At 72.9% G+C, this 113,450-nt stretch carries 99 protein-coding genes and 5 pseudogenes (1 of these 104 running past the window's edge); 58 read left to right on the top strand and 46 right to left on the bottom strand.

Features of this window, described 5'->3' with window-relative positions:
• Nucleotides 1–1,126 carry the 5' portion of a metallophosphoesterase gene (locus ACIGZJ_RS23860; protein WP_396459121.1) on the bottom strand. The gene continues 50 nt to the left of window position 1, outside the view, so the window shows 1,126 of its 1,176 coding nt (coding positions 1–1,126); it begins with the start codon at nt 1,124–1,126; its stop codon lies beyond the left edge, outside the window.
• Nucleotides 1,127–1,252: 126 nt separating this feature from the next.
• On the bottom strand, nt 1,253–2,410 hold the full coding sequence (locus tag ACIGZJ_RS23855; protein WP_387941168.1) for a LacI family DNA-binding transcriptional regulator: 1,158 nt from the start codon (nt 2,408–2,410) through the stop codon (nt 1,253–1,255).
• Between the two features lie 353 nt (nt 2,411–2,763).
• On the opposite strand from ACIGZJ_RS23855, the gene hisC reads away from it, so the two are divergent.
• Nucleotides 2,764–3,840, top strand: a complete 1,077-nt coding sequence (hisC, locus tag ACIGZJ_RS23850; RefSeq protein ID WP_396459120.1) for a histidinol-phosphate transaminase — start codon at nt 2,764–2,766, stop codon at nt 3,838–3,840.
• Between the two features lie 67 nt (nt 3,841–3,907).
• Here the strand turns inward: hisC and ACIGZJ_RS23845 are convergent, their stop codons facing one another.
• Nucleotides 3,908–5,308, bottom strand: a complete 1,401-nt coding sequence (locus ACIGZJ_RS23845; protein ID WP_396459119.1) for an MFS transporter — start codon at nt 5,306–5,308, stop codon at nt 3,908–3,910.
• Between the two features lie 138 nt (nt 5,309–5,446).
• Between ACIGZJ_RS23845 and ACIGZJ_RS23840 the strand changes: the two genes are divergently transcribed.
• Nucleotides 5,447–6,355 (top strand): helix-turn-helix domain-containing protein, encoded by a 909-nt coding sequence (locus ACIGZJ_RS23840; RefSeq protein ID WP_396459118.1) that lies wholly within the window; start codon nt 5,447–5,449, stop codon nt 6,353–6,355.
• 96 nt (nt 6,356–6,451) lie between these two features.
• Here ACIGZJ_RS23840 and ACIGZJ_RS23835 read toward each other — a convergent pair whose 3' ends face one another.
• The gene (locus ACIGZJ_RS23835; RefSeq protein ID WP_396459117.1) at nt 6,452–7,372 is read right to left on the bottom strand and encodes a hypothetical protein; all 921 of its coding nucleotides are present in this window, start codon (nt 7,370–7,372) and stop codon (nt 6,452–6,454) included.
• A 340-nt stretch (nt 7,373–7,712) separates the two neighbouring features.
• Between ACIGZJ_RS23835 and ACIGZJ_RS23830 the strand changes: the two genes are divergently transcribed.
• The 3 genes from ACIGZJ_RS23830 to ACIGZJ_RS23820 are packed head-to-tail and all read left to right on the top strand — an operon-like array spanning nt 7,713 to nt 8,378.
• Complete coding sequence (locus ACIGZJ_RS23830) at nt 7,713–7,871, top strand: Scr1 family TA system antitoxin-like transcriptional regulator (protein WP_396459116.1); 159 nt, start codon at nt 7,713–7,715, stop codon at nt 7,869–7,871.
• Nucleotides 7,864–8,067, top strand: a complete 204-nt coding sequence (locus ACIGZJ_RS23825) for a DUF397 domain-containing protein (RefSeq protein ID WP_396459115.1) — start codon at nt 7,864–7,866, stop codon at nt 8,065–8,067. The genes ACIGZJ_RS23830 and ACIGZJ_RS23825 overlap by 8 nt, the downstream gene beginning before the upstream one ends.
• Nucleotides 8,058–8,378: a DUF397 domain-containing protein gene (locus ACIGZJ_RS23820; RefSeq protein WP_396459114.1), complete on the top strand. Its 321-nt coding sequence runs from the start codon at nt 8,058–8,060 to the stop codon at nt 8,376–8,378. The genes ACIGZJ_RS23825 and ACIGZJ_RS23820 overlap by 10 nt, the downstream gene beginning before the upstream one ends.
• On the opposite strand, the gene ACIGZJ_RS23815 is transcribed toward ACIGZJ_RS23820, so the two are convergent.
• Nucleotides 8,375–9,193: an alpha/beta fold hydrolase gene (locus ACIGZJ_RS23815; RefSeq protein ID WP_396459113.1), complete on the bottom strand. Its 819-nt coding sequence runs from the start codon at nt 9,191–9,193 to the stop codon at nt 8,375–8,377. The two genes, ACIGZJ_RS23820 and ACIGZJ_RS23815, sit on opposite strands and share 4 nt — an antisense overlap.
• Nucleotides 9,194–9,309: 116 nt before the next feature.
• Nucleotides 9,310–9,975 (bottom strand): DUF4097 family beta strand repeat-containing protein, encoded by a 666-nt coding sequence (locus ACIGZJ_RS23810; protein WP_396459112.1) that lies wholly within the window; start codon nt 9,973–9,975, stop codon nt 9,310–9,312.
• Between the two features lie 436 nt (nt 9,976–10,411).
• Between ACIGZJ_RS23810 and ACIGZJ_RS23805 the strand changes: the two genes are divergently transcribed.
• The 6 genes from ACIGZJ_RS23805 to ACIGZJ_RS23780 all read left to right on the top strand — a co-directional run bounded on the left by ACIGZJ_RS23805 (nt 10,412) and on the right by ACIGZJ_RS23780 (nt 17,093).
• On the top strand, nt 10,412–11,797 hold the full coding sequence (locus ACIGZJ_RS23805) for an efflux RND transporter periplasmic adaptor subunit (RefSeq protein WP_396459111.1): 1,386 nt from the start codon (nt 10,412–10,414) through the stop codon (nt 11,795–11,797).
• Entirely contained in the window at nt 11,797–12,615 is an 819-nt protein-coding gene (locus ACIGZJ_RS23800) for an ABC transporter ATP-binding protein (protein ID WP_396459110.1), read from the top strand. The genes ACIGZJ_RS23805 and ACIGZJ_RS23800 overlap by 1 nt, the downstream gene beginning before the upstream one ends.
• Nucleotides 12,612–13,823: an ABC transporter permease gene (locus tag ACIGZJ_RS23795; protein WP_396459109.1), complete on the top strand. Its 1,212-nt coding sequence runs from the start codon at nt 12,612–12,614 to the stop codon at nt 13,821–13,823. Before ACIGZJ_RS23800 ends, ACIGZJ_RS23795 begins: the two co-directional genes overlap by 4 nt.
• A gap of 17 nt (nt 13,824–13,840) precedes the next feature.
• Nucleotides 13,841–14,485, top strand: a complete 645-nt coding sequence (locus ACIGZJ_RS23790; protein WP_396459108.1) for a hypothetical protein — start codon at nt 13,841–13,843, stop codon at nt 14,483–14,485.
• Nucleotides 14,486–14,799: 314 nt separating this feature from the next.
• A complete protein-coding gene (locus tag ACIGZJ_RS23785; RefSeq protein WP_396459107.1) occupies nt 14,800–15,549 on the top strand; it encodes a response regulator transcription factor in 750 nt (249 codons plus the stop codon).
• A gap of 11 nt (nt 15,550–15,560) precedes the next feature.
• Nucleotides 15,561–17,093, top strand: coding sequence for a sensor histidine kinase (locus ACIGZJ_RS23780; protein ID WP_396459106.1), 1,533 nt, complete (start codon nt 15,561–15,563; stop codon nt 17,091–17,093).
• A gap of 39 nt (nt 17,094–17,132) precedes the next feature.
• Here ACIGZJ_RS23780 and ACIGZJ_RS23775 read toward each other — a convergent pair whose 3' ends face one another.
• Together ACIGZJ_RS23775 and ACIGZJ_RS23770 are read right to left on the bottom strand one after the other, a co-directional pair.
• Nucleotides 17,133–17,822, bottom strand: coding sequence for a DNA-binding response regulator (locus ACIGZJ_RS23775; protein ID WP_396459105.1), 690 nt, complete (start codon nt 17,820–17,822; stop codon nt 17,133–17,135).
• Between the two features lie 50 nt (nt 17,823–17,872).
• The gene (locus tag ACIGZJ_RS23770) at nt 17,873–18,658 is read right to left on the bottom strand and encodes a nucleotidyltransferase domain-containing protein (protein ID WP_392931005.1); all 786 of its coding nucleotides are present in this window, start codon (nt 18,656–18,658) and stop codon (nt 17,873–17,875) included.
• A 91-nt stretch (nt 18,659–18,749) separates the two neighbouring features.
• Between ACIGZJ_RS23770 and ACIGZJ_RS23765 the strand changes: the two genes are divergently transcribed.
• The 17 genes from ACIGZJ_RS23765 to ACIGZJ_RS23685 all read left to right on the top strand — a co-directional run bounded on the left by ACIGZJ_RS23765 (nt 18,750) and on the right by ACIGZJ_RS23685 (nt 41,162).
• Nucleotides 18,750–19,400, top strand: coding sequence for an MOSC domain-containing protein (locus tag ACIGZJ_RS23765; RefSeq protein WP_396459104.1), 651 nt, complete (start codon nt 18,750–18,752; stop codon nt 19,398–19,400).
• An 86-nt stretch (nt 19,401–19,486) separates the two neighbouring features.
• Entirely contained in the window at nt 19,487–19,870 is a 384-nt protein-coding gene (locus tag ACIGZJ_RS23760) for a VOC family protein (RefSeq protein ID WP_396459103.1), read from the top strand.
• Nucleotides 19,871–20,257: 387 nt separating this feature from the next.
• Entirely contained in the window at nt 20,258–21,802 is a 1,545-nt protein-coding gene (locus ACIGZJ_RS23755; protein WP_396459102.1) for a cytochrome ubiquinol oxidase subunit I, read from the top strand.
• 21 nt (nt 21,803–21,823) lie between these two features.
• Entirely contained in the window at nt 21,824–22,849 is a 1,026-nt protein-coding gene (cydB, locus tag ACIGZJ_RS23750; protein WP_396459101.1) for a cytochrome d ubiquinol oxidase subunit II, read from the top strand.
• A gap of 7 nt (nt 22,850–22,856) precedes the next feature.
• A complete protein-coding gene (gene cydD, locus ACIGZJ_RS23745) occupies nt 22,857–26,354 on the top strand; it encodes a thiol reductant ABC exporter subunit CydD (RefSeq protein WP_396459100.1) in 3,498 nt (1,165 codons plus the stop codon).
• Between the two features lie 86 nt (nt 26,355–26,440).
• On the top strand, nt 26,441–28,249 hold the full coding sequence (locus tag ACIGZJ_RS23740) for a GAF domain-containing protein (RefSeq protein WP_396459099.1): 1,809 nt from the start codon (nt 26,441–26,443) through the stop codon (nt 28,247–28,249).
• 367 nt (nt 28,250–28,616) lie between these two features.
• On the top strand, nt 28,617–28,913 hold the full coding sequence (locus tag ACIGZJ_RS23735) for a hypothetical protein (RefSeq protein WP_392930071.1): 297 nt from the start codon (nt 28,617–28,619) through the stop codon (nt 28,911–28,913).
• Nucleotides 28,903–29,301 (top strand): hypothetical protein, encoded by a 399-nt coding sequence (locus ACIGZJ_RS23730; RefSeq protein ID WP_396459098.1) that lies wholly within the window; start codon nt 28,903–28,905, stop codon nt 29,299–29,301. Before ACIGZJ_RS23735 ends, ACIGZJ_RS23730 begins: the two co-directional genes overlap by 11 nt.
• A gap of 427 nt (nt 29,302–29,728) precedes the next feature.
• On the top strand, nt 29,729–30,760 hold the full coding sequence (locus tag ACIGZJ_RS23725) for a PstS family phosphate ABC transporter substrate-binding protein (RefSeq protein WP_396459097.1): 1,032 nt from the start codon (nt 29,729–29,731) through the stop codon (nt 30,758–30,760).
• Nucleotides 30,761–30,889: 129 nt separating this feature from the next.
• The gene (locus ACIGZJ_RS23720; protein ID WP_396459096.1) at nt 30,890–31,108 is read left to right on the top strand and encodes a hypothetical protein; all 219 of its coding nucleotides are present in this window, start codon (nt 30,890–30,892) and stop codon (nt 31,106–31,108) included.
• A 181-nt stretch (nt 31,109–31,289) separates the two neighbouring features.
• The gene (locus tag ACIGZJ_RS23715) at nt 31,290–31,883 is read left to right on the top strand and encodes a hypothetical protein (protein WP_396459095.1); all 594 of its coding nucleotides are present in this window, start codon (nt 31,290–31,292) and stop codon (nt 31,881–31,883) included.
• Between the two features lie 292 nt (nt 31,884–32,175).
• Nucleotides 32,176–34,863, top strand: a complete 2,688-nt coding sequence (locus ACIGZJ_RS23710; protein WP_396459094.1) for a hypothetical protein — start codon at nt 32,176–32,178, stop codon at nt 34,861–34,863.
• 228 nt (nt 34,864–35,091) lie between these two features.
• A complete protein-coding gene (pstC, locus tag ACIGZJ_RS23705) occupies nt 35,092–36,006 on the top strand; it encodes a phosphate ABC transporter permease subunit PstC (protein WP_396459093.1) in 915 nt (304 codons plus the stop codon).
• 59 nt (nt 36,007–36,065) lie between these two features.
• On the top strand, nt 36,066–37,367 hold the full coding sequence (gene pstA, locus ACIGZJ_RS23700; protein ID WP_396459092.1) for a phosphate ABC transporter permease PstA: 1,302 nt from the start codon (nt 36,066–36,068) through the stop codon (nt 37,365–37,367).
• A gap of 65 nt (nt 37,368–37,432) precedes the next feature.
• Entirely contained in the window at nt 37,433–39,307 is a 1,875-nt protein-coding gene (locus ACIGZJ_RS23695) for a substrate-binding domain-containing protein (RefSeq protein ID WP_396459091.1), read from the top strand.
• Nucleotides 39,304–40,236: a class E sortase gene (locus tag ACIGZJ_RS23690; protein WP_396459090.1), complete on the top strand. Its 933-nt coding sequence runs from the start codon at nt 39,304–39,306 to the stop codon at nt 40,234–40,236. The genes ACIGZJ_RS23695 and ACIGZJ_RS23690 overlap by 4 nt, the downstream gene beginning before the upstream one ends.
• A 38-nt stretch (nt 40,237–40,274) precedes the next feature.
• On the top strand, nt 40,275–41,162 hold the full coding sequence (locus ACIGZJ_RS23685) for a phosphate ABC transporter ATP-binding protein (protein ID WP_396459089.1): 888 nt from the start codon (nt 40,275–40,277) through the stop codon (nt 41,160–41,162).
• Between the two features lie 11 nt (nt 41,163–41,173).
• On the opposite strand, the gene ACIGZJ_RS23680 is transcribed toward ACIGZJ_RS23685, so the two are convergent.
• The 3 genes from ACIGZJ_RS23680 to ACIGZJ_RS23670 all read right to left on the bottom strand — a co-directional run bounded on the left by ACIGZJ_RS23680 (nt 41,174) and on the right by ACIGZJ_RS23670 (nt 43,613).
• The gene (locus tag ACIGZJ_RS23680; protein ID WP_396459088.1) at nt 41,174–42,007 is read right to left on the bottom strand and encodes an HAD family hydrolase; all 834 of its coding nucleotides are present in this window, start codon (nt 42,005–42,007) and stop codon (nt 41,174–41,176) included.
• An 81-nt stretch (nt 42,008–42,088) separates the two neighbouring features.
• Nucleotides 42,089–43,057, bottom strand: coding sequence for a hypothetical protein (locus ACIGZJ_RS23675; protein ID WP_396459087.1), 969 nt, complete (start codon nt 43,055–43,057; stop codon nt 42,089–42,091).
• Nucleotides 43,058–43,136: 79 nt separating this feature from the next.
• A complete protein-coding gene (locus tag ACIGZJ_RS23670; protein WP_396459086.1) occupies nt 43,137–43,613 on the bottom strand; it encodes a hypothetical protein in 477 nt (158 codons plus the stop codon).
• Between the two features lie 466 nt (nt 43,614–44,079).
• On the opposite strand from ACIGZJ_RS23670, the gene ACIGZJ_RS23665 reads away from it, so the two are divergent.
• Nucleotides 44,080–45,270 carry an acyltransferase family protein gene (locus ACIGZJ_RS23665; protein WP_396459085.1) on the top strand — a complete coding sequence of 397 codons (1,191 nt, stop codon included), beginning with the start codon at nt 44,080–44,082 and terminating at the stop codon, nt 45,268–45,270.
• A gap of 216 nt (nt 45,271–45,486) precedes the next feature.
• Here the strand turns inward: ACIGZJ_RS23665 and ACIGZJ_RS23660 are convergent, their stop codons facing one another.
• On the bottom strand, nt 45,487–46,374 hold the full coding sequence (locus ACIGZJ_RS23660; protein WP_396459084.1) for an LLM class flavin-dependent oxidoreductase: 888 nt from the start codon (nt 46,372–46,374) through the stop codon (nt 45,487–45,489).
• A gap of 151 nt (nt 46,375–46,525) precedes the next feature.
• Entirely contained in the window at nt 46,526–47,437 is a 912-nt protein-coding gene (locus ACIGZJ_RS23655; RefSeq protein ID WP_396459083.1) for a serine/threonine-protein kinase, read from the bottom strand.
• A gap of 84 nt (nt 47,438–47,521) precedes the next feature.
• Between ACIGZJ_RS23655 and ACIGZJ_RS23650 the strand changes: the two genes are divergently transcribed.
• From ACIGZJ_RS23650 to ACIGZJ_RS23615, 8 genes are all read left to right on the top strand, one after another.
• Nucleotides 47,522–48,067, top strand: coding sequence for an RNA polymerase sigma factor (locus ACIGZJ_RS23650; protein ID WP_396459082.1), 546 nt, complete (start codon nt 47,522–47,524; stop codon nt 48,065–48,067).
• Nucleotides 48,064–48,921 carry a hypothetical protein gene (locus tag ACIGZJ_RS23645; protein WP_396459081.1) on the top strand — a complete coding sequence of 286 codons (858 nt, stop codon included), beginning with the start codon at nt 48,064–48,066 and terminating at the stop codon, nt 48,919–48,921. The genes ACIGZJ_RS23650 and ACIGZJ_RS23645 overlap by 4 nt, the downstream gene beginning before the upstream one ends.
• Before the next feature lie 94 nt (nt 48,922–49,015).
• Entirely contained in the window at nt 49,016–49,759 is a 744-nt protein-coding gene (locus ACIGZJ_RS23640) for a hypothetical protein (protein WP_396459080.1), read from the top strand.
• A gap of 162 nt (nt 49,760–49,921) precedes the next feature.
• A complete protein-coding gene (locus ACIGZJ_RS23635; protein ID WP_396459079.1) occupies nt 49,922–50,530 on the top strand; it encodes a hypothetical protein in 609 nt (202 codons plus the stop codon).
• A 291-nt stretch (nt 50,531–50,821) separates the two neighbouring features.
• Entirely contained in the window at nt 50,822–51,847 is a 1,026-nt protein-coding gene (locus tag ACIGZJ_RS23630; protein WP_396459078.1) for an ABC transporter ATP-binding protein, read from the top strand.
• Complete coding sequence (locus ACIGZJ_RS23625; protein WP_396459077.1) at nt 51,831–52,733, top strand: ABC transporter permease; 903 nt, start codon at nt 51,831–51,833, stop codon at nt 52,731–52,733. The genes ACIGZJ_RS23630 and ACIGZJ_RS23625 overlap by 17 nt, the downstream gene beginning before the upstream one ends.
• Before the next feature lie 25 nt (nt 52,734–52,758).
• Nucleotides 52,759–53,676, top strand: coding sequence for an ABC transporter ATP-binding protein (locus ACIGZJ_RS23620; RefSeq protein ID WP_396459076.1), 918 nt, complete (start codon nt 52,759–52,761; stop codon nt 53,674–53,676).
• A 35-nt stretch (nt 53,677–53,711) separates the two neighbouring features.
• Entirely contained in the window at nt 53,712–54,428 is a 717-nt protein-coding gene (locus ACIGZJ_RS23615; protein WP_396459075.1) for an ABC transporter permease, read from the top strand.
• Between the two features lie 73 nt (nt 54,429–54,501).
• On the opposite strand, the gene ACIGZJ_RS23610 is transcribed toward ACIGZJ_RS23615, so the two are convergent.
• Both ACIGZJ_RS23610 and ACIGZJ_RS23605 read right to left on the bottom strand, forming a co-directional pair.
• Nucleotides 54,502–55,755 (bottom strand): CynX/NimT family MFS transporter, encoded by a 1,254-nt coding sequence (locus ACIGZJ_RS23610; protein WP_396459074.1) that lies wholly within the window; start codon nt 55,753–55,755, stop codon nt 54,502–54,504.
• Between the two features lie 58 nt (nt 55,756–55,813).
• Nucleotides 55,814–56,545 carry a FadR/GntR family transcriptional regulator gene (locus ACIGZJ_RS23605; RefSeq protein WP_396459073.1) on the bottom strand — a complete coding sequence of 244 codons (732 nt, stop codon included), beginning with the start codon at nt 56,543–56,545 and terminating at the stop codon, nt 55,814–55,816.
• Between the two features lie 162 nt (nt 56,546–56,707).
• On the opposite strand from ACIGZJ_RS23605, the gene ACIGZJ_RS23600 reads away from it, so the two are divergent.
• On the top strand, nt 56,708–57,475 hold the full coding sequence (locus tag ACIGZJ_RS23600; RefSeq protein WP_396459072.1) for a sporulation protein: 768 nt from the start codon (nt 56,708–56,710) through the stop codon (nt 57,473–57,475).
• A 39-nt stretch (nt 57,476–57,514) separates the two neighbouring features.
• Here the strand turns inward: ACIGZJ_RS23600 and ACIGZJ_RS23595 are convergent, their stop codons facing one another.
• The 10 genes from ACIGZJ_RS23595 to ACIGZJ_RS23550 form a co-directional block, all read right to left on the bottom strand.
• Complete coding sequence (locus tag ACIGZJ_RS23595) at nt 57,515–59,329, bottom strand: LCP family protein (protein ID WP_396459071.1); 1,815 nt, start codon at nt 59,327–59,329, stop codon at nt 57,515–57,517.
• Between the two features lie 188 nt (nt 59,330–59,517).
• A complete protein-coding gene (locus ACIGZJ_RS23590; protein WP_396459070.1) occupies nt 59,518–60,360 on the bottom strand; it encodes an HAD family hydrolase in 843 nt (280 codons plus the stop codon).
• A gap of 49 nt (nt 60,361–60,409) precedes the next feature.
• The gene (serS, locus tag ACIGZJ_RS23585) at nt 60,410–61,687 is read right to left on the bottom strand and encodes a serine--tRNA ligase (protein ID WP_396459069.1); all 1,278 of its coding nucleotides are present in this window, start codon (nt 61,685–61,687) and stop codon (nt 60,410–60,412) included.
• Nucleotides 61,688–62,193: 506 nt separating this feature from the next.
• Nucleotides 62,194–63,129, bottom strand: coding sequence for a prephenate dehydratase (gene pheA / locus ACIGZJ_RS23580; RefSeq protein ID WP_396459175.1), 936 nt, complete (start codon nt 63,127–63,129; stop codon nt 62,194–62,196).
• Nucleotides 63,130–63,210: 81 nt separating this feature from the next.
• Nucleotides 63,211–64,527: an iron uptake transporter deferrochelatase/peroxidase subunit gene (gene efeB / locus ACIGZJ_RS23575; protein ID WP_396459174.1), complete on the bottom strand. Its 1,317-nt coding sequence runs from the start codon at nt 64,525–64,527 to the stop codon at nt 63,211–63,213.
• 5 nt (nt 64,528–64,532) lie between these two features.
• Complete coding sequence (locus ACIGZJ_RS23570) at nt 64,533–66,536, bottom strand: FixH family protein (RefSeq protein ID WP_396459068.1); 2,004 nt, start codon at nt 66,534–66,536, stop codon at nt 64,533–64,535.
• A 12-nt stretch (nt 66,537–66,548) separates the two neighbouring features.
• The gene (locus ACIGZJ_RS23565; RefSeq protein ID WP_396459067.1) at nt 66,549–67,112 is read right to left on the bottom strand and encodes a copper chaperone PCu(A)C; all 564 of its coding nucleotides are present in this window, start codon (nt 67,110–67,112) and stop codon (nt 66,549–66,551) included.
• Nucleotides 67,109–67,774 carry an SCO family protein gene (locus tag ACIGZJ_RS23560; protein WP_392930005.1) on the bottom strand — a complete coding sequence of 222 codons (666 nt, stop codon included), beginning with the start codon at nt 67,772–67,774 and terminating at the stop codon, nt 67,109–67,111. Before ACIGZJ_RS23560 ends, ACIGZJ_RS23565 begins: the two co-directional genes overlap by 4 nt.
• An 84-nt stretch (nt 67,775–67,858) precedes the next feature.
• Nucleotides 67,859–68,623: a YcnI family protein gene (locus tag ACIGZJ_RS23555; protein WP_396459066.1), complete on the bottom strand. Its 765-nt coding sequence runs from the start codon at nt 68,621–68,623 to the stop codon at nt 67,859–67,861.
• Nucleotides 68,624–68,807: 184 nt separating this feature from the next.
• Nucleotides 68,808–69,650: a hypothetical protein gene (locus ACIGZJ_RS23550; protein ID WP_396459065.1), complete on the bottom strand. Its 843-nt coding sequence runs from the start codon at nt 69,648–69,650 to the stop codon at nt 68,808–68,810.
• Between the two features lie 229 nt (nt 69,651–69,879).
• Between ACIGZJ_RS23550 and ACIGZJ_RS23545 the strand changes: the two genes are divergently transcribed.
• From ACIGZJ_RS23545 to ACIGZJ_RS23495, 11 genes and pseudogenes are all read left to right on the top strand, one after another.
• Nucleotides 69,880–70,524, top strand: a complete 645-nt coding sequence (locus tag ACIGZJ_RS23545; protein WP_396459064.1) for an ATP-binding protein — start codon at nt 69,880–69,882, stop codon at nt 70,522–70,524.
• Between the two features lie 208 nt (nt 70,525–70,732).
• Nucleotides 70,733–71,239: pseudogene (locus ACIGZJ_RS23540) on the top strand (SDR family NAD(P)-dependent oxidoreductase); the annotation flags it as partial.
• A gap of 34 nt (nt 71,240–71,273) precedes the next feature.
• Entirely contained in the window at nt 71,274–71,705 is a 432-nt protein-coding gene (locus tag ACIGZJ_RS23535) for an NUDIX domain-containing protein (RefSeq protein ID WP_396459063.1), read from the top strand.
• 172 nt (nt 71,706–71,877) lie between these two features.
• Entirely contained in the window at nt 71,878–72,213 is a 336-nt protein-coding gene (locus ACIGZJ_RS23530) for a hypothetical protein (protein ID WP_396459062.1), read from the top strand.
• 77 nt (nt 72,214–72,290) lie between these two features.
• The gene (locus ACIGZJ_RS23525) at nt 72,291–72,521 is read left to right on the top strand and encodes a hypothetical protein (RefSeq protein ID WP_396459061.1); all 231 of its coding nucleotides are present in this window, start codon (nt 72,291–72,293) and stop codon (nt 72,519–72,521) included.
• A gap of 19 nt (nt 72,522–72,540) precedes the next feature.
• The gene (locus ACIGZJ_RS23520) at nt 72,541–73,866 is read left to right on the top strand and encodes an amidase (RefSeq protein WP_396459173.1); all 1,326 of its coding nucleotides are present in this window, start codon (nt 72,541–72,543) and stop codon (nt 73,864–73,866) included.
• A 151-nt stretch (nt 73,867–74,017) separates the two neighbouring features.
• The gene (locus ACIGZJ_RS23515) at nt 74,018–76,549 is read left to right on the top strand and encodes an ABC transporter permease (protein ID WP_396459060.1); all 2,532 of its coding nucleotides are present in this window, start codon (nt 74,018–74,020) and stop codon (nt 76,547–76,549) included.
• Nucleotides 76,550–76,674: 125 nt separating this feature from the next.
• Complete coding sequence (locus ACIGZJ_RS23510) at nt 76,675–77,352, top strand: TetR/AcrR family transcriptional regulator (protein WP_396459059.1); 678 nt, start codon at nt 76,675–76,677, stop codon at nt 77,350–77,352.
• Between the two features lie 130 nt (nt 77,353–77,482).
• Nucleotides 77,483–78,349, top strand: a complete 867-nt coding sequence (locus tag ACIGZJ_RS23505) for an alpha/beta hydrolase (RefSeq protein WP_396459058.1) — start codon at nt 77,483–77,485, stop codon at nt 78,347–78,349.
• Nucleotides 78,346–79,038, top strand: coding sequence for a TIGR03086 family metal-binding protein (locus ACIGZJ_RS23500; protein ID WP_396459057.1), 693 nt, complete (start codon nt 78,346–78,348; stop codon nt 79,036–79,038). The genes ACIGZJ_RS23505 and ACIGZJ_RS23500 overlap by 4 nt, the downstream gene beginning before the upstream one ends.
• Before the next feature lie 313 nt (nt 79,039–79,351).
• Nucleotides 79,352–80,173, top strand: a complete 822-nt coding sequence (locus ACIGZJ_RS23495) for an integrase (protein WP_396459056.1) — start codon at nt 79,352–79,354, stop codon at nt 80,171–80,173.
• Between the two features lie 27 nt (nt 80,174–80,200).
• On the opposite strand, the gene ACIGZJ_RS23490 is transcribed toward ACIGZJ_RS23495, so the two are convergent.
• The 7 genes from ACIGZJ_RS23490 to ACIGZJ_RS23460 all read right to left on the bottom strand — a co-directional run bounded on the left by ACIGZJ_RS23490 (nt 80,201) and on the right by ACIGZJ_RS23460 (nt 88,585).
• Nucleotides 80,201–81,574, bottom strand: coding sequence for a M16 family metallopeptidase (locus ACIGZJ_RS23490; RefSeq protein ID WP_396459055.1), 1,374 nt, complete (start codon nt 81,572–81,574; stop codon nt 80,201–80,203).
• Nucleotides 81,571–82,845, bottom strand: coding sequence for a M16 family metallopeptidase (locus ACIGZJ_RS23485; RefSeq protein ID WP_396459054.1), 1,275 nt, complete (start codon nt 82,843–82,845; stop codon nt 81,571–81,573). The genes ACIGZJ_RS23490 and ACIGZJ_RS23485 overlap by 4 nt, the downstream gene beginning before the upstream one ends.
• Nucleotides 82,846–82,910: 65 nt before the next feature.
• Complete coding sequence (locus ACIGZJ_RS23480) at nt 82,911–84,641, bottom strand: ABC transporter ATP-binding protein (protein ID WP_396459172.1); 1,731 nt, start codon at nt 84,639–84,641, stop codon at nt 82,911–82,913.
• A 91-nt stretch (nt 84,642–84,732) separates the two neighbouring features.
• Entirely contained in the window at nt 84,733–85,956 is a 1,224-nt protein-coding gene (locus ACIGZJ_RS23475) for a cupin domain-containing protein (RefSeq protein ID WP_396459053.1), read from the bottom strand.
• 103 nt (nt 85,957–86,059) lie between these two features.
• Nucleotides 86,060–86,239 (bottom strand): hypothetical protein, encoded by a 180-nt coding sequence (locus ACIGZJ_RS23470; RefSeq protein ID WP_380277867.1) that lies wholly within the window; start codon nt 86,237–86,239, stop codon nt 86,060–86,062.
• 463 nt (nt 86,240–86,702) lie between these two features.
• A complete protein-coding gene (locus ACIGZJ_RS23465) occupies nt 86,703–87,377 on the bottom strand; it encodes a response regulator (RefSeq protein ID WP_396459052.1) in 675 nt (224 codons plus the stop codon).
• On the bottom strand, nt 87,374–88,585 hold the full coding sequence (locus ACIGZJ_RS23460; RefSeq protein WP_396459051.1) for a sensor histidine kinase: 1,212 nt from the start codon (nt 88,583–88,585) through the stop codon (nt 87,374–87,376). The genes ACIGZJ_RS23465 and ACIGZJ_RS23460 overlap by 4 nt, the downstream gene beginning before the upstream one ends.
• Before the next feature lie 222 nt (nt 88,586–88,807).
• Here ACIGZJ_RS23460 and ACIGZJ_RS23455 point away from each other — a divergent pair, with 222 nt between their 5' ends.
• From ACIGZJ_RS23455 to ACIGZJ_RS23445, 3 genes and pseudogenes are all read left to right on the top strand, one after another.
• Complete coding sequence (locus ACIGZJ_RS23455; RefSeq protein ID WP_396459050.1) at nt 88,808–89,737, top strand: ABC transporter ATP-binding protein; 930 nt, start codon at nt 88,808–88,810, stop codon at nt 89,735–89,737.
• 1 nt (nt 89,738) lies between these two features.
• A complete protein-coding gene (locus tag ACIGZJ_RS23450) occupies nt 89,739–90,548 on the top strand; it encodes a hypothetical protein (RefSeq protein ID WP_396459049.1) in 810 nt (269 codons plus the stop codon).
• A gap of 47 nt (nt 90,549–90,595) precedes the next feature.
• Nucleotides 90,596–91,048: pseudogene (locus ACIGZJ_RS23445) on the top strand (GtrA family protein); the annotation flags it as partial.
• Between the two features lie 145 nt (nt 91,049–91,193).
• Here the strand turns inward: ACIGZJ_RS23445 and ACIGZJ_RS23440 are convergent.
• The 3 genes and pseudogenes from ACIGZJ_RS23440 to ACIGZJ_RS23430 all read right to left on the bottom strand — a co-directional run.
• Nucleotides 91,194–91,351: pseudogene (locus ACIGZJ_RS23440) on the bottom strand (IS630 family transposase); the annotation flags it as partial.
• Between the two features lie 241 nt (nt 91,352–91,592).
• Entirely contained in the window at nt 91,593–92,558 is a 966-nt protein-coding gene (locus ACIGZJ_RS23435; RefSeq protein ID WP_396459048.1) for a pirin family protein, read from the bottom strand.
• Nucleotides 92,559–92,690: 132 nt separating this feature from the next.
• The gene (locus ACIGZJ_RS23430) at nt 92,691–93,197 is read right to left on the bottom strand and encodes an SseB family protein (protein WP_396459047.1); all 507 of its coding nucleotides are present in this window, start codon (nt 93,195–93,197) and stop codon (nt 92,691–92,693) included.
• A 214-nt stretch (nt 93,198–93,411) separates the two neighbouring features.
• On the opposite strand from ACIGZJ_RS23430, the gene ACIGZJ_RS23425 reads away from it, so the two are divergent.
• Nucleotides 93,412–95,241: an acyl-CoA dehydrogenase gene (locus ACIGZJ_RS23425; RefSeq protein ID WP_392929974.1), complete on the top strand. Its 1,830-nt coding sequence runs from the start codon at nt 93,412–93,414 to the stop codon at nt 95,239–95,241.
• Between the two features lie 162 nt (nt 95,242–95,403).
• On the opposite strand, the gene ACIGZJ_RS23420 is transcribed toward ACIGZJ_RS23425, so the two are convergent.
• Genes ACIGZJ_RS23420 through ACIGZJ_RS23410 form a run of 3 tightly spaced genes read right to left on the bottom strand, consistent with a single transcriptional unit; the run spans nt 95,404 to nt 99,016 of the window.
• A complete protein-coding gene (locus ACIGZJ_RS23420) occupies nt 95,404–96,651 on the bottom strand; it encodes an ABC transporter permease (RefSeq protein ID WP_396459046.1) in 1,248 nt (415 codons plus the stop codon).
• On the bottom strand, nt 96,651–97,433 hold the full coding sequence (locus ACIGZJ_RS23415) for an ABC transporter ATP-binding protein (protein ID WP_396459045.1): 783 nt from the start codon (nt 97,431–97,433) through the stop codon (nt 96,651–96,653). The genes ACIGZJ_RS23420 and ACIGZJ_RS23415 overlap by 1 nt, the downstream gene beginning before the upstream one ends.
• Nucleotides 97,430–99,016 (bottom strand): peptidoglycan-binding protein, encoded by a 1,587-nt coding sequence (locus ACIGZJ_RS23410; RefSeq protein ID WP_396459044.1) that lies wholly within the window; start codon nt 99,014–99,016, stop codon nt 97,430–97,432. The genes ACIGZJ_RS23415 and ACIGZJ_RS23410 overlap by 4 nt, the downstream gene beginning before the upstream one ends.
• A gap of 604 nt (nt 99,017–99,620) precedes the next feature.
• On the opposite strand from ACIGZJ_RS23410, the gene ACIGZJ_RS23405 reads away from it, so the two are divergent.
• Nucleotides 99,621–100,934, top strand: coding sequence for a M18 family aminopeptidase (locus ACIGZJ_RS23405; protein WP_392929965.1), 1,314 nt, complete (start codon nt 99,621–99,623; stop codon nt 100,932–100,934).
• Nucleotides 100,935–101,012: 78 nt separating this feature from the next.
• Here the strand turns inward: ACIGZJ_RS23405 and ACIGZJ_RS23400 are convergent, their stop codons facing one another.
• The 3 genes from ACIGZJ_RS23400 to ACIGZJ_RS23390 form a co-directional block, all read right to left on the bottom strand.
• On the bottom strand, nt 101,013–102,842 hold the full coding sequence (locus ACIGZJ_RS23400; RefSeq protein WP_396459043.1) for an NHL domain-containing thioredoxin family protein: 1,830 nt from the start codon (nt 102,840–102,842) through the stop codon (nt 101,013–101,015).
• Between the two features lie 48 nt (nt 102,843–102,890).
• Nucleotides 102,891–103,925, bottom strand: a complete 1,035-nt coding sequence (locus ACIGZJ_RS23395; RefSeq protein ID WP_396459042.1) for a Fic family protein — start codon at nt 103,923–103,925, stop codon at nt 102,891–102,893.
• A gap of 206 nt (nt 103,926–104,131) precedes the next feature.
• Nucleotides 104,132–104,647 carry a GNAT family N-acetyltransferase gene (locus ACIGZJ_RS23390; protein ID WP_396459041.1) on the bottom strand — a complete coding sequence of 172 codons (516 nt, stop codon included), beginning with the start codon at nt 104,645–104,647 and terminating at the stop codon, nt 104,132–104,134.
• An 89-nt stretch (nt 104,648–104,736) separates the two neighbouring features.
• Here ACIGZJ_RS23390 and ACIGZJ_RS23385 point away from each other — a divergent pair, with 89 nt between their 5' ends.
• Entirely contained in the window at nt 104,737–105,219 is a 483-nt protein-coding gene (locus ACIGZJ_RS23385) for an LURP-one-related/scramblase family protein (protein ID WP_396459040.1), read from the top strand.
• A 149-nt stretch (nt 105,220–105,368) separates the two neighbouring features.
• Nucleotides 105,369–105,791, top strand: coding sequence for a DUF350 domain-containing protein (locus tag ACIGZJ_RS23380; RefSeq protein WP_396459039.1), 423 nt, complete (start codon nt 105,369–105,371; stop codon nt 105,789–105,791).
• A 55-nt stretch (nt 105,792–105,846) separates the two neighbouring features.
• On the opposite strand, the gene ACIGZJ_RS23375 is transcribed toward ACIGZJ_RS23380, so the two are convergent.
• Nucleotides 105,847–106,203 carry a winged helix-turn-helix transcriptional regulator gene (locus ACIGZJ_RS23375; RefSeq protein WP_396459038.1) on the bottom strand — a complete coding sequence of 119 codons (357 nt, stop codon included), beginning with the start codon at nt 106,201–106,203 and terminating at the stop codon, nt 105,847–105,849.
• Between the two features lie 97 nt (nt 106,204–106,300).
• On the opposite strand from ACIGZJ_RS23375, the gene ACIGZJ_RS23370 reads away from it, so the two are divergent.
• Nucleotides 106,301–107,191 (top strand): NAD(P)-dependent oxidoreductase, encoded by an 891-nt coding sequence (locus tag ACIGZJ_RS23370; protein WP_396459037.1) that lies wholly within the window; start codon nt 106,301–106,303, stop codon nt 107,189–107,191.
• Between the two features lie 88 nt (nt 107,192–107,279).
• Here ACIGZJ_RS23370 and ACIGZJ_RS23365 read toward each other — a convergent pair whose 3' ends face one another.
• Nucleotides 107,280–108,332, bottom strand: a complete 1,053-nt coding sequence (locus tag ACIGZJ_RS23365) for an aldo/keto reductase (RefSeq protein WP_396459036.1) — start codon at nt 108,330–108,332, stop codon at nt 107,280–107,282.
• A 268-nt stretch (nt 108,333–108,600) separates the two neighbouring features.
• Here ACIGZJ_RS23365 and ACIGZJ_RS23360 point away from each other — a divergent pair, with 268 nt between their 5' ends.
• Entirely contained in the window at nt 108,601–109,527 is a 927-nt protein-coding gene (locus ACIGZJ_RS23360) for a hypothetical protein (RefSeq protein WP_396459035.1), read from the top strand.
• Nucleotides 109,528–109,559: 32 nt separating this feature from the next.
• Here the strand turns inward: ACIGZJ_RS23360 and ACIGZJ_RS23355 are convergent.
• The 3 genes and pseudogenes from ACIGZJ_RS23355 to ACIGZJ_RS23345 all read right to left on the bottom strand — a co-directional run.
• Nucleotides 109,560–109,856: pseudogene (locus tag ACIGZJ_RS23355) on the bottom strand (transposase); the annotation flags it as partial.
• Between the two features lie 378 nt (nt 109,857–110,234).
• On the bottom strand, nt 110,235–112,727 hold the full coding sequence (locus ACIGZJ_RS23350) for a PKD domain-containing protein (RefSeq protein ID WP_396459034.1): 2,493 nt from the start codon (nt 112,725–112,727) through the stop codon (nt 110,235–110,237).
• A gap of 193 nt (nt 112,728–112,920) precedes the next feature.
• Nucleotides 112,921–113,162 (bottom strand): annotated as a pseudogene (locus tag ACIGZJ_RS23345) (transposase); the annotation flags it as partial.
• Nucleotides 113,163–113,450: the final 288 nt, after the last annotated feature.

The raw sequence follows: 113,450 nt of genomic DNA, 5'->3' as shown, positions 1-113,450 counted from the left end.
CGTCCATGGCGACGGCGAGGTCGTCCGCGTAGATGTACGGGCCGGGGATGTGCGGCGGCACGCCGTCGTCCGAGTGCACCGTGCCGGTGAGGTACGGGATCGGACTGTGCCCGTGCACCACGCGCGAGCCGCCGTAGGCGTCGAGCAGCTCGTGGACCGCCTGCGGGCCGCCGTCGCCGCGGAAGGCGAAGCGCTTGGTGAAGCGGCGGAAGCAGTCCCACCACTCGTCCACGCCCTCGTCCGCGAGCAGGTCGTGGACGGCGTCGTTGACCTCGGGGATCGACTCGCCGTACTCCAGGTACGCGGTGGTGTCGGAGTGCAGCAGCAGGTGGCCGTCCTCCAGCGCGATGGCGGGGAGCCGGGAGAGCCAGCTGATGTGGTGCGCCTCCAGGCGGTCCAGGTCGTGCTGCTGGCCGCCGTTGAGCCGCCAGGCGGCGAGGAAGGAGGCGGTGCCGGCGGTGGACTGGACGGGCTCGTCGCCGTACCGCGCGGCGCCGAGGAAGAGCAGTTCGTGATTGCCCATCAGGGCCCGGCAGTAGCCGCCGGCCGCGGCGGCCTCGGCGGCGAGCTGCATGACCAGGTCGATCACGCCGATGCCGTCCGGGCCGCGGTCGGTGAAGTCGCCGAGGAACCAGATCCGGGAGCGGCCGGCGGCCCAGTGGCCGTCGGCGTCGATCAGGCCCTGGTGGCGCAGCTCGGCGCGGAGCTCCTCCAGGTAGCCGTGCACGTCGCCGACCACGTAGAGCGGGCCGACCGGCTCACCGGGGGCGGGCGCCGGGTAGGGGTAGGCAGGGACGGGCTCGGCGAGCGGCGGGCCCAGCTCGATGGTCGGCGGGTCGTCGCCCTGGTGGACGGGCGAGGGCCGGTCGGGCAGGGTCGGCTCGTAGCCGGGGTGCGCGGCCTGCTGCTCGTGGGCGTTGTGTGCCTGCCCGGTGGCCGGCCAGTGCTGTTCGAGGTAGCGCGCGCCGCCGTAGCCGCTGTACGTCTCCGACCCGTACGCGGCCTCGGCGTACCCGGCGGGCTCCGGTTCGTAGTAGGTGCCGTAGGGCAGCACGTCGAGGTCCGGCTGGTGACGTGGGCCTGAGTCCGGGTGTTCAGGCCCGGGGAAGCGGTCCTCGGGTGTCATTCGCCCATCATAGGAAGACCACTCTCCCGGCGTCGTCACCTGGTGGGTATCCAATCCTCCGGAGCGTCAGCCGGGCAGTCCGTCAGGTCCGTTTTGTCCCGGCTGGGGATGGTCTGGTAGCGCCAGCTACACCTCGCCCGGCGGGCGCGGCGGGGAGACCGTGGTGCGCGGGCTCCGGCGCTGGGAGGAGGCGCGGACGATCAGCTCGGTGGGCATCAGGGTGCCGGGCGGCGGGCCGGTGCCGGCGGTGCGGAAGCGCGGCGGGAAGAGCCGGGCGATGTCGACGCCCGTCCCCGAGTCCACTCCCTCGATGGCGTCGATGAGCAGGTTGACGACGGTGGTGCCGATCCGCCGGGGCTTGAGCGACAGGGTGGTGATCGGCGGCTCGGTGGCCGCGTAGACGTCGCTCTCGCTGCAGCAGACCAGCAGCAGGTCGTCGGGGACCCGCAGGCCGTACCGGCGGGCGGCGGCGAGCAGGTCGGTGCCGTTGGGGTCGAACAGGCCGTAGACGGCGTCGGGTCGGTCGGGGCGGGCGAGCAGCCGGTCGGCGGCGACGGCGCCGGCGGCCGGGTCGTGGGCGGGGTAGGCCTCGTACACCGGCTCCTGTCCGACCTTGGCGCACCAGCCGAGGTAGGCCTCGGTGGAGAGCCGGGTGTAGGTGTCGGTGCTGGTCCCGGTGAGCAGGCCGATCCGGCGGGCGCCGGCCTCGGAGAGGTGGTCGAGGATGCCGAGCACGGCCGCCTCGTGGTCGTTGTCGACCCAGGCGGTGACCGGGCAGTTGCCCGGTTTGCCGTCGCTGACCACCGGGACGCCGGACCGGTACAGCTCGCCGACCAATGGGTCCTGGTCGGGTGGGTCGATGACCACGGTGCCGTCCAGGGCGATGTTGCCCCAGACGTCGTGCCGGGAGGAGGCCGGCAGCACCACCAGGGCGTAGCCGCGGCCGAGCGCGGCGCTGGTGGCCGCCCGGGCCATCTCGGCGAAGTAGGCGAACTCGGTGAAGGTGAACGGCTCTTCGCCGTAGGTGGTGACGGTCAGTCCGATCAGGCCGGAGCGCCCGGTGCGCAGGGTGCGGGCGGCGGCCGAGGGGCGGTAGCCGAGGCGCTCGGCGACCTCGCGGACCCGGCTTCTGGTCTCGTCGGGCAGGCGGCCCTTACCGTTCAGCGCGTCGGAGACGGTGGTGATCGACACTCCGGCGGCTGCTGCCACATCCCGGATGCCGGCCCGCTCCAGACGCCGTGAGGTGGTGGGCCGCCGACCGCTCTGGTTGGCTGCTGCTGTCATGGCGGACCGATCGTATGGCTCCTGACAAGGGTCTGTGACCGGCGCATCGGGAGCCCGAAAGGGGCCCGAGGAGATACGTTTCTCCGTGAGTGAGACGGCGTGCGCCCCTTCGATACCCGCTCGAAACCGGCCGTCTTACCTCTGACATGTGCCATAGGAACCCTGCAGAATGGCTGATCTGCGCCCGTAACCCGGCCGGGCATCTCACCCCTTCGGGTGAGTGCGGTCGGTATCGTTCAGGGCACCCGACCGGGGTGGTCCGGGTGCGTTCCGACGATTCCGGGCACGGCGGCGATCCCGTGGCGTGACGGGAGCGAACGCAGCGGAACTGCAGAAGAAGAAGGAGAAGGACCGTGAGCGGTACGGCAGCGCAGGGCCCCCGTCTGAGGCCGACCCTGGACGGCATCCCCACCTACAAGCCCGGCAAGCCGGCCGGAGCCGACGCCTACAAGCTGTCCTCGAACGAGAACCCGTACGACCCGCTGCCCGGCGTGCTGGAGGCGGCGGTCGCGGCGGCCGGCTCGCTCAACCGGTACCCGGACATGGCGGTCACCGAGCTCACGGCCGAGCTGGCCCGGCACTTCGACGTCCCGGCCGAGCACATCGCCACCGGCACCGGCTCGGTCGGCGTCGCGCAGTCGCTGATCCTCGCCACCGCGGGCCCCGGCGACGAGGTGATCTTCGCCTGGCGCTCCTTCGAGGCCTACCCGATCATCGTCCAGGTGGCCGGCGCGACCCCCGTCCCGGTGGCGCTCACCGAGACCGGTGACCACGACCTGGACGCGATGCTCGCCGCGATCACCCCGAACACCCGGCTGGTCTTCGTCTGCAACCCCAACAACCCGACCGGCAACGTGATCCACCGCGCCGAGCTGGAGCGCTTCCTGGACGCGGTGCCCGGGGACGTCCTGGTCGTGATCGACGAGGCGTACATCGAGTTCATCCGCGACCCCGAGGTCCCCAACGGCATCGACCTCTACCGCGACCGCCCGAACGTCTGCGTGCTGCGCACCTTCTCCAAGGCCTACGGCCTGGCCGGGATGCGGGTCGGCTTCGCGATCGCGCACGAGCGGGTGGCCACCGCGCTGCGCAAGACCGCCGTCCCGTTCGGCGTCACCCAGCTCGCCCAGGACGCCGCCGTCGCCTCGCTGCGGGCCGAGGAGGCCCTGATGGTCCGGGTCGAGGCGCTGGTCGAGGAGCGTGCGCGGGTGGTCGCCGGGCTGCGCGAGCAGGGCTGGACCATCCCGGACTCGCAGGCCAACTTCGTCTGGCTGGCGCTCGGCGAGCGCTCCCAGGAGTTCGCCGCGGCCTGCGCCGAGGCCGGCGTGATCGTCCGGCCGTTCCCGGAGGGCGTCCGGATCTCGATCGGCGAGGTCGAGGGCAACTCGATCTTCCTGTCGGTGGCCGAGGCCTTCCGCAAGGAGCTCTGAGCCCGGTACTCACGGCGGAGTGGGAAGTCGGCCCGGCCGACCTCCCACTCCGCGGTGCTTTCCGGGGTCACCCGCGGCGCAGGAAGAGCGCCGAGGCGGCGAAGCCCAGCAGTACCAGGGCGGTGTTGGCGGCGATCGCCCAGCCGACCCCGGTGAGGACGGCGGAGCCGGCGGCGGTGGCGACCGCGCTCATCACCGGGGTGCCCAGGGTGATGCCCACCTGCTGGGTCATCGTGGCGACGCCGGTGGCCAGCCCCTGCTCCCCGTCCGGCAGGCCCGAGGTGGCCGTCACCATGAAGCCGACGATCGCCAGCATGTTGCCGACCCCGCCGACGAAGGTCGCCACCAGCAGCAGGCCGAGCCAGGCCCGGCCCTCACCGAGCAGCACCAGCGAGCCGGTCGCGACGGCCTGCACCAGGAAGCCGGCCGGCAGGGCCCGGCGGGTGCCGAGGCGTCCGATCAGCCGGGGCGCGAGGATCCCGCCCAGCACCGTGCCCGCACCCAGCACGCCGAAGGCCAGGCCGGTGGCCAGCGCGGAGAAGCCCAGCACCTGCTGCAGGTAGAGGGTCAGCAGGAAGACCAGCGAGGTCTCGGTGGCGAAGGCCAGCAGCCCGGCCACGTTGCCCCGGACCACCGTGCGGCGCCGCAGCACCCGGACCGGGACCAGCGGGGCGGCGGCGGAGCGCTCCACGAACCAGAACACCACCAGGAGTACCGCGCCCAGCCCCAGCGCCCACAGCGCCACCGGGTCGCCCCAGCCGTGCTCGCCCGCCGTGGTCAGGCCGTAGACCAGGGCGAGCAGGCCGCCGGTGACGGTGACCGCGCCCGGCAGGTCCATCCGCGGCCGCTCGGCCGGGCGGCTCTCGGCGATCAGCCGGGGGGCGACCAGCAGCACGGCCAAGGCCACCGGCACGTTGACGAAGAACGCCCAGCGCCAGCTGAGCAGGTCGGTGAGCAGCCCGCCGAGGATCGCCCCCGAGGTGAAGCCCGCCGACATCAGCGCGCCGTTCAGCCCGAGCGCCCGCTCGCGCAGCGGCCCCTCGGGGAAGGAGGTGGTCAGCAGTGCCAGCCCGGCCGGGGTGACGGCGGCGGTGGCCAGGCCCTGGGCGACCCGGGCGGCCAGCAGCAGCCCTGGGCTGGTGGCCAGGCCGCCGACCAGGGAGGAGACGCCGAGGACCGCCAGGCCGACCAGGAAGACCCGGCGCCGTCCGAACAGGTCCGCGACCCGGCCGAGCAGCAGGGTGAAGCCGGCCGCGGTCAGCGCGAAGGCGGTGACGATCCACTGCAGGTTCGCGGGCGAGAAGCCGAGGCCCCGGCCGATCACCGGCAGGGCCACGTTCAGGATCGAGAAGTCCACGGCCAGCATGAACTGGGCGGCCAGCAGGACGACCAGGACGAGTCGTTGGCGTCCGGTCATACCGGTGGCGGCCTTGGTGGGCGGTGCGTCGTCGAGCAGGGCGGTGGTCATCGGCTCGCTGCCTCTCGGGAGGGGTTCCGCGGGGTACGGCAGCAGCCTGCGCCGCCCGGCGGGGCCCACCCAGGCCCCTGCGAAGGGTGGTACTCACAGGGGCAGGCTCGGCGGCGCGGCCCGGTGTTCACTGGGGACATGACCGCAACGGACACACCGACCGACCTGGGCGAGTTCCTGCGCACCCGGCGGGCCCGGCTGCAGCCCGAGGACGTCGGCCTGGTCTCGTACGGGACCAGGCGGCGGGTGCCCGGGCTGCGCCGCGAGGAGCTGGCCCAGCTGGCGGGTGTCAGCATCACCTACTACACGCGGCTGGAGCAGGGGCAGAGCCGGGGCGCCTCCGACGAGGTGCTGGACGCCCTCGCCCGCGCGCTGCGGCTGAGCGCCGACGAGCACGCCCACCTGCGCAACCTGGCCCGCCCGGGCCGGGCGAAGCCGCGGCCGGCGGAGCGCTTCGAGCGGGCCAGGCCCGCGGTGCGGCAGCTGATCGGGGCGATGACGGACGTCCCCGCGGTGGTGGTCGGGCGGCGCAACGAGGTGCTGGCCTGGAACCCGCTCGGCCACGCCCTGCTCGCCGGGCAGCTCGACGCGCAGGCGCCGGACCGCCCGGAGGACCGGCCGAACCTCTCCCGGCTGCTCTTCCTCGACCCGCACACCCGGGAGCTGTACCCGTGCTGGGAGGCGGAGGCGCGGGCCCAGGTGGCGTTCCTGCGGCTGACCGCCGGGCGCCACCAGGACGACCGTCAACTGGCGGAGCTGATCGGTGAGCTGTCGATGAAGAGTCCGCAGTTCGCGGCGCTCTGGTCGCGGCACCCGGTGAACGACTGCCTGTTCGGGCGCAAGGAGTTCCACCACCCGGTGGTCGGGAGGCTGGAGTTGGACTTCGAGGCGCTGCCGCTGCTGGAGGTCTCCGGGCACCGGATGCTGCTCTACAGCGCGGCCCCCGGCTCGCCGGCCGAGGCGGCCCTGCGCCTGCTGGGCAGTGTCCTGGCGGGCGGACCCCGGGAGGCCGGGGCGGACCGCGGGTCCGCGGTGGCCTCCGGCTGACGGGAGGCGGCCTCCGGTCGACGGGAAAGACGTGAGGGGCCCTGTCCTGCGCACCGCCGTGCGCAGGACAGGGCCCCTCGTTGCTCCGTGCTCCGGTCAGCGCTGGGGACGCATCCGGCGCACGGCGATCAGGGCGCCGGCGCCGAGCGCGAGCAGGGCGGCGGCGGTGGCGGCGAGGAGGCCGTTGGGGGTGTGCGCGCCGGTCTGGGCGAGCTCGGGGGTGCCGGCCGGGGCGGTGGTGGCCGGGGCGGCGCTCGGGGTGGCCTTCGGGGCCTCGGCGGGCTTGGGCGCGGCGGTGGTGGTCTGGTCGGCGGCGGGCTTGGCGGCGGGCTTGGCCGGGGTGCTGGGCTTGGCGGTGGGCTTGGCGGTCTCGGCGGGCTTGGTGGTGGTGGCCTGGCCGTGGGTGACCTTGACGGTCTTGAGGTCGCTGGCGCCCGTCCCCGCGGCGCCCTGGCGCCAGGCGTCGGCCACCAGCTGGATGGTGCCGATGTTCTTCGAGCTGGCGGCGGCGATCGAGTAGCGGAACTTGATGGTCGCGGAGCTGCCGTTGTCGAGGCGCTGGCGCTGCTCGTAGCCCGCGTCCACGGTGCGCATGCAGCCCGCGATGGACTGCACGTTCTTCCAGGCGCCGTTCTCCTGGACCTGGATGCGGACGTCCTGGGTGCGCAGCGAGGCGCCCGTGCCGGGGGTGTAGATGCCGAAGCTGGCCTGCATGCCGTGGGCGTCGACGCCGGTCTTGTTGGTGACCTGCACGGCGACCTCGTTCCAGCTGCCGTCGGCGGCGACGGTGGCCTTGGTGGAGAGGGCGGCGTCCGGGGCCATGTACTGCGCCTCGGTGTGGGTGGCGGCGGGGTTGGGGCCGCTGATGCGCATGTCGCCGCAGGCCCAGGAGGAGTCGGCGGCCACCAGCTGGACGCCGCCGGCGAGGACGGCGGTGGCGGCGACGACGGCGAGGCGACGACGGCCGGAGAGCGAGCGGGCGTTCTTCGCAAAAGCGGTGATAACGGACGTGCGCATGACGTGACTCCCCAGGGTCCTGACTCTGACAGTGTGTGAAGGTGACCGGCCGGCTCCAACTGAGCCGCAGCGCCCCCCGGCCTCGCCGGTCTCGCTCTCCGTGCCTTCATCCGTAAAGACGTGCATCCCCGCGGGAGGTTGCAGGTGGGTTCAAAAGTTTTTTCGGGAATCTTCGAGCGGGTCGCGAAGCCGGTCCCGGGGCCGGGGGACGGGGCTCCTGGCGCACTGTTCCGTCGCGGGTTCGGGCGGTCCGGCGAACGCCAGGCGGCACGGTCGGCGCCGGCGGACTTGGACCAGAGGGCGGCGAGGCCCTCGCCCTGAGTGGCTTGCAACCCTTCAGATGGACACCGCACAGGGTGTCCTGTTCTTCGGTTCCCCAGCAGATCTGGCCAGTCACCGGGCGACGTTTGCGCGGCTGGACTCCATCGCCCTGTCGGAAGATGAGTCGCGTGAGTTCGTTCGAACCCTCAGCGGTGAGATGAAGGGCAAGTATGAGTAGGTCCGAGTGGCAGAAGTCGAGCTACAGCGGCGCATCCAACGAGTGCGTCGAGGTGCGCACCGTCGACGGGATAGTCGAGCTGCGCGAGTCCGACGACGGCGAGGTCATCGTCCGCACCACTGCCGTGAAGTTCGCCAAGTTCCTTCAGGGCGTCAAGGCCGGCGAGTTCGACCACCTCGGTGATCTGTGCTCCTGACTGGGCATGTGTGTGGGCTCTTCGCTGTGGAAGGCTCATCTCGTACGAAACCTTTGGGAGGACCGGTGCTTGGTGGCACTTGGCGGAAGTCCAGCTACAGCGCCTCCAATAACGAGTGCGTCGAGGTGCGCACGGTCGACGGGCTGGTAGAGCTCCGGGAGTCCGACGACGGCGACGTCCTCGTTCGCACCACTCCGGCAAAGTTCGCCAGGTTTCTCGAAGGCATCAAGGCCGGCGAGTTCGACCGCCACGCCGACCCGACTGCCGAAGAGTCCCGGCCCCTCGGTCCGCCGGGGGACGCTGTCGGCTAACCACCCACCTGGTGGTCGCGGGTGGCGTCGAGCTCGCGTACCGCGTCGGCGACGGCTCGGAAGTCGTTGCGCAGGATCTTGGAGTGGTTGCTCGCGACCTTCGCGCTGACCCGGATGTTCGGGTTGCGGGCGAGGACCGGGTCGAGGTTGGCGCGGATCCGTTCCATCAGCTTCGCGTCGCCGCCCAGGTTGCCGCCGGTGGCGAGCACGTACCGGGTCGGTACGGTCAGGCGGTCGAACACCGGGTTGAGTGCGGTGGGCGCGCAGAGCTCGTTGGCCTCGATGTTGACCTCGGCGTGTTGCGCGGCGCTCATCCGCGCGGCCAGGCCGAGCGGGCGGGCGATCGGGAGCAGCGGGCTCATCCGGCGGAACAGCCTGCGGATCTGCTCCCGGCCGGCGTCGTCGAGCCACTCGTGCGGCAGTGCGCCGTCCACGGACACCGCCCCCAGGGCGCGGTCCGGGTGCCGGGAGGCCCAGTGCACGGCGAGCATGGCGCCGTAGGACCAGCCCACCAGGATCGGCCGCTCCACGCCCCTGGCGGTGAGGACGGCGTCGAGGTCGCGGACGCACGCCTCGAACGAGTAGTCCGCGGCCCGCTTCGACTTTCCGCGGGCACGCTCGTCGTAGGTGATGTGCCGGTAGCCGCCGCCGAGGTCGGAGATGACGCGTCGCCAGTGCGACTGGTCGGCGTAGCAGCCGTTGAGGTAGACCACCGGGCGGCCGGGCCCGCCGGTGTCGGTCACGGCCAGTGCGGTGTCGTCGGTCGCCACCATGCCGGTCCACGCGGACTGCTTGACGATTGTGTCGATGGCCATGGTCTGCCTTCTTTCAGGGGTGGGGTGGATCCGGGAGCGGGGGACGGTGGTGTCGCCGCAGGACGTGCGGCCGGGCGCTCGGTGGCCTCCTCGGCCCCTTCGGGCCGGGTGGCGTCTCAGAGGCTGCGGGCGGTGACGTTGCCGTAGGAGGTGGTCGCGTGGATGGCCAGCTCGGGGGTGCCGTCGGTGTTGCGGAGGGCGTTGTGGATCCGGCCGTAGGCGGTGCCGGCGTCCAGGGAGGCGGAGCTGCCGCGGGCGGCGCCGACGGCGATCTCGCCGTACTCGGTGCGCAGTTCGACCGCGCCGCGGACGGCCTCGGTGATCCGGATGTCGCCCTTCTGGGTGCTGATCCGTGCGGGGCCGGCGAGGCGGCCGACCGCGACGTCGCCGGCCATGACGGTGAGGCGGGCGCTCGCGGCCTCGTCGAGCTTGACGGTGCTCTGGGCGGCCTCGAAGGCGACGTCGCCGAGCCGTCCGACGCCGCGGAGTTCGGCGCTGGCGGCCTTCGCCTCGATGCGGGAGCCGGCGGGGAGCTGGACGGTGATCTCGACGGATCCGGAGGCGCCGAAGTACTGGTTGGTCGTCGCGGCCTGGATCCGCAGGACGCCGTCGGCGTACTCGACGGTGGTCTGCTCGGCGGCCTTCACGTCGCGGCCCTTGGCGGCGTTCGCCGGCAGGACCTCGACGGCGGTGTCGGCGCGGTCGGCGGCGATGAAGCGGATCCGCCCGGCGGGGATGTCGAGGACGGCGGCGATCGGGGCGGGGGTGGCGAACTTCTGCATCGTGCTCTCCTGTGACTCGTTGTTTCGAACGAGGGAAAAGCTACGTTGCTTTCCATATAGCTGCAACATGTTCGTTGCTCTGGGTTGGCATCTCTGCAGCTCATAGCTGCAATATTGTTGCGATGGCCTCGAATCGAATGCAACGAAAGCCTTGCTGTTCGTTGCAATGAGCTGAAGTGAACGCCACCTCGGAGGCGGCACGGACCACGAAGGCCCGCACCGGCCCCGGCCGCCGCCGTGGCGGCTGCGGCCGGGCTCCCGGATGGCTGGGGATGGCTGGGAGCCTCCTGGGAGTTCGGCCAACGACTGGCCAGGCGGCGGCCAAGCGGGGCGCACGTCAGGGGCGGACCGTGCCGGAATGCCCGGATTCGGACGTCCAGCCTTCTCCCAGCCGGGGCTCAGGACTCCGCAAGAGCGCCCGGCGAAGCTGTCCGCCATGAAGGTCCTCCCGCGACGGCGTGGTGCCGTCCTCCTCAACTCCGCGCTCGGTGTGGCCCTGGTGGGCGCCGCGGCCCTGGCGTACACCACGTTGGACGGCGGCACGACGAAGGCCGCCGGAAAGGCCCAGGTCCGGACGGCGACCGTGGCCAAGGGCACGGTCCTGGCCACCGTGTCCGGAACCGGCACGCTGGCCTCGCCGACCGATGCCGCCCAGGACTTCACGACCGGCGGTAGGCTCACCGCGGTCAAGGTGGCGGTGGGGGACACCGTGACCAAGGGCCAGGTGCTGGCCACCGTGGACACCACGGCGGTCCAGCAGCAGGTGGAGGCCGCCCAGTCCGCGCTGACCACGGCGAACGCCAACCTGACCAAGGCCCAGGCAGGTGTCACGACCACGACCACCCAGCAGATTCCGGGCAGCTCCCAGCCGTCCGGTTCCGCTGCCGGTGCGGGCGGCAGCGGTGGTGGTGGTGAACGCGGAGCGGGCGGGAGCAGCACGCCCGCTCCGCAGACCACCACCATCACCACCACCAAGGTGGACGCGGCCGCCGTGGCCCAGGCCCAGCAGCAGGTCGCCACCGCGCAGACCAGCCTGGCCAACGCCCAGGCCGCCCTGGCCGGGACGACGCTGACCGCCTCGGTGGACGGCACGGTCGCCTCGGTGGCCAACAAGGTCGGCGACACCGTCGGCGGGGGCTCCGGGAGCGGCTCGACGACGACCGCCAAGTCCACCGGCAGCAGCGGCTCCACCGCCCCGAGCGGCTTCATCGTGCTGACCAACCCGACCGGCATGCAGGTGACCGCGAACTTCTCCGAACTGGACTCGCTGAAGCTGAAGAAGGGCGAGGCGGCCACCGTCACCCTGAACGCGCAGTCCGACACCAAGCTCAACGCCACCGTGCTGTCCGTCAGTTCACTGCCCGCGGGCAGCGGCGGCACCGGCGGCGCGGCCGCCGTCCAGTACGCGGCGACGCTCCAGATCACCGGCGACACCGCCAAGCTGCGCACCGGGTTGAGCGCGACCGTCTCCGTCGTCACCGGCGAGGCGGACAACGCGCTGTCGCTGCCCACCGCCGCCTTGGCCGGCACCGGCGCCAGCCGGACGGCCACCCTGGTGCAGCCGGACGGCTCCACCGAGCGGGTCGAGGTCGGGGTGGGCGTCGAGGGCGACACCACCGTGCAGGTGGTCTCCGGGCTGAAGGAGGGCGACAAGGTCGAGATCGCCACCACCAGCGGCGGCAGCGGCTTCCCGAACGGCTCCTTCCCGGGCCTGAACGGCGGTCAGGGCGGCCGCGGCGGCGCGGGCACGGGCGTGGCCGGTGTCGGTGCGGCCGGTGGCGGCGCGGCCGGTGGCGGAGCCGGTCGGGGCGGTACGCGCTGATGGCACGCCAGATCCCCCGCACCGACGTCGGCCGGACGCCGCCACCGGTCATCCAGATCCGCGGCGTCACCAAGTCCTACGGCCACGGAGACGCCACCGTGCACGCGCTGCGCGGCCCGTCCGACCCGGTCACCGGCGAGCCGCTGGGCGTCGCGCTGGACATCGACCAGGGCGACTTCGTGGCGGTGATGGGCAGTTCGGGCTCCGGCAAGTCCACCCTGATGAACATCCTCGGCTGCCTGGACGTGCCCACCGCCGGCCGCTACCTGCTGGACGGCATCGACGTCGGTCACCTGGACGAGGGGCAGCTCTCGCTGGTGCGCAACCGCAAGATCGGCTTCATCTTCCAGTCCTTCAACCTGGTGCCCCGCACCACCGCCCTCGCCCAGGTCGAGCTCCCGCTCGCCTACGCGGGGGTGCGGGCCGCCGAGCGGCGCCGGCGGGCCCTCGCCGCGCTCTCCCTGGTCGGCCTCGCCGAGCGCTCCGGGCACCGGCCCAACGAGCTCTCCGGCGGCCAGCAGCAGCGCGTCGCGGTGGCCCGCGCCCTGGTCACCGCCCCCGCGATGCTGCTCGCCGACGAGCCCACCGGCAACCTGGACAGCCGCTCCACCGAGGAGGTGCTGGCCATCATCGACGGCCTCAACGCGACCGGCCGCACGGTGGTGCTGATCACCCACGAGGACGAGGTCGCCCTGCACGCCAAGCGGGTGATCCGGCTGGTCGACGGCGCGATCACCAGCGACGTCCGGCAGGCCCCGGTGGCCGGGCCGCCGCCCGCCCTGCACGCGGCCGCCGGACTCCAGGGGGTGCTCGCGTGATCCTCTGGCAGATGCTCCGCTTCGCCGTCGGCGGCCTGGCCGCCAACAAGGTGCGCTCCGCCCTCACCATGCTCGGCGTGCTGATCGGCGTCGCCTCGGTGATCCTGCTGCTCGCGGTCGGCAACGGCTCCTCGGTGGCGGTCAAGGAGTCGATCACCTCGCTCGGCACCAACTCGCTGACGGTCAGCTCGGGTTCGTCCTTCGGTGGCTCGCGCACCGCGGCCAGTACGAAGAAGCTCACGGTCGCCGACGCCAAGGCGCTGGCGAGCGACGCCGACACGGCCGCGATCAAGTCCGTCGCGCCGGTGGTCACCGCGAGCGGCACCGCGCTGTACGGGGACATCTCGTACAGCCCCGGCTCGATCGTCGGCACCTACCCGGCGTACTTCGAGACCGCCAACCAGAAGGTCGGGCACGGTGACTACTTCACCGCCGACGACGTGCTGAACTCCCGCAAGGTCGCGGTGCTCGGCGCCACCACCGCCAAGCAGCTGTTCGACACCGCCGACCCGGTCGGCAAGCGGATCACCGTCGGCGGCACCCCGTTCACCGTGGTCGGCGTGCTCCAGGCCAAGGGCGGGACGGGCTTCACCGATCCGGACGACGTGGTGATCGCGCCGCTGCCGACGGTGCAGAACGCCTTCACCGGCTTCGGCTCGGTCAACCAGATCCTGGTCCAGGCGACCTCCGCCGAGACCACGGCCGCCGCGCAGAGCGAGATCACCCGGGTCCTGCTCGGCACCCACGCGATCGCCGATCCGAGCAAGGCGGACTTCCGGATCAGCAACCAGGCCTCCCTGCTCACCGCCCGGGAGAGCACCACCAAGACCTTCACCGTGCTGCTCGGCGCGGTGGCGGCGATCTCGCTGCTGGTCGGCGGGATCGGGATCACCAACATCATGCTGGTCACCGTCACCGAGCGGACCAGGGAGATCGGCATCCGCAAGGCCCTCGGCGCCCCGCGCGGGGTGATCCTCGGGCAGTTCCTCACCGAGTCGACCCTGCTCTCGGTGCTCGGCGCCGGACTCGGGGTGGTGGTCGGCATCGCGGGTTCGCACTTCAGCGTCGTCGGCATCAAGCCGGTGGTGATCCCCGAGTCGGTGCTCGGCGCCTTCGGGATCGCGGTCGCCATCGGGCTGTTCTTCGGCAGCTACCCCGCGAACCGGGCCGCCTCCCTGCGCCCGATCGACGCCCTCCGCCACGAGTGACCAAGGATGTGCAGGACATGAGCAACGAGATCGAGCCCCGTACCCCCGCCGAGCAGGTCGTCCTGCTCGCCACCCCGCCGGACGCCCGGGACGTCACCGCCGAACTGGCCGCGCCGCCACGCCGGCGGCTGCCCTGGCTGAGCCTCGCCCTGGCGGGCGGGGTGATCGCCACGGCGGCGTTCGCGGGCGGCGTCTGGTACCAGCAGGACAACGGCTCCGGGAGCGGGAAGACGGTCGCCGCGGGCGGCGGGCAGCAGCCGCGGGCCGGGGCGACCGGCGGGGCGAACGGCACCCGCCGGGGCGCCGGCCAGGGGCAGACCGGGCAGGGCCAGGGCCAAAGTGGCCAGGGTCAAGGTGGCCAGGGCGGTGGCGGGTTCGCCCGGGGCACGGTCAAGGCCGTGGACGGCACCACCGTCTACCTCACCGACGCCAACGGCAACACCGTCAAGGTGACCACCGGCGACGCCACCAAGGTGCAGCTCAACAAGGAGGGCAAGGTCGCCGACCTGCAGCCCGGCCAGAGCGTCACCGTGGTCGGCACCCCCGCCGAGGGCGGCGGCTACAACGCCACCCAGCTGATCGAGGGCGCCGCCACCGGGGGCTTCGGCGGTGGCTTCGGCGGCGGCGGCTTCGGCGGCGCCCGGACGCCCTCCGGGGGCTGATCCCCAGCCCGCCCGGGGCCGGCCCCAGCCGCCCCGGGCGTACGCGCGGCCCGGCCGAATCCCTCCGGCGGCCGGGCCGCGCGGCCCCTCAACGCAGTGGCGTGCGGCGCCTCGGCGCAGTGGCGCGCGCCGTGCGCACACCATCCAGCCCGCCCTTGCGGGCTTGTTCGCCCAAATCCGCCCGATAAGGTGTTAATCCAACATTCATCGATGGCGCATAGCCTCCCCGGGCTAGCCTCAAGCTGAACGCCATCGTCCGACCGGGAGGCGGAACCCCCGTGCAAGGCACTGTGTCCACACCAGGTACAGCCGCAGTGGCCGGCGTCCCGGGCGAGGCCTTCCTCCTCGTCGTCGACGACGAACCCAACATCCGCGAGCTGCTCTCGGCCTCCCTGCGCTTCTCCGGATTCCGGGTCGCCTCCGCCGCCACCGGCACCGAGGCCCTCGAACTCGTCGCCGTCGAACGCCCCGACCTCATCGTCCTCGACGTGATGCTCCCCGACCTCGACGGCTTCACCGTCGTCGAGCGGCTGCGCGAGCAGACCAGCCGCGGACAGATAGCGGGCCCGCACGGCCACGCCGGCGACCACCTGCCGGTGCTCTTCCTCACGGCCAAGGACGGCGTCGGCGACAAGGTCCAGGGCCTGGCCGTCGGCGCGGACGACTACGTCACCAAGCCGTTCAGCCTGGAGGAGCTGATCGCCCGGATCCGGGCCATCCTGCGCCGGGCCGGCGGCCCCGCCGAGGACGGCCGGCTCGTGGTGGCCGACCTCACCCTCGACCCGGTCGCCCACGAGGTCACCCGCGGCGGCACCCCCGTCGCGCTCTCCCCCACCGAGTTCAAGCTGCTGCACTACCTGATGGCCAACGTCGGCCGGGTGGTCTCCAAGGCGCAGATCCTCGACCACGTGTGGGCCTACGACTTCGGCGGCGACCTCTCCATCGTCGAGTCGTACATCTCCTACCTGCGCCGCAAGCTCGACTCCGGACCGGCCCACGGCCCGAAGCTGATCCACACCGTGCGCGGGATCGGCTACGCCCTGCGCCGCCCGCCGCAGAACTGACCGGCGCCCGGATGCCCACCCGCTCGTCGCTGCGCGCCCGCCTGTCGCCGCTCACCCGGCTCTCGCTGCGCGCCCGGCTGCTCGTGCTGGTGCTCGCCCTGGTCACCACCGGGCTCGCGGTGAGCGACACCGTGGTGCTCGGCACCGTCCGGGTGCAGCTGGTCCATCGACTGGACGACCAGCTGCAGCGCTTCGGCGAGCCGCTCTCCTACCGCGCCCCGAACCGGCAGAGCTGGGCCGACTCCAGACAGCCCGCGGTCAACGGCGGCAAGCGCGGCGGCCCCAACTACCTGGCGGCGCTGCCCAGCCAGTACCTGGTCCAGTACCTCTCGGCGGACGGCAAGGTGCAGCAGGTCGTCCGCCAGCCCGTCTCCGAGAACGACCCGGCGCCGCAGCTGGCCGGCCTCGACCCCGCCGCCACCGCCCCCGACACCCCCTTCGACCTCCCCGACCAGCGCGGCCAGCGCAGCTGGCGGGCCCTGCTGCTGCCACTGCAGCGCCAGCCCGCCCCCGCCAGCCTCTTCGCCGCGCCCGCGCCCACCCCCTCGTACCTGATGGTCGCGGTGTCCCGGGAGGACATCGACGCCACCGTGGCCCGGCTGCGGACCGCCTTCCTGGGGATCGGCGGCGCGGTGCTGGTCCTGATCGCCGCGCTCGGCTTCTTCGCCGTCCGGGCCGGACTGCGGCCGCTGCGCCGGATCGAGGAGGGCGCCGAGCTGATCGCCTCCGGCGAGCTCTCGCACCGGATGCCGGTGCTGCCCGCGCGCACCGAGGTCGGCCGGCTCTCCATCGCGCTCAACGGCATGCTGACCCAGATCGAGGCCGCCTTCGCCGCCCGCGCCGAGTCGGAGGCCCGGATGCGGCGCTTCGTCGCCGACGCCTCGCACGAGCTGCGCACCCCGCTGGCCGGCATCCGGGGCTTCGCCGAGCTGTACCGGATGGGGGCGCTGCCCACCGAGGCCGACGTCACCCGCACCATGACCCGGATCGAGAGCGAGGCCGTCCGGATGGGCACCCTGGTCGAGGACCTGCTGGTGCTCGCCCGCCTCGACGAGGAGCGCCCGCTCGACCTCGCCCCGATGGACCTGCGCACCCTGGCCGCCGACGCGCTGCACGACCTCACCGCGCTGGACCCGAGCCGCCCGGTCGCGCTGACCGGCCCGGCCGGCACCGGCTCGCCGGGCGCCGCGCCCGTCCTCGGCGACGAGGCGAGGCTGCGCCAGGTGGTCACCAACCTGGTCGGCAACGCCGTCAAGCACACCCCGCCCGGCACCCCGGTCCGGATCGGCGTGGGGACGGCCGGCGGGCTCTGCCTGCTGGAGGTCGCCGACGCCGGCCCCGGCCTCACCGAGGAGCAGGCCGTCCGGGTCTTCCACCGCTTCTACCGGGTGGACGCCTCCCGCAGCCGCCACGACGGCGGCGGCGCCGGCCTGGGCCTCGCCATCGCCACCGCCCTCACCCACGCCCACGGCGGCACCCTCACCCTCCACACCACCCCCGGCACCGGCGCCACCTTCCGCGTGGAGCTCCCCCACCAGCGCTGACCCGCCCCGCCCGGCTGAAGCCCGGCCGATCCCCCGCCCTCAGGCCTGGGACGGTGCGGCGGGCTGGCGGGGGGTGTGGTCGCGGGTGAGGTCGCGGGCCAGGAGGCCGGCCTGGAAGCGGGAGGCGGCGCCGAGCTCGGTCATCAGCTCGGCGACCCGGCGGCGGTAGGTGCGCAGCGAGAGGCCGAGCAGGCGGGCGGCGGTCTCGTCGGTGTGGCCGGCCGCGAGCGCGTGCAGGATCTGGCTGGTCCGGTCGGTGAGGTGCGCCGGGCGGGCGCAGTCGGCGAGGTCGGTGGCGCTCTCCCAGTTGGCCCGGAACAGCGAGCGCACGCCCTCGACCACCTCCGGGGTCTGCACCACGGTGTACGTCCGCACGCCGCGCACCGGGGCTCCGGCCAGGATCGCGGTGCGCCGGTCGATGATGATCGCCTCGCGGGCGAGCGGCCCCTCGCAGAGCCGGACCTCGATGCCGGAGGCGGCGATGCGCTGCAGGCGCCGCACCTGGTCGGGGTCGGCCAGCGCGCGCCGGGTGTAGAGCTTGCGCATGACGAGGCCCGGGATCTTGTGCGGCCGCTTGCCCTCGGCGAAGGCGGCGTTGACGCCGGGGGAGAAGGTGGCCAGGTCGGCGGCCGCGACCAGGAACTCCTCGCGCGAGTCGACGAAGAGGTGGCCCGCCTGTCGGACGAGGTCCCGCTCGCCGTGCAGGGTGATGATCCGGTCGGTGCTCATGCCAGCAACCTGCCAGACCGGGTGGGGCGCGGGCCAGCGGGTAGCCGCCGCTAGGTCTCCTTGAGCGCGGCGAGGGTGTCCGCGACGAGCCGTTCGGCCTCGGCGACGGTGGCCGCCAGTTCCGGCGCGGTCGCGCCGGGGGCGGCCAGCAGGCGGTGGGCGCGGGGGCCGAAGCCGGGCGGGGCGGTCGGCAGGCCCTCGGCGGCGGCGAGGGCGCCCTTCTCGTTGAGGCACCAGCGGCGGGCGGCGGCGTGCAGCGACTGCGCCAGGACGCCGACGGCGCGGGAGAGGCAGAGCGAGACGTAGAGGGTGTCCGCCCGGGCCGCGCCCTTGGCGGCGCAGGCGACCAGGAACCCGGCCTCCCAGGCGCCCGCCGTCAGCGCCGTCCGCAGCTCCTCCGGGTAGGCCCTGGTCACTTCCTGGAGGGCGGCCAGCCGCCCGGTGGGGTCGGCGAGCACGCGGCCCAGCGCGACCTCCCCCGGGTAGCACGGGGACCAGAAGCCGAGCGGGTGGCCGGCCTGGACGCCCACCTCGTAGCGGCCCTCGCGGCAGTCCGCCCAGACCTGTTCGACCCGGTCCAGGTCGCGCAGGATCCAGTCCACCGCGACGCCGTCGACGGTCAGCCAGGCTCCGCCGTTCACCCAGGGGCCCCAGCCGCCCGGCCCGGCGACCTCGACGCCCGGCCCGGCGAGCGCCCGTAGCGCGTCCAGGTCGAGCGGCCCCCGGTAGTAGACGCCGAGGTCCCAGTCCGACTCCGGCCGGTGCTCCCCGCGTGCCCGGCTGCCGCCGAGCATGACGCCCACCACACCCGGGACCCCGGCCAGCCGTTCCGCCATCGGTTCGATGATCCTCTGCACGGAGGGGGAGTCTGGCACGGGGCGGAATCCGGGTCGACCGGATTGCCGCGCCGGCCGTACCGTCAGGGGCATGAAGGTGATATCGGTGAATCTCGGTGTACCCCGGTCCAACCCGTGGAAGAGCGGGTCCGGCCTGACGGGGATCGACAAGCGTCCGGTGGCCGGGCCGGTCGCCGTCGCCGCCCCGGGGCCGAAGGGCACCGGCGCGGTCGGGCTCGCCGGGGACGAGGTGTTCGACGTCAAGCACCACGGCGGCGACGACCAGGCGGTCTACGCCTACGCCCGGGAGGACCTCGACGGCTGGGAGGGGGAGTTGGGCCGCGAGCTCGGCAACGGCTCCTTCGGGGAGAACCTCACCACCTCCGGCCTGGACGTCAACGGCGCGCTGATCGGCGAGCGCTGGCGGATCGGCTCGGCCGTGCTGGAGGTGTCCTGCCCGCGGATCCCCTGCGGCACCTTCCAGGGCTGGCTGGAACGGGCCGGCTGGATCAAGCGGTTCACCGCGGCCGGGCTGCCGGGCGCCTACCTGCGGGTGGTCGAGCCGGGCGAGCTGCGCGCCGGGGACGAGGTGGAGGTGGTCCACCGCCCGGACCACCAGGTGACGATCGCCCTGACGTTCCGTGCGCTGACCCTCGAACCGGAGCTGTTGCCGAGCCTGTTGGCGGCCGATGCGCTGCCCGAGGAGACCAAGGACCTGGTCCGCCGCCGCGCCGGGATCTAGACTCCCCCTACGGCATCGCGTGTCGGTCACCGTCCGGGTGAGGCATGGAGGTAGCCCGTGAGTGCCTTGTAGGAGGCATTCCGCACATGACAGTCCAGTTGAACCACACCATCGTCCACGCCCGGGACCACCGGGAGTCCGCCGAGTTCCTGGCGGGGATCCTCGGCCTGGAGGTCGGGACACCGTGGGGCCCGTTCATCCCGGTGGCCACCGGGAACGGCGTCACCCTCGACTTCGCGTCGATCCCGGCGGAGTCGATCGTCATGCAGCACTACGCGTTCCTGCTCCCGGACGAGGAGTTCGACGCGGCCCTGGCCCGGATCGAGGCGGGCGGCGTGGAGTACTTCGCCGATCCGCAGATGCGGCTGCCCGGTGAGATCAACCGCCACCACGGCGGCCGGGGGCTGTACTTCCTCGATCCGGCCGGGCACGGCATGGAGATCATCACCAGGCCGTACGGCAGCTACTGACCGCTGAACCACGGCGCCGCCGCCTGCCCCGGCAGACGGCGGCGCCTCGGCGTGTCCGCCCTCGGCCATCCGGCCCAGAGCCGGACAGGGCCCAGGGCCCCGCCGCGCCGGCCGGCTGTCAAGCGCCGGATCGTCCAAGATCATCCCCGCACCCGCCCCGCCGTTCGTTGTGGCCGCCATGGGCCGGTCAGCAGACTGTGCGCACGGCATCGCCGGTCAACCCCACCCCGCCTGTGGATCACTCGTAAGCATGATGGATACTGCTCCTTGTGAACGTGTTCACGTTCACAAGCGGACAAGCTTGCGCGGTTAAGCAGCGGTCTACGGATATAGATGAAGTTTGTCCGAAACATGCCCTTTTGAGGGGCCGGTTGGAGAGAGGGCGACGTGGAACTGGCAATCGCTCACGAGACCATCGCGCGATGGCAATTCGGCATCACCACCGTCTACCACTTCCTCTTCGTTCCGCTCACCATCAGCCTGGCCGCCATCGTGGCCGGGCTGGAGACCGCCTGGGTGCGGACGGACAAGGAGAAGTACTTCCACGCCACCAAGTTCTGGGGCAAGCTCTTCCTGATCAACATCGCGATGGGCGTGGTCACCGGCATCGTCCAGGAGTTCCAGTTCGGGATGAACTGGTCCGACTACTCCCGCTTCGTCGGTGACGTCTTCGGCGCACCGCTCGCGATGGAGGCGCTGATCGCCTTCTTCTTCGAGTCCACCTTCATCGGGCTCTGGATCTTCGGCTGGGACAAGCTGCCGAGGAAGCTGCACTGCGCCTGCATGTGGATGGTCTCGATCGGCACCGTCCTCTCCGCCTACTTCATCCTGGCCGCCAACTCCTGGATGCAGCACCCGGTCGGCTACACGATCGACCCGGTCACCGGTAAGGCGCAGCTCACCGACATCGTGCGGGTGCTGTTCCAGGACACCACCGTGACCGTGGTGCTGCACACCCTGACCGCCGCCTTCCTGACCGGCGCGGCCTTCATGGTCGGCATCGCCTCCTTCCACCTCTGGAAGGCCAAGCGCCGGCCCGAGGCGGCCGACCCCAAGCGGGTCGCCGTGATGCGGACCTCGCTGCGCCTCGGGCTGGTCCTCGCCGTGGTCTTCGGCCTGGGCACCGCGCTCAGCGGCGACTCGCTCGCCAAGGTGATGTTCCGCCAGCAGCCGATGAAGATGGCCGCCGCCGAGGCCCTGTGGGACAGCCAGGCGCCGGCGCCGTTCTCGGTCTTCGCGGTCGGCGACGTCGGCAAGGGCCACAACTCGGTGGAGCTGGAGATCCCCGGGATACTGTCCTTCCTCGCCAACAGCGACTTCAGCTCCTCCGTCCCCGGCATCAACGACACCGCCAACGCCGAGGCGGCCAAGTACGGCGGCGACCCCAAGGACTACATCCCGAGCATCTTCGTCACCTACTGGGGCTTCCGCCTCATGATCGGCTTCGGGATGACCTCCTTCGTGGCCGGGGTGATCGGGCTCTGGACCACCCGGAGAAAGTGGCTGCTGGCACCGGAGTTCCGCACCGGCGACACCGAGGTGCCCCGGCTGATGCTCACCCCGAAGCGCGAGCTCGGCCCGTTCCTCACCAAGTGGAGCTGGCGGATCGGCATCCTGACCATGGGGTTCCCGCTGATCGCCAACAGCTTCGGCTGGATCTTCACCGAGATGGGCCGTCAGCCGTGGGCCGTCTTCGGGCTGATGACCACCGCGAGCGCCGTCTCGCCCAACGTCGGCATCGGCACCCAGATCGGCGCGCTGACCACCTTCACCCTGCTGTACGCGATCCTCGCCGTCATCGAGGTGCGGCTGCTGGTCAAGTACGCCAAGGCCGGGCCGGTGACCTCCGAGCAGCCGCCCGCCAAGGACCCGTCGCTGCGCGGCCCGTCCTCGGACGAGGACGCCGACAAGCCACTCGCGTTCGCCTACTGAGGCCGATAGGACCGATAGCGCATGCAACTCCACGACGTCTGGTTCATCCTCATCGCCGTCCTGTGGATCGGCTACTTCTTCCTCGAGGGCTTCGACTTCGGCATCGGCATCCTCACCAAGCCGCTGGCCCGCTCCACCGCCGAGCGGCGGGTGCTGATCAACACCATCGGCCCGGTCTGGGACGGCAACGAGGTCTGGCTGCTCACCGCCGGCGGTGCCACCTTCGCGGCCTTCCCCGACTGGTACGCGACGCTGTTCAGCGGCTTCTACATCCCGCTGCTGGTCATCCTGGTCTGCCTGATCGTCCGGGGCGTCGCCTTCGAGTACCGCGCCAAGCGGTCGGAGGCGCGCTGGCAGCGGAACTGGGAGGAGGCCATCTTCTGGACCTCGCTGCTCCCGGCCTTCCTCTGGGGTGTCGCCTTCGCCAACATCGTGCGCGGTGTGGCCATCGACGGGCAGAAGAACTACGTCGGCGGCTTCTGGGAGCTGCTCAACCCGTACGCGCTGCTCGGCGGCCTGGTCACGCTCTCGCTGTTCACCTTCCACGGCGCGGTCTTCGCCGCACTCAAGACGGTCGGCGACATCCGGGACCGGGCGCGCCGGATGGCGCTGCAACTCGGCCTGGCCGCCGCCGTGCTGGCCCTGGTCTTCCTGGTCTGGACCCAGGCCGACAGCGGCAACGGCTGGAGCCTCGCCGCCCTGGTGACCGCCGTGGCGGCGCTGCTCGGGGCGCTGGTCGCGACCCGACTGGGCCGCGAGGGCTGGGCGTTCATCCTCTCGGGGGCGACCATCGCGGCGGCCGTCGCGATGCTCTTCCTGGCGCTCTTCCCGGACGTGATGCCGTCCACCATCGACCCGGACTGGAGCCTGACCGTCTCCAACGCGGCCTCCTCGCCCTACACGCTGAAGCTGATGACCATCGTCGCGGCGGTCTTCACCCCGCTCGTGCTGCTCTACCAGGGCTGGACGTACTGGGTGTTCCGCAAGCGCATCGGCGTCCAGCACATCCCCGGCCACGACCCGGCCGCCGCCCTCGAGCAGCACTGACACCGTGATGAAGCCAGTCGACCCCCGACTCCTCGGGTACGCCCGCACCACCCGCGCCTTCCTCGCCGGATCCGTGCTCCTGGGCGGTGCGGGCGCGGCCCTGGTGGTCGCCCAGGCGAGCCTGATCGCCGAGATCGTCGTCCGGGCCTTCCAGCAGCGGGCGACCCCCGGTGAGCTGACCACCCCGCTGGTCCTGCTCGCGCTCACCGCGGTCGGCCGCGGGCTGGTCGCCTGGCTCACCGAACTCACCGCCCACCGCTCCGTCGCCCGGGTGAAGTCCACCCTGCGGCGCCGGCTTCTCGACCACGCCACCGCGCTCGGCCCGGCCTACCTGGCGGGCCGGCGTACCGGCGAGCTCACCACCCTCGCCACCCGCGGCATCGACGCGCTCGACGACTACTTCGCCCGCTACCTGCCGCAGCTGGCGCTGGCCGTGGTCGTCCCGGTGATCGTGCTGCTGCGGATCGTCGGTGCCGACGCCACCTCCGCCGCGATCATCGCCGGGACGCTCCCGCTGATCCCGCTCTTCATGGCGCTGATCGGGATGGCCACCCAGTCCCGGATGGACCGGCAGTGGGACACCCTGGCCCGGCTCTCCCACCACTTCCTCGACGTGGTCGCCGGCCTGCCCACCCTCAAGGTGTTCAACCGGGCGCGGGCCCAGGCCGCCACCATCGCCAGGATCACCGCCGACTACCGGCGGGCCACCCTGCGCACGCTGCGGATCGCCTTCATCTCCTCCTTCGCGCTGGAGCTGCTGTCCACGCTCTCGGTCGCCCTGGTCGCGGTCTCGATCGGCTTCCGGCTGGTGGACGGCACGCTCGACCTGGAGACCGGGCTGCTGATCCTGGTCCTCGCACCCGAGGTCTACTTCCCGATCCGCCAGGTCGGCGCGCTCTACCACTCCAGCGTGGAGGGGCTGACCGCGGCGGACGAGATCTTCCAGGTGCTGGAGACCCCGCTGCCGAAGGCCGGCACAGTGGCCGCGCCCGCGCTGGCGGGTGCCGTGATCACCGTGTCGGACGTCCGCGTCACCCACCCCGGCCGGACCGAACCCGCCCTCGACGGCGCCTCGCTGACCCTGCGCCCCGGCGGCACCACCGCCCTCACCGGTCCGAGCGGTGCCGGCAAGAGCACCCTGCTCGCCGTCCTGCTCGGCCTCACCGCACCGGACGCCGGCACCGTGCGGATCACCGCCGCCGACGGTCGCGGGTACGACCTGGCGGAGCTGGCGCCGGACGGCTGGCGGCGGCAGATCGCCTGGGTGCCGCAGCACCCCTACCTGTTCGCCGGGAGCATCGCCGACAACCTGCGGCTCTACCGGGCCGAGGCGGGCGAGGCCGAGCTGCGCGAGGCCCTGCGGGCCGCGCACGCGCTGGACTTCGTGGAGCGGCTGCCCGAGGGGATCGCCACCGTGCTCGGCGAGGACGGTGCCGGGCTCTCGGCCGGGCAGCGGCAGCGGCTGGCGCTGGCCCGGGCGCTGCTCGCCGGGGACCGGCCGCTCGTCCTGCTGGACGAGCCGACCGCCAACCTCGACGGGGAGTCGGAGGCGGCCGTGGTGGAGGCCGTCCGGGCGCTGGCCGCCGACCCGGCGCGCACCGTGCTGCTCGTCGCGCACCGGCCGGCGCTGCTGGCGGCGGCCGACGAGCGGGTCCGGCTGGCGGGTGCCCCCGTCCCGGCGGGCGCTCCGGCGCCCCGGCTCGCGCACAGCGGCCGCCCCGTCCCGTCCCCCGAGGCTCCCGAGGTCTCCGAGGACGGCGGCGGCCTGGTCCGGGCGCCGCGCCTCGGGCTCGCCGTCCTGCTCGGCGCCCTCGCCCTCGGCTGCGCGGTCGCGCTGATGGCCACCTCCGGGTACCTCATCTCCTACGCCTCCGAGATGCCGCCCGTCCTCTACCTGATGATGGCCGTCACCGCCGTCCGCGCCTTCGGCATCGGCCGGAGCGTGCTGCGGTACGCCGAGCGGCTGGTCTCGCACGACGCGGTGCTGCGCACCCTCGGCACCCTGCGGGCCGCCGTCTACCGGCGGCTCACCGAGCTCGCCCCGGCCGGGCTGCCGGCCTTCCGGCGCGGGGACCTGCTGTCCCGGCTGGTCGCGGACGTGGACGCGGTCCAGGACCACTACCTGCGCTGGCGGGTACCGGCGGCCGTGGCGGGGCTGGTGTCGCTGGCCGCCTCCGTCGCGATGGGGGCCTTCCTGCCGTCCGCCGGACTGGTGCTCGGCCTGGGGCTGTTGCTCGCCGGGGCGGTCGTACCCGCGCTGGCCGCCCGCTGGTCGGCCGGCGCCGAGCGGCGGCAGGCACCGGCCCGCGGCCGGCTGGCCACGGCGGTGGTCGACACCTTCACCGGCACGGCCGAGCTCACCGTGGCCGGGGCGCTGCCCGCCCGACTGGCCGCCGCCCGCGCCGCCGATGCCGCGCTGACCGGGCTGGCCGCCCGGTCGGCCGCCACCACGGCGCTCGGCACCGGCCTGGTCGCCCTACTGACCGGGTTGACGGTGGCCGCCGCCGCGGCCGCCGGCATCCGCGGCGTGCAGGACGGCGCGCTGGCGCCGGTCTGCCTGGCCGTCGTGGTGCTGACCCCGCTGGCCGCCTTCGAGGCCGTCACCGGAATGCCGCTCGCCGTCCAGGCCCGTCAGCGCAGCCGGGCCGCCTCGGCGCGGCTGGCCGAGGTGCTGGAGGCACCCGCCGCCGTCGCCGAGCCCGCCGCCCCGGTCGCCCTGCCCGGGCAGCCGCTGCCGATCGCCGTCCGCGGTCTGACCGCCCGGTACCCCGGGCAGGCGGTGGACGCGCTGGCCGGCCTGGACCTCGACCTCGCCCCCGGGCGGCGGATCGCCGTGGTCGGTCCTTCCGGCTCCGGCAAGACCACCCTGGCGCAGGCGCTGCTCCGGTTCCTGGAGCCGACGGCGGGCGCGGTCACTCTCGCCGCCGGTCGTCCACAGGCTGTGGACAGCCGCTCGCTCGCCGGGGACGACGTCCGCCGGGTGATCGGGCTCTGTGCGCAGGACGCCCACGTCTTCGACAGCTCGCTGCGGGAGAACCTGCGGCTGGCCCGGCCCACGGCGGGCGAGGAGGAACTGCGGGCCGCCCTGGCCGCCGCCCGGCTGCTGGACTGGACCGACACCCTGCCGGACGGCCTGGACACCATGGTCGGCGAGCACGGCGCCCGGCTCTCCGGCGGCCAGCGCCAGCGGCTCGCGCTGGCCCGGGCACTGCTCGCCGACTTCCCCGTCCTGGTGCTGGACGAGCCCGCCGAGCACCTCGACCTGCCCACCGCGGACGCGCTGACCGCCGACCTGCTGGCCGCCACGGAGGGCCGGACCACCGTCCTGATCACCCACCGGGTGGCCGGGCTGGACGACCGGACGGTGGACGAGGTGATCGTCCTGGACGGCGGCCGGGTGGCCGAGCGCGGGACGTGGTCCGAGCTGGTGGCGGACGAGGGCGGCCGACTGCGGGCGATGCGGGACCGCGAGCGGGAGGCGGACGGGCTGCTGCTCACCCCCTGAGCGACCACCCCCTGAGCGCCCACTGCCCGAGCCCGGGCGGCCGTGCCACCCATCGGCGGAAAACCGTACAAACTACGCTCGGATCCATGGACCCCTCGCCCGACCGCCCGGCCGACGCCGCAACCGACCAGACCCCGCACCGGGTGCCCGAGATCTCCTCGCTCGGGCTGGACACCCTGGTGACCGAGGTGGCGGAGCGCCTGCAGTCCGCGGCGGCCGTCACCGACCGGATGCAGCGGCTGCTGGAGGCGGTGGTCTCGGTCGGCGCCGGGCTGGACCTGCACGCCACCCTGCAGCGGATCGCCACCGGCGCCGCCGAGCTGGTCGACGCCCGTTACGCCGCACTCGGCGTGATCGCCCCGGGCGGCCACGGGCTCGCGGACTTCATCCACGTCGGGGTGGACGACGAGACGGCCGGGCGGATCGGCGAGCTGCCGGTCGGCCGGGGCATCCTCGGCGCGCTGATCGACCGCCCCGAGCCGCTGCGGCTCACCGACCTCTCCGCCGACCCGCGGTCCTACGGGTTCCCGCCGGACCACCCGGCGATGCGGACGTTCCTCGGCGAGCCGATCAGGGTCCGCGACGAGGTGTTCGGAAACCTCTACCTGACCGAGAAGAAGGGCGGCGGCGCCTTCACCCCCGAGGACGAGCAGGTGGTGCACGCGCTCGCCGCGGCGGCCGGCGTCGCGATCGAGAACTCCCGGCTGTACGAGGAGGGCCGGCGCCGCGAGCGCTGGATCGCGGGCGCCGCGGCCGTCACGACGGCGCTGCTCTCCACCGACGAGGCGCAGGTCGCGCTGACCGTGGCGGCCGAGCAGGTGCGGGAGCTGGCGGGCGCGGCGCTCGGCATGATCCTGCTGCCGACGGTGGACGGCGACGGCGGCGGCCAGATGCGGGTGGCCCACGCCTCCGGGGAGGCGGCCGAGTTCGTCCGGGGCGAGCTGCTGCCGCCGGACAGCTTCGCCGCGCGGCTGCTGCGGGGCGAGAGCGTCTACCTGGACGACATGTCGAGCGACCCGACCGTGGTGATCCGCCTGGCGCGCAGCTTCGGCCCCTCGATGGCGGTGCCGATGGTCGCGGCGGGCCGGGTGCTGGGCGGGCTGTGCGTCTGGCGCTCCCGCGGCGCGGTGCCGTTCACCGACGCCGAGAAGCAGCTCGCGGAGACCTTCGCCTCGCAGGCCGCGCTGGCCCTGCGGCTGGCCGAGGGGCAGCGCGACCAGCAGCGGCTGGCGGTCTTCCAGGACCGCGACCGGATCGCCCGCGACCTCCACGACCTGGTGATCCAGCGGCTGTTCGCCACCGGGATGATGCTGGAGGGCGCGGCGCGGCGGGCGATGGTGCCCGAGGTGAAGGTCGGCATCGGCAAGGCGGTGGACGAGCTGGACGCCACCATCCAGGAGGTCCGCACCACCATCTACGCCCTGCAGCACGACGACCACGGCGATGCGCCGGACACCCTGCGCACCCGGGTGCTGCGGGAGGGCAGCCAGGCCGCGGCGGCGCTCGGATTCAAGCCCTCGGTGACCTTCACCGGCCCGGTGGAGAGCCTGGTGGGCGAGAAGACCGGCCGTCAACTGCTGGCCGCACTAAGGGAGATGCTGTCCAACACCGCCCGGCACGCGCGGGCCTCCCGGGTGGGGGTGGAGGTCGACGCGACCGTCCACCTGGACGACGAGGGCCGCCCGGTCGGCGGCGACCCGGAGTCGCTGGACCGGGCCGGGCGCCCGGGGGTGCTGCTCACCGTGACGGACGACGGCATCGGCATCCCGCCCGGGGGCCGGCGCAGCGGTCTGCGCAACCTCACCCGGCGGGCGGAGGCGCTCGGTGGGGACGCCTGGCACGAGCCCGGGCCGTACGGGAAGGGGACGCTGGTCCGCTGGACGGCCCGGCTCTGAGCGGCCGTCCGGCACTGAACGGCCGTCCGGTCCGGCGCGGCGCGAATCGGCCCAGGTGGGTCGGGGGTCTTCGAACGGCCTGTGCGCGTAAAGGGAGGGCGGCGTTCAGTTGGTGTGCACTTGGTGAAAGTTTAACGAGAGAGAACTTCCCGGCCAACGGAGCAAGTTGTGCATTTCCCACCCTTCCGGCGTGCTTGTGTGCACACATAGCTTTACTCCCGTCTCGGAGAGGTACCGGACTGGGGGAGCAGTGGACGCGTCGGGCCGCGGTCACACCGCAGCAGGGGCAAGTCGAGGGGGATTCCGGGCCGAACGGGCGCCGGACGGGCGCTACCGATGGCAGCTGAAGGCGCCCAACGGCCGGGTGGTGGCGATCACCCCGGCCGCGTACGAGAGCGCCGGCGAGGCCGAACGCGGCTTCGACGGCTTACGGGTGGGTGCGGACGGCCTGGTCGCCCGGATCACCCATGTCCGCGACGGCATCGGGTGGATCTGGGTCGTCCCCGGCTCCCGCACCCTGCCCGAGGTGCGTTCCAGCCGCGCGTACGAGCGGTACGCGACCTGTCAGAACGCCTTCCGGCGGTTCGTGGTGCTGCTGGCCAAGCAGCCGGCCCTCGAACTGCCCGACCCCGGGAGACCGTTGAGACCCTCCGATGCCCGCTGAGGGGCGCGGTCCGAGACTGCTGACCCTCCCCGCGGCCGACCGGTGCCTCTGCTGGGCACTGCGCGCCGCCAACGGGCGGCAGCTGGGGGTCGGCGTGCGCGCCTACCGCAGCGAGGCCGAACTCGCGCAGGCGGTAAGAGAACTGATCATCGAACGGGCCGCCCTGCGGTGCACCGTCGGGCAGTCCGAGGGCCGGCTCTGGGTCTGGACGGCGTATCTGCCGGTACGCAGCACCCGCGCGGGCGAGGCGGTGCCGGTCGCCCGCAGTGCGCGCGGCTATCTGCGCCGCGACCAGTGCCAGGCCGGGGTGGAGGGCTTCCTGGCCGGACTCCAGTGGATCGGCCAGGAGTTGCGCCGCGGCGGCCGCGGCGGCCACTGGCCCTGGTGACCGGCCGCCGCTCCCGCTGAGCCTTTCCGAACAGCCGTCGGCCGTGATCAGCGGCCGCCTTCGGCGTTCCGCCGACGCCCTCGGCGATCCGCCCCCGAACCGGGTGAGCAGCCCCCGGTTCCCCCTCGATCCGGTGAAGCGCAGGTTTCCGGCAACCCCCCGAGCCGCCACCTGGAGAAGAACGTATCCGGCCCCCGACCTGCGCGTTTTCCCCCTGCGACGCCCGCGCTGACCAGTCGCTAAACCTGTCCGAACCGATGAGTCGACAATCTCCGCCCGTGCTGGACCGCCCTTCCGGCGGAACCGGACCGGCCGACAGGATCAGGTCTGCCGGAGAGGCCGCCGCGGACGCGGTCAGCCGGCCCCGGAACCCCAACCAGGGACCGGGTACAGCGATGTACGTCTCTCCCACCGGAGGAACAGGAACATGCGCAAGACCGCTGCCAAGCTGCTCGCCGTTGCCGCCATCGCCACCTCTGTCGCCACCCTCGCCGCCGGCACCGCCAGCGCCGACCCGGGCGTCACCCCGGCCGCCCAGGACATCGTGAGCGCCGGCTCCGACACCACGCAGGCTGTGTCGACCCAGTTCTCGACCGACTACAACGCCTACCTGACCAGCATCGGCGACACCACCTCGCCGCGCTACTACAGCTGGGACGCGACGGGTTCGGCCACCATCACCCTGAAGTCCGGCGCCTCCTCGATCGTCCGCCCGAACGGCTCCGGCGCCGGCATCACCGAGCTGAACACGGCCGGCTCCGCGCTCGACGTGGCCCGCTCCTCGCGTGCCCCGAAGCCCACCGACCCGGCCTCGGACATCTTCGTCGCCTTCGCCAAGGACGCGGTCACCTGGTCCGCCAAGAACGGTGGCCACGCCCCGGCGAGCCTGACCGCCGCCCAGCTCAAGGGCATCTACGACTGCTCGATCACCAACTGGACCCAGATCAACGCCACCCTGCCGAACGCCACGATCAAGCCGTGGCTGCCGCAGGCCAGCTCCGGCACCCGCGCCTTCTTCCTGACCGCGATCGGCAACCCGGTCGTCGGCGGCTGCGTCCAGGACGGCCCGGAGGAGAACGAGGGCGTCGACAGCCGCCTCGCCGGTGACGACACCGTCTTCCCGTACTCGGTCGCCTCGTACCTGAGCCAGACCGTCGGCGGCCACAGCACGCCCACCTCGGCCCCGGGCAACCTGACCCTGCGCAACGTCGGCACCCTGGTGCCGGTCAACACCACCACCAACACCATCAACGCCCCGTTCGCCGCCTCGGCGTTCGGCCGCGTGGTCTACAACGTCGTCCGCGACGCCGAGTGGACCGCCGCCAACGCCCACGGCACCGCGCTGCGCAACATCTTCGGCAACGCGGGCTGGATCTGCACCAACGGCACCAACGACATCAAGAGCTACGGCTTCCTGCCCCTCCCGGCGGCGGCCTGCGGCAGCACCACCCACAGCTGATCACCTGCTGATCACACCCGTACCACCCGGCGGCCACGGGCTTCGGCCCGTGGCCGCCGGCCACGCACAGACCTCCCACCCCACCCCACCGCCCACGGCGGACCCGCGGCACCTCCCCGGAGACGACTCATGCGCAGAACGCTCGCCAAGCCGCTGGCGGTGACCACCAACACCACGACCAACACGATCAACGCGCCGTTCGCGGCGAGCCCGTTCGGCCGGCTCCTCTGGGACGTGGTGCGCCAGACCGACTGGCAGAGCACCGGGGTGAAGGGCACGGCGCTGCGCGCGATCTTCGGCACCAACGGCTGGATCTGCGCCAACGGCGGTCCTGCGATCAAGAGTTAAGGCTTCCTGCAGCTGCCTTCCAGCATCTGCGGTTCGACGGCCTGACCAGGTCGCACCCATCGACTTCGGCGCCCCTCCCGCCGGGCAGTGCGGGAGCGGGGCGGCCGTCGGGGCGGTCGGACCGACCGCCCGCACCACCAGCACCAGAGCACAACATCTCACCTCTCCCAAGGAGTTCAGCATGACCCGTACCCGCGCCCGCCTTGCCGCCACCGGTGCCGCAGTCGTCCTCGCCGTGACCGGTATGAGCGGTGCGGCCGTCGCCGACGCCGCCCCGGCGGCCCCGACCGGCAGCGCGGTGGTGCACGAGAACACCGCCTTCCTGAAGGAATCGGCCCTGAACGGTCTGGTGGTCATCCCGCTGCCGACCGCCACCCCGTCCTACGACTCCACCTCGGGCTTCTCCACCTCCTTCCCGGTCACCGGCGGTGACGTCAACCTGCAGGGCTACTACGGCAACGTCCAGCTCGGTGGCAGCCTGCTGTTCGTCAACCTGTTCACCGGCAAGAGCGCGGTCTTCAAGCAGCTCGCGTTCAGCGCCGACAGCTGGGCGATCACCGGTGTCCCGGTCGGCGGCACCGCCCCGGTGGCGCTGCTCGACCCGGCCGGCACGACCGACATCACCCGCTCCGGCGCCACCCAGACGGTGACCGCCGCGGACCTCCGGGTGGACGCCGAGGGCGCGCAGTTCGTCGACGCCAAGCTGAACACCTCCTTCTTCAAGGGCGGCCAGTCGGTCGGCAACTTCTCGCTGACCTTCACCGCCGGCAGCTGACCCCTGCCGACTGCCCGGCCTCTCGGCGGGCCCGTGCGTACGCGCGCGGGCCCGCTGTTTCTTGTGGAGTTCCCAACTCCGCTACAGAGTCGTCACGTTGGGGCCTCGTACATCGGTACGACCGGATCCGGCCATGTAGGGCTGGCCGAATGGATGCGAACCGGAACCGCCGGCCTGCTCGCCGCCTGATCCACTCTCGCGCCGCGTCACGGCGGTGCGCGTTCGCACGGAGGTGCCCGTCATGAGACTCCGACTACGGCCCGATTCGAGACGCGGGAGGTGGCGCCGGAGGTTGCCGGCGGTCGCGCTCGTCTGGTCGGTGGTGGTGGCGCTCGGCGTGGCCCCCATCGGCCTCGGCGCGCTGTCGCAGGCGCAGGCGGCCGACTCCTCCGCCGTGACGGTGCCCGGACCGAAGGTGTGGGACCCGAACACCTGGGAGGAGGGCCCCCTCGCAGGCAGTGTGACGGTGGGTCAGACCAAGGGCCTGTCCAACCAGGTGCTGCAGGTCTCCTGGAGCGGGTTCACGCCGACGGTCAACCCCGCGGGCGAGACGATGACCGTCGTCACCAAGGGCGACAAGACGGTGTTCTACGCGGTGCGGGTCTACCAGTGCCGCGGCCTCGACCCGAAGATCACGGACTGCTACGGCAGCAAGCTGTACAACGCCGACCGGAACCTGGGGTTCAACCAGAAGGCCCCGGCCGAGGGCACCACGACGCCGGACTTCCCCTCCAACATGGCGATCGCGCCCACCGGGGCGGACGGGTCGGGGGCGACCAGCATCGAGGTGTGGACCGCCACCCAGAGCCCCTCGCTCGGCTGTGACGCCACCCACCCGTGCTCCCTGGTGATCGAGCCGAACTACGGCGGCGACACCCAGGACCCGAACATGGCGCGGGCCGGGGCGGTCGACTGCACCGACCACAGCGCCGACGTGGACGGCTTCTTCAACACCGCGAGCGACGGCGGGCTGGAGGCGTACGGCAGCTCGTGGTCCGGCAACCAGTTCGCCGGGCTCCAGATCGGCGAGCAGTGCGCCTGGGAGAAGCGGACCGTCGTCCCGCTGTCCTTCGCGCCCACCGCCGCCGACTGCGACAGCCGGGCCGCGCAGTTCAAGGCGGCCGGCCTGGAGATGGCCAACCGGGCCGTCCAGCTGTGGCGCACCGGCCTCTGCCTGGCCGACTCCCCGCTCGCCTTCCAGTACTCCTCCTCCGGTGGCGAGCCGCAGGCCAGGGCGGCCTTCCTGGGCGGTTCCGCCGGAGTGGACGTCGCGCTGACCGCGCGCCCCGACACCGCGACGCCGACCCGGCCGTACGTCTACGCGCCACTGGCGGCCACCGGGATCTCGGTGGTGTTCCTCGTCGACGACCCGGACACCGGGCGCCAGCTCCGGGACATGAAGCTCACCCCCCGGCTGATGGCCAAGCTGCTCACCCAGTCCTACTCGCCGCTCGGCAGCGACGTGGTGTCGGTGCGGGGCAACCCCAGCTGCATCTTCCAGGACCCGGACTTCCTGCAGTGGAACCAGTTCCCGGCGAGCAGCGGCATGAAGTGGCCGAGGTCCTGCACGCCCGCGAGCTTCGAGCCGACCATCGTCGGCGGCACCACCGACCTGATCTACCAGCTGACCTCGTGGATCGCCGGCGACCCGGACGCCGTCCGGTTCCTGGACGGTGAGGCGGACGGCTGGGGGATGCGGGTCAACACCTTCTACCAGCGGGGCGCCTACTCCGGGTTCCCGGTGGACAGCATCCAGCCGCAGGACTTCACCGGCCCGACGAACGTCAGCGAGGCCGCCAAGCGGATGCGGCAGTTCGAGTGGAACCCCGTCCTCGGCGGTCTCACCCAGGTGCTGCGCACCATTCTGGAGAACCGGTCCACCTGCCAGCTCTGGCTGGCGGACCCGGCCACCGGCAACCACCTGAAGTGCGACCCGATGGCCCCGGGCGACCGGAAGCTGTTCGCGATCATGGACACCGCCCAGGCCAAGGCGTTCTCGCTGCCCGAGGCCCTGCTGCGCAACCCGGCGGGCGGCTTCGTCGCGCCGACCACCAACGGCTTCCAGTCCGCGGTGGGCGACATGCCGACCGACGCCGCCACGGGCACCCAGCAACTCCCGTACGGGGTGGCCGACACGGCCTTCTCCCGGGACGCCCAGGCCTACCCGCTGACCACCGTCCAGTACGCGATGGTGCCGACCGCCGGCGTCTCGACGGAGAAGGCGGCCGCGATCACGCGCTTCCTCACCACCGTCGTCAACGGCGGCCAGGTCTACGGCATCGAGCCGGGCAAGCTCGCCCCGGGCTTCCTCAGCCTCACCGTGGCCCAGCGCCAGCAGGCGCTCGACGCGGCCAAGCACGTGGAGACCCAGGACGCCAAGTGGCCGGGCAACCAGGCGCCCCCGCCGCCGCCGACCACGCCGACCGGCGGTGAGGGCGGGACGACCGGCGGTACCGGTGGCACCAGCGGCGGCACCGGCACCGGAGCCGAGTCCGGCACCACCGGAGGCACCTCCATCCCGGTGACCGACGACTCCGCCTCCCTCGGTGGCACCACCGGCACCGCCGGCGGCGTCGGTGACGACGGCGCGGCGTCCGCCGGCACCAGCGCCGGCACCGGTGCCACCGGCACCAGCGGCCTGGGCTCGGTCGGCACGGGCACCAGCGGCACCAGCGGGACCGGCGGCGCCGCCGCGACCACCGGTGGCGCCGGAGCCCCGGCGGCCGGTACGCCGACGGCCAAGCCCACCGCCGCGCCGAACGCCTCCGCCGGCCCGCTCGCGGCCGCCCCGGTGGCGGCCGGCGTCCCGGTGGCCGACCGGGCCGGTACCGCCCGCCTGCTGCTGCCGATCGCGGTGTTCGCGGGCCTGGTGCTGCTGATCGGCGGCCCGGCGGCGCTCTTCCTCGGCGGCACGCCCGCCGGCGGACGCGTCATCGGCGCCTGCTCGCGGACCTGGGCACGGGTGCGCCGCCGGCCCTGACCCGCAGTGGCACCACCCGGCGGGGCCGCCGTCTCGGCCCCGCCGGGCTCCCGCCCCGGGCGCGACCGCCCGGGGCCTCCCTGTACCGAGTACTTCCGTACCGAGCGCGCCGGAGAGCAGACCATGACAGCCGCCGCCGAGCCCGCGGCACCGTACGCCGGGGCTCCACGTCCACCAGAACCCGATGTCCCCCGTGTCATCACCGCCCCAGCCACGCCCGGAGACCGGGTGTTCCGGGGGGCGCTGCGGGCGGCGGGCCTCTCGGTCTTCGCGATCATGGGGCTGATCGCGTTCTTCCTGCTGCTGCGCGGCGCGAACGCGCTGCGCGAGGTGGGCTGGGCCTTCCTCACCGAGCAGAAGTGGCAGACCCAGGCCCACAACTTCGGGATCGCCGCCGTCCTGCCGAACGGCCTGCTGATCGCGGTGATCGCGCTGGTCATCGCCGTTCCGGTGGCGCTCACCACGGCGATCTTCATCTCCGAGTACGCGCCGGTCAGGCTGCGGCCGACGCTGGTCTCGCTGGTCGACCTGATGGCGGCGATCCCCAGCATCGTCTACGGCCTCTGGGGGCTGTTCTTCCTCCAGCCGCGGATCATCGGCTTCGTCCGCTGGCTGACCAACCACCTCGGTGACGCGATCCCCTTCCTCAAGGTGCGCACCGGTGACATCGGGACCTCCTACACCTCCTCGACCTTCATCGCCGGGGTGGTCGTCTCGCTGATGATCATCCCGATCGTCGCCTCGCTCAGCCGGGAGGTGTTCTCGCAGGCCCCGCAGGGCGAGCGGGAGGGCGCGTACGCACTGGGGTCGACCCGCTGGGGGATGGTCCGCACGGTGGTGCTGCCGTTCGGCCGCGGCGGTGTGATCGGCGCGGTGATGCTCGGCTTCGGGCGGGCGATGGGCGAGACGATCGCCGTCGCGCTGATCATCTCCCCGAACTTCAAGGCCATCACCCACATCCTGGAGAACGGCGCCAACTCGATCTCGGCGCTGATCGCGCTGCGGTTCGGCGAGTCGGACGAGCTCTCGCTCTCCGCGCTGATGGCGGCCGGCCTGGTGCTCTTCGCACTCACCCTGCTGGTCAACCTGGGGGCCGGCTTCGTGATCAACCGGTCCCGCTCCGGCGCGTCGACGGCGGACTGACCCATGGCCAACTGCGCCAACCGCCACCCGCTGCCGCTCCGCCGTGAAGGGACGTCCCGATGACCACACTCGACAAGCCGCCGGTCGCCGCGCCCGCGCCGGTCGACCCACCCGCGGAGCCTGCGCCGCCCCGCCCCGAGAAGCGGGTGCGGCTCGGCGGCGTGACCCGCGAGGACGTGCTGACGCTGGTCGGCGCGCTGGTCGGCTCGCTGGCCCTGAACTGGATGCTCTACGAGCGGATCCTGCCGTTCAGCGGCGCGCAGGGATTCCTGATCTGCTGGTACGGCCTCTTCCTGCTGGGCTACTTCCTCATCGGCCGGCTCCAGTGGGGCGCGATGCTGGTCCGCGAACGCGTGGTCTCGGTGGTCGCCTGGAGCTCCGGACTGCTGGTGGTCGGCCTGATCGCCGACCAGATCGGCTACGTCCTGGTGCGCGGGATGGACGCCGCCAGGCACCTCAACTTCTTCACCCAGTCGATGGACCACACCGCCCCGCTCTCCCCGATCACCTCGGGCGGCGCGCTCAACGCGGTGGTCGGCTCGCTCGAACAGCTGGGCCTGGCAACGCTGTTCGCCGTTCCGCTGGGCATCGCGGCGGCGGTCTTCATGTCCGAGGTCGGCGGCCGGATGGCCAGGCCGCTGCGGACCCTGATCGAGGCGATGACCGCGCTGCCGTCGATCGTCGCGGGCCTCTTCATCCTCGGCATCGTGATCATCACCCTAGGTTTCGAGAAGAGCGGCTTCGCGGCCTCGCTGGCTCTCACCGTGATGATGATGCCGATCGTCACCAGGGCCGCCGAGGTGGTCATCCGGCTGGTGCCGGGCACGCTGCGGGAGGCCTCGTACGCGCTCGGCGGCAGCCAGTGGCGGACGGTGTGGAACGTCGTGCTGCCCACCGCCCGGCCCGGTCTGGTGACGGCCGTGGTGCTCGGCATGGCGCGCGGGGTCGGTGAGACCTCCCCCGTGCTGCTGACCTCGGGCTTCACCTCGCAGTTCAACGGCAGCCCGTTCAGCGAGCACCAGGTCTCGCTGCCGCTGTACATCTGGAACTACGTCAAGCAGCCCTACCCCGAGATGATCGCGCGCGCCTTCGCCGCGGCCCTGACCCTGATGGTCATCGTGCTCGTCCTGTTCGTCACCGCGCGGGTCGTCGGCGGGCGCCGCCCGGGTCAGTTGACGAGGCGTCAGAAGCGCCGGATCGCCCGCGGGGCCCGTGCCGCCGAGGACGCCGCCCGCTCCCGTCCCCGCCCCCGTCCCGCGGTGGCCACCGCCCGTACCGCCACCGCCGGCACCGCCCGTACTGCCGCGGCCCGTACCGGCGTCGCGCCGGGCACCGCGGCCACCGCCCTCGGGGAGCACTGATGTCCCACTCAACCACCCTCAGTACCAGAGGAGTTCCCATGTCGTGGGAGGCCGCAAGCCGCCCCGTGGCACGCACGTTCGCCGTGCTGCTGTCCCTGATCCTCGCCGCGGGCTCCCTGCTCCTGGGGCAGAGCACCCCCGCCTTCGCGGCCACCGCGCTCAACGCCGACGGCTCCAGCTGGGCCGGCCCGGCCATCGACCAGTGGCGCCAGGACGTCGCCCCGCAGGGCATCCAGATCAACTTCAACCCGATCGGTTCGGCGGCCGGCCGCAACCAGTGGGCCATCGGCCAGGACGACTTCACCGCCTCCGACGTGCCGTTCCGCTCGAAGGCGGACACCGGGCTCGGCCAGGCCGGCCAGGCCGGCGGCTCCGGCAAGGCCGAGAACCCCCGGTACGGCTTCTCCTACGTGCCGATCACCGCCGGCGGTACGACGTTCATGTACAACCTGGTCGTCGGCGGCAAGCAGGTCCGTGACCTGCGGCTCTCCCCGCAGACCGTGGTCGACATCTTCACCAACAAGATCACCAACTGGAACGACCCGCGGATCGCCGCGGACTACGGCAAGGCCCTGCCGAGCCTGCAGATCACCCCGGTGGTCCGGTCCGACGGCTCGGGTGCGACCGCCCAGTTCACCCGGTGGATGAGCCACACCCACCAGGCGCAGTGGGACGAGTACTGCAAGAGCGTCAACGGCGTCAGCTGCGGCGAGTACACCGAGTTCTTCCCGCCGTCCGGCCGGATGACCGCGCAGAACGGCTCCGACGTCGTCGCCGGCTACATCAAGGCGCCGGCCGGCCTCGGCACCATCGGCTACGACGAGTACGCCTTCGCCAAGCGCAGCAACTGGCCGGTCGTGAAGGTGCTCAACCCGGCCGGCTACTACACGCTGCCGACCGCCTCCAACGTCGCCGTCGCGCTCACCGCCGCCAGGATCCGCGGGGTGGACGACACCACCGCGGCCGACGACCCGGACTACCTGCAGCAGAACCTCGACGGCGTCTACTCGATGAACGACCCGAGGTCCTACCCGCTCTCCAGCTACAGCTACCTGATCGTGCCGCGGGCCGGAGCGGCACTGCCGCCGCCGCCGCGCTTCACCAACGACAAGGGCAGCGCCCTCAGCCGCTTCCTGGCCTACGTGCTCTGCGAGGGCCAGGGCGAGGCGGACGGCCTCGGCTACTCCCCGATCCCGCGCAACCTGGTCCGCGGCGGTCTGCTGCAGACCCAGCACATCCCCGGCAACGCCAGCCCGGTCGACGCCAACAGCCTGGCGAACTGCAACAACCCGACCTTCAACGCGGCCGGCCGGCTGACCGTGCTGGACAACGCCCCGCAGCCCAGCCCGTGTGACGCGAAGGGCACCCCGCTGGACTGCGTCGTGCAGGAGGGCAAGGCGGTCAAGTCCGGTTCGGGCTCCGGCTCGGCCTCGGGCTCCGGTTCGGGCTCCGGCTCGGGCGGCGCCGCCGCGGGCGGTGGCGGCGCCGCCGGCGGCGGTACCGGCGGTGCGGCCGGTGGCACCGGGGGCGGCAAGTCACCCTCGGGAACCGGCAACGGCGCTGCCACCGGCGGTAGCGGCTCCACCGGCGGCGCAGCCGCTGCGGGCGGCGCGGCCGGCTCGGGTGGCGCGGCCGCGGGCGGCACCGGCGCCGCGGACGGCCAGCCCGCCGCGGGCGGCGACCCGGCCGCCGGCGCCGGCGCCGAGGGGGACCCGGCGGCCGAGGACGTCGTCGACCCGCAGACCGGCCAGGTGGTCGCACGCGGCCGCGGTGGCGGTGTCGGGGAGGTCCCGGCCAACGTGGTCGCCGTCGAGGGGCGCCCGGAGGACTGGATGCTGTCCACCCTCACCGCGCTCGAACTGCTCGCCGTCGTGCTCGTCCCGCCGCTGCTCGGCCGCCGCCTGCTGCGGCGCCGCAACTCCTCCGGCGGCCGGTCGTGACCGCCCCGGCGCTGGAGAAGCCGACGACCCGGACCGCGGCGCCCCCGGCCGAGCAGGTGCCGGAGCAGCCCGCCCCGGAGCCGAAGGCGGCCGGGGCGGCCACCGGCGCCGCCACGCCGTCGCGGCGCCGGTTCCTCCAGGGGGCCTGGGCGGTCAGCCTGCTGGCGGCGCTCACGCTCGGCTTCGTCGGGTACCTCTTCACGCTCTCGCACATCCAGGAGCGGCACTACCAGTCCACCGCCTACAAGACCTTCCGGGACCAGCTGGCCCGGGCGGTCGCCCCGACCGGCGCGGCCGCGGACGGGGACCCGGTCGCGATCCTCGACATCCCGGCGATCGGCCTGCACCAGGCCGTCGTGGTCGAGGGCACCACCGGCCGGGACCTGATGCGCGGCCCCGGCCACCGCCGGGACACCGCGCTGCCGGGCCAGTCCGGCGTGGCCGTGGTGTTCGGGCGCGGCGCGACCTTCGGGGCACCGTTCGCCGAACTGTCCAGGCTCCGGGTCGGCGACCGGATCGAGGCGACCACCGGGCAGGGCAGGTTCACCTACACCGTCAACGTGTACGGGGACGGCGACCACCCGATCAGCGACCCGGCCCGCAACCGGCTGGTGCTGGTCACCGGGGACTCCGACTGGATCGCCGGCTCGACGGTGCTGATCGGGGCCCGGCTGGAGGGCGACCCGGAGGCCAACCCCGGGGGTCGGCCCGCCACCGTCCCGTACGACAAGGCACTGGCCGCCGACAAGGGCGCGCTGGCCACGTTGCAGCTGTGGACGCTCGGGCTGCTCGGCGCGGTGGTGGCCGCCATCCTGCTGGCCCGGTTCTGGCACCGCTCGGCCGCCTACCTGAGCCTCGCGCCGGTGATCGGCGCGACGCTCTGGGCGGTCTACGAGAACGCCGCCGCCCTGCTGCCCAACCTCTACTGAAGCGCGCCCGGAGGACCGTACCGATGACGGATGTACCGATGACCGACGCACCCCCGCTCCACTCGTTCGGCCCGCACGACCAGGCCGGTTCGGCGGCCGAGACCACGCTGACGCTGCCGCCGGTGCCCCCGGTGGACCCGTCCGGCGCCCCGCTGGCCGGGCTGGAGACCCGGGACGTCTCCGCCTGGTTCGGCTCGCACAAGGTGCTGGAGCGGGTCTCGCTCGGCATGCCCGCCGGGGAGGTGACCGCGCTGATCGGCCCGTCGGGCTGCGGCAAGTCGACCTACCTGCGGATCCTCAACCGGATGCACGAGATGGTCCGCGGCGCCGCGCTCGCCGGCGAGGTGCTGCTGGACGGCGACGACGTGTACCGGCCCGGGCGGCGGCCCGCCGAGGTCCGGCGCCGGATCGGCATGGTGTTCCAGCGGCCGAACCCGTTCCCGGCGATGTCCATCCAGGACAACGTCTCCAGCGGGCTGAAGCTGGCCGGCATCAAGGTCTCCAAGGAGGAGCGCGAGCACCTGGTGGAGTCCAGCCTGCGCCGGGCCGGGCTCTGGGACGAGGTGGCCACCCGGCTGCACACCCCCGGTGGTGCGCTCTCCGGCGGCCAGCAGCAACGACTGTGCATCGCACGGTCGTTGGCGGTCTCGCCGGACATCCTGCTGATGGACGAGCCGTGTTCGGCGCTCGACCCGACCTCCACCCGGCGGGTCGAGGAGACCATCGCCGAGCTGCGCGGACGGCTGACGATCGTCATCGTCACCCACAACATGCAGCAGGCGCAGCGGGTTTCGCAGTCCTGCGCGTTCTTCCTGGCCACCCACGACACCCCGGGCCGGATCATCGAGGCCGGGCCGACCGCGCAGGTGTTCGGCAGCCCGCGCGACCAGCGGACCTCGGACTACGTCAACGGCCACTTCGGCTAGCGGCGCACGGCCTAGCGCCCCAGCAGGGTCTCCAGCACCGTCGCGACGCCGTCCTGCTCGTTGCTCACCGTGTGCAGCGGCACCGCCGCCAGCACCTGCGGGTGGGCGTTGGCGACGGCGTACGCGGTGCCGGCCCAGGCCAGCATCTCCAGGTCGTTCGGCATGTCGCCGAAGGCCACCACCTCGCTCCGGTCGATCCCGCGCCCGGCGCACCAGCGGGCCAGCGTGCTGGCCTTGGTGACGCCGGGCGCGCTGATCTCCAGCAGCGGGACGGGCGCGGACCGGGTGATCTCGACCAGGTGCCCGGCCGCCTCCCTGGCCTCGCCCAGCAGCTTGTCCGGGTCGAGGTCCGGGTGCTTCGCGAGCAGCTTGAACAGCCCCTGCACCGGGCCGCCGGAGCCCAGCAGCTCCTCGGCCGGACCGATCGGATGGTCCTCGTCCGAGCCCCACATCCGCAGCTCGTAGCCGGGTTCACGGGCGAACCCGGCGGGGTACTCGAAGGCGAACGAGGTGCCGGGCAGCTTGGCCCGCAGTACCTCGACCACGGTGAGCGCGGTCTCCGCCCCCAGCGGGAAGGACTCCAGCAGCTCGCCGCGCCGCACGTCGACCACCGCGCCGCCGTTGGAGCAGATCGCCACGCCGTGGCCGCCGATGTGCGCGCTGACCTGCTGCATCCAGCGCGGCGGCCGTCCGGTGACGAACACCACCTGGACACCGGCCGCCTCGGCGGCGGCCAGCGCCGCCGCGGTGCGTTCGCTGACGGTGCCCCCCGCGCACAGCAGTGTGCCGTCCAGGTCGGTGGCGATCAGGCGGGTGGGGCGGGGCGGTGCGGGCTGGCTGGTCACCGGTCCATCTTCGCCTACCGCCGCCGGGAGGTCACCGCCGCCGGGAGGTCACCGCTGCGGCGGCCTCCCGGCGGCCGGGGCTCAGCCGACCCTCAGCGTCAGCCCGACGGTGTGCAGGGTGCCGCCGGTCTGGAACTGCAGGAACAGCCGCCAGTCCCCGCCGGTCGGCAGCTCGGCGTGGAACGGCAGGGTCGGGCCGCCGGTGCCGCCGGCCTCGGCCTTCGTCTCGGGGTGCAGGTGGGCGAACGCCTGGTCGCCGGCGTGGAAGGCGGTCAGGTGCGCGTAGGTCTCCAGGTAGGGCTGGAGGTCGGTGACCGGCCTGCCGTCCCTGCTGACGGTGACCTTCAGCCCGCCCGCCCGACCGGCGGCCGGGGCGCCCTCGACGGTCACCGTGTAGCCGTCCACGGTCGCGCTGCCGGTGGCGGCGGGCAGCGCGGCCTCGGCGTCCGCCCCCTCGCCGGGGACGTCCACGGTCCGGCTGAGCACCAGGCCGGTGCCCCGGCCGGGGCCGCTGTCCGGGACGAAGGAGGCGTAGACGCGCCAGGCGCCGGCCGTGAGGGCGGCGAGCGGGGCCGTCCAGGTGCCGTCGGGGGCCATCTCTGGGTGCAGGTGCTGGAAGCCGGTCAGGTCGGAGCGGATCGCGTAGAAGTGCATCCGCTTGGTCTGGTCGGTGCCGAAGGCGGTGAGCGCCTTCCCGTCCGGGCCGGTGATGCTGAACCGGTACTCGGCGGGTGCTCCGGGGGTGAGGGCCGCGGTGGCCGGGTCGAGGCGGTAGCCGTTCTGCTCGGCGGCCGGTGCCGGGGCGGGTGCCGGGGCCGGTGAGGCGGCCTGGCCGGTGGTGCCGGATCCGGGCATCTGGTGGCCCTGGTGTCCGGCGGCGGCGGAGGCGGTGGTGGCGGCGCTGGCGGTGGCCGACGGAGCGCCGCCGGAGCCGTGGTCCATGCCGCTCATCGCGGAGGAGCCGCAGGCGGTCAGGACGGCCGCGAGGACGGCGGCGCCGGCGGTGCGGGCGAGGGTACGGGTGTCGAGGGTACGGGTGTCGAGGAACATCACGAGGTGTCTTCCGGTGGGTACGGGCAGGACGCGGTGCGCCCGGGCCTCCCTGCGGGGAGGGCCGGTGCGGGTCCGCTCACGTCCGTGCGACGCCCAGCTGGAGCAGCAGCCGCCGTCCGGCGGCGGGGGGTGCCCGGGGCCCGTCCGAGGTCCGCCGGTACGGCCCGGCGAGGGCGGTGGGCGCGGTCGGACCGACCGCGAGGGCCGGTACCGCGGGTGCGGGCGCTCCGGCGCCGTCGCGGTCCCGGGTCGCCACACAGGAGTCGGCCGAGGCGGCGGCCCGGAGCCCGCCGCCGTGCGCCCGCGGGCCGTCCGACCCGTCCGGGCCGTGCGGGCCGTCCAGCGCGGTGGAGGCGCTGTGCTGCGCGCCCGGGGCGCCGTGCTGTCGGTGCGGATCGGCGGCCGCCCGCGCGGCCCCGGTCGGCCGCGGCTCGTGGCAGCCGCCCGCCGAGGTGGGCGAGCCGTGCATCAGGAACAGTCCGGCCAGCAGCGCGCAGAGCAGCAGCAGTCGGGCCACCGCCCGCCCCCGCGTCCGCCCGCCACCTGTCGTCACCCGGCAGACAATACCCCCAACCCGTATCCCGCCCCCGTCTGTTTCGGCCCTCGGTACGAGGTTTCCAGCCGATTCACCCCCACCCGGGGTGTTCTGCCCCCACCTCCGGGGCAGAACTGTTCTCGGCCACCCCGTCGGCAGGAAGAGCCATGCCAACTCGCCAGCTTCGAGACGAGCGCCCACCGACCGACCCGGACGACCTCCGTGATTCACGAGACCCGCGCGACCCGGTCCTGATCGGCGACATCATCGCCGACACCCTCGCCGAGATCGCCCGCCGCGCCGCCCCCCGGGACCCGTTTCCGATTCCCGCCCAGCGCACCCGACCTCACCCATAATCAGACAATCCGAGCATCATTAGAAATCGCCTTCGGATGTACACACAGCACCGCTAGGATCGCGGCGCTCAACCGTCGCTCCGACACATTCCGGTGTCGGAGTAGCGCGGACCATCCCGAAGGCCACGATGACAGAGAAGCTCGCCCTCGCCGGGGAACGCACCCCGGCGACGCCGGACGCGCCGTCCGCCGCAGTCCCGGCCCAGCACCGCCGTTCCGGGGCGGACTCCGACGGCGGCTCCCGGCCCCGGACCGGCGGGCCCGCGGCGCCCCGGGCACCGCGCATCCTGGTGCTCGACGGACTGCGGCTGGTCGCGGCGCTGGCGGTGCTGCTGTTCCACTACCTGGCCGGATCGGGCGAGATCCCCTGGCAGCGGACGGCGGTGGACCTCTTCCCCACCCTGCACCGGATCGCCGAGTTCGGCTGGCTCGGGGTGGTCTTCTTCTTCATGATCAGCGGCTTTGTGATCTGCATGTCCAGCTGGGGCAAGTCCGTCCAGGACTTCTGGCGGGGCCGAATACTGCGCCTGTTCCCGGTCTACTGGTTCGCGGTCGTCCTCGGGACCGTCGTCGCCCGCTTCGGACCGCACACCCCGAACGAGCCGCGGATCACCGTCGGCCAGATGCTGACCAACCTGACGATGCTCCAGGAGCCGCTGAAGACGGCCCCGGTGGACAACGTCTACTGGACCCTCTGGGTCGAGCTGCGGTTCTACGTCATCTTCACCGTGGTCGTGGCGCTCGGCACCGGCTACCGCCGGGTCGCCAACTTCTGCTGGATCTGGGCGCTCGCCTCCGTGCTGGCACCGATCTCCGGGATCCCGCTGCTCGACGTGCTCTCCGCCCCGCTGTGGGCACCCTTCTTCATCGCGGGCACCGCCTTCTACCTGGTCCGCCGCCAGGGCCGGTTCACCGGCGAGACGCTCGGCCTGCTAGCCCTCTGCTGGCTGCTCATCCAGCACAACCTGCCGGAGGTCATGGCCCACGAGGGCCACGGCATCAACTGGAAGATCTGCCTGACCGCCGTCACCGCGATGTACGGCCTGATGGCCCTCGTCGCCCTCGGCAGGCTGGACCGCGTCCAGTGGCGCTGGCTGCCCGTGGCGGGCGCGATCTCCTACCCGCTCTACCTCGTCCACCAGTCCGTCGGCGTCCGCTACATCTGGCGCTGGAACGAGACCTTCGGCGCCTGGACGACCCTGCTCTCGGTGACCGCCGCCATGCTCCTCGCCGCCTGGCTGGTCCACCGCCTGGTCGAACGCCCCGCCACCCGCCTCCTGCGCCACCTGACCCGCCCATCCCCCACCGACCCCGCCTGACCCCCCGGCCGCGGTCGGACCCGCAGGATGAAGCGGTCGACGACTACCGGTCAGGGCGGTTCGCGCCAGATCGTCTCGACCGCGATGCGGCGGTGACACAGCCGGCGCAGGTCCCCGGGGTCGCTCGTCACGATCGTCACGTCGCCGTGCTCCGTGTGCCTCGGCGGAGGCCGCCGGAGCGCACCTGGGTGGGACGGTCCGCTCCGGCGGGGGCTCTCAGCTCAGCTGTGCCAGGCCCTCGGTGGCGATCTTCTCGAAGACGGCGAGGTCGTTCGCGAAGATCGAGTCCGGCACCGGCCAGTGGATCACCAGCTCGGTGACGCCCAGCTCCTGGTAGCGGCCCGCCCAGTCCACGAACGCGTCCAGCGACTCCAGCGGCTTCTCCGCCGTCGAGCCCTGGAGCAGCACCTTCTCCAGCTCGCCGACATCGCGGCCGGTCGCCTCGCAGGCGGCCGTGAGCTTCTCGATCTGCTGGGCGATCACCCCGGGTGCCTGCTCCACCGGCACGTCCGCCGGCCCGCGCGGGTCCCCGTACGTCACCCAGCCCTGCCCGTGCTCCGCCGCCAGCCGCAGCCCGCGCGGGCCGGTCGCCGCCACGTAGAACGGCACCCGCGGCGTCTGCACGCAGCCGGGGATGTTCCGCGCCTCGACCGCCGAGTAGTACGTGCCCTCGCGGGTCGTGGAGTCGGTCCGCAGCAGCTCGTCCAGCAGCGGCAGGAACTCCCCGAGCCGGTCCGCCCGCTCCCGCGGCGACCAGGCCTCCTGCCCCATCGCCGTCGCGTCGAACCCGACCCCGCCGGCCCCGATGCCCAGCGTCAGGCGCCCGCCGGACACGTCGTCCAGCGTGATCAGCTCCTTCGCCAGCGTCACCGGGTGGCGGAAGTTGGGCGATGTCACGAGGGTTCCGAGCCTGATCCGCTCGGTGGCGGTGGCCGCCGCCGTGAGCGTCGGTACCGAGCCGAACCACGGCTCGTCCCGGAACGACCGCCAGGACAGGTGGTCATAGGTGTACGCGGCGTGGAACCCGAGGTCCTCGGCCCGCCGCCAGATCTTCTGCCCCTCGGCCCACCGGTGGATGGGGAGGATCACCGTACTCAGTCGCATGCCAGCGACCTTACGGTAGCCGTCAGCGACCGGCGCCCTCTGACTTGACGACCCCTTCGCCCCGGAATGAAGCCGGTGCCGGGCCCTGGCCGGCGGGATTCGCAACAGTCAGGGCGCCGGTGGGTGGACCGTCGTCAGCGGCGACGCGGATTCAACGCCGCAGCCAGCTCAGCAGGGTCGCCGCCGTGAACACCGTGCCCGACGCCAGCCAGACCGCGCGCGGGGTCGGCCACCCGGGGCCTGCCGGGGGCGGCGGCTGCGGGACCGGGGCCAGCAGCGCGTCTGCGAAGGCCTGGGCGGTCGGGGGGCGGTCCGCCGGGTCGACGGACATCCCGGCCCGCAGCAGCACGGCGACGTTCGGCGGGAGCTCCGCTTCGGCCGGGAGCGCCGGAAGCGTCGAGGAGGCCTGCGGGTCGGTCATCAGGGCTGTGGCGCGTCCGCCCGGGCCGAACGGCTTCTGCCCGGTCAGCAGCTCGTAGGCCACGACGGCCAACGCGTACACATCGGCCCTTCCGTCGAACCCGCCGGTCTGGAAGGCCTGTTCCGGTGCCATGTACGCGGGCGTGCCCGTGGTCACCGTAAGCCCGGACGCGTCGGCCAGTTGCTTGGCGCTGCCCAGGTCCGCCACCAGCACCGCGGCGGGCGCAGGGCCGGCGGCGAGCAGCAGGTTGGACGGCTTGACGTCGCGGTGCACCACGCCCGCCTCGTGCAGGACCTGGACCGCGTAGCCCGCCTCCGCGGCCAGCCGCATCGCCTCCTGCGGGTCGCACTGCCCGACCCGGTCCGCCAGGGTGCCGCCGCGTACGTGGTCCATGACGAAGTAGGGCCGGTCCTCCTGCACCCCGACGTCGTGCACCCGGACCACCCGCGGACTGGCGATCCGGCGCAGCAGTCTCGCCTCCGCCAGGAACCGCTCGCGCACATCCGCGTTGGCGGCCCAGTTCTCGGCCAGCACCTTCACCGCGACCTCGGTGTCGAGCTCCGGGTCGTAGGCCTTCCAGACCGTCGCGAAGGAGCCGGCTCCGAGCCGCTCCAGAAGGAGGTAACGGCCGAGCTTGCGCATGTGGCAGCATTCTGCCGGAGTCGGGGGGAGTGCGGAACTCCCGTTCGGCGGGGGGATGCCAGGCGGGACGAAACGGGGGTCCGGGTGTTCGAGGAAGGCGAGCTGGAGCTGCTCGTGGCGGCTGCTCAGGCGGGGGAGCCGGGGTCGACGGAGTACCTGCTGGCCAAGCTGCGGCCGGTGGTGCTGCGCCGCTGCTCGCGCCTCCTGCCCCACCACGCCGACGCGGAGGAGGCCGCCCAGGACGCGCTGCTGTCCATCAGCACGCATCTGGGCGCGTACGGCGGCCACGGCTCCTTCCTGGGCTGGGTGACGGTGATCGCCTCGAACGCCGCCCGGTCCACCTACCGCTCGATGCGCCGGCGCGCCGAGGACAGCCACGCCGACCTCCCCGAGTCCGTCGACCCGCGCACCACCAGCGTCATCGCCGGGACCAGGCTCGACCTGATGGAGGCGCTGACCGCGCTGGAGCGGAAGCACCCCGCCCTGGTGGAGGCCTTCGTGCTGCGCGACCTGGGCGACCTGACCTACGCCCAGGTGGCAGCGGAGCTGGAGGTTCCGTTGGGCACGGTCAAGGACCGTATCCACCAGGCCCGCCGCTTCCTGCGCGAGCACCTGGTCACCAGTCCGTGAACGACGCTCCCGTTGCGGTCGGCGGCCGCTCCGTCGTCCGGCCCCGGTCCGCCGTCGCCGCGCTGGTGGCCGCGGTCGTGCTCGGGCTGGCGACCGGCCGATTCGTCCTGCCACCGCCCCCCGGCGCCACCGCACACCCGGCAGCGCGGTCGGGTGGGGCGGTCGGCGTGGCATCCCAAGGCGCGTCCGCTCCCGCGACGCCCGGCGTGGCCGTCCCGCCGCCCGGGTCCTCGGGCTCCGGCTCCGGCTCGCCGACCGGTGTGACCGGTGCGACCGGGCCGGTGACGGCCGCGAACCTGCTGGGACCCGCGGCGTTCGGACCGGACCTCGCCACCGGGCGGATCCGCGTCACCGACCGGTACGGCGACGGGGCTTACGCCAACGCGGCCTGCTCCGGCGAGAAGACCCTCACCCAGACCCTGGGCGGGCCCGGTGCCCACTTCCGCGGACTGATGACCGGCACCCGCACCTCCCCGGACGACCCCACGCTGGCCGCCACCCACGGCGACCAGGTCGCCCGCGAGGTCGTCGCCGAGACCCGGAGCCCCTCCCTGGCGCAGAACTTCGCCGACCGCCTGCTGCTGGAGGAGGTGCCCTGCCAGGAGGCGGTGCCGGGGCACTGGGTCTACGGAAGGACCACGACGGTGCGGCTCGCCCCGGACGTCACCGCGAGCTGGATGGGCGCCTACCAGGGAACCCTCAACACCACCGGTACGGCGCCCGAGGGCAAGGAGCCCTGCGGGGGCATCGCCGTGCTGCGCAGCGGCACCCACTACGGGGTGCTGGAGGTCGACGCCTGCCTGGGGACGGCCGCGATGGACCGCGTCGTCAGGACCGCTCTGTCACAGCTGTGAAACAGCCGCTCAGGGCTCCAACTTTCCCTTCTCCGGCGGCATCTCCCCGGTTGTACGAGGACGCAGCAGGCGTCCCGACCAGCAGGGGGACCAGATGACCGAGAACCAGGCCGTCCGGCAGAAGTCCGTTCGCCGCAACCGGGTCGCCACCGCGGCCTGTTTCGCCGCCGCACTGATCACGGTCGGCGTCGTCGGCACCCAGTCGGCCACCGCCGGCGGGGCCGCGCCCGACGCCGCGCACCGCACCGCGGCCGCCGCCCAGCCGGTCACCGCCGCTCAGCCGGTCACCGAGGCCCAGCCGGCTGCGGTCGCGGCCGCCGCGCCCGGACTCGGGTCCGGCGGCCTCGTCCAGAGCGAGGACTACCTCCGGCAGGGCCTGAACCCGGTCGGCGCGACCGTGGCGCTGACCGGACGCCAGGGGCTGTCCGCCTGCTCCGGCGAGGAGACGATGTACGGCCTGACCAAGGGCAAGGCCACCGGGTACGCGTCTGTGACCTGGACCTTCGACACCGAGGGCCGAGTGAACGAGTCGGCTGCGAGCGCCCCCACCGGGGCCGCTGCCGACATCTGGGAGAAGCAGCTCGTCGCGCTCGTCCAGGACTGCCAGGACGAGCCCGCCGGCCACTGGCACTACGGCGCGGCCCACACCCTGACCGCCGCCGGCGGCACCGCGCGCTGGTACCCGGCCTACAACGGCGACGGCACCGCCGGCGGCGGGGTCGCGGTCCTGCGCAGCGGCACCAGGGTCGCCATCGTCGAGCTCACCGGTCGGCCCACCGACGCCCCGACCAAGGTCGAAGGCATCGTCACCGCAGCACTGAACCGCCTCCGTTCCTGAACGGCGGCCCCGCTCCGCCCGGACGGCCTGGCGGTGTTCGAGCGGACCGCCGTCGAGGGGTTGGCGCGGTCGGGGTGAGCGCGGGGCGGTGTCGGCGGAAGGCGCTACTCTGTCCGCCGCACACCATCATCTGATCGTTTGTCATACGGGGGTTCCTTCGTCATGCCTGTTTACCGGAGACTGCTCGGCGCCGGCCTGGTCGCCACCGCCCTGTTCGGCCTCGCCGCCTGCGGGCCGGACAACTCGTCCGACCAGGCCGGCGGTGCCGCCAACACGCCGGCCGCGCCTGCCGCGACCACCCCGGTTGCGCCGGCTGCGACCACCCCCGCCGCGACCGCGCCGGCCGGTGGCAAGAGCACCGGCCCGGCGGCGAGCGGCAAGCCGTCGGCGGATCCGAGCGAGCCGGAGGGGTTCTGCGACGCCCCGCCGCTGCCCGCCGGCCAGAAGTGGATCTACCCGGCGAAGGGCACCACGGCGACCACCCTGGTCTACAAGGACACCAAGACGGCGTGCGGCGTCAACGACGTGGTCTTCGAGCCCGTCGGCGCCGACAAGACGGCCCCCTTCGCGCCCACCGTCAAGGGCCACCTGAACTCGGTGCTGGCGAAGCCGAAGGACGTCAACGGCGCCGACCTGGTGAAGCACATCAACGAGTGCCTCGCCGACCCCACCAGCACCAAGGGCTTCTACCCCTGCTCGGGCGGCGACTACAAGGTCGCGATCGACGCCTCCGGCAAGGTCGTCGAGCTGACCGAGCGCGCCCACTCCTGAACAGGGTGAACGCCCGGGGGTAACGGGTGCGTGAACGCGGGGCGGGCGGGCCGGAATGACGGCCCGTCCGCCCGTTGCGGTTCGGTCACGGTGTGTCCGATTGGTCATTGGGTGGTAAGCGGCCGACAGCGGATCCCGCCCCGGGTCGTCGCACGTGTGCGGCCCGCCCGGCGCGGGGCGGCCGGTGCCATCCCCTAGGGGACGGCGGGGAGACGTCATACCGCAGCATCATGCGGGGTTCGTCAATCCAGCCCATCCCCATGGAGGGGTGCGGACACTACGTTGAGACCCGTGTCCACTGTCATCAAGACGGACGGCCTCACCAAGAGGTTCCCCCGGGTCACCGCCCTCGATCAGCTCACCGTAGAGGTGCAGCCCGGGGTGGTCGGCCTGGTGGGGGCGAACGGGGCGGGCAAGTCCACACTCATCAAGATCCTGCTGGGGCTCGCCCCGGCGACCTCCGGCACCGGGCAGGTCCTCGGTCTGGACATCGCCACGCAGGGGTCGGAGATCCGCGAGCGGGTCGGGTACATGCCGGAGCACGACTGCCTGCCGCCGGACGTCTCGGCGACGGAGTTCGTGGTGCACATGGCCCGGATGGCCGGCCTGCCGGCCGCCGCCGCGCGCGAGCGGACGGCCGACACGCTGCGGCACGTCGGGCTGTACGAGGAGCGCTACCGGCCGATGGGCGGGTACTCCACCGGCATGAAGCAGCGGGTCAAGCTGGCCCAGGCGCTGGTGCACGACCCCAAGCTGGTGCTGCTGGACGAGCCCACCAACGGGCTCGACCCGGTCGGCCGGGACGACATGCTGGCGCTGATCCGCCGGGTCCACTCCGACTTCGGGATCTCGGTGCTGGTCACCACGCACCTGCTCGGCGAGCTGGAGCGCACCTGTGACCACCTGGTGGTCATCGATGGCGGCAAGCTGCTGCGCTCCTCCTCCACCGCCTCCTTCACCGAGGCGACCGCGGTGCTGGCCGTCGAGGTGACGGACTTCCCGTCCGCAGGCTCCGCCGACCCCGCAGGCTCCGCCGACCCCGTGGACTCCGCAGGCTCCGCGGACCCCGCCGACTCCGCCGCCGCGGTGCGCGAGCGGATGGCCGCCGCAGGGCTGTCGGTCCAGATGGACGGCTCGCGGATCCTGCTGGTCCGGATCGACGGGGACGACACCTACGACACCATCCGCGACACCGTCGCGGGCCTCGGCCTCGGACTGGTCCGGCTGGAACAGCGCCGCCACCGGGTCGCCGAGCTCTTCACCGAACCCGCCACCGCCGCACCGCAGGGAGGTACCGCAGATGTCGCTGCCTCCTGAGACCAGGTCGACCGACACCGGCGTCATCCACGACATCGGCTACCGCGGCTACACGGGACCCCGCCTCGGCAGGGCCTACGCGACCCGCTCGCTGTTCACCCAGAGCCTGCGCGCCGCGTACGGGCTCGGGCGCTCCGGCAAGTCCAAGGTGCTGCCGATGCTCGTGCTCGGCGTGGTCACCGCGCCCGCGGTGATCATCGTCGCCTTCGCGATCGTCACCGGCCGCAAGGAGCTGCCGATCGACTTCCCGGGCTACCTGGCCGCCCTCGGGCTGATCGTCTCGATCTTCCTGGCCGCCCAGGCGCCGGTGCTGCTCTCCCGGGACCTGCGCCACAACACCGTCCCGCTGTACTTCTCCCGCCCGATCACCCGCGGCGACTACGTCCGGGCCAAGTTCGCCGCGATGGCCTGCGCCCAGCTGCTGCTGATGACGGCCCCGCTGCTGGTCCTGTACATCGGTGCGCTGCTCGGCGGGCTGGACTTCGGGCACAACACCGCGCAGCTCCTGTACGGCCTGGCCGCCGCCGTGCTGTACGCCCTGGTGCCGACCTCCGTCGCCCTGGTGATCGCGGCGAGCACCCCGCGCCGGGGCTTCGGGGTGGCAGCGATCATGGGCTGCCTGGTGGTCAGCACCACCCTGGTCGCGATCGTCACCGGCATCAGTGCCGGCGTCTCCGAGACCGTGCCGGACTCCGCCCAGTGGATCGCCCTGCTCTCGCCGAACGAACTGGTCGAGAGCCTGACGAACCAGCTGTTCGACCTCGGGACCGACCCCGGTCGGATGCACGCGCCCGGCGCGCTCGGCGCGGCCGTCTTCCTCGTCGTCGCCGCCGCGATCACGGCCGGCTCGTACGGCCTGCTGCTGCGCCGCTACCGCAGCGTCTGATCACCCGAGTATCTGAGAGGGCGTCATGGCCACCATCACCATCGACAAGGTCTCCCGCTGGTTCGGCAACGTGGTCGCCGTCAACGACATCAGCATGGCGATCGGCCCCGGCGTCACCGGCCTGCTGGGCCCCAACGGCGCCGGGAAGTCCACGCTCATCCACATGATGAGCGGCTTCCTCGCCCCCTCCACCGGGGCGGTCACCCTGGACGGCGCGCCGATCTGGCGCAACCAGGAGGTGTACCGGCAGATCGGGCTGGTGCCCGAGCGCGAGTCGATGTACGACTACCTGACCGGCTGGGAGTTCGTCCTCGCCAACGCCGAACTGCACGGACTCGCCGACCCGGGGGCCGCCGCCAAGCGGGCGCTCGGCCTGGTCGAGATGGAGTACGCCCAGGACCGGAAGACCGGCACGTACTCCAAGGGCATGAAGCAGCGCGTCAAGATGGCCTCCGCGCTCGTCCACGACCCCGCGGTGCTGCTGCTCGACGAGCCCTTCAACGGCATGGACCCGCGCCAGCGGCTCCAGCTGATGGACCTGCTGCGCCGCTTCGGCGCGGACGGCCGGACGGTGCTGTTCTCCTCGCACATCCTGGAGGAGGTCGAGCAGCTGGCCCGGCACATCGAGGTCGTGGTGGCCGGCCGGCACGCCGCCTCCGGGGACTTCCGGAAGATCCGCCGGCTGATGACCGACCGCCCGCACCGCTACCTGGTCCGCTCCAGCGACGACCGCCGGCTGGCCGCCGCGCTGATCGCGGACCCGTCGACGGCCGGCATCGAGCTGGACCTGCAGGACAAGGCGCTGCGCATCCAGGCGGTGAACTTCCAGGGCTTCACCACCCTGCTGCCGAAGGTCGCCCGGCAGGCCGGCATCCGGCTGTACACCGTCGCACCGGCGGACGAGTCCCTGGAGAGCGTCTTCTCCTACCTCGTCTCCGCCTGAACGCCTCAACCGGACCCAGGAAGGCCGACCACACCATGAACCCGACCGTCGCCAGGCTGACGCTGCGCGGCCTGCTGGGCCGCCGCCGCGGCGTCCTGCTGCTGGTGGTCCCCGCCCTGCTGCTGCTCGTCTCGGCGATCGCCAGCGGCTCCAGCGGGGACAAGCACGACCTGACCGTCAAGATCCTCGGCCAGCTGAGCCTCGGCACCCTGCTGCCGATCCTCGGCCTGGTCGTCGGCACCGGCGCCATCGCCACCGAGATCGACGACGGCTCGATCGTCTACCTGCTCGCCAAGCCGCTGCCCCGCTGGAAGATCATCACCACCAAGCTGGTGGTGGCCGTCGGCACCACCTGGGTGTTCGCGGCCGTGCCCACCCTGCTCTCCGGGCTGCTGCTGTACGGCACCAAGGACAACCTGGCGCTCGGCTACACCGCCGCCGCCCTGGTGGCCGGTGCCGTGTACAGCGCGCTGTTCCTGCTGCTCGGCGTGGCCACCCGGCACGCGGTGGTGGCGGGCCTGGGCTACGCGCTGATCTGGGAGTCCCTGGTCGGCAACTTCGTGAAGGGTGCCAGGACGCTGAGCGTGCAGCAGTGGGGCCTGTCGGTGGGCGAGGCGGTGGCCGGGGACGGCGCCATCACCGCGGGGGTCTCGCTCGGGGTGGCCGTGCCGCTGCTGCTGGTGCTCACCGTGGCGGCGACGGTGCTGGCCTCGGTGAAGCTGGCCGGGCTGACTCTGGCCGCCGACGAGTAGACCCGGCGGTCCGGGGCGCGGGCCCGGCAATACAGGCCCGGCCCCGCAGCCCGGGCCCGGCCCCGCAGCCGGGTCAGAGCGTCCGGTTGCGGCCCGCGCCCCAGCCGGCCGCGGCGACCACGGCGGTCAGCACCAGCATCAGCACCAGCACGGTGTCCCAGCCGCCGGTCAGCTGCCGCAGCGCCCCGGCGCCGACCGGTCCGGCCGCCGCCACCAGGTAGCCGACCGCCTGCGACATCCCGCCCAGCCGGGCGGCACCGGCGGCGCTGTCGGTGCGCAGCACGATGAAGGCGAGGCCGAGGCCCAGCGACCCGCCCTGGGCGATGCCCAGGATGGTGGCCGCGACCCAGGCACCGGGCACCGGTGAGATCAGCAGGATGGCGATGCCCAGCCCGCTCAGCGCGGCCATCACGACGGCCAGCGCCCGCTGGTTGGTCATCCGGCCGGCCATCAGCGGGACGAGGAAGGCCCCGGCGACCTGGACCAGGTTGGAGAAGGCGAAGACCAGGCCGGCCTCGCCGCGGTCCATGCCGTGGTCGGCCAGGATGGTCGGCATCCAGGCGACCAGGATGTAGACCAGCAGCGACGAGACGCCCATGAAGAGGCTGATCTGCCAGGCCAGCGGCGAGCGCCAGATCCCCGGGGCCGGGGCGTCGGCGGGCCGCGCCGCAGCCGTGGTCGTCGCGACCGGCACCGCGGCCCGCTGCCGGCGGGCCCGCAGCACCTGCGGCAGCCAGGCCACCGCGGCGATCAGCGCGAGCAGCGACCAGGCGCCGAGCGAGGCCTGCCAGCCGCCGCCGAGGGCGTGCTCCAGCGGCACCGAGGTGCCGGCCGCGAGGGTGGCGCCGACCAGCATGGTGGTCGAGTAGACGCCCGTCATGGCCGCGGCCCTGCCCGGGAACTCCCGCTTGACCAGGCCCGGCATCGAGACGTTCAGGACGGCGATGGCCACGCCGATCACCACGCAGCCCGCGTACAGCGCCGCCACCGAGGGCAGCACCCGCAGCAGGACGCCCGCGCCGAGGACCAGCACCGCGCCGAGCACCACCCGCTCGGTGCCGAACCGCCTGGTCAGCCGGGGGGTGAGCGGGGCGCCGACGCCCTGGAAGAGCACCGGCACGGTGGTGATCAGGCCGCTCGCGGTGGCGGAGAGGCCGAAGGTCCGCTGGATCTCGCCGACCATCGGCGAGATCGCCGCGAGGCAGGCGCGCATGTTCAGGGCGACCAGCAGGATGCCGGTCAGCAGCAGGGCGGGGTGGGCCAGCCGGGCGCGGACGGGGAGCGTGGGAGTGGTGACAACCGGCTGCGGGGCACGGGTGACTGCCATGGGTCGTGCTGCTCTTTCGTGAGGACGGGGAGACGGGCGCGGAAGGAGCGGGTGCCGCTTACTTCCGGGCCGCGATGGCCGCGAGGAGCTGCTCGACGGCCGCGGTCGGCTCGGCGAGCAGCGCGCGACACGCGGCCTCGGCGCGGTCCGGGTCGCCGCTCTCGATCGCGTCCACCAGTGCCTCGTGGGTGGCCACGACCACCTCGGGCATCTCGTGGTCGCCGAAGGCCGTCCGCATCGACTCGCGCACCGAGGCGCCGAAGTAGCGGTACACCTCGGCCAGGGCCGGGTTGTGCGCGGCCTCGACCACGGCGGTGTGGAACTCCAGGTCGTGCTCGACGGTCGCCTCGCGGCCGGCCCGCTCGGGGTGCGCCGCGATCACCTCGGCCTCGCGGGCCAGTGCGGCCCGCATCCGGCGGATGTCCTCGGGCGTGTGCCGCAGCGCCGCCAGCCGGGCCCCTTCGGCCTCCAGCGCGGCGCGGACCTCCAGGACGTCCCGGATGCCGGAGCGCTGGACCCCGCGCAGGACGGAGGCCGGGTCGCTGGTGCTGCGGACGAAGGTGCCCTCGCCCTGGCGGGAGACCAGCATGCCGGCGTGCACCAGCACCCGGATCGCCTCCCGCACGGTGTTGCGTCCGACCTGGAGGCGCTCGGCCAGCTCGTGCTCGGTGGGGATCCGCGAGCCGACCGGCCAGGCGCCGGCGGCGAGCTGCTCGCGCAGCTGGTCGATGGCGGTGTCCACCAGGGAGCGCCGGCCGGCGGCCTGCAGGTTGTCGTTGGTGCTGGTCACAGCGGCTCCTCCCGAGTGCTCCGGACCGGTCATCGGTCATCCTACAACCGCTTGCCCGGTCATCCTACAACTGGGGGATGAACACCATGGGAACCGTCCGGGCCGGCCTCGCGTTGCTCCGGACGACTTCGGTCCACCCCTATCTGCAAGGAGAGCGCCCGCATGGTGTTCAAGAAGCTGCTCGGTGCCCTGGGCGTCGGCGGTCCCGGCGTCGACACCGTCCTGACCACGCCGGTGGTGCAGCCCGGCGGCACGCTGCACGGGACGGTCGAGCTGACCGGCGGCACCGTCGAGGCCGACATCCGGGGGATCACGCTGACTCTGGTCGCCCGCGTGGAGATCGAGCACGAGGAGGGGGAGAGCACCGGTCTCTACCCGTTCGCGCGCTTCTCCGTCACCGCGCCGCTGGTGCTGGCGCCGGGCGAGAACCGCTCGATCCCGTTCGCCGTCGACGTGCCGTGGGAGACGCCGGTCACCGTCGTCGCCGGGCAGCGCCTGAACGGGATGCAGCTCGGTGTGCGCACCGAGGTGGACATCGCCGGCGCGCTCGACAAGGGCGACTCCGACCCGCTGGAGGTCGAGCCGCTGCCGGTGCAGCGCCGGATCCTGGACACCCTGCTGCAGCTGGGCTTCCGGTTCCGCTCCGCGGACCTGGAGGCCGGGCGCATCCGCGGCACCGGGCAGACGCTGCCGTTCTACCAGGAGATCGAGTTCTCCTCGGCGCCGCAGTACGCGCACTCCTGCAACTCGCTGGAGGTCAGCTTCGTGACCACCTCGCACCGGGTCGAGGTGGTGCTGGAGGCGGACAAGCGCGGCGGCCTGTTCGGCCACGGCGGCGGCGACGTGATCCGCACCCACGTGGTCGAGCACGGCCAGGCCGACCAGGACCTCACGGCCCTGGTCGACGGCTGGATCCGCGCGGCGCTCTGACCCCCGTCCGCCACCCGGCGCACGGGCGGCCGGCGGCGGCTATCCGTAGGAGACGTTGCTGCAGATGTCGTCGTCGGCCGAGCGGGCCTCGTTGACCACCTCGGTGGGCAGCGGGGCCGGCGCGGCGGGCGTGCCGGGCGCGGCGGCCGTGGTGGCGTTGGCGGCGGCGTAGTCCTTGCCGAGCACCAGGCTGATCCCGGCCGCCGAGGTCGGCGTCAGGACGGCGCCGGGGAACAGCGCCGCGACCTTCTCCGCGTTGGCCTTCTGGCCGGAGCCGTACTCCACCGTGGTGGTCGCCTTGGCGGTGTTCTTGGCGGTGGTGGTGCCGGTGACGGTGACCTTGTTGGTCTTGAGCGTCTCGGCGGCCTTGGCGGCCAGCCCGGTGACGGTGGTGCCGTTGTAGACGGCGACCTTCACCGGCGGGCCCTCCACCGCGGTCGGCGAGGGCGGCGCGGGCGGGGTGGTCTCGGCGGGCGCGGGGGTCTGCGGCGCGTCCTCCTGCTTGCCCGTGGCGTCCTCGCCCTCGATGGTGCGGTCGGCCAGCAGGGTCTTCCAGAGGTTGTCGACGGCCGGGTGGACCAGGTCGATCCGGGGGCCGTTGTAGCGCCACGGCGTGGTCAGGAACTTGACGTCGTGCAGGTCGATGTTCTTCATCGACAGCGCGAAGTCCATCAGCTTCTTGGCGGAGTCCAGGCCGGGGTCGACGGTCATCGACTTGGTGGCCGCGTCGGCGAGCGGCAGCAGTGTGGTCGGGCTCAGGCCCTCGCCCTTCACCTTGGCCATCAGCGAGGCCAGGAAGGCCTGCTGGCGCTTCATCCGGCCGACGTCGGACTCGTCGCCGATGCCGTGCCGCAGCCGGACGTAGTCCAGCGCCTTCTGGCCGGCCAGCTTCTGCTTCCCCTTGGGCAGGACGACCTTGCCCTTCTTGCCCAGGTTGGGGTTGAGGTGCCCCTCGTAGATGTCGTTCGGCAGGCAGACGTCGACGCCGCCGACGGCCTCCGTCATCGCCGCGAACCCCTCGAAGTTCACTTCTATGGTGTGGTCGACCCGGATGCCGGTGAGCTTCTCCACCGTGTTCTGCGTGCAGGCCGGGTTGCCGGTCTCGGTGTTGCCCACCGAGAACGCCGAGTTGAACATCTGCCCGGGGGACTCCTTGGTCCACTTCCCGTTCGGCAGCTTGCACGCGGGGATGGTCACCAGCGCGTCGCGGGGAATCGAGATGCCCACGGCGTGCTTGTGGTCCGCGTAGACGTGCAACAGGATCGTGGTGTCGGAGCGGGCCCCGCCCTCGTTGCCGCCGCCGAGGTCGCTGTTGTTGCCGGCCCGCGAGTCGGAGCCGATCAGCAGGACGTTGACCGGCTTGTTGCCGTTGGCGTCGGCGACCGCCTCGGGCGGCCGGTCGGTGGCGATCGCGTCCGCGTCGAAGGACTTGATGTTGCCGTTCAGCTTGTAGTAGATCGCGCCGCCGGTGCCCGCCAGCACCACCAGGACGCCGGCCACCGACCAGGCCGCGATCTTCTTGACGTTCCGTTTGGGCTTGCGGCTGTTGCGCGCGGCCGCGCGGCCGCCCGTCGCCGTGGCGCCCTCCTTGCCGGCCGCACCGCGGCCCGCGGTCGAGCCCTTGGCCGCGGGGCCCTTACCCTGGGCCGCCCGTCGGGCCTCGGCCCGGCCGCCCGGCCGGGGCGCGGGGACGCGGGCGTCGGCGCCGTCGGCCGCGGGCTCGGTCCGCACCCCGCCGCGCGAGCCGCCGGTGCCCGGTGACCCTCCGTGCGAACCGCCGCTGCGAGGGCCGCCGCCGCTGGCGCGCCGCCGTCCGTCCGCTCCCGACGGTGTCTCGTCCCACTGGCCTGACATGCGCGTACCTCTCAGCGGCGAAGCGGCAATCCTGTGCGCGTCCGGCGGGCAACGCCCGGGCCGGCTGGTCGCACCGCACAGGAGCACCGCACCGGGAGACGCGGAGCTTCAGCGGAGCATACAAACTCTTCCTGAGACGGTCAGCATCCGGGTGCCGCCGATGCGACTCCGGGTGCCCGTCCGGCCGTTCAGCGGACCGGGTAGAGCCGCTCCAGCACGACGGCGACGCCGTCCTCGTCATTGCCGACGGTGACCTCGTCGGCGACCGCTAGCAGCTCCTCGTGGGCGTTCGCCATCGCGACGCCGTGCGCGGCCCAGCCGAACATCGGGATGTCGTTGGGCATGTCGCCGAAGGCGATGGTGTCGGCGGCGCGCACGCCCAGCCGACGGGCCGCGACGGCCAGCCCGGTGGCCTTGGAGAGGCCGAGCGGCAGCAGCTCGACGATGCCGGGGCCCGCCATCACGACGCCGACCAGATCCCCCGCGACCTGGCGGGCGACCCCGGCGAGGCCGTCGTCGGTCAGGCCGCGGTGCTGGATGTAGAGCTTGCTGAGCGGGGCGCCGAAGAGCTCGTCCTTGTCCGCCCGGACCACCGGGAGGTCGGAGCCGATCAGCAGCTCGTACCCCGGACCGGCCAGCACCTGGCCGTCGAGGCCGTCCTGGTTGGCGGCGACGGCCAGCGGGCCGGTCTCCGCCTCGATCTTGGCGACGGCCAGGGCGGCCTGCCGGCGGTCCAGGGTGAGCGAGGTGAGCAGCTTGTGCGCGCCCGCGTCGTAGACCTGCGCGCCCTGGCCGCACACCGCTATGCCGGTGTAGCCGATCTCGTCGAAGACCGGCCGGGCCCAGGCGGCCGAGCGGCCGGTGACGATGATGTGCAGCGCCCCGGCGGCGGTGGCGGTGGCCAGCGCGGCACGGGTGCGCTCGGAGACGGTCTCCCCGCTGTTCAGCAGGGTGCCGTCGAGGTCGGTGGCGACCAGCCGGAAGGGCAGGTCGCCACCGGGGGAGACGGGGCTGGGGCTGGGGTTGCTCATGGGCCGTGCGTCTCCCGGGAGTTGCTGTCGGGCGGTGGTGCGGAACGCGTTACTTCTTGACCGGGGGGAGGATCTCGCGCCCGCCCAGGAAGGGCCGCAGCGCCTCCGGGACGACGACCGAGCCGTCGGCCTGCTGGTGGTTCTCCAGGATCGCCACGATGGTGCGCGGGACGGCGACCAGGGTGCCGTTCAGCGTGGCCAGCGGGCGGACCTTGCCCTCCTCGCGCATCCGGATGGCGAGCCGGCGGGACTGGTACTCGGTGGTGTTGGAGGTCGAGGTGACCTCGCGGTACTTGCCCTGGGTCGGGATCCACGCCTCGATGTCGAACTTGCGCGCGGCCGAGGAGCCGAGGTCGCCGGAGGCGACGTCGATCACCCGGTACGGCAGCTCCAGGGCGTTGAGGAAGTCCTTCTCCCACTGCAGCAGGCGGCGGTGCTCGGCCTCGGCGTCCTCCGGGGAGGTGAAGACGAACATCTCCACCTTCTCGAACTGGTGGACGCGGATGATGCCGCGGGTGTCCTTGCCGTAGGTGCCGGCCTCGCGGCGGAAGCAGGACGAGTAGCCGGCGTAGCGCAGCGGCAGCTTGTCCGCGTCGATGATCTCGTCCATGTGGTACGCCGCGAGCGGGACCTCGCTGGTGCCGACGAGGTAGCGCTCCTCCTCTTCGAGGAAGTAGACGTTCTCGGCGGCCTGGCCGAGGAAGCCGGTGCCGTCCATGGCGGCCGGGCGGACCAGGGCGGGGGTGATCATCGGGGTGAAGCCGGCCGCGGTGGCCTGGGTGATCGCCATGTTGACCAGGGCGAGCTCCAGCAGCGCGCCGACACCGGTCAGGTAGTAGGACCGTGCGCCGGCGACCTTGGCGCCGCGCTCGGTGTCGATCGCGCCGAGGATCTGCCCCAGCTCGACGTGGTCGCGGGGCTCGAAGCCCTCGGCGGCGAAGTCGCGCGGGGTGCCGACCTCCTCCAGGGTGACGAAGTCCTCCTCGCCGCCGACCGGGGCGGCCGGGTCGATGAGGTTCGCCAGCGAGCGGAGCAGGCGCTCGGCCTCCTCCTTGGCCGCACCCTGCTCGGCGTCGGCGGCCTTCACCTCCTCGGCGAGCGCCTTGGTGCGCTGCAGCAGGGCGGTCTTCTCCTCGCCCTGGGCCTTGGCGACCTGCTTGCCGAGCGTCTTCTGCTCGTTGCGCAGTTCGTCGAAGCGACTGCCCGAGGACCGGCGGCGCTCATCGGCGGAGAGGAGGGCGTCGACCAGGTCGACGTCCTCGCCACGGACGCGCTGCGAGGCGCGTACTCGGTCAGGGTCCTCACGAAGCAGGCGAAGGTCAATCACGGGCCCAAGCCTACCGGGCGGGTGCCCCTCCACCGGTACGGATTTCCGGCTGGGGATAACTCGCCCCTACCTGTGGATAACCCTTGTGGGCAATCGCGCGGCGAAAGGTTATCCACAGGCGGAACCGGTGGGCTGTGGATGATGGGGCCCGCTCGGCGGGCCGTGTGCGCAACCAGGGAATTGAGGTTTCAAACCTCATTTGACCTTCCCGAGTGAGGGAATTGAAGCACTCGCACGGGTGATTTGCTGGCACACGGGTGACTCTGGTCCGATTAGTCATCTCTGCGCCGCTTACCAATGATCCGACCGATACCGGCAGTGGCTATACCGGTTTGTCGACTCGTCCCCAGGCCTGTGGATAACTTTTGGCTGTGGACAGCCGGGAGCCCTGTGGACAGCCGGTTCCGCCGGTGCGGGGCCTGTGGACGACGGGTGCGGTGACCCGCCCCGCCATCCGGGCGCAGTCGAAAACAGTCAAAAAAGGGTGGGGAAACGAAAGCCGACGGTCAGATGTCGCCGCGGCCGTCGAGGCAGCGGGAGAGCCAGTCCGCGGCCTCGGTGAAATCGGTGTCCGAGGTGCCCGGCCGCTGGTGCTTGGAGACCTGCTGGTCGGCGCGCGGATAGGAGCCGAGGAAGCGCACCTGCGGGCAGATCCGCTTGAGGCCCATCAGCGCCTCGCTCACCCGGCGGTCGGTGAGGTGGCCCTCGCAGTCGATCAGGAAGCAGTAGCTGCCGAGCCCCTCGCCGGTCGGCCGGGACTCGATCCGCATCAGGTTGACCCCGCGCACCGCGAACTCCTGGAGCAGCTCCAGCAGCGCGCCCGGGTGGTCGTCCGGCAGCCAGAACACCATCGAGGTCTTGTCCGCGCCGGTCGGCGAGGAGACCCGCCCGGGCCGGCCGACCAGGATGAACCGGGTGGTCGCGTTCTGCGCGTCGGCGATGTCCTTGACCAGCGGGTCCAGCCCGTAGATCGGGGCCGCGAACTCGCCCGCGAAGGCGCCGTCGAACCGCTCCTCGGCGACCAGCCGGGCGCCGTCCGCGTTGGAGGCGGAGGACTCCCAGCGGGCGTCCGGCAGGTTGGCGGCCAGCCAGCGGCGCACCTGAGGCTGGGCCACCGGGTGGCTGGTGACGGTCTTGATGTCGGCCAGCTCGGTGCCGGGGCGCACCAGCAGCGCGAAGGAGATCGGCAGCAGCACCTCGCGGTAGATCATCAGCGGGGAGCCGGAGGCCAGCTCGTCGTTGGTGGCCGTGACGGCGCCCTCGACCGAGTTCTCGATCGGCACGAACGCCCCGGAGGCCTCGCCGGCGCGCACCGCGTCCAGTACCAGCGGCACCGAGGCCAGCGGGACCAGCTCCCGGGTCGCCGCCTCGGGCAGGGTGCGCAGCGCCGCCTCGGTGAAGGTGCCCGCCGGGCCGAGGTAGGTGTACCGGGTCGCCGACATGCCGCCTCCGAGCGAATGGGTGGTCAGGTCAGTCACCTTAGCCACTCCGCCGATCGGTCACGTCCGGATTCCGGTCCGTGGTCACCGGGCCCGCTCCAGCAGCGACTGGCCCACGTAGCCGCCCTCCGGGGCGCCCGGCGGGACGGCGTACAGCCCGCTGGCCTCGTGCCGCAGGAAGCGGGAGAGGCCGTCGCCGCGGGCCAGCTTGCGCTGGACCGGGGTGAAGCCCTGGCGCGGGTCGGACTGGAAGGCCAGGAAGAGCAGTCCGGCGTCCGGGGAGCCGTCGGCCAGCAGGCCGTCGTGGTACGAGAAGCCGCGCCGCAGCATCGCCGCACCGCCGTTGGCGGTCGGGGCGGCGACCCGCACGTGGGCGTCGGAGGGGATGGCCAGCGCGCCGTCCGGGCCCTGCGCGGCGAGGTCCACCGGGGTGTTCTCGCCGCCGGAGGCGGGGGCGGAGAGCGGGGCGCCGTCCGCCTTGCGCCGCCCGATCACCCGCTCCTGGCGGTCGACCGGCAGCGCCTCCCAGTTGTCCAGCAGCATCCGGATCCGCCGGAACACCAGGTACGAGCCGCCGGCCAGCCAGGCCGGGCGGTCCTCCCCGCGCGTGCAGAACACCTTGGCGTCGAAGCCGTCCTGGCCGGGCTTGGGGTTGTTGGTGCCGTCGATCTGGCCCATCAGGTTGCGGCCGGTCATCGGCTGCGCGGTGGCGCCCGGGGTCCGGGCGAAGCCGGACATCTGCCAGCGCAGCGCCGCGGTGCCGGCCGCCTGGCGCTGGAGCACGCGCAGCGCGTGCACCGCGACCAGCGCGTCGTCGGCGCAGATCTGGACGAGGAGGTCGCCGTCGCCGCGGGCCGGGTCGAGGGCGTCGCCGGGGAAGGCGGGCAGCGGTTCGAGCGCCGCCGGCCGGTGCGCGGTCAGCCCGGTCTTGTCGAACAGGGCGGCGCCGAAGCCGAAGGTGACGGTGAGCGAGCACGGTCCGGCGTCCAGGGCGATCTGGTTCTCGTACTCGGTGGCCGGCTCCCCGGCGGCCAGCCGCGCGGCGCTCTGCGACCAGCGCCGCATCAGCTCCCGCAGCCCGTCCGGGCCGACGCCGCCGGCCAGGTCGAAGGCGGCCAGCTGGACCCGGGCCTGCTGCGGCTCGACGATGCCGGCCTGATGTTCCCCGTGGAACGGCAGCCGGGCGGCGCCGAGCGGGCGGCCCGGCACGGCGCCGGGCGCTCCGGCGCCGCCGGCGGGGGCGCGGTCCAGGGCGGCGGCCCCGGCCGCGCCGACGCCCGCCCCGACCACCAGCCCGGCCCCGGCGGTGCCCAGCAGGGCCCGCCGGGTGAAGCCGGTACGCCCGGGCCCGTCGGCCTTACCGCCCGGGGCCGCCCCGCCGTCGGTGGTGGTGTCCTGCAACGCGCTCACCCGATCTTCAGCTGCTTGATCTCGGTGGTCTGGTCGATCTCCGAGGAGCGGACCTGCACCGACACCACCCAGTTCCCGGCCAGCGGCAGCTGCGCGGTGCCGCTCCAGCGCCCGGTGCCGTCGGCGGTCAGCGCCACCGGCAGCGGGCCGAGGTCGCGGTCCGGCAGGGTGAAGGCGAGCTCCACCTCGGGGACCTCGACCGGCTGCCCGTCCGCGCCGTCCAGCGCGAGGTGCACCTCGTTGGGCCCGGTCCGGACCGGATTGAGGGTGACGGTCGCGGTGCCCTTGGCGTTCGGGGTGCGGCCCTTGGTGTCGTACGGGAGCTTGAGCTCCAGGGTCTGGCCCGGCACGGTCTGCGGGGCCGGCGCTCCGGGCGCGGGGGCGGTGGCCGGGGCGGACCCCGCCGAGACCTCCTGGGCCACCCGGCCGGGCGGCGAGTTGGTGAGCATCGTGGTGACCACCAGCACGGCCACCGCGACCAGCGACTCGACCAGCACCGAGCGGCGCAGTCCGGCCCTGGTCGGGGTGAGCGCGCGGTCGCGCCCGGCGCTCTCCTGGGCGGCCTGCTGACGGTCCAGCTGGGCCTGCCGGACGGGGTCCTCGGAGAGCGCCGCGACGGCGACCGGCTCACGGGCCTCGACGGCGCCGACCGGCTCCGCCTCGACCGGGGCGGAGCGCAGCCGGGCCGCCCAGGAGCGGGAGACCCAGGCCACGCCGAGCATCGCGACCACGCAGCCGGTCTTCACCAGCAGCAGTCGCCCGTACTCCGTCCCGGTCAGCGCGCCCCAGCTGCCGAGGCCGCGCCAGGACTGGTAGACGCCGGTGGCGGTGAGCACCGCCACCGAGCCGAAGGCGACCTTGGAGAAGCGGTCGACGGCGTCCGAACCGAGGCCGTGCCGCAGCCCGACCAGCATCGTGGCGAGGCCGCCCAGCCAGAAGGCCATCGCGATCAGGTGCAGCATGCCGAGCGGCAGGGCCAGCCAGACCTGGATGCCCACCGCGGCGTGGTCGGCCCCGACCCAGGTCGCGGAGAGCGCCACCGCCAGCACCAGCCCGGCCACCCCGAGGCCCAGCCGGGCGTCGCGCTGCGGGCGTTCGGCGGCGCGCTGCTCCAGCTCCCGCAGCTCGGCCTCCTCGGCGTCGGCCGGCTTCAGGGCGTCCGCCTGGGGTGCGTCCGCCTGCGGGGCGTCCGCGGCCGGGCGGGGCGGCTGGCCGAGCTGGCCGACCAGCAGCGACAGGAACACCCCGCTCGCCGCGAGCAGCAGCAGCCGGGCGGCCAGCGCCGTGCCGATCCGCTCGTCCAGGGTGGCGCGCACCAGCGACAGGTCGAGGGCCTGCCCGACCCCCGAGCCGCGCTCGTACGGGCCGCGCAGCATCAGCACCGCGACGGTGGAGACCAGCAGGGACACCCAGCCGGTCATCAGCAGCCGCTGCACCTGGCGCAGCACGGCCCCGGCCGGCCAGCAGATCAGGACGAACGCGGCGGCGCCGGCGAGCAGGGCGAAGGCCAGGTAGGCGACGGTCCGCCCGGTCCCGTAGAGGGCGGCGACCACCGGGTCCGCCTCGGCGGTGTTCAGCGCGGTGGCGGAGACGGAGGTGTCCGAGGGCGCGCCGATGGAGAAGGTGAACGCGCCGCCGATCGGGTGCGAGTCCTCCGAGACGGCCCGCCAGGCGACGGTGTAGGTGCCGTTGGCCAGGCCGCTGTTCAGCCCGACCCGGGCGGTGTTGTCCCGGCCGTCCGCGTGCACCGGCCCTCCGGTGTCGACGGCCTTGCCGGCCGGGTCGAGGACCCGGACCGAGTCGCCGGACAGCGAGACGGCCTCGCTGAAGGTCAGCGTGACGGACTGCGGGGCGGTGGGCACGACCGAGTTCTGCGCCGGGTCGGTGGACTGCAGCGCGGCGTGTGCGGCGGCTGGGCCGGCGCCCGCGAGCAGCAGCGCGAGCACCGCGCCGAGCATTCCGAGCAGTGCGGCGATCCGGCGGTGGCTGGCCTTCGGCATCTGGCGGGTCCCTTACTGCTGGCCGGGCTGGTCGGGCCGGGCGGACTGACCGGGCTGACCGGACGCGCCGGACTGGCCGGACTGGCCCGGACGGTAGGTGAGCTCCTTGACCGGCACCTTGACCGAGATGGTGCCGGTCCTGGCGAAGGTCAGGTCGAGCTCCAGCTCGTCACCGAGGACGGGGGCCTTCTGCCACCCCATGATCATGAGGTGGGTGCCGCCCCTGGCGAGCTGCAGCGCGCCGTGCGCGGGGACGTCCAGGCGCTCGACCTGCTCCATGGTGGAGGTGGTGGAGCGGTGCATGGTGACCGACTCGGCGCCCGGGCTGGAGACCTTGAGCAGCTGGTCCGCGCCGCCGTCGTTGCGCACGGTCAGGTACCCGGCCGCCATCCCGCCCGCCGGGGGCAGCGGGATGTAGGAGTCGGCCACGCTCAGCCGGGCCGTCCCGTCGCCGCCGCCGTTCCCGCCGCCCGACCCGCAGGCGACCAGCAGGGCGCCGCCGCCCAGTGCCGTCGCCAGCGCCGCGCCCGCGAGTGCCGTGCGTCGGAAGCCGAGGGGGCCGCCGAGTGCCTTCATGCGGCGACCCCCTTGGCGAGCAGCGGGAGGTCGTGCTCGTAGACCTGCTCCTCGGTGCCGCTCAGGTAGAGGACGTGCGCCTTGTCGTCCGAGGGGAGGAAGGCCAGCACCTGCGCGCCGTGGGTGGAGGTGACGGTGCCGTCCGCGTTGGTCACCGGGTCCTCGATCAGGATGCCGAGCGACTTGGCGGCGGTCTTCACCTTGGCCAGGTCCCCGGTGAGGCCTATGAAGTCGCTGCCCATCGAGTCCAGCCAGGTGCGCAGCACCTGCGGGGTGTCGCGCTGCGGGTCGGTGGAGACGAACACGACGTTGACCTTCTGGCGCTCCTCGGCGGAGAGCTTCTTCATCGCCACGCCCACGTCGCCCATGGTGGTGGGGCAGACGTCCGGGCAGCTGGTGTAGCCGAAGAACAGCAGGGTGGCCTTGCCCGCGGTCTGCTGGCGCAGGTCGTAGGGCTTGCCGGAGGTGTCGGTCAGCTGCAGGTCGGGCTTCTCGAAGTTCTTGCTGAGCACGGTGCCCTGGTACGGCGAGTCGGCCTTCTGCCGGGTGACCTTGGCGGGGCTGGTGCCGCCGTCCGAGCCGCAGGCGGTCAGGGTGAGCGCGGCGGCGAGGGCGACGGCGGCGGCACCGGCCAGGCGGGCGGTGCGGGGGGTGCGGGGCATGGCGGTGTTCCGATCGGGTGCGCGGTGGTCACCGGCGGGGGCCGGACCCGTTCGGGTCGGGTCCGGCCCCCGCCGGTGCGAGGGTCAGGAGGCGGCGCTGCCGTTCTTGCGGCGCAGGCCGAGGACGCCGAAGGCGGCACCGATCAGACCGACGACGATGCCGACCACGCCGAGGACGCGGGCGGTGGAGTCGCTGCTCTTCGCGTCGCCGTCGCCGGAGGCCTGCGCCTTGGCGTCGCCGTGGCCGTGGCTGTCGGCGGAGGTGGCGGCCGGGGAGGCGGTGACGCCGTGGGCGTCGTCCGAGGAGGCCTTGGAGAGGGTCAGGACGGGGGCGGGCTTGGCCGGCTCGGGCTGGCCGTCCTTGGCCTCGTCGATCCAGCGGACGACGTCGCCGTTGTCGTAGCTCTGCAGCGCCTTGAAGGTGAGCTTGTCGGTGTCGGTCGGCAGCGGGCCGAGCGAGACGCGGAACTCCTGGAACTGGCCGGGGGCGATCTTGATGCCCGCGTCGGCGGTCCAGGTGATCTTGGCGACGGCCTCGTTGACGTCGTTGCCGTGCACCTTGATCGGCTTGTCGAGCTTGGCCTTCTCGATGGTCGCGGTCCAGCCCGGCAGGGGCAGCGTCCGCACGGAGGCCAGCGGGTGGTCGAGCGGGAGGTTGACCTCCAGCTTCACGGTGGAGGCGGAGTCGCTCTCGTTCGGGACCCGGAAGTCGACGGCGGTGTAGCCGCCCTGCGGGGCGCTGCCCGGGTTGACGGTCACGTGCGCGGAGGCCGGGCCGGCCAGCACCACGACGGAGGTGGCGGCGGCGAGGGCGACGGCGGCGATACGGCGGGTGGCCAGGGAACGCATGATGGGTGGTCTCCGTTCGGAGGCTCGGCGGCAGGCCGGCTCCCGGGCACGGGGGTCCGTGCACCGGCGGGCGCCGCGCGGCGTGGGGGGACGTCTGTGGGGCCGCAGGACCGCGCGGAAGTGCGGGTACGGCTGGCTGCTGCGCACACCCGGAGCCCGGTACGGCAGGGGTACCGGAGGCGGGTCAGTACGCGAGGGCGCCGAACGGAGGGCCGCGCCGGACCACGCTGTGCCGCAGCGCGGCACCGGTCGGCAGCGGGTCGCCCCCGCTGCGGGCGCCGGGGCGGCGGACGGGGCCGCCCCCGGTGCCGAGCAGACCGCGCAGCAGTGCGGCGGCCAGCGCGAACGCCGTCCGCAGCGGCGCGGCCCAGTGCTCCCGGGCGGCCGAGGCGGTGATCCGGACCAGCCGCCAGAGCGCCGCCTCGCCGCGCCGCAGCCACCAGCCGGCCACCAGGGCCGCGGCGAGGTGGCCCGCGAGCATCGACGGCGTCATGCCGAGCACGCCGCCCTGCCACCAGGGCGCGACGGCGTACGCCTGCGGGTCCAGTCCGGCGCTGGAGACGAGCTGCTCGGCGGACGGGCTGCCGGGCAGCCCGATCAGCGTGCCGGGCCGGGCCTCGTTGCAGATCAGCCGACCCGCCACCTGCGGCAGCGAGAGCGGACCGGAGGAGGAGCCGCCGTGGTGCATCCCCGACAGGCCGGCCATCGCGGTTGCGTGGCCGCCGAAACCGTGGAAGAGACAGTGCAGGCCGAGCTGGCCCGCACCGAGCGCACCGGCGATGGCGGCGAGCGAACGCTCCCGCCCGCCGAAGGCCACGGCGAGCACCAGGACGGCCGCGAAGCCGGTCGCGAGTGCGGGCAGCGCCACGTTCCCGCCGCCGGCCAGGGCGTGCCCGGCGGCCGCGATCAGCGTGCAGACCAGGGCGAACGGCACCGCCCGCGCAAGCCGCAGATCCCAGGCGGCGGCCCCGACCGGCGCGTCCGGTGCGAGGGCGCCCGGGTGCGGGGCGGCGGCGGGGGCAGTCATGGCCGGGCCATCATCTCATCGCGTACCCCGCCGACGCGGGCAGGGTGGGAAATCCCTACGAATGCCCCGTTCGGCCGCGGCGCGCGCGCCCCCGAATGCGCCGCTCGGCACAGAGCACGGCGTCAGTCCATCCGCCGAACGGGCGGTACCGGACCTTCGACACGGTTCGCCGCCGGATCCCCCGGAGATACCTAGTTGTATGTGGAGCCGCAGCCAGGAGGGACCTCCCGTGGACATCTGGTGGACTCTGCACCTCAAGCGCGACCCGGCCAGCGTGCCGCTGGCCCGGCGCATACTGCTGGGTGCCATGGCGACGGCGGGCGTCGACCCGCAGATCGCCCAGGACCTCGGCGTCGCCCTCAGCGAGGCGTGCGCCAACGCCGTCGAACACGGCGCGGGCGGCCGCCCGGACGAGGGCTTCCAGGTCACCGCCTCGATCAGCGGCGACCGCCTGCGGATCGAGGTGACCGACTCCGGACCAGGCGTCGCCGCCCCCGCCCCCGCGGTCTTCCCGCCGCCGCTGCGCCGCCCGACCGCCCCGCCGGCCCGCCCGGCCCCGCGCCGCCGCACCCGCCGCGGCCGCGCGACCCTGCCCGGGGCACTGCTCACCACGCACCGCCCCCGCCGCGACGGCCGCCCCTACGACACCCACGTGCTCCCGCCCTGCCTCCCGCCCGCCCCGGCCCCCACCCTGCGCCCGGTCGACCTCGACACCCTCCCCGACCTCACCGCGGAGAGCGGCCGCGGGCTCTTCCTGATCCACGCCCTGACCGACCACGTCCAGCTCCGCAACCACCCCCTCGGCGGCGCGATCGTCAGCTTCGACAAGATCCTCAAGTGGCAGGACGGCGCACTCCTGCAGGCGGCCTCGTAGCATCTGTGGCTCTCTGACCCGCACGAATGGCCTCTTCCTGGGCCCAGGTCGCGGCGAACGCGAGGCCGGGATCAGGACGCCAGGGCACACGTGGGGCACATGATGTGGGCCTTCAGGGCCCTCGCCAGACCATCGGGCAGCGGGACCTGCCGGACCTTGCCGCCCCTCGGCAGCGCGAACACCATCTTCTTCGCCACGAACCGGACCTGCCGACGTCCTCGTCAACAATGCGGGCGCCTACCCGCGCATCCCATGGGGCGACCTCGGCGAGGACGAGTGGGCGCGAGCCATCGAGTCCAACCTGACCATCCACGACCTCACTTGCCGGGCCATCAGCCCCGGCATGGCGGAGCGCCGGTGGGGCCGGATCGTCAACATCGGCAGCGTCAACGCCCGCGCCGGCCGCCCCGGACTCACCGCCTACAGCACCGCCAAGGCCGGACTCCTCGGCCTCACCAGGTCGCTGGCCAGGGAACTTGGACCGGCCGGGATCTGCGTGAACACTGTCGTACCCGGAGCCATCCAGGTCGAGGCGGAGAACGACCTGCCCGCCCGCCACCGCGCCCGCCCCGAGGACCAGATCCGCCGCCAGTGTGTCCAGCGCCGAGGCCGCCCCGAGGACGTCGCCGCCGCAGTGGCCTTCCTCGTCGGCCCCAGCGCGTCCTTCATCACCGGCCAGTCGTTGCACGTCGACGGCGGCCGGCTCCTCCACTGACCCGCCCGTCCCACCGAACAGGAAGCAGGCCACCATGCAGCACCGCGTCCGCGCCGTCCTCCTCACCCCGAACGACACCATGCTGCTGATCAAGCGCATCCGCCCCGGGATCGACCCGTACTGGGTGATCGTCGGTGGCAAGATCGAACCGACTGACGCCAGCCCCGAGGACGCCCTCCTGCGCGAGGTCCGCGAGGAGATCGCCGGAGAGGCCCAGATCGTCAGCCTCCTCCACACCATCGAGACCGCCGACGAGCGCCAGGACTTCTACCTCGCCACCATCGCGAAGTGGAGCTTCGAGGACCGCACCGGCCCGGAGTTCAGCCAGGAAGGCCGGGGCGAGTACCTCCTCGAAGAGATCTCCCTGACCGCCGATGCCCTCGACGCGGTCAACCTCCTACCTCAGGACTTCGCGGCCGTCCTGCGCGAGGCCGTCGAGCGCGGAGAACTCCTCGCCGTCCGTTGACCGTAAGGGTGGCCGGGGTCGACTCGGTCACCCGACATTCACGCACAACCCGAGACGGCCACCGCACACGGATCCGCCACGAAACGACGGCCCTTGATGTGATCAAGACCGCTGCGGCAAAAGGACCTTGGTGTGGCGGGTGATGAGGACCTTCGCGCAATCGATCACGGCCGTGAAGGAGATCATCGTCGATCCGGAGGGGACTCCTTCCATCGGCGACCTCCATACCGTCGTCGAACGAGGCGTCAGCAGGGAGTTCTGCTCGGCCTTGGCCCAGATCCTGGCCGAGCCGGCAATCGGGGAGTTCGAAACGACCTTCGACCGGGCCGATTCTCTGCCTGGCCCGGCCGCCATGCCCGACTCCATCTTCGTCAAGAGGGTCGATTTTATCTGCGAGGAAGGTATCAATGGGCGCCGACAATCGGGCCGGATCATTTCTCCATGGATGCTTCGGCAATCCGGGGCGGTAGGCGGGGATCTTCTTCGGTGCGGTGGGTGCGACGGGTGAGTGGGCTGCACGGCGGCCTGGTCTGACGGCCGGGGCCCCCGGTTGCCGGTGCCGCACGGCCGCCGGACGATGGGGGAATGATGCACCAGATGCGCGCCGAGTACGGCGATGGCGGCCCGGCCGCCGGGGTGAGGCTCTGGCACATGGTCCGCGGTTCGGAGGCCGTGGCGATGTGCGGCAGGGAGCTGGACGCGGACGCGGCCCTGCGGGAGCCGTCGGACTGGGGCAAGACGCCCGAACTCTGCTGCCACACCTGCGGGGCGTACTACCTGCGCGAGACGCCGTACCTGGCCACCGAACATCCGTAGGCACGCCGTCGTGGTCGGGATGGAGGACCCGCTGGTCCGGCCCCGGTCGCTGGTCCGCGAGGCCGCTGGGCTGCGGACCGGCGAGCCCGGCCTGCCCGTCCACGTCGACCGGCTCTGCGACCGGATCGAGCACGTCGACCCGCTGATCCGCGCCTTCGTGTCCGAGCCCGGACGGCACGCCCGACTGCGCGCCGAGGCCCGCGCGCTGGCCCACCGGCACCCCGACCCCGCCGCCGCGCCCCCGCTCTACGGGGTGCCGGTCGGGGTCAAGGACGTCGTCCACGTCGACGGGCTGCCCACCCACGCCGGCTCCGCGCTGCCGCCCGGCGTCCTGGCCGGACCGCAGGCCGCCGTGGTGGACCGGCTGCGCGCCGCCGGGGCCCTGGTGGCGGGCAAGACGGTGACCGCCGAGTTCGCGTCCAGCGCCCCCGGTCCGACCCGTAACCCGCACAACCCCGCGCACACCCCGGGCGGTTCCAGCAGCGGTTCGGCGGCGGCCGTCGCGGCCGGGCTGGTCCCGTTGGCCATCGGCACCCAGACCGTCGCCTCGGTGGTCCGCCCCGCCGCCTACTGCGGGGTGGTGGGCTTCCGGTCCACCTACGGGCGGATCCCGATCGACGGGGTGATCCCGAACGCGCCCAGCTTCGACACCCTCGGCGTGTTCACCGCCGACCTGGCCGGCGCCGCCCTGGCCGCGTCCCTGCTCTGCGACGGCTGGCAGGAGGCCGGGGGCGGCCCGCCGCCCGTCCTCGGGGTGCCCGTCGGGCCGTACCTGGAACGGGCCGGGCCGGCCGCGCTGAAGGCGTTCCGGGAGCAGCTGGACCGGCTCACAGCAGCGGGATTGACGGTGCGTCAGATTGATCTGCTGCCGGACTTCGAGCAGCTCGCCCGGCATCTGCGGACCATCGGCCGCTTCGAACTGGCCCGCACCCACGCCGACTGGTTCACCCGCTTCGGCGCCCTCTACCGGCCCGAGACGGCGGCCGCCATCCGGCACGGCCAGGGCGTCGACGCGGAGGACCGCGAGGCCGCGCTGCGCGCCCGCGCGCACTTCGGCGAGCGGCTCGCCGAGGAGACCGGGCGGGCCGGGGTGGACCTCTGGCTGGCGCCCGCCGCGACCGGCCCGGCCCCGCTGGGCCTGGACGGCACCGGCGACGGCATGATGTGCCTGCCCTGGAGCTACGCCGGACTGCCCGCGCTCAGCCTGCCCGCCGGCCTGGCGGGCGACGGTCTGCCGCTGGGCCTCCAGGTGGTCGGCGCGGCCGGCGGCGACGAACGGCTGCTGGCCGGGGCCGCCCTGCTGGAGCGGGCCCTGGTGCCAGGTCCCCGGCCTACGGGGGGCTAACCCCCGCCGGGGTCGACCGGGCCGCCGCACTGTGTCCACCCCCTCCCGCGCGGGAGGGTGGGGACATGCCGAAGCCGCCCAGCCACCCCAGCCCGCAGCGCAGTTGCCGCCGCGCGATCGTCCGCCCGAGCCGCCCGGGAGGGTGGGCCTGATGCTGCTCTCCTACGCGCTCCAGAGCCTGCGCGCCCGCCGGTCGAGCTTCGCGGGGGCGTTCTGCGCACTGTTCTTCGCCGCCCTGACCGTCACCGCCTGCGGGACCTTGCTGGAGACCGGCCTGCGCGGTGAGATCCGCACCGAGCGGTACACCGGCGCCCCGTTCGTGGTGGCCGCCGACCAGCAGGTGCACCAGACGACCGTCAAGAACAAGGGCAACGGGAAGACCAAGACCAAGGAGAAGGCCAAGCCGCTCGCCGAGCGGGCCTGGCTGCCCGCCGCACTGGCCGACCGGATCGCGGCGGTACCTGGTGTGCGCGCCGCCGTCCCCGAACTCACCTTCCCCGCCCAGCCGGTGGCCGCCGACCGGCTCCCCGGGTACGGGCACGCCTGGGCCTCCGCCGGGCTGACCCCGTTCACCCTGGCCGAGGGCCGGGAGCCGGGCGCCGCCGACGAGTTGGTGGTCGACGCGGGCCTGGCCGCCCGGGCCCGGCTGCACGTCGGCGACCGCCTGACCGTCCGCTCCACGCAGACGCCCGTCGCCTACCGGATCTCCGGCATCGCCGCCGCCCGGGGCGTCGAACTCACCGAGCAGAGCGCGCTGTTCTTCCAGCAGGCCGAGGCCGAGCGGCTGGCCGGCCGGCCCGGACAGGTCACCGCGATCGCCGTCCTGCCGGCGCCCGGTACCGACCAGGCGAAGCTCGCCCGGGACCTCGCCCCGGCGCTGGCCGGCGCCGGTGCGGTCGTCCACCGGGGCGCCGACCGCGGACAGGCGGAGTTCCCGGAGGCCGCCGGCGCCCGGGTGAAGCTGGTCAGCATGGGCGCCGCGATCGGCGGCACCGCGCTGCTGGTGGCCGTCCTGGTGGTCAGCGGGACCTTCGCCCTGATGATCCAGCAGCGGGCCCGGGAGATCGCCCTGCTGCGTGCGGTGGCGGCGTCGCCCAAGCAGGTGCGGAAGATGATCGGCGGCGAGGCGCTGCTGCTGGGCCTGGTGGCCGGGGCGCTGGGCTCGCTCGCCGGGCTGCCGGCCGGCGGATGGCTGTACGAGGGATTCGTCGACCTCGGTGCCGTGCCGGACACCCTGCACCACACGCTGAGCGTCTTCCCGGTGTTCGCCGCGGTGCTCGCCACCCTGCTGGCCGGCTGGGCCGCCGCCCGGATCTCGGCCCGCCGCGCCTCCCGGATCCGCCCGGGCCAGGCGCTGTCCGAGGCCGCTGTGGAGATCCCCGGGGCCGGCTGGGTGCGGACCCTGGCCGGTGGCCTGACCCTGGCCGGCGGCATCGTGCTGGTCGCCGTCCTGGCCGCCCTGGACACCGAGAAGGCCGCCACCCCGGTCACCTTCGCCGCCGTGGTGGTGCTGGCGATCGCGGTCTCGCTGCTCGGCCCGGTGCTGGCCCGGGTGTCCTGCGCCGCCTTCGGCGGGCTGCTGCGGGTCTTCCCCGTCAGCGGCCACCTGGCCGCCGCCAACCTGCGGGCCGAGTCCCGCCGGCTCGGCGCCGCCGCCGCGCCGCTGGCCCTGCTGACCGCGATGGTCTGCACGGTGCTCTTCACCCAGTCCACCCTCGGCGGGGCGGCCGCCCGGCAGGCCGAGGACGGCGTCCGGGCGCCGTGGACCCTGGCCGCGAGCGCACCGGGCGTCCCGGGCCAGGCGGCGCAGGCCGTCCGGGCGCTGCCCGGGGTCGCCGCGGTGACCGAGGTGCTGCGCAGCTCCGTCCGGATCGACCTGGAGAAGTACACGGTGCAGGGCGTCACCACCGAGGGCCTGACGGCGGGCTGGGACCCGAAGGTGACGGCGGGCACGCTGGCCGGCTTCGGCGACGGCGACCTCGCGGTCAGCGGGACGGCGGCCGGCGCCCTCGGGGTGCACCCCGGCTCCACCGTCCGGCTGGTGCTCGGCGACGGCACCCCGGCCACCCTGACCGTCCGGGCCGTGTACGCCCGCGGCCTCGGCTTCGGGGATCTGACGCTCTCGCACGCGCTGCTCGTCCGGCACGTCGACAACCCGCTCGCCGCGGCCGTCCTGGTGGCCGCCGACGGCCAGGTCACCCGGGAGCGGCTGACCGCGGCGGTGGCGGGCTTCCCCGGGGTGCGGGTGCTCGACCGGGCGCAGGCCGGCGGGATCGCGGCCGAGGCGCGGCAGAACGGCGCCGAGGCCAACTACCTGGGGATGGGCCTGGTGCTCGGCTTCACCGCGATCTCGGTGGTGAACACCCTGGCGATGGCCACCGCCGACCGGCGGCGGGAGTTCGCCCTGCTCCGGCTGACCGGCGCCACCCGGCGCCAGATCCTCGGGATGCTGCGGCTGGAGTCGGTCGCGGTGGTGGCCACCGGGGTCGCCCTCGGCTCGGCGATCGCGTTCGCGGTGCTCACCGCCTTCAGCCTGGGGATGACCGGCTCGGCCGAGGTGGCCTGGGGCTGGACCGGTTACGCCGGGGTGCTGGCGCTGGCCGCGGCGCTGGCCCTGGCCGCGACGGCGCTGCCGGCCCGGCTGGCCCTGCGGGCGCCGGCCCTGGGAGTGCCGGCCAAGTAGGCGGACGGTACGGCGGCTATACCCTGGCGGGATGCAGGCGCGACGGGCGGCCCACGACGGTGGGCCGCCCTGCGCCGCTCCCGCTACGACGGGTTTCCCGTCCCGACGGACAGCTGAGGTGGACTGTGACCGGTTCTGGCACGGACGGGCGCGCGGGCGCACGCGCCGACGGCCGGGCCGACGGCCGGGTCCTGCGCGGTGAGGAGACCCGCCGGGCGGTGCTGCGCCGCGCGGTCGAGATCGCCTCGGTCGAGGGGCTGGACGCACTGTCGATCGGCCGGCTGGCCACCGACCTCGGGCTGAGCAAGAGCGGGGTCTTCGCCGGGTTCGGCTCCAAGGAGGAGCTGCAGCTGGCCACCGTCCGGGCGGCCCGGCGGATCTTCTCGGACGCGGTGGTCACCCCCCTGGAGGACACCGCCCCGGGACTGGGCCGGGCCCGGCGGCTCTGCGAGGGCTGGCTGGCGTACTCGCGGGCCCGGGTCTTCCCCGGCGGCTGCTTCTTCTTCGAGGTGAGCGCCGAGTTCGACGCCCGCCCTGGCCCGCTGCGCGACGCGCTGGCCGCCTGCGCGCGGGAGTGGCACACCGTGGTGCTCGACACGCTGGCGCAGGCCCGGGCGACGGGCGGGCTGCGGGCCGACGCGGATCTGGAGGACCTCGCGTTCACCCTGATCGCGGTGCTGGAGGCGGCCAACGGGCAGGCCCTGCTGTTCGACGAGCAGAGCCCGTACGACCGGGCGGGCCGGATCGCGCTGCGCCTGCTGCGGGCGGAGGCGGCCGATCCGCGGGCGCCCGAGCTGGCCTGAGCCGCCCGGCCCGCCGGCCGCCGACGCGGGGTCGTCGCGCCCATAAAACTGCACGAACGGTCGTGCTAATATCTCCGCGAGTTCGGCACCGCACCCAGGCACGCCCGTCAGCACCGACAGGGAGACCCCGATGGACCCGGCCGTCGCACTGATCCGCACCACCCTCAACACCCTCTCCCGGCCGGCCCCCGGCCTGGCCGGCCGGGCCGCGTTCCAGCTGTACCGGCACCCCGTCCGGCGCGGCCGGGTGCGCGGCCGCGAACGCGAGGTCCACGACCAGGCCGTCACCGAGCAGCTCACCGTCCACGGCAAGCGGGTGGCCGTCTACCGCTGGGGCGACGGCGCCCGGCCCGTCCTGATGCTGCACGGCTGGCAGTCCCGCGCCTCCCGGTTCGCCGGCTACGTCCCCCGGCTGCGGGCGCTCGGCCTCAGCCCGGTCGCCTTCGACGCCCCCGGACACGGCGACTCGGGCGGCCGCGCCACCACGGTGCTGGAGTACCGCGCGATCGCCACCCGGCTCCAGGAGCGGTACGGCGTGTTCGAGGCCGTCATCGCGCACTCGCTCGGCGTCAACGCCGCCTTCCTCGCGCTGCGCGGCGGGCTGCGGGCCCGGCGGCTGGTCGCCGTGGCGGGGGTCAGCGAGTTCTCCTACCTGCCCGCAGCGTTCTGCGCCGAGCTGGGCCTGAACACCGTGATCGAGCGGGAGCTCAGGCACCGGGCCGAGCACGGGATGTTCCCCGGCGTCGAGGACGTCACCGCGTACTTCGACGCCGCCCGCAGCCCCGAGGAGATCGCCCTGCCGATCCTGGTGGCGCACGACGAGGGCGACCGCAAGGTCGGCATCGACCACGCCCGCCGGCTCAAGGCCGCCTACGGGGAGCAGCTGGAGCTGCTCGTCACCCAGGGCCTCGGCCACCGCCGGATCCTCACCGAGCCCGCCGTCGTCGACAACGCCATCGGATTCCTGGCGGCCGGTCAGGAGGTCTCGGCCCTGTGAGCCTGCCCGAACTGCCCGAACTGCCCGAACTGCCCGACCTACTCGACCTGCACGCCCGCTCGCTGGAGCTGGCCGCCGGGGTGGTCGACACCGTCCGCCCGGAGCTGCCGGAGCTCGCGACGCCCTGCGCGGGCTGGACGCTGCGCCGGCTGCTGGAGCACGTGGTCGGCCAGCACCACGGCTTCGCCGCCGCCGCGCGTGGCGCCGGGCCCGACCTCGCGCTCTGGCACGACGCCCCGCTCGACGGGGATCCGGCCGGGGCGTTCCGGCGCTCGGCGGAGGAGCTGACCGCGGCCTTCGCCGAGGCCTCGGCGGCCGGGCGGGAGCTGTGGCTGCCGGAGATCCGGGCCGACGGCGCCTTCCCGCTGCGCCAGGCGGTCGGCTTCCATCTGCTCGACACCCTGGTGCACGGCTGGGACGTCGCCGCCGCCCTCGGGGCGCCGTCCGGTCTCGCCGCGGCGGTGGACGGCGACCGGCGGCTGGCGGCCGTCCTGCTGTCGGTCGCCGAACTGGTCCCGGCCGGGCCGCAGGACCGGGCGCCGGGGCGGGCCTTCCGGGAGCGCCGCGAACCGGGCGGGGGCGCCGGGCCGTTCGACCGCGCGCTCGCCCTGCTCGGCCGCGACCCGGCCTGGGTCCCGCCTGAGCCGCCCGGCCCGCTCGCCGGTCGCGCCGGTCGGCCTCAGCTCTGAGGCCGGTCGCGCTGCTCGTCGGGAAAGCGCGGTCCGCCGATCAGGTACAGCAGTGCGGCGATCGGGAAGCCGATCGAGGCGACCACTAGCACGATGAACTCCCAGAACATCTCCCGCTCCTCGTCAGTCCCGGGCCACCCGGCCCCCCGAAGGAGCCGCCAAACCTGATGGGCCCTGATTGGCCGAATTGTCCACTTGGTATCCGACGGTATGGCCGGATTACTCCCACTGCCACCGGACAGCCTCGGCCCGGGCGGGGCGCGCCGGGTGCAGGGGTCTGGGCGCCGGCCGCGGGTGGGGCCACACTGTCGGGATGCAGGTACAGCTCGCAGGGGAAGCACGGCGGCCGGACCGCGAGAGCGAGGACTTCGCGGCGGCCTCACCGGAGGCGCTCGTACTGCTCGACGGTTCGAGCTCACCGAGCGGCATGGAGTCCGGGTGCCGCCACGGCACCTCCTGGTACGTCCGCAGACTGGGGGTGCACCTGCTGTCCCGGCTCACCGACCGGGCCGACCGCTCGATCGCCGAGTGCCTGGCCGACGCGATCGCTGAGACCGCCGCGCTGCACGGCGGGCGCTGCGACCTGGCCCACCCCAACACGCCCGCCGCCATGGTGGTCGCGGCCCGGCGGCACGGCTCCTCGCTGGAGTACCTGGTGCTCGGCGACTCGCTGCTCGTCCTGCAGTACAAGGACGGCCCGCCGAAGGTGATCGGGGACAACCAGCGCTTCCCCGGCGGGGAGGAGCTGCGCCGACAGGTCTGGTCGACCGTCCCCGGCTCGACCGAGCGGGCCGCGCTGCACCTGCGGTACGCGCTGGCCGTGCGGGCCGCCCGCAACACCGCGCACGGCCCGTGGATCGCCGCCGCCAGCCCGAAGGCCGCCGGCCACGCCGAGACGGGCTTCGTCCCGCTGGACCGGCTGCACGCGGTGGCCGCGCTGTCCGACGGCGCCTCGCGCTACACCGAGCGCTTCGGCCTGGGCAGTTGGGCGGACGCCCTGCAACTGCTCGGCGAGTGCGGCCCGGGCGAGCTGATCGCCCAGGTCCGCGCCGTGGAGCGGTCGGATGCCTCCTGCGAACGCTGGCCGCGCGGAAAGGCCCACGACGACGCCTCGGCCCTCTACGCCCTGTTGTAGGGGCCAAGGCATCGATCAGGGAACGGTCTATGCGTGCCCGAGGGTGTCGATGCGGACTGAGCCCAGGCCGGCGGCTTCGATCGAGGGGACGACCAACGAGGCATCGCCCTCGATCACCACCGCCAGCCGCTCGGTACTGAGGAACTCTCGTGCGGCGTCCCCGACATCGCCGGGGACGAGGTCGGCGAGCTCGGTGTAGCGCTGCGTGTGGAACTCGTCCGTGGCACCGGTGGAGGCCAGGGCGCAGAGCGCGAGGCCGACCGCACCGGGGGTGTGGAAGTCGATCGGCAGTCGGCCGATGATCAGGTCGATGCTGTTCCTCAACTCCCCTTCGTTCACTCCGCTTTCGCGTAGTTCGGCGATTCGGGCGAGGACCCGCGCGACGACGGCGCCCGAGTGCCTGGGCGTGGTCTGCGTGGCCACGCCGAACACACCGGTGTCGTGGGTGAACTGCAGGGTCGCGTGCACCGCGTAGACGAGACCGTGGTCGTCCCGCAGGTCGCGGGTCAGTCGGGAACGGGCGGTGCCGCCCAGGACGTGGACGGCGATCGCCAGGGCGCTGTGCTGGGATCGAGCCACCAGCGGGAGGTGATGGGCCATCCTGATCACTGCCTGCTCCGTCCCGGGGCGGTCGACTACGACGATGTCGCGTCCGTCCGGTATCCGCGGTTCGGGAGGGGTGTACGGGAAGGCCCCGACCGATCTTCCGGCAGGGTGCACCGGTTGCCGGGGGACCAGCTGCGCCGCCGCCTCCGCCGCCCGGCCGAGGGCGATGCGGCGAAGGTCTCCGACCAGGACCACGCGCGGCCCGGAAGCCAGCAGTGCGCCGTGGTGATCGCGCAACACTTGCCCGGAGAGGCCGCGGAGTGTGCGTGTGGTTCCGTGCGGCAGAATCGTCGGACGACCCGTCCGGTAGAGGACACGGCCCAGCGCCTCGGCGGCCGCGGTGCCGGGCCTGACCCAGTTCGCCTCTACCTGGGCCGACTGAGCGTCGCGCAGGCGGGCGACCCGCCCGTCCTCGTAGGAGGGGGCCCGGGTGGCCCGCGCGACGAGTTCCAGCACCTGGAGGACGGTGTCGACCGGAGCGGTGGCGGACATGATCAGGCTGTCGTCGCCGATGGTCGTGGTCCACGTGGTGCCGAGTTCCTCCAGGACGGGTGCGAACTCCTCGGCGGGGAGTGCTCCGGTTCCCTCCCGTAGGACTGCGGCGAGCAGATGGCTGAGGCCGGCCCGGGAGGGCGGTTCGCTTCGGATGCCCGCGTCGAACTGGACCGCGGTGAAGGCCGTGGGGCACCCGGGCAGATCGGCGGCCAGCACGGCGTCCAACCGGGTCACCGGGGGGAACCGGTAGGGGGCGCGGACCAGGACGGGTGGTGGGCCGGGAACGAGAACCGGACTCATGCGCTCTTCTCCTCGGTGACGCCGGTGAAGACCAGGGCGAAGCGGTTCTCCCGGCCGAGGTGTGTCCGGGCGACGCGCGCCAGGTCGGCCACGGTGACCGCGGCCATCCGGGCCGGCTGGTCGCCGATGCCGGTGGCCCGTTCGTACAGAGCCGCGTGCCGGGCCAGTTCGTCGGCCCGGGAACCGAAGGCCGTCAGCGAGCGCAGCCACCCCGCGTGCAGGGCGGCCCGGGCCCGCTCCAGCTCGGCCAGGTCGATCCGGCCGGTTGCGATCTCGTCGAGCACCAATTCCACGGCGGTGATCAGCTGGTCGCCGCTGGTGCCGCGTTGGGCTGTCAGGCCGAGGGTGAAGAGCGACGAGCCGTGGGTCAGCCCCCAGGCGAAGGCGGCCCGTTTCTCGGCCCGGGCGAGTGGTCGCTCGACCACCAGCCGCCGGTGGAGGCGCGCTCCGCGGCCTCGGCCCAGGAGGGCGGCGAGCACGGTCAGGGCGTCGTGGTCGGCGCTCGGCGCCGGCGGTACCCGGTGCACGAGGTAGACCCGGTCCGTGTCTGCCCGCTCCTCGGCCTCCAGACGCAGCACAGGGCCGGGCAGCGGCTCCGGTGGCGTCGCGGTCCGATCCGGAAGCCTTGCGTGACCGGCCGGGACACACCCGAAGTACCGCTCCGCCTTGGCGAAGACCTCGTCGGGGTGGACCGCTCCGACGACGGTGAGCACCGCGTTGTCCGGCGCGTAGTGGCGCTTGTGGAACGCCGCCAGCGCGCCCGAGTCGACCTCGGCCAGGCGTTCGATTGAGCCGATCGGCGGATGACCGTACGGATGGCCGTCGGGATACACCGAGGCCAGCGCGTACTCCTGCCAGCGTCCGTACGGCATGCCCAGGTGCTGCTGCTGATGCTCCCTGCGGACGACGGCCAACTGGTTGCGGAGTACGCCCTCGGACCATCGGAGCCCGGCCATCCGGTCCGCTTCCAGCCACAGGGCGAGGTCGAGGGCGCCGACCGGTACGGTCTGGTGGTATTCGGTGCGGTCCATGGTGGTGCTCGCGTTGACGCCGTCCGCGCCGATCGCTTGGAGCATCGCGGTGTGCTCCCCGCGGCCGACCTGCTCCGACCCCTCGAACATGAGGTGTTCGAAGAGGTGGGCGAGCCCGGGCAGTTCGGCCGGGTCGTGGTGGGAGCCGACTCGGTACCAGAGGTTCACGGCGGCGACGGGGACCAGATGGTCGGGGGAGACCACCACCCGCAGGCCGTTGGCAAGTCGGTGCTCGGCCACCGGCCAGGGGAATCCGGGTTGCTCCCCTGCGGCCCTCGCTGTCGGTGCCGTGTTCCCCGCCCCCTTCATCGCCACTCCTCAGCCCGGGCCGGTGCCGTCCCCGCCAGCATCGAGCTGTACTCCCCGCCCGACTCGGCGAGTTCGGCGTGGCGGCCGCGTTCTGCGATCCGGCCGCCGTTGAGCACGATGATCTGGTCGGCGTCCCGGACCGTAGAAAGGCGGTGTGCAATCGTAATCGTCGTCCGGTTCCTGGCCAGCTGTGCCAGAGCCTCCTGCACGGCCCGCTCGGTCCGGGTGTCCAGAGCGCTGGTGGCCTCGTCCAACAGGAGAACCGGTGGGTCGCGCAGGATCGTTCTGGCGATGGCAAGTCTCTGCTTCTCACCCCCGGAGAAGCGGTAGCCCCGCTCGCCGACCACCGTCGCGTACCCGTCGGGCAGGCTCGCGACGAGATCGTGGATGTGCGCCATCCGGGCGGCTGTGACGAGCTCTTCGTCGGTGGCCTCCGGCTTGCCGAGTCGAAGGTTCTCGGCCACGGTCGCGTGCAGCAGGTGGGAGTCCTGAGAGACCAACCCGACGGTCCGGGCGAGCGTCTCGAAGTCGAGGTCGCGTACGTCGACGCCGTCGATGGTGATCCGGCCGGCGGTGACGTCGTAGAGCCGCAGCAGAAGATAACCCAGGGAGGTCTTTCCGGCTCCGGTCGGCCCGACCACGGCGAGCCGGGTACCGGGCTGGACATCGAGGCTGATGTCCCGCAGCACCGGTTCGTCGCCGTGACCGAAGTGCACCCGCTCGAAGCGGACGTGGCCCCGCGCGGCCGTAAGCGGTGTGGGGGAGGACGGTTCCGGGACGTCCACCGGCAGGTCCAGGTACTCGAAGGTCCGCTCGAACAGCGAGAGCGAGCTCTGGACCAGCGCGCTGACCTGGGTGAGCTGGACAGCGGGACCCAACAGCGACTGTTGGAGTGCGGCAAAAGCGACCAGCGTTCCGATGGTGACCGGCGATCCGCGCAGGCCGGCCGCCCAGTAGAGCAGCACCGGCATGGCGGCGACCACCACCTGGAGACATGCCTGGCGCCAGCGCCCCGCCATCGTGGTACGGACGCTGACCTCGCCCAGCGCTGTCGACTGCCGGGCGAACTCCTCGGTCACTGCTCGGGACCGGCCCAGTTGACGGCCCAGCAGGAAGCCCGAGACCGACAGTGACTCCTCGATCAGGGTGGTCAGCGCGGCGACCTTCTCGTATCGCTCGCGGACGATCTCGCGCCGTTCGCGGCCCACCCGGTTGTTCACCCACACGAACACGGGGAGCAGCGCGAGTGAGACCAGCGCGAGCCGCCAGTCCAGGAGCGCCATCGCACTCAGGGCGGCCAGGACCGTCGCCCCGCTGCCGAGCACCGTGGTGACCGCGCTCGTCACCACGGTGTCCATGCCGCCGATGTCGTTGGAGATTCGGGACTGGACCTCGCCCGTGTGGGTGCGGGTGAAGAAACCGAGCGACATCCGCTGGAGGTGCGCGTAGACCTCGGTTCGCAGACCGCTCATGATCCGCTGACCAACGATCATCGACTGGTGTGCCTGGCACACCCCGAGGGCGGTGCTCGCCGCGGTCAGCGCGATCATCACCACGGCGAGCAGCGTGAGCAGTCCGGTGCGACCGTGCGGGAGCGCATCGTCGAGGATCAGCCGGATCAGCAGCGGGGGCACGGTGGCGACCGCGGCGGAGAGCATCACCAACAGGATGATCACGGCGAGTCGCCCGCGGTGCGGGGCGAACAGCCGAATGATGCGCGGGCGCATCGCGGCCGGTCGCGCCGGTTGTCTCTTCACTCGTGCCCTCTCCCGTCCCTGGTCGGTGGCGTGGCTGCCCGGAGCACCCCGGGGCGGCCGCTCAGCAGACGGTCAGGAAGCCCTCTTTGACCAGCGTCCGGACGAGGACCAGGCGCCCGGGCTCGTCCAGTTCGCCGGGGATGGTGGCAGCGGTGAATACGCCGCTGTGCCGCTCGGCCGTGAACCGGACCTCGTCGACGACGTGCGCGGGCAGCCGCACCGTCTTGCCGTGGAAGTGGAGCTGTACGGCTTCTGCGCCGGTTTCGAGGCTCCACTGCAAGGAGATCCGGCGGCGTACCTCGGTGTCCTTTTCGATCCGGTCCAGGAGCTCAAGGTCATCCAGATGACCTTCCAGGGAAGGAGGGTTGAGCGCGACGCCGGCCTTGACGGTGCGGCGCAGCTCATCCTCGGCGGAGACCTTCCGCGGCAGTTCGGCGAAGAGCTCCGCGATCCGCTCCTCGACGTGCCGCTCGAGATCGGGGTTGCCGAGGAAGCCGAAGGGCAGTGCCTCGCGGTAGGCGACGTCCCGTTCGAACAGGGACTGTAGGGCCTCGGCGACGACGTTGCTCCACAGGATGGGGTGGATGCCGATGGTCAGGTGCAGGGAGGCTTCGTCGGTGGAGGTACCGGCGTGCACGGTGCCACGCGGAAGGTAGAGCACGTCACCGGCGTGTAGCTCGAACTCGGAGACCGGCTGGGTGGGTTCGGGTGCAGAGCGGTCATACGGCTGACTGCGCAGCGGCAGCGGCAGCGGCGCCCCGAAGAGCTGCCAGCGCTTGGTGCCGTGGACCTGCACGATGAAGACATCGTGCATGTCGTAGTGCGGCTTGAAGCCGCGGGCGCCGGCCGGCGTCAGGTAGGTGTTGATGTTGATCCGCGCGGAGATCTCCGCACCGAGCGCGCGCATCAGCTGGTTCAGCGCCGGGAACCGGTCCTGGATGCCGTTGAGCACCAGCGACGAGCCGGCGCGGTACCGGTCGTAGATACGTTCGACCGCCGTCAGCGTACTGCCGGCGCCGAGTTCGGCTACCGGAGTCTCCTTGCCGTCGACCACGACCCGGAAATCGCTGAGGTCGTTGCCCGAGGTGTGCAGGGCCCGGTCCACGTCCGAGAGGGTCAGCAGCTCCGCGAAGTACGACGGGTCGTCGTGCCGGATGAGCAGCGGCTTCTTCTCGTAGTTCTCCTCCCGGAAGGTCGCGACGTTCAACGGGTGGAGGAGCCGGGCGAGCCCGAAGTAGTCGTCCGGGCCGCGGCCGTGATCGGTCCCGTTGTGAGGAGATGTCATGCGGTGAGTCCTTAGTGCGTGCGGAGGAAGTGCGGCGCTGTGACCGTGCCCTTGAGGACCGCGGGTGCCCCGCCCGAATGGGCGGGGCACCGGAACGGGCCGATCAGTCGTGGTCGTCGATCGGACCCCAGTAGCCACCGGTGGCCTTGGCCCAGAAGTCTGCTCCGCCACTGTTGTTGGAGTCGCTGTCGTCGTACCAGCCCTTGCTGTTGTCGTGCGCCGACGACACCGGGCCGGCCGACTGTACGACCGTGATGTCCTCGGGGTTGAGGGACGTGGACATGATGAATCCTCTCTCGTTCCGCGGATGGGGCGTGGAATTTCCTTCAGGTCCCCGAAAATTTACAGGGACGGGCGGTCCGGTGAATTCGCGCATTTCTCCTCCGGCGAATTCGGACACGATCCAATAGTAATCAGGGGGCGCTGTCGGCGGTCAAGGGTGATTCTCTGGCGGCCATTCCGCGCAGGCCGGGCAAATCGCCGCTCACGCGGCTGGTTTGGTTTATTATGGGGGCATTTTGGAGTGATATTAATCACATCGGACCCTTTTATTCCGCTTTTTTTGCACCCTTTCCGGATCGACTATTGCGGCAATTTCGGGCAATCGGATGTTTGGGGGTGGAGCCGGGTTTCGCGGGCATGAGAAAGCGGATCGGCCACCCGTTGTTTGTCGGGTGGCCGATCCGCTTCGTGGTCGATGAATAGATGATTTCAGGGCCGGGTGCTGATTCCGGCCCGAGGGAGTGTCAGTCGAGTCGCCGGTGCGCGCCGGCCAGGCCGGTCTCGTAGGCGGCGATCACCAGTTGGGTGCGGTCGCGCGCGTCCAATTTCATCAGCAGCCGGCTGACATGGGTCTTCACCGTGCCCGTGGTGAGGTTCAGCAGCTCGGCGATCTCCAGATTGGACTGCCCCTGGGCGATCAGGTGCAGAACCTCGCGCTCGCGTACGGTCACGCTCTCCAGGCGTTCCTCCCCGCTGCCGGGGGCGGGTGGGCCGGTCAGGTACTCCTCGATCAGCCGACGGGTGACCCGGGGCGACAGCAGCGCCTCGCCCGAGGCCAGCACCCGGACAGCGGATAGGAGTTCGCGGGGCGGGGTGTCCTTGAGCAGGAAGCCGGCCGCGCCGGCCCGCAGCCCGTCGAAGGCGTACTCGTCCAGGTCGAACGTGGTCAGCAGCATCACCCGGACCAGCCCGGGGTCGTCCTGGGCGAGGATCTGCCGGGTGGCCGAGATCCCGTCCAGCACCGGCATCCGAATGTCCATCAGGACGACGTCGGGTCGGAGTTCGCGGACCAGTCGGACGGCGTGGTCGCCGGATCCGGCCTCACCGACCACCCTTAGACCGGGTTCGCCGTCGATCAGCGCACGGAAGGCGTCGCGCACCAGCACCTCGTCGTCCGCGAGTACCACCCGGATCGTCATCGGGCCGCCTCCGGCACGCCCGCGGCCTCGTTGGCGGGCGCGCCGCTCCGGGCGGCGCCGGTCCCGAGTGTGACGGCCACCCGGAAGCCGTGCGGTTGCAGCGGCCCGCTGACCGCCTCGCCGCCGTACAGCACGGCCCGCTCGGCAATGCCGATCAGGCCGTTGCCCGGCGCCGGCGGTTCCCCGGGCGAGCCCGACCCGGCGTCGGTGACGGTGAGCGTGACTTCGTCCTCCCGATACCCGATCGCGGCCTCGGCCCGGTCCGTCCGGGCGTGCCGGACCACATTGGTCAGCGCCTCCTGGAGGATTCGGTATGCGGCTCGGTCGACGCCCGGGGGCAGTCTGCGCACCGTCCCGGTCACTGAGAGCCGTACTCGCACCCCGGTCCGCTCGATCTGCGCGAGCAGCTCGGGCAGATCGGCGAGCCCGCCGGGCAGCAGTTCGGCGGGGTTGCCGTCACGGAGCACCCCGAGCAGCAGGCGCATCTCGCCCAGCGCCGCCCTGCTGGTGGTCTCGATGACGGCCAGCGCCTTCGCGGCCTCCTCGGGCCGGGTCGCGTACACATGGTGGCCGACGCCGGCCTGCACCGCGATCACGCTCATGCTGTGCGCGACGACATCGTGCAACTCCCGGGCGATCCGAAGCCGTTCCTCGACCAGGGCACGGCGGGCCAGGTCGGCCTCGGCCTCGGCCCGGTACTCCGCCTGCCGCCGCAGTCCCTCGCTGTACGCCCGGCCGCGCCCCACCGACCAGCCCAGAGCCCAGACGGTGCCGGCCGCGACGACAGCCTCCACCAGGTAACCGGGCCCGAGCTGATAGTGGATCTGCCGGGGGTGGCCGAAAACCCCGACCAGGCCCAGCAGAGCCACTGTGGCGGCCAGCGCTCGGGCCGACACCCGGGTCGGAAGCTCCACCGCCACGACGTACCCGGCCAGCACCATCGCCAGGATCGAGAAGCTCGCCGCACGGTCGGACACACCCACCGAGGTGGCGACCGCGGTCAACGCCAGTGCCGTCAGCGGCAGCAGGCGCCGCGCCGCCGTGCCGACGACCGCGAGCGCCAGGAGCACCGCGTCGACCGGTCGGCCGTCGCGCGCGGCGACGGGCAGGAACGGCACTGCCAGCAGCACTGCCAGCACGCAGTCCGCCCCCACGAGGTGGGAGCGCCTCAGGCGTCTGGTGAGCGGGGGGTGCAGCGGCTGATCCACGGCGCGATCGTAGACGGAGGGCCCGGCCCGCGCATCTGTCTCCAGACAGATGCGCGGGCCGGGGCCGGTTGTCCAGACTGGGCACCGGAACGTCGGCATCCGCCGCCGGCGGGCATCCTTTTCCACCGAGCGCCGGCCGGTGCCGAGGACCGGGCCGTGCCGTCGGGCCGGGTGGGCCGGATGCGGGCTCGGCGCAAGGCCGGCTGGACACGAAGGCCATAGATGATCACCGTCACCGGACTCACCAAACGCTACGGCCCGACCACCGCGGTCGACGGCCTGGACTTCGAGGTGAGACCGGGCCGGGTGACGGGGTTTCTGGGGCCCAACGGCGCCGGCAAGTCCACGACCCTGCGCATGATCCTTGGACTGGACGCGCCGACCAGCGGCTCCGCCCTCGTCGACGGCGCGCCCTACGGCACGCTGGGGCGGCCGCTGCACCGGGTTGGCGCGCTGTTGGACGCGATGGCCGTCCACGGCGGCCGCAGCGGTCGCCGGCACCTGGCGGCGCTGGCTCGCAGCAACGGCATCGGCCGGGCCCGGGTGGCCGAGGTGCTCGCCGAGGTCGGACTGGCCGACGCCGCGGGGAGGCGCGCGGGCGCCTACTCGCTGGGGATGAAGCAGCGGCTCGGGATCGCCGCCGCCCTGCTCGGGGACCCGCCCGTACTGATCTTCGACGAGCCGGTGAACGGCCTCGACCCGGAGGGCGTGCGGTGGATCAGGCTGCTGCTGCGGCGGCTGGCCGGAGAGGGCCGCACGGTCCTGGTGTCCAGTCACCTGATGAGCGAGATGGAGCACACAGCCGACCACTTGATCGTGATCGGCCGGGGGCGTCTGCTCGCGGACTGCGGCATGGTGGAGTTCGTCGCCCGCGGCGGCCCGGGCGTGGTGCAGGTCCGGACTCCGGCCGCCGCCGAGCTGCGGCAGGCGCTGCTCGCGGCCGGCGCCACCGTCAGAGCCGAGGACGGCGGCGTCTTGGATGTCTCTGGTCTCGGCGCGCCCCGGATCGCCGACATCGCCCTGGCGGAGGGTATTGCCCTGCACGAGCTGACCGACCGGTCGGCCACCCTGGAGGACGTCTTCATGGAACTCACGGCCGAGGCCGGGGACCACCGCGCCGGCGGCGGTCCCGTGCCGGGGAAGAGGCACTGACATGGCTGTCGTCACCCCCCAGGCGCCGGTCGGTGCGCTCGTCCGGGCCGGCGACCTGCTCGGCGCCGAGTGGATCAAGCTGGCCTCCGTTCGCTCGACCGTGCTGACCGGTGTGCTCGGCGTCGCCGGGGCGACCGGTGTCACTCTGCTCTTCGCCGATTCCTCGATGCGCCAATGGGACCGGATGTCGCCGGAGGCCCGGTCCTCGTTCGACCCGATCGGCGGGTCCTTCGGCGGCTTCCTGCTGCTGCAACTGGCGGTGCTGGTGGTCGGCGCGCTGGCGATCGGCGGCGAGTACTCCAGCGGTCTGATCCGTACCACCCTGACTGCGGCTCCGGCCCGCCGCCGGGTGCTGCTGGCGAAGGCGGCCGTGGTCGGCGGTCTCGGGCTGCTCGTCGGCGGGGCGGCCGCGCTGTTCTCGGCGGTCGTCGCCCAGACGCTGTTCGCGGAGCACAGGGTCGGCGTGCCGCTGCTCTCCTCGGAGTTGCTGACGGGGATCGCGGCCACCGCCGTCCGGCTCGGGGCGGTGGCGGTGGTCGGCCTGGCCCTGACGACCGTGCTGCGGAGCACCGCGGGGGGCGTGGTCACCGGATTCGCCGTGCTGTTCATCGCCCCGGTTTTCCTGCGCGGCTCCGAGGGCTGGATGTTGACCGTGCACCGGGTCCTGATGGAAAGCGCCGTGCGGCGGCTGACGACCCAGCACCATGATGTGCTCGGCCCGTCCGCCGGCAGCGCGTGGGTGAGCCTGTTCCTCTATCCCGCCGTCACCCTCGCGCTCGCGGCGTTCGTGATCGGCCGCCGGGACGTCTGACCCGCCCGCCCGCGTGCCCCTTCCCGCCGTCCACCCGGAGCCCACGGATGTCCTCGCCCACTCAGCGCCTGCTCGTACGCACCCCCCTCCGCATGCGGTCCGCGGTGATCCGTCACCGCAGGCTGGTCACGTTCCTGGTGGTGGGCGGGAGCTGCTTCCTGCTGACGCTGGCGATCAACTACGTACTCAAGCTGACGGTGCTCCGGGCCCACCCGGTCGCGGCGCAGACCGTCGGCATCGCGGTGGCGACGGTGGCCTCGTACCTGCTCAACCGTCGTTGGTCGTTCCAATCGCGGGGCGGCCACGGTGAGGCGGTGCCCTTTGTGGTGGTCAGCGCTCTGGCGCTGGGCGTCAACGACCTGCCGATGCTTGTCTCGCGCTATGTGCTCGACCTGCGGGTGCCGTACGTCAGCGGTTTCACCCAGGAGACGGCCGACTTCCTGAGCGGGATGGTGCTCGGGACGCTGCTCGCGACGGTGTTCCGCTACTGGGCCCTGAAACGGTGGGTCTTCGCCCACCCGGCGGCTCCGGTCCCCGTTCCCGCCCCGGGAACGCGGGAAGTGCCACGGAGTGAACTGTCACCTGCGCCGCAGGACATGCCCGGTCCACCGATCCTTCGACCGGCCTGCTCTGTGTCCGAGGGGCGGCTGGGCACTGTGGGCGCATCGGCGGCACCGGCTGGGACGGTCCAGGGACTGGATCTGCGACTACTCGTCCACGCACAGCACCAGGGCCGGCTCGGGCGGGTCGAGGTAGCGGCCGACCGCGTCGCGGACCTTGTCGATGAACAGCGGGTCGGTACTGGGCGGAGACGGCTGGTTCGCAGAGTGCCTCGCCCGTGATGCCGGAGAGACGGGCAGCCGCGCGGATCCCTCTCGTCGTGGGCAAGGCGTCCGCTTGGAGACGGGTGACCACGTCCAGGCGCTGATCCTCAACGAAGGCGCGGTCCGGCGAAAACCGCGATCGCCGCCTGGTGGATCCGAAGCACGGTGAGGGCCGTCCGGGAGTAGCCGGCTACTCCCGGACGGCCCTGTGCCGTGTTCGTCAGCGTCCCAGGTTGGTGCCGGCGGGGATGGTGCCGAGGCGGCCGGCCTGGAAGTCCTCCATGGCCTGCTGGAGCTCGCGGTGGCTGTTCATCACGAACGGGCCGTAGTGGGCGACCGGCTCGCGGATCGGGAGGCCGCCGAGGAGGACGACCTCGAAGTTGGCGCTGCGGGAGTCCTGGGCCTCGTCGGCGCGGATGGTGAGGGAGTCGCCGTCGCCGAAGACGACGGCCTGGCCCATGTGGAAGGGGCGGCGGTCGGGCCCGGCGGAGCCGCTGCCGGCCAGGGCGTAGGCGAGGCCGTTGAAGTCGGTCCGCCAGGGCAGGGTGACCTCGGCGCCGGGGCTCACCGAGACGTGGATCATGGTGATGGGGGTGTGCGTGGAGCCGGGGCCCTGGTGGCCGGCTATGTCGCCGGAGATGAGCCGGACGAGCGCGCCGCCGTCCGAGGAGGCGAGCAGCTTCACCGTCGTGCCGCGGATGTCCTGGTACTTCGGCGCGATCATCTTGTCCGCGGCGGGCAGGTTCACCCACAGCTGGAGGCCGTGGAAGAGGCCGCCGGACATGACCAGCGACTCCGGCGGGGTCTCGATGTGCAGCAGGCCGGAGCCGGCCGTCATCCACTGGGTGTCGCCGTCGGTGATGGTTCCGCCGCCACCGTGCGAGTCCTGGTGGATGAACGTCCCGTCGATGATGTACGTGACGGTCTCGAAGCCGCGGTGCGGGTGCCAGGGGGTGCCCTTGGGCTCCCCGGCCGCGTAGTCCACCTCGCCCATCTGGTCCATCATGATGAACGGGTCCAGGTACTTCTGGTTGATCTTGGCGAAGGCGCGGCGGACGGGGAAGCCCTCGCCCTCGAAGCCGCTGGGGGCGGTCGACACGGCCAGCACCGGACGCGGCTGGGAGCCTTCGGCGGGCGCCGCGATACGCGGCAGAACGAGTGGGTTGTCGACGGTCACGGCGGGCATGTCGGCCTCCTTCGGGGGTGTGTGGCCTACACCCAAGAGATTAGTTCAATACTCAACAAGAGGCAAGTTGAATTTTGAACCATATGGGGACGGCTGAGCCGCCGGCCCTCCTCCAGGGTGGACCCGCGGCCGCTAGCCGTACATCCGGCGCATGGTGAAGTCGACCATCTGCTCGACCGCCTTGGCGTCGAACACCATCCGGTGCTCGCCCTCCATGTCCAGCGCGAAGCCGTACCCCGTCGGCAGCAGGTCCAGCACCTCGGCGCCGCTGACGGTGAAGTGCTTGGAGTCCTTGCCGGCGTAGCGGCGCAGCTCCTTCAGCGAGCTGAACATCGGGATCACCGGGGTCGGCGTGTTGTGCAGCGCCAGGAATCCCGGGCGCTCGCCGCGCGGGCAGTGCACCTTGGAGGTGATGAAGATGGCCTGGAAGTCCTCCACCGCCATCGAGCCGGTGGTGAAGGCCCGGACGGCGTCCGCCAGCGAGGGCGGGGACGGCTCCGGGTAGAGGGACTGCTGCTGCCCCGCCTGCGGCTGCTCGCCGTAGGGGCCCGGCCCGGGCATGCCGTTCATGCCCGGCTGCGGCCCCGCCTGCTGCTGGTAGGGGTCGCCCGGGTACGCGTTCTGGTCATAGCCGTACACACGGACAGGCTATCGGGAGCGCAGCCGCCTGTGCGGCGGTCGATCCTGACAGGAGTGGCCGTCCGGCGTTGTGGGACGTGACCACGTTCATAGCGGATTCACCGCCAGGGGCTTGAAACAAGTTACCGCTGGGTAGCATCATGATGCCTACTGGTGGGTACGGGGCGCCCGAACGCGGCGGTCACCCGGAAGCGACGAACCGGAGATAACGGCCATGGGTCACTACAAGTCCAACCTGCGGGACGTGGAGTTCAACCTCTTCGAGGTGTTCGGCCGCGACCAGGTGTACGGCACCGGTCCGTTCGCCGACATGGACGTCGAGACCGCGAAGAACATCCTCAGCGAGATCGCGCGTCTCGCCGAGAACGACCTCGCGGCGTCCTTCGCGGACACCGACCGCAACCCGCCGGTCTTCGACCCGGAGACCAACACCGCCCCGATCCCCGCCTCGTTCAAGAAGAGCTACCAGACCTTCATGGACGCCGAGTGGTGGCGCCTGGGCATCCCGGAGGCCATCGGCGGCCAGGTCACCCCGTCCTCGCTGATCTGGGCCTACGCCGAGCAGGTCCTGGGCTCGAACCCGGCCATCTGGATGTACTCCTCCGGCCCGGCCTTCGCGGGCGTCGTCCACGACGAGGGCACCGAGGCGCAGAAGAAGGTCGCCGAGCTGATGACCGAGCGGCTCTGGGGCGCCACCATGGTGCTGACCGAGCCCGACGCCGGTTCGGACGTGGGCGCCGGCCGCACCAAGGCGATCAAGCAGGAGGACGGCTCCTGGCACATCGAGGGTGTGAAGCGCTTCATCACCTCGGGCGAGCACGACATGTCCGAGAACATCATCCACCTGGTGCTGGCCCGCCCCGAGGGCGGCAAGCCGGGCACCAAGGGCCTGGGCCTCTACATCGTCCCGAAGTTCGACTTCGACTGGGAGACCGGCGAGCTCGGCGAGCGCAACGGCGCCTACGCCACCAACGTCGAGCACAAGATGGGCCTCAAGGCCTCCAACACCTGCGAGATGACCTTCGGCGCCAAGCACCCGGCCAAGGGCTGGCTGCTCGGCGAGACCGTCGACGGCATCCGCCAGATGTTCAAGATCATCGAGTTCGCCCGGATGATGGTCGGCACGAAGGCCATCGCCACCCTCTCCACCGGCTACCTCAACGCTCTCGAGTACGCCAAGGAGCGCGTGCAGGGCGCCGACATCTCGCAGTTCCTGGACAAGACCGCCCCGCGCGTCACCATCACGCACCACCCGGACGTGCGCCGCTCGCTGCTCACCCAGAAGGCGTACGCCGAGGGCATGCGCGCCCTGGTGCTGTTCACCGCCTCCACCCAGGACGACGTGCTCGCCGCCCGCCTGCGCGGCGAGACCGACGAGGCCGCCGAGCGCCTGAACGACCTGCTGCTGCCGATCGTCAAGGGCTACGGCTCCGAGAAGTCCTACGAGCAGCTCGCCCAGTCCCTGCAGACCTTCGGTGGCTCCGGCTACCTGCAGGAGTACCCGATCGAGCAGTACATCCGGGACGCGAAGATCGACACCCTGTACGAGGGCACCACCGCGATCCAGGGCCAGGACTTCTTCTTCCGCAAGATCGTCAAGGACGGCGGCCAGGCGCTGACCGCGCTGTCCGAGCAGATCCAGAAGTTCCTCGGCTCGGCCGCGGGCGGCGACGCCCTGGCCGCCGAGCGCGAGCTGCTCGCCAAGGCCGCGGGCGACCTGGAGGCGATCGTCGGCAAGCTGCTGGCCGACCTCTCCTCGGTCGAGCAGGACGTCAAGAACATGTACAAGGTGGGCCTCAACACCACCCGCCTGCTGATGGTCTCCGGCGACGTCGTGATCGGCTGGCTGCTGCTGCGCCAGGCCGCGGTGGCCCTGGCCAAGCTGGAGGCCGGCGCCTCCGAGAAGGACGTCCCGTTCTACCAGGGCAAGGTTGCGGCGGCCCGCTTCTTCGCCAAGAACGTCCTGCCGACGATCACCCCGCAGCGCCTGATCGCCGAGGGCGTCGACAACGAGATCATGGAGCTGGCGGAGGAGGCGTTCTAGGACGCCCACCCGTCGCCCGGTCGGCACCTGCCGCGTGTGACACCTCTCTGACCGCCTGACCCAACCCTCAGTACGAAGGGGGCCCGCCTTCCCGGCGGGCCCCCTTCGTGCTGTCCGCGGCCGCCCGGGTCCTCTGGACCACCGGTCTCCGCAGCGGCCCGGTCAGCCGCTGCGGAGGGCCTGGAGCGGGTCGGTGCGGGCGGCGCGCAGCGCGGGGTAGAGGCCGGCCAGCAGCCCGACCACGCTGCCGATCAGCGGGGCGGGCAGCGTGGTGGCGGGCTGGAGGACGGCGGTCCAGTCCCGGGCGGCCGCGACGGCGACCACGGTGACCACGCCGAGGGCGGTGCCGATCAGGCCGCCCAGGGTGCCGAGGGCGGTCGACTCGGTGAGGAACTGGGCGGCGATGTGGCCGGTCCGGGCGCCGAGCGAGCGGCGCAGGCCGATCTCCCGGGTCCGTTCCAGGACGGCGACCAGGGTGGTGTTGGCGATCCCGACCGCGCCGACCAGCAGGCAGATCCCGGCCAGGGCCAGGAAGAGGCCGGTCAGGTCGGAGGCCACCCTGTCCTGGAGGCCGTGCGGGTCGGGCGGCGGGACGACCGTGAAGGCCTCCGGCGCGTCCGGCCGCAGGGCGAGCGGGAGCTGTGCGGCGACCACCGGGGCGGCGCCGACCCGGGTGGCCACCAGCGCCTGGGCCGCGTGCTCGGGCTCCGCCCCGGGGTTGCCGAACTGCGCCAGCGCCGTACTGGCCGGGATGATCAGTCCGAGCAGCGCGCCGGACTGCCGCTGCACGTCCGAGTAGATCCCGATCACCGTGTACGGCGCGGAGTCGATGAAGACGGCGGGCTGGGCGTCCAGCCGGCTCACGCCGAGGCGTTGGGCGGCGGTCTGACTGAGCAGCACCACCGGTTGGGCGGTCCGCTGGACGAAGGGGTCCATGGTGACGCCGGCCGTGATGGTGGGCTCCATGGCGGCCACCGCGCCCGGGGTGGCCGCGAGCACGGACAGGCCCGTTCCCTCGTTCGCGCCGTTCGGGCGGCCGGAGAGCACCGGAGGGCCCGGTACCGCCCACCAGACGCCGCCCGCGCGCACCCCGTCGATCCCGTCGATCCGGCGGTCGGCGTCCTCGGGGAAGTGGGTCGGCGGGTTGGCGCCAGGCGCGACGCCCTCCGTCGCGGGCCGGTCGGAGACGTTCACCGTGGTGGCCCTGGTCAGGCTGAACTGCTCGCCGATCTGGCCGGAGGCCGTCGCGGTGAGGCCGAGCACCGCGACGAACGCGCCGATGCCCAGCACCGTGCCCAGCATGGTCAGCACCGAGCGGCCGGGGCGCTGGAGGACGCCGGTCAGGGCCTCCGAGCAGAGGTCCCGCAGCCGGAGCCGGGAGGGCGGCTCGGGCAGTGCGCCGCGGGCCATCAGCGAGGCACTCCGGCGTCGGCGCCCTCGCGGGGAGCGGCACGTGGAGTGACCGCCGGTCCGGCCTCGTCGAGGACGCCGTCGTGGATGGCGATCCTGCGCCCGGCGCGGGCGGCGACGGCCGGGTCGTGGGTGATGACCACCAGGGTGAAGCCCTGGGCGTGCAGCTCGTCGAACTGGGCCAGTACCGCTCCGGCGTTGGCCGGGTCCAGGTTGCCGGTCGGCTCGTCGCAGAGCAGCAGGCTGGGGCGGTTGACCAGGGCGCGGGCGATCGCCACCCGCTGCCGTTCGCCGCCGGACATCGTGCTGGGCAGGGCGTCGCTGCGGTGGCCGAGGCCGACCTGGCGCAGCGCGTCCAGGGCGGCCGCGCGGCGCCGGCCGCGGGGCGTGCGGTTGTAGACCTGGGCCAGCACCACGTTCTCCTCGGCCGTCCGGTGCGGCAGCAGGTGGAAGGACTGGAAGACGAAGCCGATCCGGCGCCCGCGCAGGGTCGCCCGGTCCCGGTCGCGCAGGCCGCCGGTGTCGATGCCGTCCAGCTCGTAGCGGCCCCGGCTGGGGGTGTCGAGCAGGCCGAGGAGGTGCAGCAGGGTGGACTTGCCGGAGCCGGACGGGCCGGTGATCGCCAGGTACTCCCCGCGGTGGACGGTCAGGTCGGACGGGTGCAGCGCGGTGACCGGGGGCTGTCCCGGGTAGCTGCGGCCGACTCCGGACAGGGCGATCACGGGCGGGGTGCCGGTGGTGTCGGTGGTGCCGGGCGTGGTGGTCGGGCCGGTGGTGGTCATCGGCCGACCACCACCTGGTCGCCGGGCCTGAGTTCGGCGCCGACGCCGGGCACCACGGCGACCATGCCGTCGGCGCTCACCCCGGTGGTGACCGGGACGGTGGTCCGGTTGCCGGCGGCGTCGACCCTGGTGACCGAGGTCCGGCCGGCCGCGTTGGTGGAGATCGCGGCCACCGGGACGGCCGTCACCGGCTGCCCGGTGTTGTCCTTCAGCACGGTGAGCCGCAGGTTCCGGCCGTTCAGGGTGGCGGGCAGCGGGGTGGCGGGGGCGATGACGACGGGGACGTAGGCCGGTCCCGCGCCCGGGCCGCCGGCGTTCGGGGCTTGCGGGGCGCCCGGGGCGGCGTTGCCCCCTGACCCGCCTGTCCCCGGCCCGCTTCCGCCGGTGCCGCCGCTTCCGCCGCCCAGCGTGATCACCTTGCCGGCGGGCGCCGCGGTGGTCGGGGTGCCGACCTCGCCCACCGTGCCCTTCAGGGTGGTGTTGGTGTCCTCGACCAGGATCTCCACGGCCATCCCCGCCCTGACGCCCGCGGCCTGGGCGGGCGTCAGCTGCCCGGTGACGCTGAGGCCGCCGCTGGTGAGCGAGAGCAGGGTGCCGGTCGCGGGGGTGCCGACCGAGCCGTTGACCGCGGTGACCGAGGCGGGCAGCGTGGGCAGGAAGACGGCGTGGGCGGCCGGCACCATCGGGCCGTTCACCGCCTGGGCCTTGTCGAGGGCGGTTCTGTCCGCGGCCAACTGCTTCTTCGCGGCGGCGAGTTGCTGGTCGATGTCGAGCCCGGCGGCGGGGGGCGGCGCTCCCGCGGGCGCTCCGGTGGGCGCTCCCGCGGTGCCGGCGGGACCGGTGCCGGTGGGGGCGGGCGTCGGCGGCTGGGCCGCGCTGCTCTGGCCGGCCTTCCTCTGCGCGGTGAGCGAGTCCACCGTTTGCCGGCCGGCGTCCACGGCCTTCTGTGCGGCGTCCACGGCCTGCTGGGTGGTGGCGCCGGTGGTGGGCGCGGGGTAGCCGAGTCTGCGGTAGAACTCGGTGACCGCCTGCGCGGTGCCCGGGCCGAAGGCGCCCTTGTCGTCCGATCGCAGCGAGTACCCCAGGCCGGCCAGCGCGTCCTGCAGTTCGGTGACGTCCGGACCGCTGCTGCCGGGCTTGATGTCCCGGTACGCGGGCACCGGCCCGTTGAGTGCGAAGAGCGGCTGGCCGGACACCTCGGCCAGTAACTGCCCGCTGTTGACGGCGTCTCCGGTCTTCACGGCCAGTTTGGACACGTACAGCCGGGTGACGTCGGGGGAGGCCGAGGAGGGGACGATGTCGTACTGGGCCGGCGGGTAGACCACCGCGCGGGCCGGCACCGAGCGGTTCAGCACCTGGCTGGTCACCGGCGCGGTGATCAGGCTGTTCGGCGGCGCCGCCGCCTGGGCGGCCCGCTCGGCGGGGGACTTCACCAGCGAGGCGGCGCCCAGGCCGGCCACCGCCAGCAGGGCCGCACCCGCCGCCACCAGCGCCAGCACCCGTCGGCGCCGCGCGGACCGGGAGCGGCGCGGGGGCGCCGCGGCGTCGGCCGGCTCGGCGGCCTCGATCGTGGTGGTCGTCAACGTGCTTCTCCCCCCGGTGACTTCACTCCCGGGGGAGTATCGTCGATCAGCCGTCGGACGGGTGCAACGGGGTGCGCTCCGGGCCTGGCGGGGCGCGGGCCCGACCCGTTCGGGGTCTCAGTCGCTCTGGTCGTCAGCTGCTCTGGCGGTCGTCGGCCGGCTCGGCCGGATTCGGGCGGGGGCGGTCAGGCGGACCGCGACCACCGGCTCGGACGGTGGTGATGTTGGTCACCAGGTCGGCGGGCGAGCAGTCCCAACTCACCCGCCGCGCCGGGTGGGCAATGGTGCACCGGCCGCTCCACGCTCGACCGGCGGCCGCAGCCGCGGCCGTGCCGTAAGGGCTGGAAGGCGCCCGTCCGGTTCGCTGACGGCCCGTCATTTGTGAAAGGGTGGGGAGGGGGATATGTGATGACCCTGTGCAAGCGGCCGGAATCCCTGGGTGCCCGACGGGGGTTCGGGGACCGGCGGGGCGTCACTTCACGGTTGTGTCTGCGTTCTGCATCCGTTGCCGGGTTCCGAGTGTCATGTCCGTGTACGGGCATATGCTCAGGGTGCGAAGTCGACCCCCAATCCGGCTTCAGCCCTCCCTCGACTCAGGAGCAGCATGTCGACCGCCGCCCGCCAGGCCTTCTTCGACCGGACGCACACCGATGATCTGATCGCCTTCCTCGGCACCTCCCCGTCGCCCTACCACGCGGTCGCCAGCGCGGCGGAGCGCCTGGAGAAGGCGGGCTTCCGGCAGGTCGCCGAGGCCGACGCCTGGGACGCGGCGGCCGGGGGGCGCTACGTCATCCGGGGTGGCGCGCTGATCGCCTGGTACGTGCCGCAGGGCGCGGGCCCGGAGACGGCGTTCCGGGTCGTGGGCACGCACACCGACTCGCCGAACCTGCGGGTCAAGCCGGTGCCGGACACCGGGTCGGCCGGCTGGCGACAGGTCGCGGTGGAGATCTACGGCGGCGTGCCGCTGAACACCTGGCTGGACCGCGACCTCGGCCTCTCCGGCAGGCTCGCGCTGCGCGACGGCAGCTCGCGGCTGGTGCAGCTGGACGAGCCGCTGCTGCGCGTGCCGCAGCTGGCGATCCACCTCGACCGCCAGGTCAACGAGGGCATGAAGCTCGACAAGCAGCGCCACCTCACCCCGATCTGGGGCCTCGGCCCGGTCGACGAGGGCTCGCTGATCTCCTACGTCGCCCAGCGGGCGGGTGTCGAGGCGGCCGACGTGGCCGGCTGGGACCTCATGACGCACGACGTGCAGCCGGCCTCCTACCTGGGCCGCGACCGCGAGCTGCTGGCCGGCCCGCGCCTGGACAACCTGCTGTCGGTGCACGCGGCCGCCGCCGCGCTGGCCGCCGTCGCCACCGCAGCCGCGACGGACGGCGCGGACCTGCCGTACATCCCGGTGCTGGCCGCCTTCGACCACGAGGAGACCGGCAGCGAGTCGGACACCGGCGCGCAGAGCCCGCTGCTCGGCAACGTCCTGGAGCGCAGTGTCTACGCGCGCGGCGGCAGCCCCGAGGACCGCGCCCGGGCGCTGGCGGGCACCGTCTGCCTCTCCTCCGACATGGGCCACGCCGTCCACCCGAACTACAGCGAGCGGCACGAGCCGGGGCACCACCCGATGCCGAACGGCGGCCCGATCCTCAAGGTCAACGTCAACAACCGGTACGCGACCGACGGCGTCGGCCGGGCGGTGTTCGCGGCGGCCTGCGAGCGGGCCGGCGTGCCGTGGCAGACCTTCGTCTCCAACAACGCCATGCCCTGCGGCACGACGATCGGCCCGATCACGGCGGCCCGGCTCGGGATCAGCACCGTCGACTGCGGCATCGCGGCGCTGTCCATGCACTCGGCGCGCGAGCTGTGCGGGGCGGACGACCCGTACCTGCTGGCGAGCGCGATCAAGGCCTTCCTGGAGGGCTGAGCGGCTACCCGGAAGGGCCCGGCGGAGTCTCTCCGCCGGGCCCTTCCGTCGTCGTTCCGTGGCGTTGGACGCCGTCGGCTACTCCATGCCCGCCAGGACCAGCGGCAGGCGCTGCGCGCCGTCCGCGGTGAGCGTCACCGGCACGCCCCAGTCCTGCTGGTGGACGTGGCAGGCCGGGTACTCGATCTCCGGGTCGTCGTCGCAGGAGGCGGCCATCGCCGAGACGTGCAGGACGCCCTCGGCCACCTCCGCGGAGAGCACCAGCTCGCGGGAGAGCGCCGAGTCGGCCCCCGACCCGGAGACCAGCAGCTCAGGCGGGGTGGAGCTGACCAGCAGCCGGGTGGACGGGCCGTAGCGCTCGTCCAGTTTCTGGCCGGTGGGGGCGGAGAACACCACGTCCAGCTGGAACGCGCCCGGCGCGACCTCGGTGGCCGCCCGCCGGGTGCGGTGCGCCACCGACTCCACCCGGACGGCCTCCTCGGGCAGCCGCAGCCTGGTCAGCCGGTGCCGGGCGGACTCGACCACCACGATGTCGCCGTCCACCAGCACCGCCCCGGAGGGCTCGCGCAGGTCGGTTGCCAGCGTGGTGACCTCGCCGCTCGCCGGGTCGAAGCGCCGCAGCGCGTGGTTGTAGGTGTCGCTGACCGCCACCGAGCCGTCGGGCAGCACGGTGACGCCGAGCGGGTGCTGGAACAGCGCCTGGTCGGCCGCGCCGTCGCGGTGGCCGAAGTCGAACAGGCCGGTGCCGACGGCGCTGTGCACCGTCTTCGTTTCACGTGAAACCCACCGCAGGGACGACGTCTCCGAGTCGGCCACCCAGAGCCGCTCGCCGTCCGCCGACACCGCGAGCCCGGACGGCTGCGCGAACCACGCCTCGGCGGCCGGTCCGTCGACCAGGCCCTCGTTGGTGGTGCCGGCCGCGACGCCGACGGTGCCGGCGGCCGGGTCGTAGGACCAGAGCTGATGCACCCCGGCCATGGCGATCCAGACCCTGCCGTCGAACCAGGCGACGTCCCACGGCGAGGAGAGGTCCACCTCGCGGGCCGGGCCCTCGGTCGCCGAGCCCTGCCACCACTGCCGACCGGTGCCCGCCAGGGTGGTGACGGCGCCGTCCGCCAGCCGGACGCCGCGCAGCGCGTGGTTGACGGTGTCGGCGACGATCACGTCGCAGCCCAGCGCGTCGCGGACCGGGCCCTCGGGGAGCAGCAGCAGACCCTGCGGCTCGCTGAACCGGGGGCTGGTGCCGTCGACCAGGCCGCGCTCGCCGTCGCCGATCCGGCGCACCACGCGCTCGCCGTCCTCGGCCAGCTCGACCAGCGAGTGGTGGCCGGAGTCGGCGACCAGGAAGTGCCCGTTCGGCAGCCGGAGGGCCTTGCCTGGGAACCGGAGGTCGCCCGCGACCGGCTCGGGCGCCACGTACGGGCCGTCGCCACGCCGCAGGGTGCCCTTGGCCTCGTGCTCCGCCTCCAGCTCCTCGACCAGCCGGGCGATGGCGTGCGCGTGCCCCTCACCGGCGTGCTGGGCGACCACGTACCCCTCCGGGTCGATCACCACCAGCGTCGGCCAGGCGCGGACGGCGTACTGCTTCCAGGTGACGAGCGCCGGGTCGTCCAGCACCGGGTGGTGCACCTCGTACCGCTCGACGGCGTCCACGACCGCCTGGTGGTCGGCCTCGTGCACGAACTTGGGCGAGTGCACGCCGACGATCACCACGGTGTCGCGGTGCTTCTCCTCCAGCTCGCGCAGCTCGTCCAGGACGTGCAGGCAGTTGATGCAGCAGAACGTCCAGAAGTCCAGGATGGTGATCTTGCCCCGGAAGTCCGCGAGCGTGAGCTCCTTGCCACCGGTGTTCAGCCAACCGCCTGCCCCGACCAGCTCGGGGGCGCGTACACGTGCACGAGATGCCATGAGTCAATCAAACCCCATGGGGCTCCGGAGGTATTCCAACGGCTTCGTTCACGAGCCGTTGGAGCGGGGCCGCCGCTGGTGCTTGTTCGCCTTGTAGGCGGCAACCGACCTTCTGGAGGAGCGCCACACCCCGTCCTGTCCCTGCACGGCGTTGAGCCGCCCACGCTGCGCCGCCTGGCGCAGTGCCGCCAGGGAGAGGTCCTCGTCCACGAGCGCCATGAGCGGTACCAGGCGGGCCGGGCCGGCGACGTTCGGGACGATGAATCGGTTCAGGTTGTCTTCCATGGCGCGCGCGATCAGCTCGCCCAGGGCGCCGCAGTCGCCCGCATCCGCGCGCCGGAGCGCGGACAGATAGGCGTCCCGCTGTCGCTTCAGGATGATGATCGGCGGGTATCCGAGGCGGACCAGGACGAGGTTCATCACCAACCGCCCGGTGCGGCCGTTGCCGTCGAGGAACGGATGGATCCGTTCGAAGCGGTTGTGGATGCCTGCCAGTACTTCGGGGAGCGGCTGCTCAAGCTCCGCGCCGCTCTCGATCCGCTGCCCGAAAGCGCATGCCTCGCCGACCCAGTGCTCGATCCGGGCCGGTACGAGCGTCCACGCAGGCGGGGTCATCCCCTCCGAGAACGGGGCGATGTCGTGCTCTCGGAAGCTGCCGGGCCCCTCCCTATCGGTGGCTTCCGGATGGGGTGCGACGTTCCAGACCGGCGCCATCGCCACGTGGTGGATGTGGCGGACCTCGGCGAGTGTGATGAGCCGCCCGTCGTGCCAGGCGTCCGGTTCAAGCGCCTGCCCGTAGACCCACCTGGCGGCGTCGGCATAGCCCTGCACCTCGTTGTACTCGCGCAGTGGCTTCGCTCCGACGGCCCGCCCCTGATCCAGCAGGGCCTCGACTTCGCGCAGGACCAGTGTGTTGCCTTCCAGGGCGGTCGAGTGGTGGGCTTCCTGGTGCCAGATGTCGTCCCAGATGTCCTGTGCCTCGCGTGGGTTCGGCAAGCCGCCGAATCGCTCGTTCAGCTCCGCCAGCGCTCCGCTCAGCCGCTGGTAGACGGTGCTGCGACTGGGTCTTCCCCTGCCTGCCACGGGCGCTCCCCACGAAGTTGATACATGCCGACTCCGGCGAAATGAACTTATCAACTTTCGGGGCGCGCCGCAGCGTCGCCGTCTTCATGTTCCTTCCCGTGTACGGAAGTTGAAGAAATATGAAGATCGGAACTATGGGGGGTGGTGATCGTGCCCCGGCATGGGCGCAGGGCCCTCCGGTCCCGGTGGGTGTTGCCGCGGGTTCCTCAGGTGGTCCGGGCGGGCTGGTCGAGGCGCCAGCGGACCTCGCCGTCGTGGAGCTCGCCGGTGGGGGTCAGGCCGAGGGTGCGGGCGACGGAGGCGGAGGCGTGGTGGTCGGGGTGGATGTGGGCGAGGACGGTGGTGACGCCGCCCGCGGTGAGGTGGGCGAGCAGGGTGCGGGCGGCCTCGGTGGCCAGGCCGCGGCCCTGCCAGGGGGTGCCGATCACCCAGGCCACCTCGGTGGCCTGCGGGCCGATGGTGGCCTGGACGTAGCCGGTCAGCCGGCCGTCGGCGCGCAGTCGCAGGGCCCAGTTGCCCCAGGCCTGGGCCGGGTCGGGGGAGCCCGCGGCGAGGCGGGTGTAGCGGGTGCGCAGGGCGTCGGCGGTGGGCGGTTCGCCGCCGGTGAAGGCGTACAGGGCCGGGTCGGCGAGCGCCTCGGCCATCCCCTCGGCGTGCTCGGGCCCGATCGGGAGCAGGTCGAGGCGCTCGGAGCGCAGGGGCACGGTGGTAGAGGGGCGCATGCCGGTATTCAACGCCCGTGTGTGGCGGTGCTTCGTGCCGGGTACCCGTTCGGGTCGAATGGGGGGCAGGTCCACTCGGAGGAGGCGTTATGCGGTACCTCATCAGGGAGAAGCTGTTCACGATCGGCGACGACTACTGGATCGAGGACGAGAACGGGCACCGGGCGTTCCTGGTGGACGGCAAGGTGCTGCGGCTGCGGGACACCTTCGAGCTGAAGGACACCAGCGGCCGGGTCCTAGCCGTGATCAAGGAGAAGGCGTTCACCGTCCGGGACGCGATGAAGATCGAGAACGCCGACGGGGACGTGATCGCGACCGTCCGGGAGAAGCTGTTCACCCCGTTCCGCGACAAGTACCACGTGGAACTCGCGGGCGGCGGCGAGCTGAAGATCCACGGGAACCTGATCGACAAGGACTACCGGATCGAGAACAGCCACGGCGACGACCTCGCCCGGATCTCCCGCAAGTGGTTCCGGATCCGCGACAGCTACGGCGTGGAGATCGCGGACGGTGCGGACGCCGGTCTGCTGCTCGCCGTCGCGGCCTGCGTGGACCACCTGACGGAGGAGTAGGCGCGCGGCCGGACCGACGGGAGGGGCCCCGGTTCCCCGGTCGGGTGTTGACCCGATGGGATATGTTTTGCCGATCCTTGACCGGGGGAGCCCGGTGACCGCACCGGGCTCAGCCGGACTCAGTGAACGGACCCGGGGGGAAGACACCCATGAACGACATCCTGCACGGCCTCGGTGCCGCGGCCGCCTTCGGCGGCGTCGGCGTGGTGCTGCTGCTCCTCGGCGTCGGCCTGGTCGACGTGCTGACTCCCGGGAAGCTGGGACACCAGATCTGGGTGGAGCGCAACCGCAACGCCGCGGTGCTGCTGAGCTCCGCGCTGCTCGGCATCGGCGGCATCGTCTTCACCGCGATCATGTACACCTACGAGGACTTCGGCAAGGGCCTTGCGTCCACCGCCTGCTTCGGCCTGCTGGGCCTGCTGCTGATGGCCGTCGCGTTCTGGGCGGTGGACGTGCTGACGCCGGGCAAGCTCGGCGCGATCCTGGTCGACCCGGAGCCGCACCCGGCGGTGTGGGTCACAGCCAGCTGCAACATCTCGGTGGCGGCGATCGTGGCGGCGGCGATCGCCTGAGGTCGCGATCGCCAGGCCTCCAGTGTGAGGCCCTGCTCTCAGGGCCTCAGGGGGTTCAGGCGACCTGGACGGGGTGCGGGTCGCCGCCGAGGACGTTCTCGCGGCCCCAGGCCCCCAACGGGGCCAGCGCCGCGTTGAGCCGGGCCCCGGCCTCCGTCAGCGAGTACTCCACGCGCGGCGGCACCTCCTCGTACGCCTCGCGGTGCACCACGCCGTCCGCCTCCAGCTCGCGCAGGTGGGCGGCGAGCACCTTCTCGGTGATGCCCGGCACCAGACGGCGCAGTTCGCCGAAACGGCAGCTCCCGCGGTCGTCCAGCGCCCAGAGGATCAGCACCTTCCACTTGCCGCCGATGACGTCCATCGCGGCGTCGATCCCGCAGACGTACGCGCCCGGCCTCGATACGGTCGCCATGCCCCCACCTTCCGACCTGGATGCTCACCCCAGGGTAACCACCCACTCCCAAGTGCGTACTTGATCACCTCCGGGGCCTGCGACGAGCCTGGTCGGCATGGCACAGAACATGGTTGAGAACATCTCCCGCACCCCGCTGACCCTGCTCGGCCTCGGCGCGATGGGCACCGCGCTCGCCCGGACCTGGCTCGCCGCCGGGCACCCGACCACCGTCTGGAACCGCACCCCCGCACGGGCCGAACCGCTCGCCGCCCAGGGCGCCGGCGTCGCCGCGACCGCGGCCGAGGCGGTTGCCGCCAACCGGCTGGTGGTCGTCTGCCTGCTCGACGACGCCTCCGTGGACGAGGCGCTGTCCGGCGTCGACCTGTCCGGCAAGGATGTCGTCAACCTCGTCACCAGCACTCCCGGCCAGGCCCGGGCCCGCGCCGAATGGGCCCGCGAGCGCGGCGCCCGCTACCTGGACGGCGGGATCATGGCCGTCCCGCGGATGATCGGCGTCCCGGCGGCCGGCGGGTACGTCTTCTACAGCGGCTCGGCCGAACTCTTCGAGGAGCACCGCGAGGCCCTGGCCGTCCCGGCCGGCACCACGTACGTCGGGGCGGACGCAGGCTTCGCCGCGCTGTACGACGTGGCGCTGCTGAGCGCGATGTACGGCATGTTCGCCGGGCTCACGCACGCCTTCGCGCTGCTGCGCAAGGAGGCCGTGCCGCCGACCGCGGCGGCCCCGCTGCTGAGCGGCTGGGTCGGAGCGATGGCGCACTCGGCGCAGCGCAGTGCCGAGCAGCTGGAGAGCGGGGACTACGTCACGGACGTCGTCTCCAACCTCGCGATGCAGGTCGCGGGCACTCCGACCTTCCTGCGCACCGCCGAGGAGCAGGGGGTCAGCCCGGAACTCCTCACCCCCTTCTTCGAGCTGATGCGGCGGCGGCTCGAGGAAGGGGGCGGCGAGGAGGACCTGACGGGCCTGGTCGACCTGCTCCGGCGGTAGCGCGGTCCGGGTGCTCGGTCCGGTGGGTCGGTCCGGTGGGTCGGTCCGTGTGGTGGCTCGGACCGGGTGTCCGCGGCGGCCCGCGGCGTCAGCCGGCCGCGCGGGCGGCGGGCGTGCGGCGGCGGAGGGCCGGGTCGGTGAGCGCCGGGGGCTTCCAGACGCCGTCGGGGTGGTAGACGTTCGTGCCGGGCGGGACGATCGCGTCGATGCGGTCGAGGGCGTCGTCGTCCAGGACGAGGTCGGCGCCCTTGAGGGCGCCCTCCAGCTGTCCCATGGTGCGCGGACCGATGATCACCGAGGTGACGGCCGGGTGCGCCAGAGGGAACGCCATGGCCAGCTCGGGGAGGGTGCGGCCGAGCTCCTCGGCCAGTGCGGACAGCTCCTCGACGGCGTCCAGCTTGGCCGCGGTGCCGGGCAGCGCAGGGTCGAAGCGGGCCGGGGTGAGGGCGGCGCGGCCGGAGGTCATGTCGATCGGACGGCCCTTGCGGTAGCGCCCGGTGAGGAAGCCGGAGGCGAGCGGGCTCCAGGTCAGCGCGCCCATGCCGAGCCGCTGGACGACCGGCAGCACGTTCGCCTCGATGCCGCGGGCGAGCAGCGAGTACGGCGGCTGCTCGGTCCGGAACCGCTGCAGGCCCCGGCGTTCGGCCACGTGGTACGCCTCGACCAGCTCCTCGGCGGGGAAGGTCGAGCAGCCGAAGGCGCGGATCTTGCCGGCCCGGACGAGGTCGCCGAGCACCGAGAGGGTCTCCTCGATGTCGGTGGTGTGGTCGGGGCGGTGCACCTGGTAGAGGTCGATCCAGTCGGTGCCCAGCCGGCGCAGGCTCTCCTCCACCTCGCGGACGATCCAGCGCCGCGAGTTGCCGCTTCGGTTGCGGCCCTCGCCCATCGGGAAGTGCACCTTGGTGGCGAGCACCACGTCGTCCCGGCGGCCGCCGGCGAGGGCCTTGCCGACGATCTGCTCGGACTCGCCCGCGGAGTACATGTCGGCGGTGTCGACGAAGTTGATGCCCTGGTCGAGGGCGGCGTGGATGATCCGGACACAGTCGTCGTGGTCGGGGTTGCCGACGGCGCCGAACATCATCGTGCCGAGGCAGTGGGTGCTCACCTCGATGCCGGTGCCGCCGAGGACGCGGTAGCGCATGGTTCAGGCTCCCTGGAGTGGGTGGTGGGCGGGCGGTGGCCGGTGGTGGTCGGCTGTGGGTCCCGACGGTAGATCTTGGAGTGCACTCCAGGGCAAGGGGATTCCGTTGATCGGGGCTCGGCTCGGACCGGATCCCCCTGCCGGGGGAGCGGCTTCCTCCGGGCGGTGGAGGCCGGGCGGCCAACGCCGGTGCGAGCGTGGGGGCATGGCAGACATCGGACGGATCGCCGCACGGGCAGCGAACGCACGGGCAGTGAACGGATGGGTGGTGAACGGATGGGGCGTTGCGGGGTGGGGCGCGGCCTACGCCGCACTGGGGGCCGGCTGCGCCGCGGGCGGCCGGGCACTGTTCGGACTGCCCTGGCTGGGGTGGGCGGTCGCGGCGGTTGGCGTGGTGGCCGTTGGGGTCGGCCTGGCGGTGGTGCGTCTCGGCCTGCAACAGCCTTTGCGTAGAGCCCTGTTGGCGCTCTGCGCGCTGGCGGTGGCGGCGGCGTTCAGCCTGCTGATGGACGTGATCACGCTCATCTTCGGCCAGGGCGTGGACAGTCAGGCCGATGCCGGGCTGCACGCGCTGTCGGCGCTCGGCGCCGTCCTCCTGGCCGGGACGGCCCGCCCGGGTCGCCCGGCCACGACGGCCGAGCCCGTCGGACCGGCCCCGCGCCGGGTCCAACTCGCCGCCTGTGCCGGGACGCTGGCGTTTGCGCCGTACGTCGCGATGAAGCTGGTCTGGGTGCTGGGCGGCACCTTCGCCGGAACGGACGGCGCCGAGATGCGCGCGGCCTCGGAACGCAACGGCGCCTCCGGGATCTGGCTCACCCTGGAGTCCTGGGGCCTGGACGGGACGGTGCTGTTGGCGGCCCTCGGCGTGTTCCTGCTCTGGGGCCTGGTCCGACCGTGGGGCCGGGTCTTCCCGCGGTGGACCATGGTGCTGCGCGGACGCCCCGTCCCCCGCTGGCTGCCGCTCACCCCCGCTCTGCTCGGCGCCGCCACCCTCGCGCCGTACGGCGTCCTCGGTCTCGGGTACCTGGCCCTCGCCACGGCGGGCGCGGTGACGATCCGGCCCGGCGACTTCCACAGCGAGGCGGACGCCCTGCTGGTGGGCTGGATCGGTTTCTGCGCCTTCGCCGTGTACGGGGTGGCACTGGCGGTCGCGGCCCGCTCGTACTGGCAGCGGACCGGCCGTCGGGCTCCTTGAGGCCGGCCCCGCCCCTGGCCTCAGCTTGATCTTCAACCTGCAGCCGCTTTCTTCGCTCGGTGGGCTTCGAGCGTGGGTTCGCGTCTGACGGTCTTGCCGACGTCGTGGCGGGGTGCCGGCTTGCGGTTCTTCGAACCCGGTGGCCGTCCGGGGCCGGGATGGGAGGGTTTCGGCACTCTGGCTGGGGTGAGGGCCTTCGCGCGGATGTTGCGGAACCCTCGGCGGACCCGGGCCGGGGTCAACTTCGTTGTGGGCAGTGGGCGTTCCCAGGGGCGGCGTAGGTCTGCGGCCAGCGGGCGGGCGAGGCGGAGCTGGGTGTGGGCGACGATAGCGCGTCGGCGAGCTCGAAGAGCACATCTGCCCGCTTGTACAGGCTCTCGTAGAACTCGACCCGAAAGCGGGACAAGATGCCCAAAGCATCTCCCGCGGGCGCCTCGACAGGGAGACTCAGAGGCAGCGGCCGTTCTCTGGTTCTTCGTGACTCGACATCTCGAAGCGTGGAGAACGGCCGCCTCCGCTGTCCCGGGAAGAACCGCAGATCAGCAGGTCGAGTGACCTGCGAGGTTAGACAACAGGCTGAGACGGTGACGGACGGACCGGCTGGCGGTCGCGTCGACCCAGGAACCTGTGACGCCGTCCTGAGGCCCGGCTCCCCCCCCCGCGGGAGGGAGCCGGGCTCAGGCGTTCTTCGGTTCTCCGGGCCGCTGTTACTGGTTGCGGTAGTAGCCGAAGAGGTCGGCGATCACGTCGGTGGTGCCGGCGTGGTTGGCGATCTCGAACGTGCCCTCGGGGCTGACCGGGATGGTGGTGTGGTTGGAGACGTCCATCCCGGGGGTGGCGTTGAGGTTGCTGGTGTCGGGCTTGGCCGTCCCGGTGGCCCACGCGGTGAGGTGGGTGGCACCGAGGGTCCCGGTCGCGGTCAGGTTGACCACCGCGGCGCTCGCGCCGGTGGGCACGCGCCAGACCCGCTGGCTGGTGAACGGCGCGAAGGTGACGTTGCCCCGCGAGTCCAGCAGGCGGGTCGGGGTGACCGGGGTGAACAGGCCCTTGCCGTCCGGGCTGTAGTAGCCGGAGACGTCCACCACGAGGTGGGAGCTCGCGGCGTTGGTGAACAGCTCGATGCTGCCGTCGGCGCCGAGCGGGACGACGACCTGGTTGGCGATGTTCCGGCCGGGGGCGGTGTTGAGGTTGGAGCCGGCCGCGGGGCGGGCCGTGCCGCCGGGGTAGACGGCGACGAAGCCGGCCGAGGCGGACTCGGTGGCGGTGACGTTGAGTACCGCGGAGGTGGCGCCCGCCGGGACGCCGCCGGTGCCGGCGACCTGGAGGCGTCGGGGGGTGCCACCGGTCAGCGGGGTGGCGTCGGAGCGGGTGTCGAGCAGCCGGGCCGGGGCGAGGGAGGTGAAGCGGTCGGGGGCGGCGGCCGTGAAGTAGCCGAGGACGTCGGCGACGGCGTGCACGGTGCCCGAGTTGTTGCGCACCACGACCTTGCCGTCCGGGCCGATCGGGACGGTCACCAGGTTGGCGACGTCCTGGCCGGGTCCGAAGTTCACGTTCGAGGTGGTCGGCCGGGCGGCGGCGGACGGGTAGACGTCCAGGTGGCTGTTGGCGGTGCCCTCGGTCGCGGTCAGGTTGAGCACGACGGCGGTGGCACCCGCGGGCACCAGGGTGGCGGAGCCGGGCTTGCGGACGTCCAGGTCGATGGTCTCGCCGGCGCCGAGCCGCGGGTAGCGGCTGCCGGCCTCACGGGTGTCCAGGACACGGGTCGGCGCGATCGCGGTGTAGCCGGCCGGGGTGTAGTCGACGCTGAACCACTGCTGGCCCGTCAGGGTGGCACCGAGCTCGTCGGTGGCCGTGAGCTTCACCGTGTAGTTGCCGGGCTTGGCGTACACGTGGCGCTCGACGGGGCGGTTGGGCCCGGAGGCCGTGGTGCCGTCGCCGAAGTCGTAGGAGTAGTTGGCGATCCGCGTCGGCATGACGGGGTTGGCGTCGATCCGGACGGCCAGCGGGTCGGAGTCGCTCTCCGGGGTCACCTTGAGGTCGGCCTTGAAGGAGCCGACGACCTCGTAGGCGCCGCGGTCGCGGAACGCGCCGCTCGGGCCGGCGTTGGGGGCGTCGGGGTGGTCGATCGGGCGGTGGCCGAACAGGTCGACGGCCGGGGAGCCGGGCACGTCGGGACCGGCGGAGTCGACCACGATGCCGGGCTGCCAGGTGTCGAGCACGGCGGTCGGCACCGAGAACGGGAACTGGTCGAAGTCGAAGCTCATCGAGTACGGGTTCAGGTCGTGGGCGCCCTGGCCGGTCGCGGCCTTCAGCTGCGGGGCCTCCAGGTAGTCGGTGCCGCCCCACTTGTAGACCGGGATGTAACCGGGAGAGGGCGACTCGACGGTGTTGTAGTCGAGGACGGTGCCCTCGGTCGAGCCGGCCGACACCTGGACGACGGACTTGTCGGCGACGTTGTTGGTGATCGTCGCGTGATGGGACGCGCCGGCCAGGTCGATCGCGGTCGACACGTTCCACTGGTAGCGCACGGTGTTGTGGGTGATGACCGTGTTCGGCGCGTCGGTCACCGACACGGCCGACCCGAAGGTGGAGCTGAAGTCGTTGCCGGCGATCACCGTCCCGGTGGCGCCCGGACCGACCTTCACGCCGCCGTGGGGCAGGCTGACGAGCGAGCGCTCGACCCGGACGCCGTCGCTGGCACCGGTGATGCTCACGGCAGGCCGGAGGATGTCGCCGTTCGGCTGCTGGATCCAGTTGCCGGAGAGCTCGACCCGGCTGACGGCGTCGAGTTCGAAGTGGGTCAGGTTGAAGCCGGAGAACACGATGTCGTGCCGGCCGGACATCTTCACCGGCTGCTTCTGCGCACTGCTGATGACCGGGAAGGACTTCCGCTCGAGGAGACTGCCGCCCCCGCGGAAGGTGATCGGCTTGCCGGGCTCGCCGGAGCGCTTGATGACCAGGTCCTCGGCGTAGGTGCCCGGGGCGACCTCCACGGTCTGGCCCGGCAGCGCCTGGTCGGCAGCGGCCTGGATGGTGCAGAACGGCTGGGCCTGGGTGCCCGGACCGCTGTTCGTGCAGGCGCCGTTGGAGCCCTGGACGTACAGGACGGCGGCCGGTTCGGCCGCCATCGCGGGCAACGGCAGGCCCACCACGGCGGAGACCACGGCGGCGCTCAGGCCGGCCCTGTGACGGATGCGCACGGTGTACTTCTCCCCCAAGAGTCGTCAAAGCCGCGACACTCGCGGCCGTTCCCGACCCGGGTGGGCCGTGCCCGACCAGATGGAGTGTCTGCGGAGTATTGGTGAGAATTATGGGGGTGGGGTCGGACGTTTCCGGCCGCGGGGTGCGGTTGACCCGGGCGGCCGCCTGAGAAAGTGTCGGGTAACCGGGTGATCACTCGCTCTTGAGGTCGTCGGCGAGGCGGCGTGCTGCTTCGGTCCCGATGGGGCCGTGCGGTTCGATCGTCTCACCGGCGAGGCGGGCGGCCATGAGGCGGATCGTGGCGACCTTGATCATCGCTTCGGCGTGCGGGTCTTGCGCCCGTAGTCCCGTGCCAACCGTCTGCACCGTCCCAGCCGGGAGAAGGTCCGCTCGACCACCCACCTGTGGGGCAGCACCCGGAAGCCTTTCACATCCGCGTTGCGAGGCACCGCGACGATCTCCAGGCGCTCGTGCGGCCCGACCACCGCCCACTGAGCATCCGTCAACGACGAGTCATGGGGCGGCTTGCACGAACAGGCGCACATGGCGGTGATCTTCGCGGACACCTCGACCGCAGAGACCACCACCAGTGCGTCACAAGGCGCAGTTGATCAGTTACACAACACTTTCTCAGCTTGATCTTTAACCTCGCGCGGCGAGGTGGGCTTGGAGTGTGGGTTCGCGTTTGACGGTCTTGCCGACGTCGTGGCGGGGCGCCAGCT

Source organism: Kitasatospora sp. NPDC052868 (genome assembly GCF_044547105.1).
In the GTDB taxonomy this organism is placed as follows: Bacteria; Actinomycetota; Actinomycetes; order Streptomycetales; family Streptomycetaceae; genus Kitasatospora.
Note: the sequence above shows the minus strand (reverse complement) of the source record. Positions and strands in the feature narration are given on the sequence as shown.

Coding starts and splice junctions, on each gene's coding strand:
- ACIGZJ_RS23855 (WP_387941168.1), bottom strand. CDS start 2,410: ATGACAGCAGCAGCCAACCAGAGCGGTCGGCGGCCCACCACCTCACGG.
- ACIGZJ_RS23845 (WP_396459119.1), bottom strand. CDS start 5,308: ATGACCACCGCCCTGCTCGACGACGCACCGCCCACCAAGGCCGCCACC.
- ACIGZJ_RS23840 (WP_396459118.1), top strand. CDS start 5,447: ATGACCGCAACGGACACACCGACCGACCTGGGCGAGTTCCTGCGCACC.
- ACIGZJ_RS23835 (WP_396459117.1), bottom strand. CDS start 7,372: ATGCGCACGTCCGTTATCACCGCTTTTGCGAAGAACGCCCGCTCGCTC.
- ACIGZJ_RS23830 (WP_396459116.1), top strand. CDS start 7,713: ATGGACACCGCACAGGGTGTCCTGTTCTTCGGTTCCCCAGCAGATCTG.
- ACIGZJ_RS23825 (WP_396459115.1), top strand. CDS start 7,864: ATGAGTAGGTCCGAGTGGCAGAAGTCGAGCTACAGCGGCGCATCCAAC.
- ACIGZJ_RS23815 (WP_396459113.1), bottom strand. CDS start 9,193: ATGGCCATCGACACAATCGTCAAGCAGTCCGCGTGGACCGGCATGGTG.
- ACIGZJ_RS23810 (WP_396459112.1), bottom strand. CDS start 9,975: ATGCAGAAGTTCGCCACCCCCGCCCCGATCGCCGCCGTCCTCGACATC.
- ACIGZJ_RS23805 (WP_396459111.1), top strand. CDS start 10,412: ATGAAGGTCCTCCCGCGACGGCGTGGTGCCGTCCTCCTCAACTCCGCG.
- ACIGZJ_RS23800 (WP_396459110.1), top strand. CDS start 11,797: ATGGCACGCCAGATCCCCCGCACCGACGTCGGCCGGACGCCGCCACCG.
- ACIGZJ_RS23790 (WP_396459108.1), top strand. CDS start 13,841: ATGAGCAACGAGATCGAGCCCCGTACCCCCGCCGAGCAGGTCGTCCTG.
- ACIGZJ_RS23780 (WP_396459106.1), top strand. CDS start 15,561: ATGCCCACCCGCTCGTCGCTGCGCGCCCGCCTGTCGCCGCTCACCCGG.
- ACIGZJ_RS23775 (WP_396459105.1), bottom strand. CDS start 17,822: ATGAGCACCGACCGGATCATCACCCTGCACGGCGAGCGGGACCTCGTC.
- ACIGZJ_RS23770 (WP_392931005.1), bottom strand. CDS start 18,658: ATGGCGGAACGGCTGGCCGGGGTCCCGGGTGTGGTGGGCGTCATGCTC.
- ACIGZJ_RS23765 (WP_396459104.1), top strand. CDS start 18,750: ATGAAGGTGATATCGGTGAATCTCGGTGTACCCCGGTCCAACCCGTGG.
- ACIGZJ_RS23760 (WP_396459103.1), top strand. CDS start 19,487: ATGACAGTCCAGTTGAACCACACCATCGTCCACGCCCGGGACCACCGG.
- cydB (WP_396459101.1), top strand. CDS start 21,824: ATGCAACTCCACGACGTCTGGTTCATCCTCATCGCCGTCCTGTGGATC.
- cydD (WP_396459100.1), top strand. CDS start 22,857: ATGAAGCCAGTCGACCCCCGACTCCTCGGGTACGCCCGCACCACCCGC.
- ACIGZJ_RS23740 (WP_396459099.1), top strand. CDS start 26,441: ATGGACCCCTCGCCCGACCGCCCGGCCGACGCCGCAACCGACCAGACC.
- ACIGZJ_RS23730 (WP_396459098.1), top strand. CDS start 28,903: ATGCCCGCTGAGGGGCGCGGTCCGAGACTGCTGACCCTCCCCGCGGCC.
- ACIGZJ_RS23725 (WP_396459097.1), top strand. CDS start 29,729: ATGCGCAAGACCGCTGCCAAGCTGCTCGCCGTTGCCGCCATCGCCACC.
- ACIGZJ_RS23720 (WP_396459096.1), top strand. CDS start 30,890: ATGCGCAGAACGCTCGCCAAGCCGCTGGCGGTGACCACCAACACCACG.
- ACIGZJ_RS23715 (WP_396459095.1), top strand. CDS start 31,290: ATGACCCGTACCCGCGCCCGCCTTGCCGCCACCGGTGCCGCAGTCGTC.
- pstA (WP_396459092.1), top strand. CDS start 36,066: ATGACCACACTCGACAAGCCGCCGGTCGCCGCGCCCGCGCCGGTCGAC.
- ACIGZJ_RS23685 (WP_396459089.1), top strand. CDS start 40,275: ATGACCGACGCACCCCCGCTCCACTCGTTCGGCCCGCACGACCAGGCC.
- ACIGZJ_RS23675 (WP_396459087.1), bottom strand. CDS start 43,057: ATGTTCCTCGACACCCGTACCCTCGACACCCGTACCCTCGCCCGCACC.
- ACIGZJ_RS23665 (WP_396459085.1), top strand. CDS start 44,080: ATGACAGAGAAGCTCGCCCTCGCCGGGGAACGCACCCCGGCGACGCCG.
- ACIGZJ_RS23660 (WP_396459084.1), bottom strand. CDS start 46,374: ATGCGACTGAGTACGGTGATCCTCCCCATCCACCGGTGGGCCGAGGGG.
- ACIGZJ_RS23655 (WP_396459083.1), bottom strand. CDS start 47,437: ATGCGCAAGCTCGGCCGTTACCTCCTTCTGGAGCGGCTCGGAGCCGGC.
- ACIGZJ_RS23640 (WP_396459080.1), top strand. CDS start 49,016: ATGACCGAGAACCAGGCCGTCCGGCAGAAGTCCGTTCGCCGCAACCGG.
- ACIGZJ_RS23635 (WP_396459079.1), top strand. CDS start 49,922: ATGCCTGTTTACCGGAGACTGCTCGGCGCCGGCCTGGTCGCCACCGCC.
- ACIGZJ_RS23625 (WP_396459077.1), top strand. CDS start 51,831: ATGTCGCTGCCTCCTGAGACCAGGTCGACCGACACCGGCGTCATCCAC.
- ACIGZJ_RS23620 (WP_396459076.1), top strand. CDS start 52,759: ATGGCCACCATCACCATCGACAAGGTCTCCCGCTGGTTCGGCAACGTG.
- ACIGZJ_RS23615 (WP_396459075.1), top strand. CDS start 53,712: ATGAACCCGACCGTCGCCAGGCTGACGCTGCGCGGCCTGCTGGGCCGC.
- ACIGZJ_RS23610 (WP_396459074.1), bottom strand. CDS start 55,755: ATGGCAGTCACCCGTGCCCCGCAGCCGGTTGTCACCACTCCCACGCTC.
- ACIGZJ_RS23600 (WP_396459072.1), top strand. CDS start 56,708: ATGGTGTTCAAGAAGCTGCTCGGTGCCCTGGGCGTCGGCGGTCCCGGC.
- ACIGZJ_RS23595 (WP_396459071.1), bottom strand. CDS start 59,329: ATGTCAGGCCAGTGGGACGAGACACCGTCGGGAGCGGACGGACGGCGG.
- ACIGZJ_RS23590 (WP_396459070.1), bottom strand. CDS start 60,360: ATGAGCAACCCCAGCCCCAGCCCCGTCTCCCCCGGTGGCGACCTGCCC.
- pheA (WP_396459175.1), bottom strand. CDS start 63,129: ATGTCGGCGACCCGGTACACCTACCTCGGCCCGGCGGGCACCTTCACC.
- ACIGZJ_RS23570 (WP_396459068.1), bottom strand. CDS start 66,536: ATGCCGAAGGCCAGCCACCGCCGGATCGCCGCACTGCTCGGAATGCTC.
- ACIGZJ_RS23565 (WP_396459067.1), bottom strand. CDS start 67,112: ATGAAGGCACTCGGCGGCCCCCTCGGCTTCCGACGCACGGCACTCGCG.
- ACIGZJ_RS23560 (WP_392930005.1), bottom strand. CDS start 67,774: ATGCCCCGCACCCCCCGCACCGCCCGCCTGGCCGGTGCCGCCGCCGTC.
- ACIGZJ_RS23555 (WP_396459066.1), bottom strand. CDS start 68,623: ATGCGTTCCCTGGCCACCCGCCGTATCGCCGCCGTCGCCCTCGCCGCC.
- ACIGZJ_RS23550 (WP_396459065.1), bottom strand. CDS start 69,650: ATGACTGCCCCCGCCGCCGCCCCGCACCCGGGCGCCCTCGCACCGGAC.
- ACIGZJ_RS23535 (WP_396459063.1), top strand. CDS start 71,274: ATGCAGCACCGCGTCCGCGCCGTCCTCCTCACCCCGAACGACACCATG.
- ACIGZJ_RS23525 (WP_396459061.1), top strand. CDS start 72,291: ATGATGCACCAGATGCGCGCCGAGTACGGCGATGGCGGCCCGGCCGCC.
- ACIGZJ_RS23520 (WP_396459173.1), top strand. CDS start 72,541: ATGGAGGACCCGCTGGTCCGGCCCCGGTCGCTGGTCCGCGAGGCCGCT.
- ACIGZJ_RS23515 (WP_396459060.1), top strand. CDS start 74,018: ATGCTGCTCTCCTACGCGCTCCAGAGCCTGCGCGCCCGCCGGTCGAGC.
- ACIGZJ_RS23505 (WP_396459058.1), top strand. CDS start 77,483: ATGGACCCGGCCGTCGCACTGATCCGCACCACCCTCAACACCCTCTCC.
- ACIGZJ_RS23495 (WP_396459056.1), top strand. CDS start 79,352: ATGCAGGTACAGCTCGCAGGGGAAGCACGGCGGCCGGACCGCGAGAGC.
- ACIGZJ_RS23490 (WP_396459055.1), bottom strand. CDS start 81,574: ATGAGTCCGGTTCTCGTTCCCGGCCCACCACCCGTCCTGGTCCGCGCC.
- ACIGZJ_RS23480 (WP_396459172.1), bottom strand. CDS start 84,641: ATGCGCCCGCGCATCATTCGGCTGTTCGCCCCGCACCGCGGGCGACTC.
- ACIGZJ_RS23475 (WP_396459053.1), bottom strand. CDS start 85,956: ATGACATCTCCTCACAACGGGACCGATCACGGCCGCGGCCCGGACGAC.
- ACIGZJ_RS23470 (WP_380277867.1), bottom strand. CDS start 86,239: ATGTCCACGTCCCTCAACCCCGAGGACATCACGGTCGTACAGTCGGCC.
- ACIGZJ_RS23465 (WP_396459052.1), bottom strand. CDS start 87,377: ATGACGATCCGGGTGGTACTCGCGGACGACGAGGTGCTGGTGCGCGAC.
- ACIGZJ_RS23455 (WP_396459050.1), top strand. CDS start 88,808: ATGATCACCGTCACCGGACTCACCAAACGCTACGGCCCGACCACCGCG.
- ACIGZJ_RS23450 (WP_396459049.1), top strand. CDS start 89,739: ATGGCTGTCGTCACCCCCCAGGCGCCGGTCGGTGCGCTCGTCCGGGCC.
- ACIGZJ_RS23435 (WP_396459048.1), bottom strand. CDS start 92,558: ATGCCCGCCGTGACCGTCGACAACCCACTCGTTCTGCCGCGTATCGCG.
- ACIGZJ_RS23425 (WP_392929974.1), top strand. CDS start 93,412: ATGGGTCACTACAAGTCCAACCTGCGGGACGTGGAGTTCAACCTCTTC.
- ACIGZJ_RS23420 (WP_396459046.1), bottom strand. CDS start 96,651: ATGGCCCGCGGCGCACTGCCCGAGCCGCCCTCCCGGCTCCGGCTGCGG.
- ACIGZJ_RS23415 (WP_396459045.1), bottom strand. CDS start 97,433: ATGACCACCACCGGCCCGACCACCACGCCCGGCACCACCGACACCACC.
- ACIGZJ_RS23405 (WP_392929965.1), top strand. CDS start 99,621: ATGTCGACCGCCGCCCGCCAGGCCTTCTTCGACCGGACGCACACCGAT.
- ACIGZJ_RS23400 (WP_396459043.1), bottom strand. CDS start 102,842: ATGGCATCTCGTGCACGTGTACGCGCCCCCGAGCTGGTCGGGGCAGGC.
- ACIGZJ_RS23390 (WP_396459041.1), bottom strand. CDS start 104,647: ATGCGCCCCTCTACCACCGTGCCCCTGCGCTCCGAGCGCCTCGACCTG.
- ACIGZJ_RS23385 (WP_396459040.1), top strand. CDS start 104,737: ATGCGGTACCTCATCAGGGAGAAGCTGTTCACGATCGGCGACGACTAC.
- ACIGZJ_RS23380 (WP_396459039.1), top strand. CDS start 105,369: ATGAACGACATCCTGCACGGCCTCGGTGCCGCGGCCGCCTTCGGCGGC.
- ACIGZJ_RS23375 (WP_396459038.1), bottom strand. CDS start 106,203: ATGGCGACCGTATCGAGGCCGGGCGCGTACGTCTGCGGGATCGACGCC.
- ACIGZJ_RS23370 (WP_396459037.1), top strand. CDS start 106,301: ATGGCACAGAACATGGTTGAGAACATCTCCCGCACCCCGCTGACCCTG.
- ACIGZJ_RS23365 (WP_396459036.1), bottom strand. CDS start 108,332: ATGCGCTACCGCGTCCTCGGCGGCACCGGCATCGAGGTGAGCACCCAC.